Annotated in this window: 107 protein-coding genes (2 of these 107 running past the window's edge); 63 read left to right on the plus strand and 44 right to left on the minus strand. The window is 70.2% G+C overall.

Going from position 1 to position 112317, the window contains the following annotated elements; translation table 11 throughout:
• A protein-coding gene (locus L3Q65_RS01490) for a type VII secretion protein EccE (protein ID WP_237598631.1) crosses the window boundary here: on the minus strand, positions 1–947 show its 5' portion. Its footprint begins 136 nt before the window's first position; the window shows 947 of its 1083 coding nt (coding positions 1–947); its start codon is at positions 945–947; its stop codon lies beyond the left edge, outside the window.
• A 152-nt stretch (positions 948–1099) separates the two neighbouring features.
• Between L3Q65_RS01490 and eccB the strand changes: the two genes are divergently transcribed.
• Genes eccB through L3Q65_RS01510 form a run of 4 tightly spaced genes read left to right on the plus strand, consistent with a single transcriptional unit; the run spans position 1100 to position 4945 of the window.
• Positions 1100–2506: a type VII secretion protein EccB gene (gene eccB / locus L3Q65_RS01495; RefSeq protein WP_182896775.1), complete on the plus strand. Its 1407-nt coding sequence runs from the start codon at positions 1100–1102 to the stop codon at positions 2504–2506.
• A 38-nt stretch (positions 2507–2544) separates the two neighbouring features.
• A complete protein-coding gene (locus L3Q65_RS01500) occupies positions 2545–3216 on the plus strand; it encodes a response regulator transcription factor (protein ID WP_182896808.1) in 672 nt (223 codons plus the stop codon).
• Positions 3213–3866 (plus strand): response regulator transcription factor, encoded by a 654-nt coding sequence (locus L3Q65_RS01505; protein WP_009074915.1) that lies wholly within the window; start codon positions 3213–3215, stop codon positions 3864–3866. Before L3Q65_RS01500 ends, L3Q65_RS01505 begins: the two co-directional genes overlap by 4 nt.
• A gap of 41 nt (positions 3867–3907) precedes the next feature.
• Positions 3908–4945 carry a TIR domain-containing protein gene (locus L3Q65_RS01510; RefSeq protein WP_182896774.1) on the plus strand — a complete coding sequence of 346 codons (1038 nt, stop codon included), beginning with the start codon at positions 3908–3910 and terminating at the stop codon, positions 4943–4945.
• A 3-nt stretch (positions 4946–4948) separates the two neighbouring features.
• Here L3Q65_RS01510 and L3Q65_RS01515 read toward each other — a convergent pair whose 3' ends face one another.
• Complete coding sequence (locus tag L3Q65_RS01515) at positions 4949–5743, minus strand: carbon-nitrogen hydrolase family protein (protein ID WP_182896773.1); 795 nt, start codon at positions 5741–5743, stop codon at positions 4949–4951.
• A gap of 84 nt (positions 5744–5827) precedes the next feature.
• On the opposite strand from L3Q65_RS01515, the gene hisD reads away from it, so the two are divergent.
• Genes hisD through L3Q65_RS01535 form a run of 4 tightly spaced genes read left to right on the plus strand, consistent with a single transcriptional unit; the run spans position 5828 to position 9607 of the window.
• On the plus strand, positions 5828–7153 hold the full coding sequence (gene hisD, locus L3Q65_RS01520) for a histidinol dehydrogenase (protein ID WP_182896772.1): 1326 nt from the start codon (positions 5828–5830) through the stop codon (positions 7151–7153).
• On the plus strand, positions 7150–8259 hold the full coding sequence (locus tag L3Q65_RS01525) for a histidinol-phosphate transaminase (protein ID WP_182896771.1): 1110 nt from the start codon (positions 7150–7152) through the stop codon (positions 8257–8259). The genes hisD and L3Q65_RS01525 overlap by 4 nt, the downstream gene beginning before the upstream one ends.
• Entirely contained in the window at positions 8256–8855 is a 600-nt protein-coding gene (hisB, locus tag L3Q65_RS01530; RefSeq protein ID WP_037367102.1) for an imidazoleglycerol-phosphate dehydratase HisB, read from the plus strand. Before L3Q65_RS01525 ends, hisB begins: the two co-directional genes overlap by 4 nt.
• A gap of 11 nt (positions 8856–8866) precedes the next feature.
• On the plus strand, positions 8867–9607 hold the full coding sequence (locus L3Q65_RS01535) for a HEAT repeat domain-containing protein (RefSeq protein WP_182896770.1): 741 nt from the start codon (positions 8867–8869) through the stop codon (positions 9605–9607).
• Between the two features lies 1 nt (position 9608).
• On the opposite strand, the gene L3Q65_RS01540 is transcribed toward L3Q65_RS01535, so the two are convergent.
• Positions 9609–10346 carry an MBL fold metallo-hydrolase gene (locus tag L3Q65_RS01540; RefSeq protein ID WP_182896769.1) on the minus strand — a complete coding sequence of 246 codons (738 nt, stop codon included), beginning with the start codon at positions 10344–10346 and terminating at the stop codon, positions 9609–9611.
• 17 nt (positions 10347–10363) lie between these two features.
• Here L3Q65_RS01540 and L3Q65_RS01545 point away from each other — a divergent pair, with 17 nt between their 5' ends.
• Positions 10364–10522, plus strand: coding sequence for a hypothetical protein (locus tag L3Q65_RS01545; protein WP_162836028.1), 159 nt, complete (start codon positions 10364–10366; stop codon positions 10520–10522).
• Between the two features lie 295 nt (positions 10523–10817).
• Here L3Q65_RS01545 and L3Q65_RS01550 read toward each other — a convergent pair whose 3' ends face one another.
• Positions 10818–11462, minus strand: a complete 645-nt coding sequence (locus L3Q65_RS01550) for a GNAT family N-acetyltransferase (protein WP_182896768.1) — start codon at positions 11460–11462, stop codon at positions 10818–10820.
• A gap of 33 nt (positions 11463–11495) precedes the next feature.
• Positions 11496–13679 (minus strand): MMPL family transporter, encoded by a 2184-nt coding sequence (locus L3Q65_RS01555; RefSeq protein WP_182896767.1) that lies wholly within the window; start codon positions 13677–13679, stop codon positions 11496–11498.
• A 195-nt stretch (positions 13680–13874) separates the two neighbouring features.
• Here L3Q65_RS01555 and L3Q65_RS01560 point away from each other — a divergent pair, with 195 nt between their 5' ends.
• Complete coding sequence (locus L3Q65_RS01560; protein WP_182896766.1) at positions 13875–14453, plus strand: TetR/AcrR family transcriptional regulator; 579 nt, start codon at positions 13875–13877, stop codon at positions 14451–14453.
• Between the two features lie 64 nt (positions 14454–14517).
• Entirely contained in the window at positions 14518–15333 is an 816-nt protein-coding gene (locus tag L3Q65_RS01565) for a class I SAM-dependent methyltransferase (protein ID WP_237598632.1), read from the plus strand.
• Between the two features lie 84 nt (positions 15334–15417).
• Here L3Q65_RS01565 and L3Q65_RS01570 read toward each other — a convergent pair whose 3' ends face one another.
• The 3 genes from L3Q65_RS01570 to soxR are packed head-to-tail and all read right to left on the minus strand — an operon-like array spanning position 15418 to position 16722.
• Complete coding sequence (locus L3Q65_RS01570; RefSeq protein ID WP_182896764.1) at positions 15418–15636, minus strand: hypothetical protein; 219 nt, start codon at positions 15634–15636, stop codon at positions 15418–15420.
• Positions 15637–15671: 35 nt separating this feature from the next.
• A complete protein-coding gene (locus tag L3Q65_RS01575; RefSeq protein ID WP_182896763.1) occupies positions 15672–16214 on the minus strand; it encodes an RNA 2'-phosphotransferase in 543 nt (180 codons plus the stop codon).
• A gap of 46 nt (positions 16215–16260) precedes the next feature.
• Entirely contained in the window at positions 16261–16722 is a 462-nt protein-coding gene (soxR, locus tag L3Q65_RS01580; protein WP_037809633.1) for a redox-sensitive transcriptional activator SoxR, read from the minus strand.
• A gap of 54 nt (positions 16723–16776) precedes the next feature.
• Between soxR and L3Q65_RS01585 the strand changes: the two genes are divergently transcribed.
• Together L3Q65_RS01585 and L3Q65_RS01590 are read left to right on the plus strand one after the other, a co-directional pair.
• Positions 16777–17475 carry a thiamine pyrophosphate-dependent enzyme gene (locus L3Q65_RS01585; RefSeq protein WP_237598633.1) on the plus strand — a complete coding sequence of 233 codons (699 nt, stop codon included), beginning with the start codon at positions 16777–16779 and terminating at the stop codon, positions 17473–17475.
• Positions 17475–18365 carry a transketolase family protein gene (locus tag L3Q65_RS01590; RefSeq protein WP_237598634.1) on the plus strand — a complete coding sequence of 297 codons (891 nt, stop codon included), beginning with the start codon at positions 17475–17477 and terminating at the stop codon, positions 18363–18365. The genes L3Q65_RS01585 and L3Q65_RS01590 overlap by 1 nt, the downstream gene beginning before the upstream one ends.
• A gap of 33 nt (positions 18366–18398) precedes the next feature.
• Here the strand turns inward: L3Q65_RS01590 and L3Q65_RS01595 are convergent, their stop codons facing one another.
• Positions 18399–18584, minus strand: a complete 186-nt coding sequence (locus tag L3Q65_RS01595; protein ID WP_043828918.1) for a hypothetical protein — start codon at positions 18582–18584, stop codon at positions 18399–18401.
• A 130-nt stretch (positions 18585–18714) separates the two neighbouring features.
• On the opposite strand from L3Q65_RS01595, the gene hisH reads away from it, so the two are divergent.
• Positions 18715–19335, plus strand: coding sequence for an imidazole glycerol phosphate synthase subunit HisH (gene hisH, locus L3Q65_RS01600; RefSeq protein ID WP_182896807.1), 621 nt, complete (start codon positions 18715–18717; stop codon positions 19333–19335).
• 105 nt (positions 19336–19440) lie between these two features.
• Entirely contained in the window at positions 19441–20172 is a 732-nt protein-coding gene (gene priA / locus L3Q65_RS01605; protein ID WP_237598635.1) for a bifunctional 1-(5-phosphoribosyl)-5-((5-phosphoribosylamino)methylideneamino)imidazole-4-carboxamide isomerase/phosphoribosylanthranilate isomerase PriA, read from the plus strand.
• Between the two features lie 29 nt (positions 20173–20201).
• Here priA and L3Q65_RS01610 read toward each other — a convergent pair whose 3' ends face one another.
• Positions 20202–20519, minus strand: a complete 318-nt coding sequence (locus L3Q65_RS01610; protein ID WP_182896759.1) for a YdeI family protein — start codon at positions 20517–20519, stop codon at positions 20202–20204.
• Positions 20516–20941, minus strand: a complete 426-nt coding sequence (locus L3Q65_RS01615) for a VOC family protein (RefSeq protein WP_182896758.1) — start codon at positions 20939–20941, stop codon at positions 20516–20518. Before L3Q65_RS01615 ends, L3Q65_RS01610 begins: the two co-directional genes overlap by 4 nt.
• Before the next feature lie 88 nt (positions 20942–21029).
• Between L3Q65_RS01615 and L3Q65_RS01620 the strand changes: the two genes are divergently transcribed.
• Together L3Q65_RS01620 and L3Q65_RS01625 are read left to right on the plus strand one after the other, a co-directional pair.
• Positions 21030–21956, plus strand: a complete 927-nt coding sequence (locus tag L3Q65_RS01620) for a YafY family protein (protein ID WP_182896757.1) — start codon at positions 21030–21032, stop codon at positions 21954–21956.
• Between the two features lie 87 nt (positions 21957–22043).
• Positions 22044–22391: a DUF1330 domain-containing protein gene (locus tag L3Q65_RS01625; protein ID WP_182896756.1), complete on the plus strand. Its 348-nt coding sequence runs from the start codon at positions 22044–22046 to the stop codon at positions 22389–22391.
• 1 nt (position 22392) lies between these two features.
• Here the strand turns inward: L3Q65_RS01625 and L3Q65_RS01630 are convergent, their stop codons facing one another.
• The 4 genes from L3Q65_RS01630 to L3Q65_RS01645 are packed head-to-tail and all read right to left on the minus strand — an operon-like array spanning position 22393 to position 24727.
• Positions 22393–22776: a PPOX class F420-dependent oxidoreductase gene (locus L3Q65_RS01630; RefSeq protein WP_182896755.1), complete on the minus strand. Its 384-nt coding sequence runs from the start codon at positions 22774–22776 to the stop codon at positions 22393–22395.
• Between the two features lie 19 nt (positions 22777–22795).
• Positions 22796–23230 carry a hypothetical protein gene (locus L3Q65_RS01635; protein WP_237598636.1) on the minus strand — a complete coding sequence of 145 codons (435 nt, stop codon included), beginning with the start codon at positions 23228–23230 and terminating at the stop codon, positions 22796–22798.
• 16 nt (positions 23231–23246) lie between these two features.
• Entirely contained in the window at positions 23247–24215 is a 969-nt protein-coding gene (locus tag L3Q65_RS01640) for a hypothetical protein (RefSeq protein ID WP_237598637.1), read from the minus strand.
• A complete protein-coding gene (locus L3Q65_RS01645; protein ID WP_037809651.1) occupies positions 24212–24727 on the minus strand; it encodes a SigE family RNA polymerase sigma factor in 516 nt (171 codons plus the stop codon). The genes L3Q65_RS01640 and L3Q65_RS01645 overlap by 4 nt, the downstream gene beginning before the upstream one ends.
• A 97-nt stretch (positions 24728–24824) precedes the next feature.
• Between L3Q65_RS01645 and hisF the strand changes: the two genes are divergently transcribed.
• Genes hisF through L3Q65_RS01660 form a run of 3 tightly spaced genes read left to right on the plus strand, consistent with a single transcriptional unit; the run spans position 24825 to position 26313 of the window.
• Positions 24825–25598: an imidazole glycerol phosphate synthase subunit HisF gene (gene hisF / locus L3Q65_RS01650; RefSeq protein WP_182896752.1), complete on the plus strand. Its 774-nt coding sequence runs from the start codon at positions 24825–24827 to the stop codon at positions 25596–25598.
• Positions 25595–25951, plus strand: a complete 357-nt coding sequence (gene hisI / locus L3Q65_RS01655; protein WP_182896751.1) for a phosphoribosyl-AMP cyclohydrolase — start codon at positions 25595–25597, stop codon at positions 25949–25951. The genes hisF and hisI overlap by 4 nt, the downstream gene beginning before the upstream one ends.
• Complete coding sequence (locus L3Q65_RS01660; protein ID WP_182896750.1) at positions 25951–26313, plus strand: DUF1304 domain-containing protein; 363 nt, start codon at positions 25951–25953, stop codon at positions 26311–26313. Before hisI ends, L3Q65_RS01660 begins: the two co-directional genes overlap by 1 nt.
• Positions 26314–26525: 212 nt before the next feature.
• Here L3Q65_RS01660 and L3Q65_RS01665 read toward each other — a convergent pair whose 3' ends face one another.
• Positions 26526–27131, minus strand: a complete 606-nt coding sequence (locus L3Q65_RS01665) for a TetR/AcrR family transcriptional regulator (protein ID WP_182890884.1) — start codon at positions 27129–27131, stop codon at positions 26526–26528.
• Positions 27132–27227: 96 nt separating this feature from the next.
• Between L3Q65_RS01665 and L3Q65_RS01670 the strand changes: the two genes are divergently transcribed.
• The 7 genes from L3Q65_RS01670 (at position 27228) to L3Q65_RS01700 (ending at position 33642) form a co-directional block, all read left to right on the plus strand.
• Positions 27228–28790, plus strand: a complete 1563-nt coding sequence (locus L3Q65_RS01670; RefSeq protein ID WP_237598638.1) for an anthranilate synthase component I — start codon at positions 27228–27230, stop codon at positions 28788–28790.
• A gap of 148 nt (positions 28791–28938) precedes the next feature.
• A complete protein-coding gene (locus tag L3Q65_RS01675; RefSeq protein WP_237601024.1) occupies positions 28939–29409 on the plus strand; it encodes a Trp biosynthesis-associated membrane protein in 471 nt (156 codons plus the stop codon).
• 120 nt (positions 29410–29529) lie between these two features.
• A complete protein-coding gene (trpC, locus tag L3Q65_RS01680) occupies positions 29530–30339 on the plus strand; it encodes an indole-3-glycerol phosphate synthase TrpC (RefSeq protein WP_009074973.1) in 810 nt (269 codons plus the stop codon).
• Positions 30336–31553 carry a tryptophan synthase subunit beta gene (trpB, locus tag L3Q65_RS01685; RefSeq protein ID WP_370648166.1) on the plus strand — a complete coding sequence of 406 codons (1218 nt, stop codon included), beginning with the start codon at positions 30336–30338 and terminating at the stop codon, positions 31551–31553. The genes trpC and trpB overlap by 4 nt, the downstream gene beginning before the upstream one ends.
• A complete protein-coding gene (gene trpA / locus L3Q65_RS01690) occupies positions 31550–32341 on the plus strand; it encodes a tryptophan synthase subunit alpha (RefSeq protein WP_182890881.1) in 792 nt (263 codons plus the stop codon). The genes trpB and trpA overlap by 4 nt, the downstream gene beginning before the upstream one ends.
• 107 nt (positions 32342–32448) lie before the next feature.
• Positions 32449–32934: a Uma2 family endonuclease gene (locus L3Q65_RS01695; protein ID WP_237598639.1), complete on the plus strand. Its 486-nt coding sequence runs from the start codon at positions 32449–32451 to the stop codon at positions 32932–32934.
• A gap of 48 nt (positions 32935–32982) precedes the next feature.
• Complete coding sequence (locus tag L3Q65_RS01700) at positions 32983–33642, plus strand: peptidoglycan recognition family protein (protein ID WP_182890880.1); 660 nt, start codon at positions 32983–32985, stop codon at positions 33640–33642.
• 6 nt (positions 33643–33648) lie between these two features.
• On the opposite strand, the gene L3Q65_RS01705 is transcribed toward L3Q65_RS01700, so the two are convergent.
• A complete protein-coding gene (locus L3Q65_RS01705) occupies positions 33649–34956 on the minus strand; it encodes a glutamine synthetase family protein (RefSeq protein WP_237601025.1) in 1308 nt (435 codons plus the stop codon).
• Between the two features lie 171 nt (positions 34957–35127).
• Between L3Q65_RS01705 and L3Q65_RS01710 the strand changes: the two genes are divergently transcribed.
• The 4 genes from L3Q65_RS01710 to lgt all read left to right on the plus strand — a co-directional run bounded on the left by L3Q65_RS01710 (position 35128) and on the right by lgt (position 39948).
• Entirely contained in the window at positions 35128–36543 is a 1416-nt protein-coding gene (locus L3Q65_RS01710) for an APC family permease (protein ID WP_237598640.1), read from the plus strand.
• The gene (locus L3Q65_RS01715) at positions 36540–37676 is read left to right on the plus strand and encodes an amidohydrolase family protein (protein WP_182890878.1); all 1137 of its coding nucleotides are present in this window, start codon (positions 36540–36542) and stop codon (positions 37674–37676) included. Before L3Q65_RS01710 ends, L3Q65_RS01715 begins: the two co-directional genes overlap by 4 nt.
• Complete coding sequence (locus L3Q65_RS01720) at positions 37673–38863, plus strand: M20 family metallopeptidase (protein ID WP_237598641.1); 1191 nt, start codon at positions 37673–37675, stop codon at positions 38861–38863. The genes L3Q65_RS01715 and L3Q65_RS01720 overlap by 4 nt, the downstream gene beginning before the upstream one ends.
• A gap of 68 nt (positions 38864–38931) precedes the next feature.
• Complete coding sequence (lgt, locus tag L3Q65_RS01725; protein ID WP_182890876.1) at positions 38932–39948, plus strand: prolipoprotein diacylglyceryl transferase; 1017 nt, start codon at positions 38932–38934, stop codon at positions 39946–39948.
• Between the two features lie 147 nt (positions 39949–40095).
• Here lgt and L3Q65_RS01730 read toward each other — a convergent pair whose 3' ends face one another.
• From L3Q65_RS01730 to L3Q65_RS01740, 3 genes are read right to left on the minus strand one after another with little or no spacing between them, the layout of a single operon-like run.
• On the minus strand, positions 40096–40905 hold the full coding sequence (locus tag L3Q65_RS01730) for a hypothetical protein (RefSeq protein ID WP_182890875.1): 810 nt from the start codon (positions 40903–40905) through the stop codon (positions 40096–40098).
• 15 nt (positions 40906–40920) lie between these two features.
• Complete coding sequence (locus L3Q65_RS01735; protein WP_237598642.1) at positions 40921–42720, minus strand: hypothetical protein; 1800 nt, start codon at positions 42718–42720, stop codon at positions 40921–40923.
• A gap of 41 nt (positions 42721–42761) precedes the next feature.
• Positions 42762–43103, minus strand: coding sequence for a hypothetical protein (locus tag L3Q65_RS01740; RefSeq protein WP_037809678.1), 342 nt, complete (start codon positions 43101–43103; stop codon positions 42762–42764).
• Between the two features lie 397 nt (positions 43104–43500).
• On the opposite strand from L3Q65_RS01740, the gene gltB reads away from it, so the two are divergent.
• The 3 genes from gltB to L3Q65_RS01755 all read left to right on the plus strand — a co-directional run bounded on the left by gltB (position 43501) and on the right by L3Q65_RS01755 (position 49978).
• Complete coding sequence (gene gltB, locus L3Q65_RS01745; RefSeq protein WP_237598643.1) at positions 43501–48042, plus strand: glutamate synthase large subunit; 4542 nt, start codon at positions 43501–43503, stop codon at positions 48040–48042.
• On the plus strand, positions 48035–49543 hold the full coding sequence (locus L3Q65_RS01750) for a glutamate synthase subunit beta (RefSeq protein ID WP_237598644.1): 1509 nt from the start codon (positions 48035–48037) through the stop codon (positions 49541–49543). The genes gltB and L3Q65_RS01750 overlap by 8 nt, the downstream gene beginning before the upstream one ends.
• Positions 49544–49606: 63 nt before the next feature.
• Entirely contained in the window at positions 49607–49978 is a 372-nt protein-coding gene (locus tag L3Q65_RS01755) for a MerR family transcriptional regulator (protein ID WP_237598645.1), read from the plus strand.
• Here the strand turns inward: L3Q65_RS01755 and L3Q65_RS01760 are convergent.
• Positions 49975–50862 carry an NADP-dependent oxidoreductase gene (locus L3Q65_RS01760; protein WP_237598646.1) on the minus strand — a complete coding sequence of 296 codons (888 nt, stop codon included), beginning with the start codon at positions 50860–50862 and terminating at the stop codon, positions 49975–49977. The genes L3Q65_RS01755 and L3Q65_RS01760 overlap by 4 nt on opposite strands.
• 379 nt (positions 50863–51241) lie before the next feature.
• Here L3Q65_RS01760 and L3Q65_RS01765 point away from each other — a divergent pair, with 379 nt between their 5' ends.
• Both L3Q65_RS01765 and L3Q65_RS01770 read left to right on the plus strand, forming a co-directional pair.
• Positions 51242–54448 carry an ATP-binding protein gene (locus tag L3Q65_RS01765; protein ID WP_237598647.1) on the plus strand — a complete coding sequence of 1069 codons (3207 nt, stop codon included), beginning with the start codon at positions 51242–51244 and terminating at the stop codon, positions 54446–54448.
• 52 nt (positions 54449–54500) lie between these two features.
• On the plus strand, positions 54501–55892 hold the full coding sequence (locus L3Q65_RS01770) for a class II 3-deoxy-7-phosphoheptulonate synthase (protein ID WP_182890867.1): 1392 nt from the start codon (positions 54501–54503) through the stop codon (positions 55890–55892).
• Positions 55893–56208: 316 nt separating this feature from the next.
• On the opposite strand, the gene L3Q65_RS01775 is transcribed toward L3Q65_RS01770, so the two are convergent.
• From L3Q65_RS01775 to pknB, 5 genes are all read right to left on the minus strand, one after another.
• Complete coding sequence (locus L3Q65_RS01775) at positions 56209–57423, minus strand: wax ester/triacylglycerol synthase domain-containing protein (RefSeq protein ID WP_237601026.1); 1215 nt, start codon at positions 57421–57423, stop codon at positions 56209–56211.
• 183 nt (positions 57424–57606) lie between these two features.
• A complete protein-coding gene (locus L3Q65_RS01780) occupies positions 57607–58311 on the minus strand; it encodes a hypothetical protein (RefSeq protein WP_182890865.1) in 705 nt (234 codons plus the stop codon).
• A complete protein-coding gene (locus L3Q65_RS01785; protein ID WP_182890864.1) occupies positions 58311–59786 on the minus strand; it encodes a flotillin family protein in 1476 nt (491 codons plus the stop codon). Before L3Q65_RS01785 ends, L3Q65_RS01780 begins: the two co-directional genes overlap by 1 nt.
• 66 nt (positions 59787–59852) lie before the next feature.
• On the minus strand, positions 59853–60062 hold the full coding sequence (locus tag L3Q65_RS01790) for a hypothetical protein (RefSeq protein ID WP_237598648.1): 210 nt from the start codon (positions 60060–60062) through the stop codon (positions 59853–59855).
• Complete coding sequence (gene pknB, locus L3Q65_RS01795) at positions 60059–62080, minus strand: Stk1 family PASTA domain-containing Ser/Thr kinase (protein ID WP_237598649.1); 2022 nt, start codon at positions 62078–62080, stop codon at positions 60059–60061. Before pknB ends, L3Q65_RS01790 begins: the two co-directional genes overlap by 4 nt.
• Positions 62081–62172: 92 nt before the next feature.
• Between pknB and L3Q65_RS01800 the strand changes: the two genes are divergently transcribed.
• The 3 genes from L3Q65_RS01800 to L3Q65_RS01810 all read left to right on the plus strand — a co-directional run bounded on the left by L3Q65_RS01800 (position 62173) and on the right by L3Q65_RS01810 (position 65977).
• On the plus strand, positions 62173–62541 hold the full coding sequence (locus L3Q65_RS01800) for a helix-turn-helix domain-containing protein (RefSeq protein WP_182890862.1): 369 nt from the start codon (positions 62173–62175) through the stop codon (positions 62539–62541).
• 152 nt (positions 62542–62693) lie between these two features.
• Complete coding sequence (locus L3Q65_RS01805; protein ID WP_237598650.1) at positions 62694–64862, plus strand: hypothetical protein; 2169 nt, start codon at positions 62694–62696, stop codon at positions 64860–64862.
• A complete protein-coding gene (locus L3Q65_RS01810; RefSeq protein ID WP_237598651.1) occupies positions 64859–65977 on the plus strand; it encodes a S8 family serine peptidase in 1119 nt (372 codons plus the stop codon). Before L3Q65_RS01805 ends, L3Q65_RS01810 begins: the two co-directional genes overlap by 4 nt.
• On the opposite strand, the gene L3Q65_RS01815 is transcribed toward L3Q65_RS01810, so the two are convergent.
• Positions 65862–67106, minus strand: a complete 1245-nt coding sequence (locus L3Q65_RS01815; protein WP_237598652.1) for an MFS transporter — start codon at positions 67104–67106, stop codon at positions 65862–65864. The two genes, L3Q65_RS01810 and L3Q65_RS01815, sit on opposite strands and share 116 nt — an antisense overlap.
• A gap of 22 nt (positions 67107–67128) precedes the next feature.
• On the opposite strand from L3Q65_RS01815, the gene L3Q65_RS01820 reads away from it, so the two are divergent.
• Entirely contained in the window at positions 67129–67677 is a 549-nt protein-coding gene (locus L3Q65_RS01820; protein ID WP_182890858.1) for a CGNR zinc finger domain-containing protein, read from the plus strand.
• A 5-nt stretch (positions 67678–67682) separates the two neighbouring features.
• Positions 67683–68111, plus strand: a complete 429-nt coding sequence (locus tag L3Q65_RS01825) for a pyridoxamine 5'-phosphate oxidase family protein (RefSeq protein WP_182890857.1) — start codon at positions 67683–67685, stop codon at positions 68109–68111.
• Here L3Q65_RS01825 and L3Q65_RS01830 read toward each other — a convergent pair.
• From L3Q65_RS01830 to merB, 4 genes are all read right to left on the minus strand, one after another.
• Complete coding sequence (locus tag L3Q65_RS01830; RefSeq protein ID WP_237598653.1) at positions 68083–69009, minus strand: phytoene/squalene synthase family protein; 927 nt, start codon at positions 69007–69009, stop codon at positions 68083–68085. The two genes, L3Q65_RS01825 and L3Q65_RS01830, sit on opposite strands and share 29 nt — an antisense overlap.
• Positions 69006–70481 carry a phytoene desaturase family protein gene (gene crtI, locus L3Q65_RS01835; RefSeq protein ID WP_182890855.1) on the minus strand — a complete coding sequence of 492 codons (1476 nt, stop codon included), beginning with the start codon at positions 70479–70481 and terminating at the stop codon, positions 69006–69008. Before crtI ends, L3Q65_RS01830 begins: the two co-directional genes overlap by 4 nt.
• Positions 70481–71572 carry a polyprenyl synthetase family protein gene (locus L3Q65_RS01840; protein ID WP_182890854.1) on the minus strand — a complete coding sequence of 364 codons (1092 nt, stop codon included), beginning with the start codon at positions 71570–71572 and terminating at the stop codon, positions 70481–70483. Before L3Q65_RS01840 ends, crtI begins: the two co-directional genes overlap by 1 nt.
• Positions 71573–71643: 71 nt before the next feature.
• The gene (gene merB / locus L3Q65_RS01845; protein ID WP_237598654.1) at positions 71644–72288 is read right to left on the minus strand and encodes an organomercurial lyase; all 645 of its coding nucleotides are present in this window, start codon (positions 72286–72288) and stop codon (positions 71644–71646) included.
• A 104-nt stretch (positions 72289–72392) separates the two neighbouring features.
• Between merB and L3Q65_RS01850 the strand changes: the two genes are divergently transcribed.
• The 5 genes from L3Q65_RS01850 (at position 72393) to L3Q65_RS01870 (ending at position 77817) form a co-directional block, all read left to right on the plus strand.
• Positions 72393–73280, plus strand: a complete 888-nt coding sequence (locus L3Q65_RS01850; RefSeq protein ID WP_182890852.1) for a methylenetetrahydrofolate reductase — start codon at positions 72393–72395, stop codon at positions 73278–73280.
• 140 nt (positions 73281–73420) lie between these two features.
• Entirely contained in the window at positions 73421–75100 is a 1680-nt protein-coding gene (locus tag L3Q65_RS01855) for a DUF885 domain-containing protein (RefSeq protein WP_237598655.1), read from the plus strand.
• Between the two features lie 50 nt (positions 75101–75150).
• Positions 75151–75666: a GNAT family N-acetyltransferase gene (locus L3Q65_RS01860; protein WP_182890850.1), complete on the plus strand. Its 516-nt coding sequence runs from the start codon at positions 75151–75153 to the stop codon at positions 75664–75666.
• Between the two features lie 180 nt (positions 75667–75846).
• The gene (locus tag L3Q65_RS01865) at positions 75847–76743 is read left to right on the plus strand and encodes a DMT family transporter (protein WP_182890849.1); all 897 of its coding nucleotides are present in this window, start codon (positions 75847–75849) and stop codon (positions 76741–76743) included.
• Positions 76744–76818: 75 nt separating this feature from the next.
• Positions 76819–77817, plus strand: coding sequence for a DUF3558 family protein (locus tag L3Q65_RS01870; protein WP_182890848.1), 999 nt, complete (start codon positions 76819–76821; stop codon positions 77815–77817).
• Positions 77818–77915: 98 nt separating this feature from the next.
• Here the strand turns inward: L3Q65_RS01870 and L3Q65_RS01875 are convergent, their stop codons facing one another.
• A complete protein-coding gene (locus tag L3Q65_RS01875; protein ID WP_182890847.1) occupies positions 77916–78491 on the minus strand; it encodes a GNAT family N-acetyltransferase in 576 nt (191 codons plus the stop codon).
• The gene (locus tag L3Q65_RS01880; RefSeq protein WP_182890846.1) at positions 78488–79012 is read right to left on the minus strand and encodes a YbaK/EbsC family protein; all 525 of its coding nucleotides are present in this window, start codon (positions 79010–79012) and stop codon (positions 78488–78490) included. Before L3Q65_RS01880 ends, L3Q65_RS01875 begins: the two co-directional genes overlap by 4 nt.
• A gap of 550 nt (positions 79013–79562) precedes the next feature.
• Here L3Q65_RS01880 and L3Q65_RS01885 point away from each other — a divergent pair.
• The 4 genes from L3Q65_RS01885 (at position 79563) to L3Q65_RS01905 (ending at position 83977) form a co-directional block, all read left to right on the plus strand.
• Positions 79563–80270: an SAV_6107 family HEPN domain-containing protein gene (locus L3Q65_RS01885; protein WP_237598656.1), complete on the plus strand. Its 708-nt coding sequence runs from the start codon at positions 79563–79565 to the stop codon at positions 80268–80270.
• Positions 80260–81024 carry a maleylpyruvate isomerase N-terminal domain-containing protein gene (locus tag L3Q65_RS01890; protein WP_182890845.1) on the plus strand — a complete coding sequence of 255 codons (765 nt, stop codon included), beginning with the start codon at positions 80260–80262 and terminating at the stop codon, positions 81022–81024. Before L3Q65_RS01885 ends, L3Q65_RS01890 begins: the two co-directional genes overlap by 11 nt.
• A gap of 186 nt (positions 81025–81210) precedes the next feature.
• Positions 81211–81927: a VOC family protein gene (locus tag L3Q65_RS01895; protein WP_182890844.1), complete on the plus strand. Its 717-nt coding sequence runs from the start codon at positions 81211–81213 to the stop codon at positions 81925–81927.
• A gap of 1270 nt (positions 81928–83197) precedes the next feature.
• The gene (locus L3Q65_RS01905; RefSeq protein WP_237601027.1) at positions 83198–83977 is read left to right on the plus strand and encodes a GNAT family N-acetyltransferase; all 780 of its coding nucleotides are present in this window, start codon (positions 83198–83200) and stop codon (positions 83975–83977) included.
• On the opposite strand, the gene def is transcribed toward L3Q65_RS01905, so the two are convergent.
• From def to L3Q65_RS01920, 3 genes are all read right to left on the minus strand, one after another.
• Entirely contained in the window at positions 83910–84410 is a 501-nt protein-coding gene (gene def, locus L3Q65_RS01910; protein ID WP_037809726.1) for a peptide deformylase, read from the minus strand. The genes L3Q65_RS01905 and def overlap by 68 nt on opposite strands.
• A 158-nt stretch (positions 84411–84568) precedes the next feature.
• The gene (locus L3Q65_RS01915; RefSeq protein WP_370648167.1) at positions 84569–89230 is read right to left on the minus strand and encodes an ATP-dependent helicase; all 4662 of its coding nucleotides are present in this window, start codon (positions 89228–89230) and stop codon (positions 84569–84571) included.
• A 79-nt stretch (positions 89231–89309) separates the two neighbouring features.
• A complete protein-coding gene (locus L3Q65_RS01920) occupies positions 89310–90518 on the minus strand; it encodes a hypothetical protein (protein WP_182890841.1) in 1209 nt (402 codons plus the stop codon).
• A 141-nt stretch (positions 90519–90659) separates the two neighbouring features.
• On the opposite strand from L3Q65_RS01920, the gene L3Q65_RS01925 reads away from it, so the two are divergent.
• From L3Q65_RS01925 to L3Q65_RS01940, 4 genes are all read left to right on the plus strand, one after another.
• Positions 90660–92489, plus strand: a complete 1830-nt coding sequence (locus L3Q65_RS01925) for an Hsp70 family protein (RefSeq protein WP_182890840.1) — start codon at positions 90660–90662, stop codon at positions 92487–92489.
• A 34-nt stretch (positions 92490–92523) separates the two neighbouring features.
• Complete coding sequence (locus L3Q65_RS01930; protein ID WP_037713086.1) at positions 92524–92718, plus strand: DUF3046 domain-containing protein; 195 nt, start codon at positions 92524–92526, stop codon at positions 92716–92718.
• Between the two features lie 250 nt (positions 92719–92968).
• Positions 92969–94012: a recombinase RecA gene (recA, locus tag L3Q65_RS01935; protein ID WP_009075062.1), complete on the plus strand. Its 1044-nt coding sequence runs from the start codon at positions 92969–92971 to the stop codon at positions 94010–94012.
• A 437-nt stretch (positions 94013–94449) separates the two neighbouring features.
• Positions 94450–94968 (plus strand): regulatory protein RecX, encoded by a 519-nt coding sequence (locus L3Q65_RS01940; protein WP_182890928.1) that lies wholly within the window; start codon positions 94450–94452, stop codon positions 94966–94968.
• A 63-nt stretch (positions 94969–95031) separates the two neighbouring features.
• Here L3Q65_RS01940 and eda read toward each other — a convergent pair whose 3' ends face one another.
• Positions 95032–95655: a bifunctional 4-hydroxy-2-oxoglutarate aldolase/2-dehydro-3-deoxy-phosphogluconate aldolase gene (gene eda / locus L3Q65_RS01945; protein WP_237598657.1), complete on the minus strand. Its 624-nt coding sequence runs from the start codon at positions 95653–95655 to the stop codon at positions 95032–95034.
• Positions 95652–97592: a phosphogluconate dehydratase gene (gene edd / locus L3Q65_RS01950; protein ID WP_182890838.1), complete on the minus strand. Its 1941-nt coding sequence runs from the start codon at positions 97590–97592 to the stop codon at positions 95652–95654. The genes eda and edd overlap by 4 nt, the downstream gene beginning before the upstream one ends.
• A gap of 267 nt (positions 97593–97859) precedes the next feature.
• Here edd and L3Q65_RS01955 point away from each other — a divergent pair, with 267 nt between their 5' ends.
• From L3Q65_RS01955 to L3Q65_RS01980, 6 genes are all read left to right on the plus strand, one after another.
• Entirely contained in the window at positions 97860–98759 is a 900-nt protein-coding gene (locus L3Q65_RS01955; RefSeq protein ID WP_182890837.1) for a Scr1 family TA system antitoxin-like transcriptional regulator, read from the plus strand.
• A 287-nt stretch (positions 98760–99046) separates the two neighbouring features.
• On the plus strand, positions 99047–99334 hold the full coding sequence (locus L3Q65_RS01960) for a hypothetical protein (RefSeq protein ID WP_182890836.1): 288 nt from the start codon (positions 99047–99049) through the stop codon (positions 99332–99334).
• On the plus strand, positions 99331–100161 hold the full coding sequence (locus tag L3Q65_RS01965) for a hypothetical protein (RefSeq protein ID WP_182890835.1): 831 nt from the start codon (positions 99331–99333) through the stop codon (positions 100159–100161). The genes L3Q65_RS01960 and L3Q65_RS01965 overlap by 4 nt, the downstream gene beginning before the upstream one ends.
• Before the next feature lie 58 nt (positions 100162–100219).
• Entirely contained in the window at positions 100220–102136 is a 1917-nt protein-coding gene (locus L3Q65_RS01970) for a fumarate reductase/succinate dehydrogenase flavoprotein subunit (protein WP_237598658.1), read from the plus strand.
• Positions 102133–102885 (plus strand): succinate dehydrogenase/fumarate reductase iron-sulfur subunit, encoded by a 753-nt coding sequence (locus tag L3Q65_RS01975; protein WP_182890833.1) that lies wholly within the window; start codon positions 102133–102135, stop codon positions 102883–102885. Before L3Q65_RS01970 ends, L3Q65_RS01975 begins: the two co-directional genes overlap by 4 nt.
• Positions 102886–103636: 751 nt before the next feature.
• The gene (locus L3Q65_RS01980) at positions 103637–103978 is read left to right on the plus strand and encodes a VOC family protein (protein WP_237598659.1); all 342 of its coding nucleotides are present in this window, start codon (positions 103637–103639) and stop codon (positions 103976–103978) included.
• A gap of 67 nt (positions 103979–104045) precedes the next feature.
• Here L3Q65_RS01980 and L3Q65_RS01985 read toward each other — a convergent pair whose 3' ends face one another.
• From L3Q65_RS01985 to L3Q65_RS02000, 4 genes are all read right to left on the minus strand, one after another.
• Positions 104046–104939 (minus strand): amino acid ABC transporter permease, encoded by an 894-nt coding sequence (locus L3Q65_RS01985; protein WP_182890831.1) that lies wholly within the window; start codon positions 104937–104939, stop codon positions 104046–104048.
• Positions 104936–105583 carry an amino acid ABC transporter permease gene (locus L3Q65_RS01990; RefSeq protein ID WP_182890830.1) on the minus strand — a complete coding sequence of 216 codons (648 nt, stop codon included), beginning with the start codon at positions 105581–105583 and terminating at the stop codon, positions 104936–104938. Before L3Q65_RS01990 ends, L3Q65_RS01985 begins: the two co-directional genes overlap by 4 nt.
• 84 nt (positions 105584–105667) lie before the next feature.
• On the minus strand, positions 105668–106573 hold the full coding sequence (locus L3Q65_RS01995) for a glutamate ABC transporter substrate-binding protein (RefSeq protein ID WP_182890829.1): 906 nt from the start codon (positions 106571–106573) through the stop codon (positions 105668–105670).
• 129 nt (positions 106574–106702) lie between these two features.
• Positions 106703–107431: an amino acid ABC transporter ATP-binding protein gene (locus tag L3Q65_RS02000; RefSeq protein ID WP_182890927.1), complete on the minus strand. Its 729-nt coding sequence runs from the start codon at positions 107429–107431 to the stop codon at positions 106703–106705.
• A 280-nt stretch (positions 107432–107711) separates the two neighbouring features.
• Between L3Q65_RS02000 and L3Q65_RS02005 the strand changes: the two genes are divergently transcribed.
• Positions 107712–108380, plus strand: a complete 669-nt coding sequence (locus L3Q65_RS02005; protein WP_182890828.1) for a response regulator transcription factor — start codon at positions 107712–107714, stop codon at positions 108378–108380.
• A gap of 3 nt (positions 108381–108383) precedes the next feature.
• Positions 108384–109769: a HAMP domain-containing sensor histidine kinase gene (locus L3Q65_RS02010; RefSeq protein WP_237598660.1), complete on the plus strand. Its 1386-nt coding sequence runs from the start codon at positions 108384–108386 to the stop codon at positions 109767–109769.
• On the opposite strand, the gene L3Q65_RS02015 is transcribed toward L3Q65_RS02010, so the two are convergent.
• The gene (locus tag L3Q65_RS02015; RefSeq protein ID WP_182890826.1) at positions 109766–110683 is read right to left on the minus strand and encodes a TAXI family TRAP transporter solute-binding subunit; all 918 of its coding nucleotides are present in this window, start codon (positions 110681–110683) and stop codon (positions 109766–109768) included. The two genes, L3Q65_RS02010 and L3Q65_RS02015, sit on opposite strands and share 4 nt — an antisense overlap.
• A 19-nt stretch (positions 110684–110702) precedes the next feature.
• Positions 110703–111413 carry a heparin lyase I family protein gene (locus L3Q65_RS02020; protein WP_182890825.1) on the minus strand — a complete coding sequence of 237 codons (711 nt, stop codon included), beginning with the start codon at positions 111411–111413 and terminating at the stop codon, positions 110703–110705.
• Between the two features lie 245 nt (positions 111414–111658).
• On the opposite strand from L3Q65_RS02020, the gene miaB reads away from it, so the two are divergent.
• A protein-coding gene (gene miaB, locus L3Q65_RS02025; protein WP_182890824.1) for a tRNA (N6-isopentenyl adenosine(37)-C2)-methylthiotransferase MiaB crosses the window boundary here: on the plus strand, positions 111659–112317 show its 5' end (the start). Its footprint extends 823 nt past the window's final position; 659 of the gene's 1482 nt are visible here — the first part of the coding sequence; it begins with the start codon at positions 111659–111661; the stop codon falls past the right edge of the window.

A 112317-nucleotide genomic window follows, 5' to 3' on the forward strand; every position in this document is an offset into this window, starting at 1 on the left:
CGCCCACCCGGCGTCCGCCGCAAAGTCGCGGACGTCGCGGTGAACGCCGCTCCCGGCACCGCCACCGCCAACGTCCGGGCGAGGCCGCGCGAAGACCGCGGCGAGTAGCACGTCTGCGTGAGCCCGCCCCACTTCCACGCGCGCCAGAAATCCCCGTCGGCCTCCGGGTTTCCGGTCGAAACGCCCAGCGCCACCCGAAGCTCGTTGGTCAGCTCGCCTGCCTCCAGCACGGTCGACGGATAGCCCGCCTCCGCCAGCGCCACCATCAAGCTCAACGCCGCACTCGCCGTGCTCCGCAGCGCTCCCAGTTCGCCGCCGCCGCGGGCGAGGGCGGCGATGGGCGCGTCTTCCGGCCGGTAGCGCACCGCTAGCCAGCGCACCCGATACACCCGCGAATCCCTTGGCACCGCCCACGTCAGCAACTGCACGGCGGCCAGCGGGATGTCGGTGTTCTGGAAAGTGGTGCGGAGGATGGCCAGCAGTTCGTCGGCCGAAGGCTCCCCGGCGCCAGGTGTGAGACGGACGATCGCGCTCCAGTCGCCGTCGACCTCGGCGACGCCGAAGCGGTTGCCCGCGCGGTCGACGTGCTGCCGCACCTTCACCGGACCGGCGATACGCAGCAGCGCGTCCGGACTGTCGCGGCGGCTGTCGTGGCGACGCAGGCGATGCGCGAGCCACGTCCACGCCCAGCCGGCGAAATGCCGTCCGGAGACCCGCACCGACGTCGTCGCCACCAGCAGTCCGGCCAGCGCGGCGATGGTGATCCGCATCGGCTGGGCCAGGCCGTGCACGGTGAACGCGAGCAGCAGCGCCAGCGCGGCGATCTCCCATCCGGCAGCCTGCAACGGGCGGATCGGCAGCAGCCACGGCCACGGCGCGGCGCCTGAGATCCCGGGCGTCCCGGGAGCGCGGGCGTGAGCCGGGGCAGGCGGCGCGGACACGGACAACGCATTCCCCTCTTCCCCGGGCAGCGACCCGGCCCCGCGAACGCTAGCGTCCCCGCGCGGGCGCGTGGGCGTAAAAATTACCCTCGTGCGCCTCTCGGGAGCTGTCTAGCCTGCGCGAGAAGCGGATGTGATCTCCAGGGGGCCGGGACAGCGTGTGGACGCAGCGGGACCAGATCCAGGCGTACCAGTTCCTGCGCCGCCGTCTCGTGTCCGCGCTCGTCGCGGCGGACGCCAACCATCCGGTGTCGCCCAGCCGCCGTCTCGTGCTCGGCACGCTGCTCGGCGTCGGCGCGGCCCTGCTCGTGACCGCGGTGTTCGGGGTGATCGGCCTGGTCAGCCCGTCCGGCGGGAAGGACTGGCTGGCCGGCGGCAAGGTGATCGTCGAGGAGGACAGCGGGGCGCGCTTCGTGCTCGGCGCGGACGGCGCGGTGCACCCGGTGCTCAACTACGCTTCCGCGCGGCTGCTCGCGGGCGGCAACGGCCAGGAGACCGTCACGGTGCCCGCCGAGAAGCTCGGCACGGCCCCGCGCGGCACGCAGATCGGCATCGTCGGCGCGCCGGATTCCTTGCCCAGCACGCTGATCACCACCCCGTGGACCAGCTGCAGCCGCACCACCCAGGACGCGCCCGCGTCGGCGGAACCGCTCGTCGCCGTGCTGCTGGAACCGGCCGCGTCCGGGGTCGAGCTGCCGCGCGATTCGGGCGTGATCGTCCGCGTCCCGCAGGGCGGCCGGTTCCTGCTCGCGGGCGGCCACCGGTACCGGCTGAGCGACGAAGCCGCGGCGGCCCTGCAATTCGACAGCTACCCGACGATCACCGTGTCCGCGCGCTGGATCGACACCGTGCCCGCCGGCCGCGACCTCGGCGAGATCCCCGTCGACGGCGCGGGAAACCGCGGCCCGCGCGTCGGAACGCAGGAGACGCGCGTCGGCCAGGTGCTGTCGGTCGTCGACCCGATGGCCGGGCCCGCCAACGCCTCCACCTACTACCTCGTCCGCCCGGACGGTCTCGAACCCGTCGGCCAGACCGAGGCCGCGCTGCTCGTCACGACCCCGGCGAACGAACCGGCGTACTCGGGCCGTCCGGAACCGGCACGGGTGCGCGCCGCGGACGTCGCCTCGGTGAAGAAGGTGAGCGAACCCCGCTCCGGCGGCGCGGATCCGGCGGCGTACCCGGACCGGATCCCCGGGAAAGCGCCGATCACCGGCAGCGCGGTGACCCTGTGCGCGCAGAACGGCCGCGTGACGGTCTCGGCGGACCTGCCGGTCCCGCCCGGCGCCCGCGCGCTGCCGGTGCAGAGCCGGACCGACGCCCGGGTCGCCGACGTCGTCTACGTTCCGCCCTCGCGCGGCGCGGTCGCGACGGACCCCGGGTCCGGCACGATTTATCTCGTCACGGACACAGGACGAAAATATCCGGTGGCGAACGGGACGGCGCTCACGTCGCTGGGCTACGGTTCTGGGTCCGGGCATCCGGTCGCGGGCGGGCTTCTCGCGCTGATGCCGACCGGTCCCGCGCTCGATCCCGCCGTGGCCGGGCAGCCTGCGGGAACGGGGTGAGCGAGCCGGTGACCACGACAGCGCAGCGACCCAGCGACGTGCCGGACCGCCCCGACTCCCCGGCTCCCGGCGCCGTTCAGGTCGCCGTCATCGAAGACCATCCGCTGTACCGCCGCTCGGTGGAACGCGTCCTCATCGAGGCCCCGGACGTCGAACTGGGCGCGGTGGTCGATTCGGTCGCCCGCTTCCACGTCGCGCGCCAGCCCGCCGGAAGCGTCGTCCTGCTCGATCTCGGCCTGCCCGGCGTCGCCGGCGCGGCCGCCGTGCTGGAGGTCGCCGAACTGGGCCATCACGTGCTGGTCGTGTCCGCGCAAGCCGAACCGGAGACGGTGCTCGCCGCGATCGCCGCCGGGGCAAAGGGATTCCTGTCGAAGGACGTCGACGTCGACGAACTGCTGATCGCCATCCGCGCGGTCGCGGGCGGCGGCGCGTACGTGTCGGCCGTGGTCGCCGGAATGATCATCAAGGACAACACCGACCGCCCGGTCACGCGGCCGGAAATGGAGCTGTCGCCGCGCGAAGTGCAGGTGCTGCGGCTGGTCGCGGCGGGGGAACGGGACGTCGACATCGCGCGGATCCTCGGCATCGGCGTGCGCACCGTGCGCGGCTACCTCGACCGGATCCGCGACAAGACCGGCGAACGGCGGCGCCCCGGCCTCGTGAAGGAAGCGATCCGCCGCGGCCTGGTGGGGAAGGAAACAGTGACGTGAAAGCCGACGAGGGGCGGCGCCGGAGCGGACCCATCCAGGTCGGGGTGATCGAAGACCACCCGCTGTACCGGGACGCGGTCGCGCGCGTGCTGAACGAGGCCCCGGACATCGAACTGGGCGCGGTAGCCGACTCCGTGGCGCGGTTCGCGGTGCAGGACCAGCCGAAGGGCAGCGTGGTCGTGCTCGACCTGAAACTGCGCGGCGTCCAGGACGCGGCCGCGGTCCTCGAGGTGGGGCAGATGGGGCACAAGGTGCTCGTGGTGTCCGCGCACGCGGAACAGCCCGAGGTCCTCGGCGCGATGCAAGCCGGGGCGAAGGGATTCCTGTCGAAGGACGTCGACGGGGACGAACTGCTGCGCGCGATCCGCACGATCGCGGAGGACAACGCGTACGTCTCGCCGACCCTGGCCGGGATGATCATCCAGGACAGCGACGAACGGCACGCGGGACCGAAGATCGTGCTGTCGGAGCGGGAGAAACAGGTCCTGCGCCTGGTGGCGGCGGGGGAGCGGGACGTCGACGTCGCGGAGATCCTGGACATCAGCGTCCGGACGGTGCGGTCTTACCTGGACCGGATCCGGGACAAGACGGGGGAGCGCCGGAGGGCGGGGTTCGTGCGGGTGGCGATCCGGGAAGGGCTGCTGCGCTGACCGCGAGAGAGCCGGCCCGGGCCTACGACTACGACGTCGCGGTGTCGTTCGCCGGAGAAGACCGCGAGTTCGTCGAGGCTGTCGTCCGCGAGGTGAACGCCGCCGGGTACAAGGTGTTCTACGACCAGGACGAGCAGGTTTCGCTCTGGGGCGAAGACCTGACCGAGTACCTGCCGAAGATTTACGAAGAACGCGCACGGTACGCCGTGATGTTCGTTTCCCGGCATTACGCGGCCAAACCGTGGACGAGGTTCGAGCGGCGAAGCGTGTTGTTGCGGGCGATCAATCAGCCGGAACCGTATTTGCTTCCGGTGCGTTTGGACGCGACCCAGCTCGACGGCGTCCGGGACAGCATCAGTTACCTGGACGGGAACATCGTCGGGGCGAGCGGCATCGCGGGCGCCATCTGCGAGAAACTGGGCAGCGCCGCCGCGGTGGGCGGAGGCGGGTTCAACGGGTACGTTCCGCGCAACGAGCACGAAGCCACGGTGCTGATCGGCGAACGTCCCGCGGGCTGGGAGTATCTGCTCTTTTCTTACGAGCTGGTGCGCGGGGTCGAGCGGTTGCACGACGCCTATCTCGATCATCGCATGGGCTTTTCCCATCCGGCCGAGTACGTGCCGGTCGACCAGGTTCTGCCGATCATCAAACGAGAACTCGCGACAGTTTTGAGTGTGATCAGGAACTTCGGCGCGGTGCTTTCCGGCGACGCGCAAACGGCCGCGTTCGGGGCGGTCGGCGAAGCCGGGGACGTCCCGCGCATAATCCACGTGGCGAGCCGCTACGTCGCCGTCTACGAATCATTCCTGGAATGGTCCTACCGGCTCCGCGGCTACGCGACACCGTCGGACGAGGTGCACGAAGTCTTCGCAGCTCTCGCCCGATACGCGGATCTGCCTGTGGAACGGCTGAGGTCGTTCGTGTACGAGTTCCGCGAGCGCGCGGACCCCCTGCACGCGCGACTGCTCAGCGGCGAGAACGTCACGGTCCAGATGACCCTTCCGCTGGAAATCGCTCCCGAAGCGTCGGCCCAGTTCGACCAGGCACTCGACGACTTCCAGCGTCACCTGCAGAGCTGACCCCTACAGCCGCCGGTTCGCCAACGCCCCGGTAGCCGTCCGGGCCTTCCCCGCGACCTCCGGGTCGACGTCCACCACCAGCATCTCCGCCCCGGCCCCGGCCTGCGCCTCCACGCGCCCGAACCCGTCCGCGACCAGCGAGTACCCGATCCCGGTCGGCGCCTTCGGATTGACCTCCGCCCCGGTCGCCGCAGGATCAGCCTGCCCGCAAGCCGCGACCCAGCAGCCCGAGTCCAGCGCCCGCGCCCGCACCAGCACTTCCCACTGCTCGCGTTTCCCGGCCCCCGCGCCCCACGACGCCGGAACCGCCACCACATCCGCCCCGTCGTCGGCCAGGCGCCGGAACAGTTCCGGGAACCGCAGGTCATAGCAGGTAGCGACCCCGAACACGGTCCCTTCCGCGGAGAACGTCACGACCTCCGAACCCGGCGCGACGGTGTCCGATTCGGCGAATCCGAACGCGTCGTACAGGTGGATCTTGTCGTAGCCGAGATGCTGTCCGAGTCCGGTGATCAGCAGCGTGTTCCGCACCCGCCCGTTGTCCGCCGGCGTGAACATCCCGGCGATCACCAGCACGTCGTGCTCAGCGGCGATCGACGCCACCGCCGACGCCCACGGGCCGTCCAGTTGCTGGGCGACGGGGGCGAGCGGGCGGCCGAAGCGGGCCATCGCCGCCTCCGGGAAGACCACCACGCGGGCTCCGGCGGCCGCCGCGGCCTCCACGCCGGAGCGAACCGTTTTCAGGTTTTCTTCCGGGTCGTCGCCCGAGTTGAGCTGGCACAACGCGATCCGGGGCACACGAGCCTCCCTGGTCCGGGGACAGCGGGTCGTCACCGAGTATCCCTGCCGGGAGCGCGCGGGCCACCTCGTACCCTGGTGTCCATGTTGAACCGCACCGACCTGCGCGGGCAGGTCCCCTCCGCTGCCGAGCTCCGTGCCGCGCTTCCGCGCGCCGAGTACGACGTGGACGCGGCGCTGCATCAGGTCCGGCCGGTGGTCGAGGCGGTCCGCGACCGCGGGGTCGAGGCGGTCCTCGAGTTCACCGAGCGGTTCGACAAGGTGCGCCCGGAGACGGTCCGGGTGCCCGCCGAGGAGCTCTCCAAGGCGCTGTCCGAGCTGGATCCGCAGGTCCGCGCGGCGCTGGAGGAGTCCATCAAGCGCGCCCGGAAGGTGCACGCGGACCAGCGTCGCCAGGACGTCACGACGCAGGTCGTCCCGGGCGGCACGGTCACCGAGCGCTGGGTGCCGGTCGACCGCGTCGGCCTGTACGCGCCGGGCGGGCTGGCGGTGTACCCGTCGACCGTGGTGATGAACGTCGTCCCGGCGCAGCTGGCCGGCGTGCGTTCGCTGGTCGTGTGCTCGCCGCCGCAGGCCGCGTTCGGCGGGCGGCCGCACCCGACGATCCTGGCCGCGGCCGCGCTGCTCGGCGTGGACGAGGTCTGGGCGGTCGGCGGCGCGCAGGCGGTCGCGCTGGTCGCCTACGGCGGCGTCGACACCGACGGCGCCGAACTGGCCCCGGTGGACATCGTCACCGGCCCCGGCAACATCTTCCTCACCGCGGCCAAACGCCTGGTCCGCGGCGTGATCGGGATCGACTCCGAGGCCGGTCCGACCGAGATCGCGATTCTCGCCGACGAGACGGCCGACCCGGCGCACGTCGCCGCCGACCTGATCAGCCAGGCCGAGCACGACCCGCTGGCCGCGAGCGTCCTGGTGACCACCTCCGAGGAACTGGCCGACGCCGTCGAGGCCGAGCTGGCCGGCCGCGTCGCCGCGACGAAGCACTCCGAGCGGGTCGGCCAGGCGCTGGGCGGCAAGCAGTCCGGCGTCATCCTGGTGTCCACTGTGGACGACGGACTGCGCGTCGTGGACGCGTATGCCGCCGAGCACCTGGAAATCCAGACCGCGAACGCCCGCGAGGTGGCCGCGCGGGTGCGCAACGCCGGAGCGGTCTTCGTCGGCGCGTACGCCCCGGTTTCGCTGGGCGACTACTGCGCGGGCTCCAACCACGTGCTGCCCACCGGCGGGTTCGCCCGGCACTCCTCGGGCCTGTCGGTGCAGAGCTTCCTGAAGGGGATCCACGTCGTGGACTACTCCGAGGACGCCCTGCGCGAGATCGCCCCCCGCGTCGTCGCGCTCGCGGACGCCGAAGACCTGCCCGCGCACGGCGAAGCCGTCACCGCACGTTTCGAAGGAGACGGCCGATGAACGAAGCCACCCCCGGCGGCGAGGTCACCCTCGCCGACCTCCCGCTGCGCGAGGACCTGCGGGGCCGCACCCCGTACGGCGCGCCGCAGCTGGAGGTCCCGATCCGGCTCAACACCAACGAAAACCCGTACCCGCCGCCGCCCGAGCTGGTCGACGACGTCGCCGAGGCCGTGCGTGCCGAAGCCGCGTCGCTGCACCGGTACCCGGACCGCGACGCGGTGGCGCTGCGCACCGATCTGGCGGACTACCTCACCGTGTCCACGCGGGTCGTGCTGTCCGAGGCGAACGTGTGGGCGGCGAACGGGTCGAACGAGATCCTGCAGCAGATCCTCCAGGCGTTCGGCGGTCCCGGCCGCACCGCGCTGGGCTTCGAGCCGTCGTACTCGATGCACCCGATCATCGCGACCGGCACGCGTACCGACTGGCTGCCGGTGCCGCGCCGCGCGGACTTCTCGCTCGACACCGCGCGGGCGGCCGAGGCGGTCGCCGAGCGGAAGCCGGACATCGTGTTCGTGACCAGCCCGAACAACCCGACCGGCGGGTCGATCCCGCTGGACCAGTTGCGCGGCGTGCTCGACGCGGCGCCGGGGATCGTCGTGGTGGACGAGGCGTACGCGGAGTTTTCGTCGCAGGCCAGCGCGATCGAGCTGATCGCGGAGTACCCGGCGAAGCTGATCGTGTCGCGCACGATGAGCAAGGCGTTCGCCTTCGCGGGCGGGCGGCTGGGCTACCTCGCCGCCGCGCCCGCCATCGTGGACGCCCTGCAGCTCGTCCGCTTGCCGTACCACCTTTCCAAGGTCACCCAGGCGGCCGCCCGCGCCGCCCTCCGGCACGCCGACGCCACCCTCGCGTCGGTGCACCGGCTCTCCGCCGAACGCGACCGCGTCGTGGAAGCCTTGCTGGGCCTGGGATTCACCCCGGTGCCGAGCGATGCCAACTTCGTCCTCTTCGGACAGTTCAGCGACGCGCCGGCCAGCTGGCAGTCCTATTTGGACCACGGCGTGCTGATCCGGGACGTGGGCATCGAAGGCCACCTGCGGGTGACCGTCGGCACCCCGGAGGAGAACGACGCCTTCCTCGAGGCGAGTAAGGAAATCAAGCGATGAGCCGCGTCGGCAAGGTGGAGCGCACCACCAAGGAATCGTCCATCCTGGTCCAGCTGGACCTCGACGGGACCGGGCAGGTGGAGATCGCCACCGGAGTGCCGTTCTACGACCACATGCTGACGGCGTTCGGCGTGCACGGCTCGCTGGACCTGAAGGTCGAAGCGACCGGCGACGTCCACATCGACGCGCACCACACCGTCGAGGACACCGCGATCGTGCTCGGCCAGGCGTTGCGCCAGGCCCTCGGCGACAAGAGCGGCATCCGGCGTTTCGGCGACGCGTGGATCCCGATGGACGAAACCCTCGCGCACGCCGCGATCGACGTCTCGGGCCGCCCGTACTGCGTGCACGTGGGCGAACCGGAGCAGTTCAACACGTTCACCATCGGCAACAACTACCCGTTCGTCCTGACCCGGCACGTCTTCGACTCGCTGGCGTTCCACGCGCAGATCGCCCTGCACGTCCGCGTCATCCACGGCCGCGACCCGCACCACATCGCGGAGGCGGAGTACAAGGCCGTGGCGAGGGCGTTGCGGGCGGCTACGGAGCCGGATCCGCGGGCAGGCGGGATTCCGTCCACGAAGGGCGTGCTTTAACGGCTATGGACGTGCGCGGTTCTCTGAAAGAAGTACTGCGCTCTTCCGATGAGCAGGCCGCGGCACTGGCGACGGAGCTTGTCCGAGCGGACGGACCGGGAGTCGACGACGCGATCCTCGCGGTGGCGACCTGCGGGACCCGGTCTGGCGCGGTGATGACACTGGCGATCCGGATCCTCGTGGAGCGCGATCGCGATCGTGATCCGGAACCGCTGCTCGCCCTCGTCCCGGACGGGCAGGTCAGAGCCGCGGACCGCCGGCCGTCCTGGCCGGTCAAAGCTCCGATCGTCACCCGGTACCGATTCGGTTTCGGCCGGCTCCGGCAGCTCGACCCAGTCGGCCAGTACGAAAGGGTTCTCGACTGCTATCCCACTGTGGTGCGGATGGACGCGGCCGTCGGGCTGGGGGATTCCGGGGAAAGCAGCGCTCTTGATCCCTTGGCGAAGGCGTTGAAGGACCGCTTTGCCGCAGTGCGCACGCTCGGTGTGCACGCGGTCCGCAGGCTTGGCAACGCGGGATTGCGCGAAGCGGCGCGGGAACACCCCGTCCGGGATCTGCTGATCGATCTCCTCCAGGACACCCTCCGGGAGACGCGGATCGCCGCGGCGCGAGCGCTCGGTTCGCTGGGGGAGCTGGCGGTTCTGGAGGAGCACCGTCCGAAGTCGTCTCGGGATCAGCGTGAATGGGCGCGGATCATGCAGGGCGAGATTCCGCCGCTGAAGCGAACCTGGCCCGGGGACCGCACGATCTGATTCACACGCGGAACACCGTGCGCGGCGCGGCATACGCCACCGGCCCGGGAAAGTGTTCGGCGGCAAGGCGAACCGCGTCGCGCGGGGTGACCGTGTGACCGAGATGCGTGAGCACCAGCCGCGCGGCTCCAGCGGCCGCGCGGCCCGCTTCCGCTGGAGTCAGGTGTTCTGCGGACGGCTCGATGCTGTCCGCCTCGCACAGGAACAGATCCGTCCCCTTCGCCAGCGTCGAGAGCGCCGAGCACGGTCCGGTATCCCCGGAGTACGCGAAAGTCCGCTCCCCGTCGGTGATCCGCACCCCGAACGCCGGAAAGCCGTGCGACACGGCCACCGTCTCCAGCCGCAGCCCGCCGACGCGGGTCCGGTGTCCGTCGTGCAGTTCCCGGACGGCGAACGCCTCCTCGATCGGCGCGCGCCCGGTGTTGCTCAGGAACGCGGAGATCCGCGCCGCTGTCCCGGGCGGGCCGTAGAGCGGGATCGGCCGCCGCGGAGTGAGGTCCGCGAACAACAGCGCGTACACCGCCGGCAACAGATCCGCGACATGGTCCGCGTGCAGATGCGAGATCCAGATCGCGTCCAGCTCCGCCGGCGAGACGTGTTCCTGGAGGGCGGCGAGGGTGCCGGGTCCGGCGTCGAGCCAGATCGCGGTGTCCTCGTGGCGCACCAGGTACCCGGAGCAGGGAGCGTCCGGGCGCGGGTACGGCGTCGCGCTGCCCAGTACCGTCACGGTGAAAGCCATGTGGCACGCTAACCCCTGTGAGCAAAGAGCTGATCGCGGTCCTGCTGCTGGCCCTCGGCGGCTTCCTGGCCGGCGGGGTCTACTCGCTGTGGAAGACCGCGAAGTTCTTCGCCGTGGTGCTGGGCATCGCGGCGGTGCTGGCGATCGGCGGGGCCATCGCCTGGCTGGTCAGCTGACCACTGCTCCGGCATCCTTCGTCAGGATGAATGCCCGCTGGCGCGCGCTTTCCCGCGGCCTGGCGGGGGCCTGAATTGCTCCTGACGGATGCCTCCCCACGATTGACGCGGCCTTCCCGCCGCGTGTCGCCCGCAGCCAGCGCGAGCCCCTTCCCGCAGCGAGCACGTGACTGACTCGCGGCGACCCGGGTAGTGCTGACGCTCCCGCTGCGCGCCTTCCCGCGCGGACGTCCTCGCAACTAACGCGTGCCTCCCGGCAACGAACCACCCCCAACCCTTGCCGCACGGCCCGCGCCTACGCCGCCAACGGCTGATAAATGCACTCAGCCAACGTCGCGTGCTTCTTCCACCCCAACGTCTCGTACAGCGCCCGCCCGGCATCGGTCGCCCCGAGGACCCCGAGCACGGCGCCGTCGGCAACCGCGCGGTCGGCGAGCGAGCGCATCACGAAGCCGCCCAACCCGCGGCGCCGGTGGGCTTCCTCGGTCACCACCCGGTCCACGATCACCGCGTCGCCGACCGCCGCCATCTGGCCCTTCGCCGCCTGCTCGCCCGCGCCGTCCAGCACCCGGAGGAACGTGACGGCACCGCTGATTTCCACGCTCACCGTGTAGCCCTCCGGCGCGACCGGGTCCGTGGCCAGCAGATCCGTCGCCATCAGGTGCCCGGTGTGCTCCCAGGCGACTACCCAGCCGCCGGGGATCCATGGCTCGACGGTCTCCGGCTCGGCAGGCGTCTTCAGCCACGTCCGAGGTTCGCTGACCGCGCCGGCAGCGGCGCGGACCAGCGATTCCTCAGCCTCCGGCAGGACATGCCTGCCCACTTCCGCGGGGTTGTCCGGCACCTCGACGAAAAGCCCCCATGGCTTCTCGACCGGCGCGGGCGTCTGCCGCGACAACGCCCATCCCGCGACCCAAGTTCGTACCGTGTCTTCGATCATGAAATGAAGGGTACGAACCACCACCGACAAAAATCAGACTCGAGTCAGTTCGCGTTCGTCGTCGCCGGGCGCGCCGAGTTCCCGGACCAGGCCTTCGCCCTCGACGTCCACGTTCGGCAGGATCCGGTCGAGCCACTTCGGCAGCCACCAGGCGCCGCGGCCGAGCAGGGACATCACCGCGGGCACGATGGTCATCCGGATGACGAATGCGTCCACCAGCACGCCGAAGGCCAGCGCGAAGCCGATCGACTGGATCAGCGTCGATTCGGCCAGGACGAACCCGGCGAACACCGAGATCATGATCAGCGCGGCCGCCACGACGACGCGCGCGCCGTGCCGGAATCCGGTCACCATCGCTTCCTGCGGTTCGGCTCCGTGCACGTGTTCCTCGCGCATCCGGGTCACCAGGAACACCTGGTAGTCCATCGCGAGCCCGAACAGGACGCCGATCAGCAGGATCGGCAGCATGCTCATGATCGGGCCGGTCGAGGCGACGCCGAGCAGGTCGGTGAGCCAGCCCCACTGGAACACCGCGACCACCGCGCCGAACGTCGCGACCACCGAGCCGAGGAACCCGAGCGTCGCCTTCAGCGGCACCACGACCGACCGGAACACCAGCATCAGCAACAGGAACGCCAGCCCGACGATCAGCGCGAGGTAGGGCAGCATCGCGTCGGACAGCTTCTGCGACACGTCGATGTTGGCCGCGGTCTGGCCGGTCACCGCCAGGCTGCCGCCGGTGCTTTCGGCCAGCGGACCGGATTGTGCGCGGATCGCCGACACGAGGTCCTCGGTCTGCGTGCTGCTCGGCCCGCTCTTCGGGATCACCGTGAGCACCGCGGTGTCCCCGGCCGGGTTGACCTTCGGCGGCGTCACCGCGGCGACGTCCGGCAGCTTGCCGATGTCCGCGGCGGCCTGCTTCAGCGCGGCCGGGTTGTGGTTCGGGCCGGTGTCGACGACGACCAGCAGCGGTCCGTTCGCGCCCTCGCCGAAGCCCTTGCTGACCAGGTCGTACGCCTTGCGCTGCGTGGTGTCCGGCGCGGCGGTGCTGTCGTTGGGCAGGCCGAGTTGCATGCTCAGCGCGGGAATCGCGACTACGGCCAGTCCGACGAGGGCGGTCAGCAGGACCGGAACCCGGTGCCGCGCAACGAAACGCGCCCAGCGTTCGCCGTGCGTCGGTCCTTCGCCGCGGCGGCGCACCCGGATCTTGTTGTTGCCGACCCGGGCGCCGGCGAAGCCGAGCACGGCGGGCAGCAGCGTCAACGCGATCAGCACGGCGATCACGACGGTCGCCGCGGCGGCGATGCCCATCTGGCCGAGGAACGGAATCCCGACCACGGTCAGCCCGGCGAGCGCGATGATCACGGTGAGCCCGGCGAACACCACCGCGGAGCCAGCGGTGCCGACCGCCCGGCCTGCGGCTTCTTCGGGTTCGCGGCCCTCGGCCAGTTCGTGCCGGTACCGGGAGACGATGAAGAGCGCGTAGTCGATGCCGACCGCGAGCCCGATCATCAACGCCAGCACCGGGGTGTTGGAGTTCAGCTCCAGCGAACCGGACGCCAGCATGATGCCCGCCATCCCGACGCCGACCCCGATCAGCGCGGTGAGCAACGGAATCCCGGCGGCCAGCAGCGAGCCGAAGGTGATGATCAAGACGACCGCCGCGACCGCGACGCCGAGTCCTTCGGTGGCCCCGGTCGCCGGAATCCCCTGCACCGCGTCGCCGCCGTACTCGACCTGATATCCCGATTGCTTCGCGTGATCGCCGGTGGCCAGCAGCGCCTGCCGGTCGCTGTCGGACAGTTCGAAGCCCTTGACCTGGTAGCTCACCTGCGCGAGCGCGACCCGGCCGTCGGGGGAGACCGACTTCGCCTGGAACGGGTCGACCACCGCGGCCACCTTGGGCGCGGACTTCAGCTTGCCCACCACGGACTCGACGGCCGCCTGGCCCGCCGGGTCGGTGACCTTGTGCCCGTCCGGCGCGGCGATCGCCACGCGCGCGGTGCCGCCGCCCGCCGCGGCCTGCGGGAAGTGCTCGGCCAGCCGGTCGATCGCCTGCTGGGATTCGGTGCCGGGGATGGTCACCGAATCGGACAGCTTGCCCGACAGCGTGAGCGCGCCCGCGCCCACCGCCGCGAGGACAAGCGCCCAGACCGCCGCCACGAGGGCCCGGCGGCGGAACGACAGCCTGCCGAGCCGATACAGGAAGGGTGCCACGAGTCGTCTCCGTTTCGCGCCCGAAGCGGGCTCTCCGCACTGGGAATCGCCCTTTCGAAGCTAGCCGTTCGGCAAGGGACTGCCAAGCCGATCGGCTAGGATGTGACTAGCCGCACGGCAAGTTTCGGCCTAGTCGCTCGGCAAGTACCATGATGTGCTGCGGAGCAGCGCACTCCGCTCGATGAGGAGGGCGCGATGACGACCGTCGAACCGGTCGCGGACACCCGGACCAGGCTGCTCGCCACTGCGCTGCGGCTGTTCTCGGAGCACGGCGTCGAGGGCACGTCGCTGCAGATGATCGCCGACGAGCTGGGCGTCACCAAGGCCGCGGTGTACTACCACTTCAAGACGAAGTCGGAGATCACCGAGGCGGTCGCGGAACCGGGAATCCGGGAACTGGACGAACTGGTCGTCGAGGCGGCGAAGCACCGCCGCCACGGTGCGCGCGTGGACCATCTGCTGGACGGTTTCGTCGATCTCGTGGTGCGGCACCGGGTGCTGGTCGCGCTGTTCTCCAGCGATCCGGGCATCGACGCGGCGCTCGCGAAATCGAAGCACGGCGTCGAAGGGTTCAAACAGGCGCTGATCTCGATCGTGGCCGGCGGGCCGGAGCTGGACGTGACCGCTCGCGTGACGGCGATCGTGGCGTTCACCGGCATCGCGATGGCGGGCGGGGCGCCCGATCTGGCCGAGGTGGACGACGAAACGCTGCGCCAGGAGCTGATCGGAGTGGGCAGGCGGCTGCTGGGCAGGCCGCGCCGCCGGGTCTGCTGAACTCGCGTCTCAACTACTGAGAGTCCTGTTGCAGTATTTGGGACAGGACTCTTAACCTCGAAGCATGTCTTCGGATAGCGCTTACGGGCAGGGGCACGCGGAAAGCGTTGTACGGTCTCAAGTTTGGCGTACCGTCGACAATTCGGCGGCTTATCTCGCGCCGGAGCTGCTTCCCGGGCGCAGCGTGCTGGACGTCGGCTGCGGGCCCGGGACGATCACGGTCGACCTCGCCCGCCGGGTGGCTCCGGGCGAGGTCGTCGGCATCGACGTGTCGGAAGCCGTATTGGAACAAGCGCGGGCGCACGCGCGGAGCGAAGGCGTGTCCAACGTCCGGTTCGAGCGCGCCGACATCACAGCGGCCCCAGCGATCGGCCAGTTCGACGTCGTGCACGCGCACCAGGTGCTGCTGCACCTGACCGAGCCGGTGGAAGCGCTGCGGCACATGCTGGCCCTGGCCAAATCCGGGGGTGTGGTCGCCGCCCGCGACACTGACTACGCCGCGGCGTTCTGGTGGCCCGCGGACTCGCGGCTGGACCGCTGGCTGGAGGTGTACCGCGCGGTCGCGCACGGCAACGGCGCCGAGCCGGACGCGGGACGGCGGTTGCTGGCCTGGGCGCACGCCGCGGGCGCTCGCGACGTCACGCCGAGCGCCTCGATCTGGTGTCATTCCACCCCTGAGGAACGCGCGTGGTGGGGCGGCATGTGGGCGGAACGGATCCTGGATTCCAAGATCGCCGAGCAGGCCGTGGCGGGCGGACACGCGTCCGCCGAAGACCTCCGCGAGATCTCCGCCGCGTGGCGTGCGTGGGCGGCCGACCCGGACGGCTGGTTCTCGATCCCGCACGGGGAAATCCTGTGCCGCGTAGCCGAAACCGGCTGAAGCGCGGCTCCCGTAAAGGTGCGTGCGGGCCATCCCGCGGGAATCAGATTCGGTCAGGGTTCCCCTCGCGGACCTTCGCAACGCCTACGGCAGCCGAGAGTCTTTCAGCGCTTCGGCCGCGTGCAGTTCCTCGGCGGTGAGCTGGTCCGCGGAAACCCGGACGACGGAGCGGAAACGGCGGCACACCGGGCATCGCTGCAGCCGGCGGTCGCCGAGCCGGATCGCCTTGAACGACACCAAGGGCAGCCAGATCGTGGAGAAATAGTGGCCTTCGCCGCACTGGACGATCGTGTAGTCAGCCATGGCCGCCTCCTTCGGAGCGACGGACTCAGTATGCGCTACCCGGCCAGAAACTCCGCGGGAACCGCCGAAGTCAGCCACACCCCGTTGTCGCTCACCTGAAACACGTGGCCGCGCGCGGCCATTTCCCCGGCCGCGACCGTCAGCACCACCGGTTTCCCGTGCCGCGATCCGACCTTCCACGCCGTTTCGCGGGTCGCCGACAAATGCACCGCGTGCCGCTTCATCGGGCGCAATCCCTCCGCCCAGATCGACGGCAGGAACCGTGTCGCCGTCCCGTGGAAGAGGATTTCCGGCGGCACCGCGTCCGACAGTTCCAGATCCACGCGGACGCTGTGCCCCTGGCTGGCGCGGATCAACGTCCTCGTCTCGTCGAAGGCGAACCGCTGTTTGGCGCAGTTCGCGACGACCTCGTCCAGTTCCGCGCGGCTCACCGGGAACCGGTTCCGGGCCAGCGCGGCGAGCAGTTCGTCGACGGAGACCCAGCCGCCGGGGGAGAGCGTGAGGCCGATCCCGCCGGGGTCGTGGCGCAGGTGCCGGGACAGCCGTTTGGATACTCGGGTTCGATATTTCTCGTTCATTTCTGCCCGCAGTAACCCACACCGAAGCCCTGCCGCGCAACGGAATTCAGATGCCGCCCTCCAGGACGGGACGGAGCTTGCTGGCCCCGGGCCCGAAGCGGGAGAGCTCGTCGTCCGCGTTGTACAGGCCGCAACTGCGCAGCGACAGGCATCCGCAGCCGACGCATCCGGTCAGCCGGTCCCGCAGCCGCTGCAGCGCGTCGATCCGGGCGTCGAGTTCGGTCTGCCATTCGCGCGACAGCCGGGCCCAGTCCGCCTTCGTCGGCGCGTGGTCGGCGGGGAGCGTCTCCAGCGCCGCGCTGATGTCCTCCAGCGACAGCCCGACCCGTTGCGCGGCGCGGATGAACGCGATCCGCCGCAGCACCGAACGCGCGTAGCGGCGCTGGTTGCCCGCCGAGCGCTCGGAAGTGATCAGGCCGCGCTCCTCGTAGAACCGCAGCGCCGTGTGCGGGACTCCGCTGCGTTCCGCGACCTGCCCGATGCTCAGCTTGTCCGCCAACCTCGTCATAAGTCCAGGTTAGCGCTTGACCTTCAGTTTGGTCGAGGTTGCATGGTCGCAACCATGACCACGACGACCTCCGAGCCGGGCTACGCGGACCTGCCCCGGCTGATCTCGCTGATGACCGGCGACGACAAACACCACGCGGCCGCGGAGTCCACAGTGGACGTCCTGTGGGTGCTGTTCGACCGGGTCCTGGACCTGGGCCCGGACACCGCCCGCAACCCCGGGCGCGATCGGTTCCTGCTGTCCAAGGGGCACGGGCCGATGGCGTACTACGCGGTGCTCGTCGCGAAAGGCTGGCTGGACGAGGACGAACTCGCCGGCTGGAGTTCGGCGCGGTCGCGGCTCGGCCACCATCCGGACCGCCTCCGCGCACCCGGCGTCGAAATCTCCAGCGGCTCGCTCGGGCACGGCCTGCCGATCGCCGTCGGCACCGCCCTCGGCCTGCGCGCCCGCCGGTTCCGCCCGCGGATCGTCACGCTGGTCGGCGACGCCGAACTCGACGAGGGCTCCAACCACGAGGCGATCGCCGTCGCCGCTCGCCTCGGGCTCGACAAGCTGACCGCGGTGGTCGTGGACAACCAGTCCTCGACGCACGGCTGGCCGGGCGGCATCGCGCGCCGCTTCGAAACCGAGGGCTGGGCCGTGCGCACGGTTTCCGGCCGCGACCACGAAGCGCTGTACGACGCGTTCACCACCCCTCATCCCGGACGGCCGCTCGCGGTCGTCGCCGTCGTGGAACCGAAAGGCGCGCACTGATGCCGAACATGCGGGACACCTTCCTGGCCACCGCCGAGGAAATCGTCAACACCGACCAGGACGTGGCGATCGTCCTCGCCGACATCTCCGCCGCGGCGCTCGCCGAGGCCGCGCGACGGCATCCGGACCGGGTGATCAACGTCGGGATCCGCGAGCAACTGCTCGTGAGCACCGGCGCCGGCCTCGCGCTCGCCGGGCTGCGGCCGATCGTGCACACCTTCAACGCGTTCCTCGTGGAGCGCGCGTTCGAACAGATCAAATTGGACCTCAGCCACCAGGAACTCGGCGCGGTGCTGGTGTCGTACGGCGCTTCCTACGACATGCCGATGGAAGGCCGGACGCATCAGGCTCCCGGCGACGTCGCGCTGATCGATTCCCTGCCCGGCTGGTACGTGCACGTGCCCGGCCATCCCGAGGAGGCGCGGCGGCTGCTGCTCGATTCGGTGCCCGGGGACAGCCGGACGTACCTGCGGCTGTCCGCGCAGGAGAATTCCGAGCCGCACCTGGGCGTCGGGCTCCAGACGATCCGGCAGGGCACGCGCGGCGTGGTGATCGCGGTCGGGCCGATGCTGGACCGGGTGCTGGAGGCGGCCGAGGGCATGGACGTGACGGTGCTCTACACCTCGACGGTGCGTCCGTTCGACGCCGAGGGACTGCGTGCCGCGGTGACCGGCGTGGCCGACGTCGCACTGGTGGAGCCGTATCTCAAGGGAACTTCCGCGCATTGCGTCGCCGACGCGCTCGCGGACCGGCCGCACCGGCTGCTGAACCTGGGCACCCGCCGGGACACCGAGGTGCGGATCTACGGCACGCTCGCCGACCACGATCTCGTGCACGGGCTCGACGCGGGTTCGATCGCGTTGTCCCTCAAGGAATTCTTCACGAGATAAGGAGGGATTTCGGCAGCGGGCAACCGCCCGGGGTCACCAGCCGCTGTCGGCGCGCCGCACGGGATTCGCCGTGCGCGCGGTCGACCGGCGCGCGAGATCGATCTCCGCGCGGGTCTTCTGCAGCGGGATGGTCAGCTCCCTGAACTGCGGAAACGGCACGCTGTCGATGTCTTCCCGCCACGCTTGGAACATCCGGCAGAGCAGATCGGACTCGGACATTTCGTCCTCTTTCCGGGTCCGGGGGCGCCGGCCGCGCCCGCACATAGCCGAATGGGTACCCGTTCGGGGCGAGAACGAAACGGGCTCGGAACGAAATTGTCCGGGAGGCTAGGCTCGGGGTGTGTCTCGTGTGGTGATCCTCGATTACGGCTCCGGAAACCTCCGCTCCGCCGAACGCGCCGTCGAGCGCGCGGGCGCCGAGGTGGAGGTCACCGCCGACCCGCAGGCCGCGCTCGAAGCCGACGGCCTCGTGGTGCCCGGCGTCGGCGCGTTCTCGGCGTGCATGAGCGGGCTGCTGGGCGTGCACGGGCACCGGATCATCGGCAAACGGCTGGCGGGCGGACGCCCGGTGCTGGGCATCTGCGTCGGCATGCAGATCCTGTTCTCGCGCGGCGTCGAGCACGGCGAGGAGACCGAAGGCACCGGCGAATGGCCGGGCACGGTCGAGCGCCTGCACGCCGACGTGCTCCCGCACATGGGCTGGAACACCGTCCGCGCCCCCGCCGATTCGCAGCTGTTCGCCGGGATCGACCCGGACGAACGGTTCTATTTCGTGCACTCGTACGCGGCGCGGAAGTGGGAACTGGAGTCCGGCCTCGCCAACATGCAGCCCAAGGTGACCTGGGCGAACCACGGCGAGGACTTCGTGGCGGCAGTGGAGAACGGGCCGCTGTGGGCGACCCAGTTCCACCCGGAGAAGTCCGGCGACGCGGGGGCGCAGCTGCTGCGCAACTGGCTGGGCACGCTCTGAGCAACCCTCGTGAGTGCTGGCGCCGGTGAGAACCGGCGCCAGCACTCACGAGGCCCCAAGCATCCCCCGGAAGGTGCGTCCGGTCCCGCCGCTTAGGCTGTGCGCGTGACTTTCACGCTCCTTCCCGCAGTTGATGTTGCCGACGGCCAGGCGGTCCGACTCGTCCAGGGCGAGGCGGGCACCGAGACCTCCTACGGCAGTCCGCTCGAGGCGGCGCTGCAGTGGCAGCGCGACGGCGCCGAGTGGATCCATCTCGTGGACCTCGACGCGGCGTTCGGCAAGGGCAGCAACCGCGAACTGCTCGCCGACGTCGTCAAGCGGCTCGACGTGCAGGTGGAGCTGTCCGGCGGCATCCGCGACGACGCGTCGCTCGGGGCGGCGCTCGCCACCGGGGCCCGCCGGGTCAACCTCGGCACCGCGGCGCTCGAGGACCCGGACTGGACGGCGAAGGTCGTCTCCGAATACGGCGACCGGGTCGCGATCGGGCTCGACGTGCGGATCACCGAGGCCGGGCACCGGCTGTCCGCGCGCGGCTGGACCTCCGACGGCGGCGACCTGTGGGAGGTCCTGGAGCGGCTCGACCGCGACGGGGCCAGCCGGTACGTCGTCACCGACGTGAGCAAGGACGGCACCCTGCGCGGCCCGAACCTCGAACTGCTGCGCGAGGTCACCGCCCGCACCGACGCGCCGGTGATCGCTTCCGGCGGAGTGTCCAGTGTGGACGATCTGCGTGCGCTCGCCGGGCTGGCGTCGGACGGCGTCGAAGGCTCGATCGTCGGGAAGGCGCTGTACGCGGGCGCCTTCACCCTGCCGGAGGCCCTCGCCGCCGTTCGCTGACCGTCGGAATCGGTGCCAGGAAACGGAAATCACGCGGCCCGGTCGAGCGCGAGCTGCCCGGCCGGCCGCATCCGGCCTTCCTTCCGGAGCAGCTCGGCCCGGGCGAGATTTCGCGGCGACCACGGGCTTTTCGGCCGTCGCGGCGTGTACCGCTGGGTGTAGGCCGAGTCGTCGCGGCGGCGGGTCAGGCCGTCGATCCAGCCGTAGCAGAGCGCTTCTTGCAGCGCCTGCTCATAGGTGAGGCCGGGCGCGCCCTTCTTCGCCAGCACCAACCAGACCTCGGTGGCGGAATCGTGGTGCTCGGCCAGCCAGTCCCGCCACGACGCGGCGTCGGTGAAGACCATCATGCCTGCACCATCGTTTCGCGGACCGAGACGTAGTGCGGGTTGTACATCAGCCCGAGGACGTTGCCCCACGGGTCGATCACCGACGCGGTGATGAACCCGGTGCCGCGGTCGCGCGGGGCGTCGTGGACCTTCGCGCCCATCGCGACGACGCGCTCCAGCGTCGCGGGGACGTCCTCGACGTGCCAGAACACGACCGCGCCCGCGGGCTGTCCGACGGTGGCGAGATCGGCGGTCCGGGACAGTTCGCTGGTTGCGTACGAGCTGTGCACGATGCCGAATTCGTGCTGGTAGTCGCCGATGCGCCACTCCAGGTACGCCGGGGTGTCCAGGTACGGCGCGACGCCGAGAAGGTCGGTGTACCAGCGCTTCGCCGCGTCGAAGTCGGGGGAGTAGAAGGTGACGGTGCTGAGTCCTCGAAGCATCTCTGAGTCCTTGTCTGCTCGGTTGTGGGACTAGCTTGTCCTTCAAAGTGCTCATCTTCTGAGCACTTTTGGAGAGAGAATCGAAAACATGCGAGCTGACCGTCTTGTCGCTGCCGTCCTGCTGCTTCAGGCCCGCGGCCGGGTGACCGCTGCCGAACTGGCCGAGGACCTGGAGATCTCCGTGGCCACCGCCCGCCGCGACCTGGAGGCGTTGTCGGCGGCCGGGATCCCGGTCTACCCGCAGCCCGGACGCGGAGGCGGATGGTCGCTCGTCGGCGGGGCCCGCACCGACCTCAGCGGGCTGACCGCGGCCGAGTCGCAGGCGTTGTTCCTGATGCTGGGACCGGCGGCGTCCGGCGGTCCGGAACTGTCGTCCGCGCTGCGCAAGCTCGTCCGCGCGCTGCCCGCTACGTTCCGGGCCGACGCCGAAGCCGCCGCGCGAGCTGTCGTGTCCGATCCGGCCGGGTGGGGCGAGCAGGACCGCGAACCGCCCGCCCCCGTCCAGTCTCTCCAGCAGGCGGTCGTGCGGCGGCGCAAGGTGCGGTTCGACTACAGCGGCAAAAGCCGGTTAGCCGATCCGTACGGCCTCGCCGACAAGGACGGCGTCTGGTACCTCATCGCTGGAACCCCTGCGGGACAACGGACTTTCCGCGTCGACCGGATCTCGGCGGCGGAAACCACGGACTTGCCCTCGCAACTGCCGGAAGACTTCGATCTCCGGGAACAGTGGGCGCGGGTCGTGGAGGAGATGGAGCAGCGGCGTTCGCTCGTGTCCGCGACGGTGCTGATCGACGCGCGGTATCTGTCCGTGCTGCGGTCGCGTTTCGGGCGGCATTGCGAAGTGGCCGGGGAGCGGGACGGCCGGGTCGAGGTGAAGGTGGCGGCGCACTGGGCGCGTTCTGTCGCGGAGCAGCTGGCGGGGTGGGGCGACCTGGTCGAGGTGACGGAACCGGAGCCGGTCCGCGCCGAACTCGCCCGTATCGGACGGGAGCTGACGGCTCGCTACGGGAGCTGAACGGTTACCCGCGAGGTAATCGACTCCATGCGCGGGAGCGGACAGGATTGGTTGGCAGGCAACGAAATCGACCCCGAGGAGCCGGACGTGACCGCTTACGCCATCGCCCACCTGCGCCAGCCCGGAGCCGTGGACGCCGAGGTCTGCGAGTACCTGGAGCTGATCCAGGCGACGCTCGACCCGTTCGAGGGCCGGTTCCTGGTCCACGGAGGACAGACGCGCGTGCTGGAAGGCGCCTGGCCGGGGGCGACCGTCGTGCTCGAATTCCCGGACTTGGCCGCGGCCGAGGAGTGGTACGCGTCGGCGGAGTACCGCAAGATCCTGCACCTGCGCACCGACCACCTGGTGGGCGACGTGATCCTCGTCGAGGGCTGCGGCCCGGACCACGATTCGGCCGCGATGGGCGCGCGGCTCCGCGCGGAGGCGGCTCGGTGACTTACTCGGCGAGCTTGACCGCGATCCCGATCGTCCGCTCCGGTCCGCCGCGGAGCCGGCTGAAGAACATCGTCACGCGTCCGATGATGCCGTAGTCCCGTGCGATCACCCCGCGGACGCGCTCGGTGTCGGCGGCGTCGAGCAGCCGGGCGGTCCCGCTCACCTCGGCGCCGTGCACCCGTCGGCCGCGGACGTCGCACGCCTGCAGCCGAACCTCGCCGTTGTTGCGGATTCGCTTGACCTTGCCCGCGTTGCATTCCGAAAACAGCACCAGTTCGCCGCCGTCGCGGGAGGCCCACACCGGGGTCGGGACCGCGCGGCCGTCGCGGCGGAAAGTGGTCAGCACGACGTACTTCTCGGCGCCGAGACGCTCCAGTTCGGACATAGCCCTACGGTAGACGGCGTCACAGCCCTTGGCAGCGGTCGGCGGGCCGCGGCGAGCCGGGCGTCGTCGGCATGGCGACCGATGTGCCGTGATCGGCCACCTTCTGCATCGCCACGTGAGTCGCCGCGACGTAGCCCCAGGTGAACAGGACGACCAGGGCCGCGCACACGCCGAGCGTCGCCTTTCGCAGCCCGATTCGCCCCAGCAGCGCGGAAATCCCGGCTCCGGCGAGGAGGAACAGCACGAGCGAACTGATCTGCCACAGCGTCACGCCGAGACCCGACCACGGCACGAGTTCGCTCGACCGGCAGGTCAGCTGCTCGCCCGCGGTGAGCTGGGCGAGGTAGTTGGCGCCGACGCACCAGGCCACCAGTACGGCGATGATCGCGGCGCCGATCCCGAAGGCGTACGCCACTCGCGAAAGCCTGCTCCGAGACTCCCCCAGTTCGGACATGGCTGCACGGTAGCGGTCAGCGGGTCCCCAGCCAGGCGTATTCCGGCGCCGAATCGAGCACGATCCCGTTCGCCACCGCGACCAGCTGCTCGCGCGGCAACCGGCCGGAGACGCTCAGCCAGCGCCCGTCCGACAATCGCACGGCGACCTGTGCGTCGGCCGGTCCGGAGGCGGGCACGTAGGCACCGGGGAGACCGCGCACCTGCACCGGCCCGGAACCGCCGAGGGCCGGGGAACCGCCGCTGATCGTCGCGCGCACCTTGCCGTTGGGGCCGCTGGCGTCGAGCACCGTCGTCGCGTTGCCGGAACTGCTGCCGCGCACCGTCGTGGCCTCTTCGCGCAGACCGGCGGGCAGCGGGCCGAACCGTGCCTCGCCGCGAATCCGGACTGGTTCGACGGTCACGGAATCGGCTACTTGCTCGGCCACCGAGCGTGCGTCCGGGACGCCTTCGACCTTGGCAGTCAGCACGTAGCGGTTGTCCGGCATCCAGGTCAGCGTGGCGATCGTGTCGTTCGGGCCGGTCACCATGCCGATCCGGCCGTGCACCACGACCTGGTCCCGCACCGCCGAGATGCGCAGTGCGGTCTGCGCCCATTCCGGATCGGCCGTGGAGTGCGCCGCGAGTTCCACCCGGCTCGCGCCGGACTGCCATTGCCGCACCTGCGCGGTGGTCCCGGGCCCGCCGGAGCGGTACTGCTCGGTGAAGCCGTCCGGCAGCCAATCCGGCGTGTACGCGAGCACCGGCCGTCCGGCGGCGGGTGTGAGCTGCGCGGGCGCTTCGGCGACCGTGTCGACCACCAGCGGCACCCCGGCGGCGACGGCGATCACCGCGGCGGCCGCGGCGGCGAGCGCGAGGCGAGGACGGCGTCGGCGTTGCCGGGCCCGTGCGAGCGCGTTGAGCACTTCATTGCCGTCCGGCGCCCGCTCGGCGAGCCGTTCGAGGCTGTCGCGCACCAGCGTCTCGGTCTCGTTCGAGGGGGTCATTCTCCTGCTCCGGTGGTGAGGGCGGCCGGCAACGAGGGCATTCCGGCGCGCAGGGTCGCCAGCGCGCGCGAGATCTGGCTGCGCACGGTCGAGACGCCGCAGCGGAGGAAATCGGCGATTTCGGCGTCGGTGTAGTTCTCGTAGTAGCGCAGGACGACCGCGGCGCGCTGTTTCCGCGGCAGCGTGGCCAGCAGGGCGAGCATTTCGTCGCGTTCGTCGTAGGCGGTGCTGGGATCGGCGGTCGGCGGTCCGAGCGCGTCGAGCACCGTATGGTTCGACGGCACCACGCGGCGGGCGGCGCGGCGGCGCCACGACAGGTACTCGTTGGTGATCATCCGGCGGACGTAGGTGGGCGGCGATTCGATCTTCGACCAGCGTTGCTGCGCGCGCAGGAGCACGTCCTGCACGATGTCCTGCGCCAGATGCGGGTCGTCGGCGAGGACGGTCGCGTAGCGCAGCAGCCCGTCGAGGCGTTCCGCCACGAAATCGTCGAAACCGGTCGTCACGATCATCAGACGCGCGAGGGGCGGGTTTTGATGCTTCGGATCCGAAAATTGTCGGCGAAGCCGTCGCGGCGGGCTTGACAGAGCGGCCGACTAGGCTGGGGGCATGGCTGTGGCGGTTCGGGTGATTCCCTGTCTCGACGTCGACGCGGGCCGGGTCGTGAAGGGCGTCAACTTCGCCGACCTGCGCGACGCGGGCGACCCGGTGGAGCTGGCGCGCCGGTACGACGCCGAGGGCGCCGACGAGCTGACCTTCCTCGACGTCACCGCGTCCTCAGGCGACCGCGAAACCACCTTCGACGTGGTCCGCCGCACCGCCGAGCAGGTCTTCATCCCGCTGACCGTCGGCGGCGGCGTGCGCTCCACCGACGACGTCAACCGGCTGCTGCGCACCGGCGCGGACAAAGTGAGCATCAACACGGCCGCGATCGCCCGCCCGGAGCTGCTGCGCGAGGCGTCGCGCCGGTTCGGGGCGCAGTGCGTCGTGCTGTCCGTCGACGCGCGGCGAGTGCCCGAAGGCAGCGAACCGACGGCGTCCGGCTTCGAGGTCACCACGCACGGCGGCCGCCGCGGCACCGGCATCGACGCGGTGGAGTGGGCCGCGCGCGGCGAGGAACTCGGGGTGGGCGAGATCCTGCTCAACTCGATGGACGCGGACGGCACCAAAACCGGCTTCGACCTCGAACTGATCGACCTGGTCCGCAAGGCGGTGCGGGTCCCGGTGATCGCCAGCGGCGGCGCGGGCGCGACCGAGCACTTCCTGCCCGCTGTGCGAGCGGGCGCGGACGCGGTGCTCGCGGCGAGCGTATTCCACTTCGGACAGTTGACGATCGGCGACGTGAAGGGCGCGCTGCGCACCGGCGGGGTGGTCGTGCGATGAGCCTCTCGCCGGAACTGTCCGCCCGGGTGAAATGGAACGCCGACGGGCTGATCGCCGCGGTCGTGGTGGACCACGCGACGTCCGACGTGCTGATGATGGCCTGGATGAACGACGACGCGCTGGAATCCACGCTCACCACCCGCCGCGGGACCTATTGGTCGCGCAGCAGGCAGGAACTGTGGGTGAAGGGCGAGACCTCGGGCCACGTCCAGCACGTCCGCGAAGTCCGCATCGACTGCGACGGCGACACGGTGCTGCTGCGAGTGGACCAGACCGGCCCGGCTTGCCACACCGGGACGCACACCTGCTTCGACACCGACGAACGGCTCCTGCTCGCCGACGAGAGCGCGTGATGACCGTCGTCGCGAACGTGCTGATCGGGCTCGTCGCCCTGATCCACCTGTACATCGTGGTGCTGGAGATGGCCCTGTGGACCACGCCGCGGGCGCGGGCGGCGTTCGGCACCACCGAGGAATTCGCCCGCGAGAGCAAGACGCTCGCGGCGAACCAGGGGCTGTACAACGGATTTCTCGCCGCGGCGCTGATCTGGGGGCTTATCGCGGCCGATCCGGCGGGTTTCCAGCTGAAGCTGTACGGGCTGGCGTGCGTGATCGTGGCCGGGCTGTACGGCGCCGCGACGTCGTCGAAGCGGATTTTGCTGGTGCAGGTGCTGCCGGGCGGGCTCGCGCTGGTCTTTCTGCTGCTGTCGCGCTGAGGAGGTCGTGAGTGGCGATCGCGGTTCTAACCGGGATGAGCACGCACGAGCCTGCTTGAGCCGATGCCTTCAGGTGACGCGTCGCGCTGCGAGGTCGGCGTGCCCGCCTCGCCTGGGGCTGTGGGCTGAAACCGGCGTCGCAAGCTGGGCGGTGCGGGCTCGTGAGTGGCAATGCCGGTTCTGACCGGGATAAACACTCACGAGCCCCCGCCTCAGTCGATGTCCCCGGTGAGATAGCGCTGCAACGTCGGCGCCACCGCCGCGACCAGCGTGTCCACCTCCGCCGACGCCATCGGCGGGAACCGTGCCACGTACCGGATCAGCCCCATCCCCACCACCTGCGAAGCGCACAGCGCGACCCGCAGCTCCAGCCGGTCGCTGCCGAGGTCGCTGAGCAACCCGGTGAAAAACTGCGAGAAGAAGTCGCGCAGCACGTTGCTGGCCGCCTCGTGTCCGGCGATGCTGCGGATCAGCGCCTGGAACGTGTCGCCGCCGACGCCGTCCCAGCGGGTCAGGAAGGTGTGCGCGATGCGAGCGCCCAGTTCGTCGTCCGGGCCGTCGCGCAGGATCGGGACCAGTTCGTCCGGTTCGAACGGCAGTTTCAGCACCGCTTGCGCGAACAGGCCTTCCTTGCCGCCGAACCAGTGGTTGACCATGGCGGCGTCGACGCCGGCGCGGGCGGCGATCGAGCGGACCGTCGCGCGTTCGTAGCCGTTCTCGGCGAACACCGCGCGGGCCGCTTCGAGCAGCACCGCCCGGGTGTCCTGACCAGCGGGGCGGCGGCCGCGGCGGCGCGCGGTAGTGTCTTCCGTGCTCACCGGACCATCTTGACCGGTCGCCGCCTCGAATTCAACACACATTGAATTGAGAGCCCGCTGACCGGCTGACGCGGCCGTAGCGGCACAATGAGGCGCATGGTCAGCTCAGCAGCCACGTCCACGGCCGGGCCCGGCCCGGTCAGCCCTTCCCGCGCCGAGTTCCGCGCGCTGGCCGAGAGCCGCCGCGTGATCCCCGTGGTGCGCCGGGTGCTCGCCGACGGCGAGACCCCGCTGGGGATTTACCGGAAGCTCGCCGCCGACCGGCCCGGCACGTTCCTCTTCGAATCGGCCGAGAACGGGAAATCGTGGTCGCGCTGGTCGTTCGTCGGCGTGCGCAGCCCGGCCGCGCTGACCGTGCGCGACGGCAAAGCGGTCTGGACCGGCACCCCGCCGGACAACCTGCCCACCGAGGGCGACCCGCTGCAGGTGCTGCGCGCGACCGTCGAGGCGCTGCACACCGAACCGCTGCCCGGCCTGCCCCCGCTGACCGGCGGGATGGTCGGCTACCTCGGCTACGATTCGGTGCGCTGGCTGGAAAAGCTGCCCGAGCTGGCCGAACGGGATCTCGACATCCCCGAGCTGACCATGCTGCTCGCCACCGATCTCGCCGCCTTCGACCACCACGAGGGCACCGTCACGCTGATCGCCAACGCGGTCAACTGGGACGATTCGGCCGAACGCGTGGACGCCGCGTACGACGACGCGCTGGCCCGGCTGTCGGCGATGACCGAGCAGCTGCGGGTGCCCGCGCCGCCGACGGTCGCGACGTTCGACCGGCCGGTGCCGGAATTTCGCCGCCACCGCAGCAAGGAAGACTTCCACGCGGCCGTCGACAAGGCGGTCGAGGCGATCAAGGCGGGCGAAGCGTTCCAGGTCGTGCCGTCGCAACGGTTCGAGATCGAGACCGGGGCCGACGCGCTCGACGTGTACCGCGTGCTCCGCACCTCCAACCCGAGCCCGTACATGTACCTGCTGCGGCTGGAGGGCTTCGACATCGTCGGCTCCAGCCCGGAATCGCTGGTGACCGTCCGCGACGGCCGCGCCACCACGCATCCCATCGCGGGCACCCGCTGGCGAGGCGCGGATCCGGAGGAGGACGCGCAGCTGGCCAAGGATTTGCTCGCGGACGAGAAGGAACGCGCCGAGCACCTGATGCTCGTCGACCTCGGCCGCAACGACCTCGGCAAGGTCTGCAAGCCGGGCACCGTGCACGTGGTCGACTTCTTCCAGATCGAGCGCTACAGCCACGTCATGCACATCGTGTCCACGGTGACCGGCGAGCTGAAGGACGACGCCACGGCCTTCGACGCGGTCACGGCCTGCTTCCCGGCGGGCACCCTTTCCGGCGCGCCCAAGGTCCGGGCGATGCAGCTGATCGAGGAACTGGAGCCGGTGCGCCGCGCGCTGTACGGCGGCGTGGTCGGCTACCTGGACTTCGCGGGCGACGCGGACACGGCGATCGCCATCCGCACCGCGCTGATGCGCGACGGCACCGCGTATGTGCAGGCGGGCGGCGGCGTGGTCGCGGACTCGGTCCCGGACTACGAGGACACCGAATCGCTCAACAAGGCCCGCACCGTGCTGTCCGCGATCGCCGCGGCGGGCACGATGATCCCGGCGGGGGAGCTGGACCCGGCAGAGGACGCGGCCGGTGTCTGAGCGGTCCGGCGAGGCGGAACCACGGCGCGGCGGGGCCGAGGCGGAAACGGAAGCTCCGTCCGCGGGCGGCGGGAAGGCAAAGCGTCCACTGTGGACGATCATTCTCGCCCTCCTGCTCGGCGCGCTGGCGCTGTGGGGCGCGTCCCGGATGGTGTGGTTCGCCGAATTCCGCGACGAGGGCGTGCGCGGCACCGTCCTGTACACCGAACCCGGCGAACAGCGCGCCACCGCGCTCGTGCCGCTCGCGATCCTCGCGCTCGCGGGCGTCGCCGGAGCGGTCGCGACCGGCGGCTGGCTGCGCCGCGCGCTCGGGATCGTGCTGGTGCTCGCCGGCGCGGCGGGCGTCTGGAACGGCGTGGCCGGGATCAAGTTCGGCGGCTTCGCACCCGGGCTGCCGGGCACGGAAATCGTGCTCGGCCACCTGATCGCGGTGCTCGGCGGAATTCTTGTCGCGCTCGGCGGGTTGGCAGCGATCAAGTGGGCGGGAGCCGCGCGGAAGCTCGGGGCCCGTTACGCCGCACCGGGAGCCAAGGCGGCGCGGAAGGATCCGGACACCGAGCTGTGGGAGGCGTTGTCGGAGGGGGACGACCCGACCGATCCGCCGGATCCGCGGCGCTGAGCAACCCGGAACCGGCCGGTCATCGAGCGGGGGTTAGCATCGTTTCGGCGGGAAGGGGAAGGTTTTTGTGAGCGAGCTTGCGAGTGGACCCAGGAGTGCGGCAGCGGGTAGGGGCGTCCGATGAGCGTGCTCGAAGACATCGTCGCCGGCGTGCGCGAGGATCTCGCGCAGCGGGAATCCGCGCTGCCGTTCGACGAACTGAAGGCCAGGGCGGCCAAGGCCGTTCCGCCGCGTGACGTCATGGCCGCGCTGCGCGAATCCGGCATCGGCGTCATCGCCGAGGTGAAGCGGCGCAGCCCGTCGAAGGGCGAGCTGGCCACGATTCCCGACCCGGCCGCGCTGGCGCGGGACTACGAGGACGCCGGCGCGCGCGTGATCAGCGTGCTCACCGAGCAGCGCCGCTTCGGCGGTTCGCTCGCCGACCTCGACGCGGTGCGCGCCGCGGTCGACATTCCCGTGCTGCGCAAGGACTTCATCGTCAGCCCGTACCAGGTGCACGAGGCCCGGCTGCACGGCGCGGACATGGTCCTGCTGATCGTCGCCGCGCTGGAGCAGAACGCGCTCGCCGCGCTGCTCGACCGGGTCGAATCGCTCGGCATGACCGCGCTCGTGGAGATCCACAACGCCGAAGAAGCCGACCGCGCGCTCGAAGCGGGCGCGAAGGTCATCGGCGTCAACGCGCGCAACCTGCACACCCTCGAAGTGGACCGCGACGTGTTCTCCCGCCTCGCGCCCGGCCTGCCGATGGACGTGTTCAAGGTCGCCGAGTCCGGCGTCCGCGGCCCTGGCGACCTGATGTCGTACGCGGGCCACGGAGCGGACGCGGTGCTCGTCGGCGAGGGCCTGGTGGCGTCGGGCGACCCGAAGGGCGCGGTCGTCAAGCTCGTCACCGCCGGTTCGCACCCCGCCTGCCCGAGGCCCTCGCGGTGACCGAACGCGGCAAGCACGACCCGGACGAACGCGGCTACTACGGCCCGTACGGCGGCCGGTTCATGCCGGAAGCGCTGATCGGCGTGGTCGACGAGGTCGCGGCGGAGTACGAGAAGGCCCGCCACGACCCCGCGTTCACCGGCGAGCTGAACCGGCTGCTCACCGAGTACGCGGGCCGTCCGTCGCTGCTCACCGAGGCCAAGCGGTTCGGCGAGCAGGCCGGCGGTGCGCGGGTGTTCCTCAAGCGCGAGGACCTCAACCACACCGGTTCGCACAAGATCAACAACGTGCTGGGCCAGGCGCTGCTCACCGTGCGGATGGGCAAGAAGCGCGTCATCGCGGAGACCGGAGCGGGCCAGCACGGCGTCGCCACGGCCACCGCGTGCGCGCTGCTCGGCCTCGACTGCGTCGTGTACATGGGCGAGGTCGACACCGAGCGGCAGTCGCTGAACGTCGCGCGGATGAAGCTGCTCGGCGCCGAGGTCGTGCCGGTGAAAACCGGGTCGCGCACGCTCAAGGACGCGATCAACGAGGCGCTGCGCGACTGGGTCACCAACGCCGACACCACGCACTACCTCTTCGGCACCGCCGCCGGCCCGTCGCCGTTCCCGATGATGGTGCGCAACTTCCACCACGTCATCGGCGAGGAGGCGCGGGCGCAGATCCTGGAGAAGGCGGGCAGGCTGCCGGACGTCGTCGCGGCGTGCGTCGGCGGCGGGTCCAACGCCATCGGCATCTTCTCCGGCTTCTACGACGACCCGTCGGTGCGGCTGGTCGGCCTGGAGCCGGGCGGCGAGGGCATCGAGGGCACCCGGCACGGCGCGACGCTCACCAAGGGCAGCCCGGGCAACCTGCACGGCGCGATGTCGTACCTGCTGCAGGACGAGGACGGCCAGACGGTCGAATCGCATTCGATCTCCGCCGGGCTCGACTACCCGGGCGTCGGCCCGGAACACGCGTGGCTCAAGGACTCCGGCCGCGCCGAGTACCGCCCGGTCACCGACGCGGCCGCGATGGACGCCTTCCGGCTGCTGTCGCGCACCGAGGGCATCATCCCGGCGATCGAGTCGGCGCACGCGCTCGCCGGTGCCCTGGAACTGGGCCGCGAGCTGGGTCCGGACGGGCTGATCGTGGTCAACCTGTCGGGCCGGGGCGACAAGGACATGGACACCGCGGCCCAGTGGTTCGGGCTCGTGGACGGGGAGGGCAAGTGAGCGGGCTCGACGAGCTGTTCGCGGCGACGCGGGCGGAACACCGGGCCGCGCTGGTCGGCTACCTGCCCGCCGGATTCCCCTCCGTGGACGGCTCGAAAGACCTGCTGGCCGCGACGATCGACGGCGGAGCGGACCTGGTCGAGGTCGGCGTCCCGTACTCCGACCCGGTGATGGACGGCCCCACCATCCAGGCGGCCGCCGAGGCGGCGCTGGCCAGCGGATTCCGGCTCAAGCAGCTGTTCGAGGTCGTGGAATCGGTCTCCGCGCGCGGCGGTCGCGCGGTCGTGATGACGTACTGGAACCCGGTGCACCGCTACGGGGTCGACGCGTTCGCGCGCGACCTGGCGTCCGCCGGTGGCCTTGGCTTGATCACGCCGGACTTGATCCCGGACGAGGCCGACGAGTGGATGGCCGCGTCCGCCGAGCACGGTTTGGACCGGATCTTCCTGGTCGCGCCGTCGTCGTCGGAGGAGCGCCTGGCGAAGACCACGGCGGCCTCGTCGGGCTTCGTGTACGCGACCGCGGTGATGGGCGTGACCGGCGCCCGCGACGCGGTGGGTGTGCACGCGGAGGACCTGGTGCGGCGGACTCGCGAGCACACGGAGCTGCCGATCGGCGTGGGCCTCGGCGTCCGGTCGCGGGAGCAGGCCGCGCAGGTGGCCGGGTTCGCGGACGCGGTGATCGTCGGATCCGCGCTGGTCACCGCCGCGGCGGACGGTCCGGATGGCGTGCGGAAGCTGGCTTCGGAGCTGGCGCAGGGCGTGCGCGAGGCGGTCGCTCCGGCCTGACCTCGGGTCGAGGGGCCGGAAACTGTCGGTGGTCGTTCGTACTCTCTCGGTATGCCGACGACGACAGCAATCTGGGCGAAGCTCCCGGATTGGCAGAAGTACTCGCCTTGCCTAACGAACAGCTCCTCGGCAATCGGATCGAGGGAGTCGACGGAACCCTGGTGATGGGTCCGGCTCCGACTGCGCTCCACCAGCAGTGGCTGCAGCGATTGCAGCTCGCAGCGGTGCCAGCCTTGCCGAAGGGCACTGAGCTGCTCCCTGGCGTCGCTGTCCGCTGCGGCGAAAACCGGCTGCTGATCCCGGGCTTCGTGATCGTCACCTGCCCGGATGTGGCGACGACCTGGTACCCAGCGTCCGAGGTTCTGCTGGCCGCGGAGATCGAATCCCCGTCCGCCCGAGTGCAGGACCGGATTCTCAAGAAGGCCCGCTACGCCGAAGCCCTCATCCCGTACTACCTGCTCGTCGACCCGGAGCAGGAAGCCGCCACCGTGTACGCGCTTTCCGACGGCGACTACCTCCCGCACGCGAAGAGCGAAGGCGGCCTGCTCACCCTGGCCGAACCGTTCCCCGCGGAGCTGGATCTGCGCGCTTGAGCGGCCAGTTGTATGCATCGTGTACGCCGTCCGCGCACAGTGCGGCGCATGGCTTTCGACATCGGACAAGTTCCCCGGAGGACGTTCCTGCGCGGGGCGGCCGGCGTGAGCGCTGCCGCGGCGGCGGGGCTCCTGCTGCCCGGTCTCGCGGACGCCGCTGACGCGCCGCGCATCTACAGCTGTGCCGAGTGGGGTGCGCGCCCGCCTGCGGATCCGCTCACCACGCTCGACCATCCCGCCAATCGCGTGCTCATCCACCACATCGACTGTCCCAACAGCACCGACTACTCGCTCGAGCACGCGTTCCAGGTCGCGCGCAACGATCAGGCTGACCACATCGACAACAACGGCTGGTCCGACACCGGCCAGCATTTCACGGTCTCTCGCGGCGGCTATCGCCTCGAAGGCCGCCACGGCAGCCTGGACGCGTTGCGCAGCGGCAAGAAGATCGTCCGCGCGGCGCATTGCCCCGGCCAGAACGACAACGCGATCGGCATCGAGAACGAGGGCACCTACATGCAGGTCGCCCCGCCGAAGGCGCAGTTCGATTCGCTGGTGGTGTTCGTGGCGTACGTGTGCCGCCAGTACGGCATCCCGGTGAAGGAAATCAAGGGACACCGCGACTTCTACAACACGGACTGCCCGGGCGACAAGCTGTACGCGATGCTGCCCGAGTTGCAGTCCCGGGTGGCGGCCTTGCTTCGTTGAGCGGGTTCAGTGCAGGAAACGCATTGCCTGGCACAACTCCGCGGGCTTCAGCGATCCCAGCTCGGCCACCTCGGCGCGGCGCACGTCCGTCAACGTGGTGGCCAGCTGAGGCCCGAACGCCGTCCGCAGCACCTCGTCGGCCTCGAACGCGTCGACCGCGTCCGACAACGACTCCGGCAACCTGGCGACGCCAGCGGCTGCGGCGTCTGCGGGGGAGAGCGAGCCAGGATCCACGCTGACCGGCTCCGGCAGGCGCGCCTCGGCGGTCAAGCCTGCCAGTCCGGCGAAAAGCAGGCCGGCCACTACCAGATACGGGTTCGCGGTGAGGTCGAAGCACTTCACTTCCAGATTCGCCGCGGTGTCGCGCTGTCCGGCCGCACCGCGGATCAGGCGCAGCGGTGCTTCGCGGTTTTCCAGGCCCCACGCGGTAAACACGCCTGCCCAATGGTGCGGTTCCAGCCGCAGATAGCTGACCACCGACGGCGCGCCCACCGCCAGCAACGCGGGCAACCGGCGGAAAATCCCCGCACCGAAGGATTCCGCGGTCGAGGTCAGCCCCAAAGCTCCGGTCCCGCCCGCGCACAGATTCCGCTCGCCGTCCCAGAGGCTCAAGTGCACGTGCCCGCCGTTGCCGACGCCGCCGGGTTCGAACTTCGGCGTGAACGACGCGCGCAACCCGTGCGCAGCGGTCACCGTTCGCACCGTTTCCCTTGTCAGCACGGCTAAATCGGCTGCCCGCAAGGGGTCCGCCGCGGCGATCGACAGCTCGAACTGGCCCGCCGCGTACTCCGGGTGGATCTGCTCCACCTCTACCCCAGAACGTTCCAAAGTGGACACGAGAGCGCGCAGGTACTCGTGGTTCGCGCTCAACCGGGAGTATCCGTAGGCCGGGCCGGGCAGCGGGACTCCGTCCGCGTCGGTCGCGATCCACTCCAGTTCGAACGCCGTCCGCGCGGTCAGGCCGCGGTCGGCGAGCTGGTCCACGGCGGTCGCCGCGAGCGCGCGCGTGTCTTGCGGGTGCGGCTGTCCGTCCTGGTCGTAGCGCCACGCCGGGGCCCACGCCCAGCCGGGTTGTGCGGCGAGGACGGTGAGCGCGTCGAGGTCGGGGTGCAGTCGCAGGTCGCCGACTGGGCCGAGGGAATGCTCGCCGTTCGCGATGCTGTCGGTGCCGAGGAAGAAGTCGAACGAGTTGGACGCGCCGACGCCCCACGCCGCGACCGTCGCCAGCCTCGCCACCGGCACCGCTTTGACGCGCGAAATCCCGGAGTTGTCCACGAAACTCAGCGCGACGAGTTCGACGCCCGCCTGCTCCATCCGGCCCGCGGCGGCAGCGCCGAGTTCCGCGAGCCGGTCGCGGTCGAGTTTCGAGGGGGTGGACGACAAGGCGCGCTCCTTCGATGCCGGACGAGGTTCAGCCAGTCGGCGCTGGTTGTCCGCGCCGCCTCGGATGTTCACTGTGTACTCCGCGGGGAAAGGAGCGCATCCGTGTCCGGAGACCGTCCCGAATTGCGGCGCACCTTGTCAGTCTGGCAGGCCGTCGGGCTGTCCGTCGCGCTCATGGCACCCAGCATGGCCGCGAACATCAATCCACAGCAAACAGCCGCGGCCGCCGGACGCGCGGTGCCGCTGGCGTTCCTCCTTTCGGCGGCCGGAGTGCTGCTGGTCGCATACGGCTTCGTTCAGCTCTGCCGCCACTACCAGCACGCCGGCTCGGTCTACGCGTTCGTCGGCGCCACGCTCGGCCCGCGCGCGGGCGTGGTGTCCGGGATCGGCCTTCTCGGCACGTACACCTTCTACGCCGTGGTCACCAGTTCCGCCGCGGGCGTGCTCGGCACCGCGTTCCTCACACAGGTCGGGATCTGGCCGCATCCGCCGTCGTGGGGGCCGTTCGTGCTGACCGCGGTCGCGCTGATCGGCAGCTGGCTGCTCGCAGCCGCCCCGGCCCGCCGTGGCACCAGCACACTGCTCGCCGTCGAGGGCGCGACCATCGCGCTCATTCTGCTGGTCACCGTGGTCATCCTGGTCCGGCTGATCGCAGGCGACGCCCCGAGCGGCCGGTTCACGCTGCGGGTTTTCGTGCCGGACACCGGAATCTCCGGCATTTTCCTCGGCGCAGTGTTCGGTTTCCTATCGTTCGCCGGTTTCGAAGCCGCCGCGACGCTCGGCGAGGAAACCCGCGACCCGCGCCGCAACATCCCGCGCGCGATCCTCGGCACGGCCATCTTCGGCGGCGCCTACTTCGTCCTCGTGACCGCCGTCGAGATGATGGCCTTCGGCGGCGACGCCACCGCGTTCCACGATTCCCCCTCGCTGCTGGGCGACCTGGGCAGCCGCTTCGTCGGCCCGTGGGTCGGCGACGTCATCAGCGCGGGTGCCGCGATCAGCGCGTTCGGCTGCTGCCTGGCCTGCGTGGTCGGCGGCTCGCGCCTGCTGTTCGCCCTCGGCCGCGACGCCTTCGACGGCCGCGGCATCGGCCGGATCTCCGCCAAGGGCATCCCCGCCGTCGCGGTGACCGTGGTCGCACTCGCGGCGGCGCTGATCATCTTGGTGTGCGCGGTGTTCTTCGGCGCGACCGCGGACGACACCTTCTCTTGGGCCGGATCCATCGGAACCTTGCTCCTGCTGGTGATCTACCTGCTCACCACCGTCGGCGCGATCCTGTTGCTGTTCGTGCGGCGGCGGATGCGCGTGCCGTGGTGGCATTTGGTCTTCCCGATCGGCGCGCTGGTGCTGCTCGGCTACACCGTGTATGTCAACGTCGTGCCGTACCCGGCCGAGGGCCCGCCGCGATGGTTCCCGGTGGTGGCTGGCGGGGTGCTGGTGCTGGCTGTCGTCGTGGTGGCCTCGGCGCCCGGATTCGCCCGTAGGGTGGGGGAGAGGCTCGCTGAAGGAGACGCATGACCGATCTGCTGGATTTCGTCGCGGACCTGCCGTTGGTCGACCATCACTGCCACGGCGTGCGTACCGGCGGCGTCGACCGCGACGGGTTCGAGCGGATGCTTACCGAGGCGGACACCGTGTCGCCGCTGGGGACGTCGTTGTTCGATTCGCTCATCGGCCTCGCCGTGCGCGAACGCTGTGCGCCGATCCTCGATCTGCCGAAGCACGCCCCGGCCGACGACTATCTCGCTCGCCGCGCTGAGCTGGGGTCGAGAGAGGTCAACCGGCGGTTCCTGCGCGGCACCGGCAGCACGGATTACTTGCTGGACGGCGGTTTCCTCCCCGAATCCCTCACCGCCACGACGGACTTCGCCGAACTGGCCGACGCCCGCGCGCACGACATCGTCCGGCTGGAACAGGTCGCCGAGGACGTCATCCGCGGCACCAGCGCCGCCGGTTTCGCCGAGGACTTCGCTGCCGAACTCGACCGGCGCACCGGGAACGCGGTGGGCGTCAAGTCGATCGCGGCGTACCGGGTCGGGCTGGAGTTGTCCGGGGAACGTCCGGTTCCCGGCGAGGTCGAAGCCGCCGCTGGACGCTGGCTCGCCGGGATCGAAGCGGGCGAACCGGTCCGGCTGGCCGACGAGGTGCTGCACCGCCACCTGGTCTGGGCGGGCATCGACCGGCGGCTGCCCGTGCAGTTCCACGTCGGCTACGGAGACTCCGACGTCGACCTCCACCGCTGCGATCCCTTGCGGCTCACCGGTTTGCTGCGCGCGACCCGCGACGCGGGCGTCCCGATCCTGCTGCTGCACAACTATCCGTTCCACCGCAACGCCGCCTACCTCGCGCAGGTCTTCGAGCACGTCTTCGTCGACGTAGGCCTCGCAACGCACAATGCGGGCTTCCGCGCCCCCGCGATCCTGGCCGAGACGCTGGAACTGGCGCCGTTCGGGAAACTGCTGTTCTCCACGGACGCGTTCGGCCTGGCCGAGCTCTATCACCTGGGCACCGCGCTGTTCCGGCAAGGACTGTCCGACTTCCTGCGCACCGCTCTCGCCGCCGACGCACTGTCCGAAGCGGACGCGCTCCGGCTGGCCCGGCTGGCCGGACACGAGAACGCCGCACGGATTTATCGGCTGGAGCGGAAATGAACGACCTGGTCGAGGCATGGCGGGCCGCGCTGGCCGAGGAACTGCCCGCCGCGGTAGAACTCCGGCACCGGATCCACGCCGACCCGCGTGCGTCCGGCGACGAGGACGACACCGCCCGGATCGTGGCCGCCGCGCTCGGCGAGGGCGAGCGGGTCGCGAAGACCGGGCGGCTGATCGAGATCGCCGCGCCGCACCCGGGGCCGGCCGTAGCCCTGCGCGCCGAACTGGACGCGCTCCCGGTCATAGAGCGCACCGGCGTCGAATGGGCCGCGAAGACCGGTCTGATGCACGCCTGCGGCCACGACGTCCACCTCGCCGCGCTGACCGCGGTCTGCCGGGCGGCGCGGCGGGTCGAACTCCCGCGCCCGTTGTACGCGATCTTGCAGCCGCGCGAGGAAACGTCGCCGTCCGGGGCGCTGGATCTGGTTGAATCGGGCATTCTGGAAGAGCGCGGCATCGACACGGTGATCGGCGCGCACGTCCAGCCGCGGCTGCCCTACGGCGTCGTTTCGGCCGCTCCTGGGCCGGTGAACGCGTCGACTGACGAGTTCGAGGTCGTATTGCACGGCCAGGGCGGGCACGCGGGGTATCCGCATCTCCTGCGCGACCCGGTGCTGGCGCTCAGCCAGCTAGTGGTGAGCCTGCAGCAGATCGCGAGCCGCCGGATCGACCCGATGCACGGCGCGGTCTGCACGGTCGGCCGGTTGAACGCGGGCACGGCGGCGAACGTCGTGCCGAACACGGCGTCCGCGTTCGGTTCGCTGCGGCTGATGCGGGCGAGCGACCGCGACCGCGCGTTGGAGGCTCTCGACGACGTCGTGCACGCCACCGCCCGTGCCTACGGCTGCACGGCCGACCTCCGGATCAGCCCGTGCGAGCCCGTCCTGGTCAACGACCCGGCGCTGGCGGCTGCCGCGAGAACGTGGCTCGAACGCGGCGGCGCGGACGTCGACGTCGATTTCCGGTCTTTCGGCGCGGACGATTTCGCGCATTACTGCGGCGACGGCGTCCGCGGATTGATGCTTTTCGTCGGATTGGGCGAGACCGCGGGCTCGCCCAGCCTGCACGGCGAAACCTTCCTGCCCGAGGACGCCGCGGTCGGCCAGGTCGCGGACGCGCTGCTGGCCGGATACCTGGCCGCGGCCTCGGACCAGGAGTATCCGGAGACGGCCGTGACCGGGCTGTGACCGGGTCTTGACTAAGGGTTCCGCGGCACCGGGACCACGACCGGGGTCCGACGCGCTACGGTGGCCGCGTGTACTCCGCAGCATTCCTGGCCACGATCCCGAGCCCCGACCAAGGCGTCTGGCACCTGGGCCCGATCCCGATCCGGGCGTACGCGCTCTGCATCATCGCCGGCATCATCGTCGCGATCTGGTGGGGCGAGCGGCGCTGGGAGGCGCGGGGCGGCACCAAAGGCACAGTGCTCGACATCGCGGTGTTCGCGGTGCCGTTCGGCCTGGTCGGCGGCAGGCTCTACCACGTCGTCACCGACCCGGAGCTGTACTTCACCGAGGGCAAGAACCCCTGGAACGCCTTCGCCATCTGGGACGGCGGCCTCGGCATCTGGGGCGCGGTCGCGCTCGGCGCGGTCGGCGCGCTGATCGCCTGCCGCCGCCGGGGCATCCCGCTGCCCGCGATGGCCGACGCGATCGCGCCCGGCATCATCGTCGCGCAGGCGATCGGGCGGCTCGGCAACTACTTCAACCAGGAGCTGTACGGCGCGCACACCGACCTGCCCTGGGGCCTGGAGATCTACCAGCGCTTCAACCCGGAGACCGGGGCCCCGGACGCCCTCGGCGGCGTCGCGACCGGGCACATCCCGCTGCCGGAAAGCCCGGTGCACCCGACGTTCCTGTACGAGCTGATCTGGAACCTGCTCATCGCGCTGCTCGTGGTGTGGGCGGACCGCAAGTTCAAGCTCGGCCACGGCCGCGCGTTCGCGCTGTACGTCGCGGGCTACACCGTCGGGCGCTGCTGGATCGAGCTGATGCGCACCGACACCGCCAACCACATCCTCGGCCTGCGGGTCAACGTGTGGACCTCGATCCTGCTGTTCATCGGCGCGATGGCGTACTTCGTCGCCGCGGCCAAGCGCGGTCCGCGCGAGGCCCCGGAGACGTTGCGCAGCAAGGGAGACGAGCGGAACGCCGCCGTCGAGTCCACTTCGGACGATGCGGGGGAGAAGCCGGAACCGGACGAGAAGGCACCGGAGGACACTGTGGACGCGGGCTCCTCTCCGGGGGAGAACGGCAAGCCCGAGAAGTCCTGAGCACCGCAACGGAAACGAGGCCCTCGCCCGGATTGGGCGGGGGCCTCGTTTCGCGCGCGGGCCGGCTGAGGTCCGTGCGGGGAACCCTGAGGGGATCAGATTCCCGGAGGGTTCCCCGCACGGACTTCCGCGGGAGCGGAGCGGGGGTCAGCTGAGGAACGAGCCGCCGAAGTAGTCGTCGTCATCGCCGGAGTCCTGGCGCCGGGCACGGCGGCCCGGCGACGGCGGCGGCTGCGGCGCGGACCGCTTCGGCCGGTCGCCTCGGTCCGCGAGGGGATTGGCGAAATCGTCCTCCGGCGGCGGTTCCGGCGCGCGGTGCCGCGGCGGAGCGGGAGGAGCGGGCGGTTCCTCCTTGGGCGGCTCCGGAGCGGGAGCCGGGGGCGGCGGCGTCCGGTCGGCGAGCGGATTGTCGTTCGAGTACTCGGGCGGCTCCGGCGCGGGCGGGGCCGGGGGCTGCGGACGGCCGCTGCTCGCCAGCGGGTCCGCGGCGGAGAACCCGGCGGGCTTGTCCGGCGTGTCCGGATAGGTCGAACGTCCGGTGCCGGACAACGGGTTCCCGGCGCCGCCGGTGCGCGCCTCGAGGATTTCCTCGGGGCTCTGGCCCTCCTGCAGTTCCTCGAGGATGTCTTTGGCCTCGCTGAGCTTCTCGTCGGCGAGCGCGCGGACCTCGGGGTCGGCGAACGCCCGGCCGGCGGCGACGTCCTCCCAGGAGAATTCGCCCGCTTCGACCTTCCGCTTGACCAGCCGCAGCTGAGCGGGCGCGTCCGGACGCGAGGCGGCGCGCTTGATCGCCTCGATCCGTTCCGGGGTGTCGGTTTTGGGCAGCGGACGGAGCTTGATCTTCTCCAGGTCCTTCAGCAGCTGCTGGGACTTGCGGACCGTCCGGTCGAGCGCGGCCTCGGCCTCCCGCAGCTCGGGCGTCTTCCACGAATCGTCCGCGGTGACGGGCTGGGACATCTCGGCAGTTCCTCCTTAGTCGATGCGGCCGTGGATCCGGCCGCTCGCCGAGCGCCGGGGCGGATGGGACGGCGGGTGGTTCGCGGGCGGGTGGTTCGGCTGGGACGGCGGGTGGTTCGGTTGCTGCGGCGGCTGGTGGTTCTGCTGGTTCTGCGGGGGCTGGTGCTGCGGACCGTCCGGTTGGGACCGCTGGTTCTGCCCCCGCTCGCCGTCACCTTGCGAACGGTCGCCTTCGTCGCCGGAGCGGCGGTTGCCGTTCTCGCCGGAATTACTGTCGCCGGACGTGCGGTCGCCCTCGTCGTCCCCGCCTTCGCGCGAGCGCCGGTTTTCCGCGTGCGCCTCGCGCGACTCGTGGACGCCGTCCTTGCCCGCCTGCACGGCGTCCTTGGCGTCCTGGCCGATGCCCTTGGCGTTGTCCTTGATGTCGCCGACGTCGCCGCCGATGTTCTTCGCGATGTCGACGAGATCGCCGATGCTGCCGACGTCCTTGATCTTCTGCAGCTGCGACCCGATGTCCTTGATCGAGTTCCAGATGTCCTGGACCTTCGTGATGATGTCCTGGATCATCTCGATGATCGAGATCAGGGCGTTGATCAGCGGCAGCAGTTCGCTGAACGCGGTGATCGCGTCGGCGATCCAGCCCGCGATCGGGACGCACGCCTCCGCGGCCATCACCAGCAGCCGGTCGATCAGGCTCTTCAGCAGGTCGAGCGCCTTGGCCGCGAGCTTCTTCGACGTGTCCGACAGGAGGTCGAAGCCCTTGGCGATCAGCGACGCGATCCCGGCCTCGGCCGCGAGCCCGGCCCGCCATCCGGCCTGCACGTAGGCCTTGTGCTCCAAGGAAGCCATGCCGTGCCAGGAATCGCTGACGGTCTTCTCGTTGGCGACCATCACCTCGGAGAATGCCTTCATCGCCTCGGAGATGTTGCGCCATGCCTCGGCGTCGGCCGACATCTTCGAGAAATCGCCGGTGAGCGGTTCGATGAACTGCTGGGTGAGCGTGGTGCCGGTGAACTTCTGGTACACCCACTCGACGGCCATCACCTCGACGCCGGCGTCCTTCACCAGCGCCTGGACGTCCTCGCCGGAGGTGTCTTCCGGCGGCTGCAGCAATTCGACGATCGAATCGCCGCGGTCGAAGTCGCCGGTGCCGCCGGGGACTCCGCCGGGCTCGCCGCCCGAACCCCCGGTGCCGCCCTCGCCGCCGTTGCCGCCGCCTTCGCCGCCTTCGCTGCCGGAACCGCCCTCGTCGCCGCCGGTGCCGCCTTCGCCGCCCCCGTCGCCGCCTTCGCTGCCGGAGCCGCCTTCGTCGCCGCCCCGGCCGCCGCCTTCGTCGCCGCCCTCGTTGCCGCGGTCACGGCCCCGGCCGTCGCCGCCTTCTTCGCCGCCGTCACGGCCATCCCGGCCGTCGCCGCCGTCCTGACCGTCTCGGCCATCCCGGCCATCCCGGCCATCCCGGCCATCCCGGCCGTCGCGACCATCCCGGCCGTCTCGACCGTCTCGGCCATCCCGGCCGTTGCCGTTGTCGTCACCGGAGTTTCCGCCGGTGCCGCTCGGATGCGTCCGGTCGTCCCCGCCGGACGGACGGCGTCCGTCCGGGCCGGTGCCGGGGTGCTGATCGCCGCCCGGATGACGGGGCTGCTGGCCGCCCGGAGGCGGCTGGTTGCCGGGATGCGGCTGGTTGCCGGGATGCGGCTGATTCCCGGGGTGCGGCTGGTTGCCGCCGGAATGGGACGGCGGATGCGTCGTCCCCGTTCCCCCGGAGTGGTGGCCGCCGCCGTGGCTGCCGCCATGGCCTCCGCCGTGCCGTGCCATGTCTGTTCCCCCTCGTCAGAGCCGTGTGGTGCGGATGCGCATCAGGCCGCGCCGCGGCCGGAGTCGATGCCGTCGAACTGGTCGATGAACTGCTGGAGCAACTGCGCGGAATTGGCGTCGTGGTGCGCGTAGGCCTGCGCCGCCTGCTTGACCCCGTCCGAAAGCGAGGTCAGCCGCGAGTGGCCGAAGTCGAGCGTTCCGCCGTAGAGGTTCGCGACCAGCTGCACCACCGGCTGCAGCACCACGAACAGGCCGGTGAACCCGGACGTGTCGCACGCGGTGGAGCGCATGTAGTCGTTGATCTTGCTGATCTTCTCGTGGAGGCTGTCGAGCACCTCGGCGTACTGGTTCATCGTCTCGACGTCGACTTCTATGCCGGACATGAAAGAAACCGCCCTCCCCGTGAGCTGTTGGTTGCCGAACACTATGGCAACCGACGATCACCGAGTGTGGGCGGTTCCCAGAAATTTGTGCGATTACCTGGGAGGATCGGGCGAAGGGGACGAAGCGGGCGCATCGACTTCGTCACGTGCCGGGTGCGCGCGGCGGCTCCGGGGCTTATGCTTCGCAGACCGAAGCATCTCAGAACCCATCCGGAACTATGTCGTTCCGCGCTGCCGGATCGTTACCGTTCTTCCCCGTTCGGGGAGCTCCGAGGCGCTGCTGGGGTGTTTCCCAGGTGTTAAAGTCGCGCTAACAAGCGGGCCATCGTCGTCCCGTGCGCTCCCCGCGGCCGGTTCGCCGGCCACCGCACGAAACGACGAAGGAGGTCCCTTTTCCATGATCTTCTCCGCCATCCCCGGCAAGCAGGGTCTGTACGACCCGGACACCGAGCAGGATTCCTGCGGCGTCGCCATGGTCGCCGACGTCCAGGGCCGCCGCACGCACGGCATCGTCACCGACGGTCTCGCCGCGCTCACGAATCTCGACCACCGCGGAGCCGCGGGAGCCGAGCCGACGAGCGGCGACGGCGCCGGGATCCTGCTTCAGCTGCCCGACGAGCTGCTGCGCGCCGAGGCGGGTTTCCCGTTGCCCGCGGGCGGCTCGTATGCCGCCGGGATCGCGTTCCTGCCCGCCGACGACGAGCAGCGCCGCAAGGCGATCGGGCTCACCGAGCGGATCGCGGCCGAAGAAGGGCTCGCCGTCCTTGGCTGGCGCGAGGTTCCGGTGGACACCGACGGCGCGGACATCGGCCCCACCGCGCGTTCGGTGATGCCGCATTTCGCGATGCTGTTCGTGTCGTCCCCGCACGGCGAAACCGGCCTCGAACTGGACCGGCTGGCTTTCTGCCTGCGCAAGCGCGTCGAGCACGAGAGCCTCGCGTCCGGCTGCGGCACGTACTTCCCGTCGCTGTCCGCGCGCACGATCGTCTACAAAGGCATGCTCACGCCCGAGCAGCTGCCCCGGTTCTTCCCCGATCTCCGCGATTCCCGGCTCACCAGCGCGATCGCGCTCGTGCACTCCCGGTTCTCCACCAACACTTTCCCGTCGTGGCCGCTCGCGCACCCGTTCCGGTTCGTGGCGCACAACGGCGAGATCAACACGATCCGCGGCAACCGCAACCGCATGCGCGCCCGCGAGGCGCTGCTCGAATCCGATCTGCTCCCCGGCGATCTTTCGCGGCTGTACCCGATCTGCTCGGCCGACGCGTCGGACTCGGCGTCCTTCGACGAGGTGCTGGAGCTGCTCCACCTCGCGGGCCGCTCGCTGCCGCACGCGGTGCTGATGATGATCCCGGAGGCGTGGGAGAACCACGCTTCGATGGATCCGGAACGGCGCGCTTTCTACCAGTTCCACGCCAGCCTGATGGAGCCGTGGGACGGTCCGGCGTGCGTCACCTTCACCGACGGCACGCTCGTCGGCGCGGTGCTCGACCGCAACGGACTGCGCCCGGCGCGCTGGTGGCGCACCGCCGACGACCGCGTCGTGCTGGCCAGCGAGGCCGGAGTCCTTGACGTGGCACCGGAAAACGTCGTCGCGAAGGGACGGCTGCAGCCCGGCCGGATGTTCCTCGTGGACACCGCCGCGGGCCGGATCGTGGACGACGAAGAGGTCAAGTCCGCGCTGGCGCGCAAGCAGCAGTACAGCGACTGGCTGCACGCCGGCCTGCTGAAGATCGCCGAGCTGCCCGACCGCGACCACGTGGTGCAGAGCCACGATTCGGTGCTGCGCCGCCAGCTCGCTTTCGGTTACACCGAAGAAGAACTGAAGATCCTGCTCGCGCCGATGGCCGCCAACGGGGCCGAGCCGATCGGATCGATGGGATCGGACACCCCGGTCGCGGTGCTCTCCAAGCGGTCCCGGCTGCTCTACGACTATTTCAAGCAGAACTTCGCGCAGGTGACCAACCCGCCGCTGGACGCGATCCGCGAAGAGCTGGTCACGTCGATGAGCCGGATCATGGGGCCGGAGCGCAATCTGCTCGCGCCCGGGCCCGCCTCCTGCCGGCACCTGAACCTGCCGTACCCGGTGATCGACAACGACGAGCTGGCCAAGCTCATCCACATCAACGACGACGGCGACCTGCCCGGTTTCGCCTGCAGCGTCCTTTCCGGACTGTACGAAGCGGACGGCGGCGCGGACGCGCTCGCGGCGGCGATCGAGCGGGTGCGGCGCGACGCGTCCGAGGCGATCGCGGCGGGTGCGCGCACACTCGTGCTGTCCGACCGCGATTCCGACCACCGGATGGCGCCGATCCCGTCGCTGCTGCTGGTTTCCGCGGTGCACCACCATCTCGTGCGCACCAAGGAACGGCTGCGCGTCGCGCTTGTCGTGGAGACCGGCGACGCCCGCGAGGTGCACCACATCGCGCTGCTGCTGGGCTACGGCGCGGCGGCGGTGAACCCGTACCTCGCCTTCGAAACCATCGAAGACATGATCAGCCAGGGCGCGATCACCGGCATCGAGCCGGCGAAGGCGGTCCGCAGCTACGTGCAGGCGCTCGTCAAGGGCGTCCTGAAGATCATGTCCAAAATGGGCATTTCGACGGTCGGCGCGTACACCGCGGCGCAGGTGTTCGAATCCCTTGGCCTGAGCCAGGAACTGCTCGACGAGTACTTCACCGGAACGTCGTCGAAGCTCGGCGGCGTCGGGCTGGACGTGCTCGCCGAAGAGGTCGCGGTGCGGCACCGCCGGGCGTACCCGGACAACCCGACCGACCGGGTCCACCGCGGACTCGAGACCGGCGGCGAGTACGCGTACCGCCGCGAGGGCGAACTGCACCTGTTCACGCCGGAGACGGTGTTCCTGCTGCAGCACGCGTCGAAGACCGGGCGCGACGAGGTGTACCGCAAGTACACCGAAGAGGTGCACCGGCTCTACCGCGAGGGCGGCACGCTGCGCGGGCTGTTCAAGTTCCGCGACGGCGCGCGCGAGCCGATCCCGCTGGACGAGGTCGAGCCCGCGTCGGCGATCCTGCGCCGGTTCAACACCGGGGCGATGTCGTACGGCTCGATTTCGGCCGAGGCACACGAAACCCTCGCCATCGCGATGAACCGCATCGGCGGCCGGTCGAACACCGGCGAGGGCGGCGAGGACCCGGAGCGGCTGTACGACCCGCAGCGGCGCAGTGCGATCAAGCAGGTCGCGTCAGGCCGGTTCGGCGTCACGAGCGAGTACCTCGTCAACGCCGACGACATCCAGATCAAGATGGCGCAGGGCGCGAAGCCGGGCGAAGGCGGGCAGCTGCCGCCGAACAAGGTGTACCCGTGGATCGCCCGCACGCGGCATTCGACGCCGGGCGTCGGGCTGATTTCCCCGCCGCCGCACCACGACATTTACTCCATTGAGGACCTGGCGCAGCTGATCCACGACCTCAAGAACGCCAACGAGCAGGCCCGCATCCACGTGAAGCTGGTGTCCTCGCTGGGGGTCGGCACGGTCGCGGCGGGCGTGTCGAAGGCGCACGCGGACGTCGTGCTGATCTCCGGGCACGACGGCGGAACCGGCGCGTCGCCGATGAACTCGCTCAAGCACGCGGGCACGCCGTGGGAGATCGGGCTCGCCGAAACGCAGCAGACGTTGCTGCTCAACGGTTTGCGCGACCGGATCACGGTGCAGGTGGACGGTGCGATGAAGACCGGCCGCGACGTCGTGATCGCCGCGCTGCTCGGCGCCGAGGAGTACGGCTTCGCGACCGCGCCGCTCGTCGTGGCGGGCTGCATCATGATGCGCGTGTGTCACCTCGACACGTGTCCGGTCGGCGTCGCCACGCAGAGCCCGGAGCTGCGCAAGCGCTACACCGGGCAGGCCGACCACGTGGTGCGGTACTTCGAGTTCGTCGCCGAGGAAGTGCGGGAAACCCTGGCACAGCTGGGATTCCGGACTCTCGACGAGGCGATCGGGCACGCCGAGATGCTCGACACCGACGAGGCCGTGCAGCACTGGAAGGCCTCCGGGCTCGACCTCGGCCCGGTCTTCGAGATGCCCGCGGAGACGCCGTACGGCGGCGCGAAGCGGCGCGTGCGCGAGCAGGACCACGGCCTGGCGCACGCTCTGGACCGCACGCTCATCCAGCTCGCCGAGGCGGCGCTGGAGGACGCGCATCCGGTGCGCCTGGAACTGCCGGTGCGCAACGTGAACCGCACTGTCGGCACGCTGCTGGGCTCGGAGATCACCCGCCGCTACGGCGGCGAGGGCCTGCCGGACGGCACGATCCACGTGCTGCTCACCGGTTCGGCCGGGCAGTCGCTCGGCGCGTTCCTGCCGCGCGGCATCACGCTGGAAATGGTCGGCGACGCGAACGACTACGTCGGCAAGGGCCTGTCCGGCGGCCGGATCGTGGTCCGCCCGCATCCGGACGCGAGCTTCGCCGCGGAACAGCAGACGATCGCGGGCAACACGCTGGCCTACGGCGCGACTTCCGGCGAGCTGTTCCTGCGCGGCCAGGTCGGCGAGCGGTTCTGCGTCCGCAACTCCGGCGCGACGGTCGTGGCCGAGGGCGTGGGCGACCACGCGTTCGAGTACATGACCGGCGGCCGCGCGGTGGTGCTCGGCCCGACCGGGCGGAACCTGGCGGCCGGGATGTCCGGCGGCAGCGCGTACGTGCTCGACCTCGACCGCGCGAAGGTCAACCAGGACATGGTGGACCTGCTTCCGCCGGACCCGGAGGACCTGGCCTGGCTCAAGCAGATCGTGCAGCAGCACCACGACCTCACCCGCTCGGCCGTGGCCGCGTCGCTCCTGGGCGACTGGACCCGGCGCTCGGCGGCGTTCACCAAGGTGATGCCGCGCGACTACCAGCGGGTCCTCGATGCGGCGAAGGCGGCGCGTGCAGCCGGCCGAGACGTCGACGAAGCGATCATGGAGGCGGCTCGTGGCTGACCCCACCGGTTTTCTCAAGCACGAACGGCAAGAACCGAAGAAGAAGTCCTACGAGGAACGGCTTTCCTCGTGGGGCGAGGTCTACGCCGACGTTCCGGCGGACGAGCGCAACGAGCAGGTGCGCACGCAGGCGTCGCGGTGCATGGACTGCGGCATCCCGTTCTGCCACTCCGGCGGTTCCGGCTGTCCGCTGGGCAATCTGATCCCGGAATGGAACGACCTCGTCCGCCGCGGCGACTGGGCGGCGGCCAGCGATCGCTTGCACGCCACCAACAATTTCCCGGAATTCACCGGGAAGCTGTGCCCCGCGCCGTGCGAGGCGGGCTGCGTGCTGTCGATCTCGCCGCTGTCCGGCGGGCCGGTGGCGATCAAGCGCGTCGAGGAGACGATCGCGGCGCAGTCGTGGGAAGCCGGATACGTGCAGCCGCAGCCTGCCGAGGTGTCCTCGGGCCGCAAGGTGGCCGTCGTCGGCTCCGGTCCGGCCGGGCTCGCCGCGGCGCAGCAGCTGACCCGCGCGGGCCACGAGGTCACCGTCTTCGAACGGGACGACCGGCTCGGCGGCCTGCTGCGGTACGGCATTCCCGAGTTCAAGATGGAGAAGAAGGTCCTCGACCGGCGGCTCGCGCAACTGCGCAAGGAGGGCACGAAGTTCGTCACCGGCTGCGAGGTCGGCGTCGACCTGTCGGTGGAAGACCTGCGCGCGCAGTACGACGCGGTCGTGCTCGCCGTGGGCGCGCTGCGCGGCCGGGACGACCGCACCACGCCGGGCCGATCGCTGCAGGGCATCCACCTGGCGATGGAACACCTGGTGCCCGCCAACAAGTTCGTGGAGGGCGACGGCCCGTCCCCGGTCGACGCGAACGGCAAGCACGTCGTGATCATCGGCGGCGGCGACACCGGCGCGGACTCCTACGGCACCGCGACTCGCCAAGGCGCGCTGTCGGTCACCCAGCTCGACCAGTACCCCACGCCGCCGGAAGTCCGCGACGACGAGCGCTCGCCGTGGCCGACCTGGCCGTACATCCTGCGCACCTACCCGGCGCACGAGGAGGCGGGCGAGCGGAAGTTCGCGGTGGCGGTCAAGCGGTTCGTCGACGACGGCGACGGGCACGTCAAGGCCGTGGAACTGCAGGAAGTCCGCGTGCAGAAGGACCCGGAAACCGGCCGCCGCGAGGTCATCCCGGTCAACGAGAAGGTCGAAACGCTGCCCGCGGACCTGGTCCTGCTGGCGATCGGCTTCGAAGGCGTCGAGGAAATGCCGCTGCTGGAAGGCCTCGACCTGACCCTGACCCGCCGCGGCACCCTGTCGTGCGGTGCGGACTGGCAGACGGAAACCCCCGGGGTCTTCGTCTGCGGCGACGCCCACCGCGGCGCGTCGCTGGTCGTGTGGGCCATCGCGGAGGGCCGCTCGGTGGCGGCCGCGGTGGACACGTTCCTGACCGGTGCCTCGGACCTTCCGGCTCCCGTGCACCCGACCGCGTTGCCGCTCGCGGTGGTGTGATTCCCCCTGGCTCGGGCCCCGGCGCAACGGCGCGCCGGGGCCCGTTTCTTTAAGCTGGGTTCTGTGCGGATCGGCGAATTAGCCCGGAAGACCGGGGTCAGCGCCCGCTCGCTGCGGTACTACGAACAGCAGGGCCTGGTGCGCAGCACGCGGTCCGCGGGCGGGCAGCGGCAGTACCTGGCGACCGAGGTCGAGCGGGTCGAACTCGTCCGCCGGTTGTTCGGCGCGGGCTTGCCCAGCAAGGTGATCGCCCGGCTGCTGCCCTGTGTGCACAGCGACGACGCGGCCGTCATCGAAGACGCTTTCACCACCATGGTGGGGGAGCGGGACCGGCTGACCGCCGACATCGCCCGGCTCGCCGATGCCCGCGACGCACTGGACGTGCTGATCGAGGCGAACACCCGATACCGGCAGGGCGAAGACGTCTCGTGCTAGATGCTGATGACTAGCTTGCCCGACGCGTGCCGGGACTCGACGAGCGCCAACGCTTCCTGCGCCCGCGCGAGCGGATAAGTCCCGGTGATGTGCGGATCGAGCCGCCCCTGGGCCATCAACTCGGCGACCCGCTCCAAGCTCGTCCGGTCGAGGCGACGACGGACGAACTCGCCGCCGAGTTCGGTCACCGACGGATCCCCGGCGGCGACAAGCTTCTTCCCCAACGACGCGACGTCGCGCAAAGACTGACCGCCGACGGTGTCGACCACGGCGTCGAAACTGCCCACGACGCTGCCTGCCGTGTAGTCGACGAACGCCGCGCCGTACTTCGTCGCGAGTTCCCGCTTGGCCGCGCTGCCCGTACCGGTCACGACGAGCCCCCGGTCCCGCGCGAGCTGGGCCACCGCGATGCCGACCCCGCCGCCGATTCCGTTCACCAGCAGCGACGCGCCCTTCGGCAGGTCGAGCTGGTCGAGCACGTCCAGCGCCGTGGTGCCCGCGACGGGGATGGTCGCCGCCCAGGTCCACGGCAGGGAATCCGGAATGCGCGCGGTGGATTCGCCGAGCAGCAGGGTCGTTTCCGCGTACGTGCCCGCCCCGGTCAACGCGAACCCGGTGACCCGGTCGCCGACTTCCAGCCCGGTCGCGTCCTCGCCCACGGCGAGCACCGTCCCCGCCGCCTCCATCCCGATGACCTGGGGAAACGGCAGATGCCCGTTCAAATCGGGGACATGGCCGGACCGCAGCAGATGATCGAGCGGATTCACCCCCGCGGCCGCGACCCGGACCAGAACCTCAGCGGGACCGGGTGCCGGGTCCGGCCGGTCGTAGTACTCCTGGACGTCGGCCGCGCCGAACGCCCGGTATCCCAAGACAGTGCTCATTCGCTTGTCCCTCCTTCACCGTCCAGCGCCGGCGGCCGGCTCGAGGACAGTTCGACGCTATTCGCTGACATTGATGTCAAGTTCCAGTTGTTGTGACCCGGTCAACTCGGTCCACCGAGGCCAGTTCATTTGGGTGAGTGGCCGTTTCCACCCTGGGCACTGAGGTCCCGGCATTTCACGCCGGCCGACGAATCCAGTGTGGGAACGGCTCATTCATCGGGCACGTCTTGATCTCCAGGCGCGCCTGCCCCGGTGCCCCTAAGCACGCTGCCGCCCGCGGTGCGGTGGTCGCTCGCTTCTGGCCCGGCACGCCGGTGCACGGTTTTCGTTCTCTCGATCCAGGACGCATGAGAAGCTGAATCGTCGGAGGGGGCTCCAGGTGGACGATGACGTGCAGATCACGAACCAGGTCCTGGGCTCGGTCACGGGCAACGTCGTGCAGGTAGGCCACGCCGATTCAGTCAGCTATGCCGGGACCCCGCCCGCCCGTTCCCGGTACCTGGAATGGGTGCGGCAGATCGCGCCGATGAACCTCATCGGCCGGGAGCCGGAACTGGCTGAGCTGGCACGATTCTGCACCGTTCCCGAGGGGCCGGACTATGTGTGGTTTCGGGCCGAACCCTGGACCGGGAAATCGGCGCTGATGTCGACTTTCGTGCTGAACCCGCCTGCCGGGGTGCGAATCGTCTCGTTCTTTGTCACCGCTCGCTCGGTCGGAGACGACACGGCGGACGCGTTCCTCGACGTCGTACAGGAGCAACTAGCGGAAATCCTGGGCGTGGCAAAAGACCCGGCGGTACGGAACCTGCCGGCCGTATTCAAAGACGCGGCCGCGCACTGCCGAACCCGCGACGAGCGGCTCGTGGTGGTGGTCGACGGGTTGGATGAAGATCGCAGCGCGGCCGGGCGCAGCATCGCTGCGCTGCTCCCGGTGCCGTGCCACGGCCTGCGGGTCATCGTTGCGAGCCGATTGAACCCGGATGTCCCGAGCGATGTCGGGGCGGACCACCCGCTGCGCGACCCGGGGATCGGGCGGCTCCTCGCCCCGTCGGCAGCTGCCCGCGCAGCTCGCGCGGACATGGAGCGCGAACTGGACGATTTGCTCGCCGGGGAAGCCGTATTGCTGGGCCTGTTGGTGGCGGCGCGCGGCGGTCTTTCCTGCCGGGACTTGGCGGAGCTGACCGGACAACCTGTGAGAGCCGTCGGGAGGGCGCTCAACAGCGTGGCGAGCCGCTCGTTTTCTCGCCGCCCTGCGCAGTGGCGCTCAGCTGAAGCTCCTGACATCTATGTGCTGGGCCACGAGAACCTGCAGCGTGAAGCAGAAGAAGAGCTTGGGCAGGAGATGCTCGCGCGGCATCGATCAACCATAAATGCCTGGGCGCGTCGTTACCGCGACGCCGGCTGGCCGGCCGACACTCCGCAGTTCCTGCTGCGCGGTTATTTCCGGCTGGTGCAGGAATCCGGAGACTCTGCCGCGCTGGCGGACTTGGCCGCCGAACCCGGCAGGCACACGCGGCTGCTGGAAGTGTCAGGCAATGATCTGGCGGCGTTGGCGGAGCTGGACCAAGCCCGGGCGGGGCTTCTTGAAGGAGATGCCCCTGAGCTAGTCCGCCTGATCGCAATCGATTTCCACCGAGAGGACCTGCACGACCGGAACCTCCGGACGCCGAGTTGGCTGCCAGCTGTGTGGGCCGAGAGCGGTCGGCCTGAGCCTGCCGTCGCACTGGTCAAAGCGATGACTGATCCTGTGCTGCGCGATGGCGCGCTGATCGAGCTGACCGGAGCGCTCGCCCGCACCGGCCAGGTGGGACTGGCCCAGCAATTGGCGAACGACGGTTTGTCGTCGAGCCAGCTCGACAAGGACGAACTTCAGGTAGCGATCCCGATCGCACTCGCGCGGGCGCGACAGCCTGCGGCGGCGTCCGCAGCGGTGGCACAAATGGCCGGGCTTAGTCCCGACCTGCGCAGCCAAGCGGAGGCTTACCTGGCACTGGCTGGCTCTGAACCGGATCACGACCGCGCGGGGCGTCTCGCCCTGTCGATCGCGGACGACGCTCTTCGCAACCGGACGTTGTCTGGGCTGGGCCGGATGGTTGTCGCGACAGATCCGGAGGCAGCCGAGCGCTTCCACGCCGCGATCGACTCGGCACGGCAGTCGTCGGAGCCCCTGCTCGGAGACCTGATTGAGACCTACTACTGGTGCGGCCGTTCCATCCGGGCCCGTGAGCTGGCGGAGAGATTTGGTCTAGGCGTGCTCATCGAGAGCTTGGAGCAAGCATCTTGGCTGCGCGCGTCCGACGACCCGCTCGAGGAAGTCGCGGATGTGGCCGAAGCCGGCGGCTCGAGAGAACAGAACGAGCGGCTGCTGGAGGTGGTCGACGCATTGATCGCCACCAGCCGGTTGTCCGGGATCCCGGCCGTGCTCGGAGCGATGTCCTCTGCCTGGAAGCTGGAAGCCACTATGCGCTACGTCAGGGCGCTGGCGGAGCAAGGCGACGCGGCTAACGCATTCGCGTGGGCGACCCGGCCTGGGCCGGAGTCGGAGGCGGGAAGCTATCAAGCGGTCTTGCACAATCTCGGCGGACTGGCCCGCGGTGCGTTGCGTGCGGGCGATCTGCCCAGCGCTCGGCTGGCCGCGGCCCAGGCCGAGGAACTGGCCCGGCGGCCTGTGCCTGGGAAACGTCTGCTGAACGGGATCAAAGCTCTGATCGGCGCGGTCGTGGCTACGCGAGACATCCGCAGGGCGGAGGTGCTCGCGCCGCTGGTGCAGCTGGCGAGATTCGACGGCCCGGAGCTGGCCGCTTTCCTGGACTTCGTGGCGGCCGAGTGTGACTGCACGGTCGCGAGGAAACTGATCGTCGGGCTGGGGAGAGCGGACAAAGCGCGGACTCCGTTGCTGGTGCTCGCCAGGCGCCTCCGCAGAGCGGGCGACACCGACGCGCTCGCCGGACTCGCTGCGGATGTCCGTGCCTGGATCGATTCGTTCCGGAAGCGGGCGGAGCAAGATCCGAGCGCGTGCGTGGCGATGATGTGTGCGGTGGGGCAGCCCCAGGAGATCTCCGAAACGTTTGTCTGGTGCAGACAGGAGAAGGAGTTCGAACCCACCGGGATGCTCGACGGTGTGGCTGAGCTTGCTATGCGCGGCGAAGACAATCTTGCCCTTCAGCTCTGCGAGTTGGTGCCCCAGGACCAGCGTGAGGACGTGCTCGCCAGGGCCGTCGAAGAACTGGCCGCGGGAGAGTGGGTGGACCTGGCCGAGAGCATCGCCGATCGGCCGGACCGGTACAGCCGGCACGACTCAAGGAGTCCTTTTCAAGCGTTTCTGCGGGGCGTCGCCACCCATGACCTCCCGCGGGCCCTGGCGAAAGCGGAATTGCTTCGCAGGCCAGCAGATCGGGCCGCCGTCCTCGTCGAGCTGGCGCGCCACGCCAATCCTGCTGAACGACGGCGTATCCTCGCCAAGGCGGTCAGCCTCGACCACTGGTCGGTCGTCGTGCCCGCACTCGACGCGGACGATCTTGCCGGTGTAGTGGCGATGGCCGACCGATTCGGCGCTCTCTACCGGGAAGACGCCCCGGACGCGTGACCCTCGCCGCCCACCGGCCCGGTCACAGCGGGCAGACCCTATCCTGAGACGCGTGAACTGGACAGTCGACGTTCCCGTAGACACTCTTCCCGAGCTGCCGCCGTTGCCTCCTGAGCTGCGGGACCGCCTCGACACCGCCTTGTCGCTGCCCGCCGCGCAGCAGCCGGAGTGGCCGGACGCCGCGCTCGCCAAGCGGGTGCGGGGCGTGCTGGAGAGCGTGCCGCCGATCACCGTGCCCGCCGAGATCGACCGGTTGAAGAGCCGGCTCGCCATGGTGGCCCGCGGAGAAGCCTTCCTGCTGCAGGGCGGCGACTGCGCGGAGACGTTCGAGTCCAACACCGAACCGCACATCCGGGCGAATCTGCGCACGCTGCTGCAGATGGCCGTCGTGCTCACCTACGGGGCCAGCCTGCCGGTGGTGAAGGTCGGCCGGATCGCGGGCCAGTACGCGAAACCGCGCTCGTCCGGCACCGACGCGCTCGGGCTGCCGGTCTACCGCGGCGACATCATCAACTCGCTCGTCGCCAAGCCGGAGCTGCGGGTGCCGGACCCGGGCCGGATGATCCGCGCCTACGCGAACGCGGGCGCGGCGATGAACCTGGTCCGCGCGCTCACCGGGGCCGGCATGGCCGACCTGCACCAGGTGCACGACTGGAACAAGGACTTCGTGTCCTCGTCGCCCGCGGGGGAGCGGTACGAGGCGCTCGCCGCCGAGATCGACCGCGGCCTGCGGTTCATGAACGCCTGCGGCGTCACCGACACCTCCCTGCAGTACACCGAGATCTTCGCCAGCCACGAGGCGCTGCTGCTCGACTACGAGCGGGCGATGCTGCGGCTGGACCAGGCCGACGCGGCGAACCCGAAGCTGTACAACCTGTCCTCGCACTTCCTGTGGATCGGCGAGCGCACCCGGCAGCTCGACGGCGCGCACATCGCGTTCGCCGAACTGCTGTCGAACCCGATCGGGCTCAAGATCGGCCCGACGACCACGCCCGAGCAGGCACTGGAGTACGTCGAGCGGCTCGACCCGCGCAACGAACCGGGCAGGCTCACGCTGATCTCCCGGATGGGCAACGGCAAGGTCCGCGAGGTGCTGCCCGCGATCGTGGAGAAGGTCGAATCGTCCGGGCACAAGGTCATCTGGCAGTGCGACCCGATGCACGGCAACACGCACGAATCGTCCACCGGCTACAAGACCCGGCACTTCGACCGCATCGTCGACGAGGTCCAGGGCTTCTTCGAGGTGCACCGCAAGCTCGGCACCTATCCCGGCGGCATCCACGTCGAGCTGACCGGCGAGGACGTCACCGAATGCCTCGGCGGGGCACAGGAAATCTCCGACGTCGACCTCTCCGGCCGCTACGAGACCGCCTGCGACCCCCGGCTCAACACCCAGCAGTCGCTGGAGCTGGCCTTCCTGGTCGCGGAGATGCTGCGCGGCTGACCTTCCGACCGAGAGTGCTGATCCCGGTTGGAGCGGACACCGGGCTGGTTTCCCAGTAGCGGGTGGGGGGCTCTCGCCCCCCCCGGTCGCAGGGACCGGCACGCGATGCCTTCGCGGGGACGGCGCCGCGCGGCCCATCGGCCCAGCCGGTGCTCCACATCCTCTGGCCAGCACCGCCGCACCCGGCACTGCTGAGAAACCCCAATGTGGCATTGGGTGCGTCAGATGCACCCAATGTGGCGTTCGGTGCGTTGAGCGCACCCAATGCCGCATTGGGGCGCTAGACCGCGCACAACCCGAAGCCGCGGCGTACCGCTCACGAGGCGTCGAGCAGTTCCGCCGCCGATTTGGCCACCGCGTCGCGCAGGGAGCCAAGATCCGCCACCGCGTCCGCGTTCGCCTGCAGTCCGATGTGGACACTGTCGCGATAGGGCGCCACCGCGATGCCCACCGCCTGATGCGGAGCCAGCGGCACGAACGGATAGACCTCCGTCAGGGGCGCACCGTCGAGCGCGTGCCGGGCGGGCGGCACCGGCACGGTCGTCACCACCAGATCGAACAGCAGCGGCGCGGCCAGCCCCGCGGTTCGCGTCCCGAGCCGGTGCAGTGCCGCGGGCATCCGGTCGGCCAGCAGCGGAAACGCCCCGGCTCCGCGTGAAGGGCCGGCGGCTTTGTTGCGCGTCATCGCGGCGCGCACCTCGGTCAGCCGCCGCACCGGATCGTCCATTCCGATCGGCAGATCGCACAAATAGCCGGAAAGCTTGTTCCCGCCCCATTGCCCGGCCGCTCTCCCGCGCACACTCACGGGAATCAGCGCGCGCAGCGACCGTCCCGTCGCGCGAATGCCGCGGTTGATAAGCCATTCGCGCAAGGCGCCGGAAAGCACCGCGAGCACCACGTCGTTCGTGGTCCCGCCGTGCGTTCGCCGGATCCGGCGAAGATCGGCCGACGCCAGCCGGGCGAAACCGAGGCGCCGTTCGGCGGTGGCGGGTGCGGCCAGCGGCAGGCACGGCGGACGCGCCGCCCGGACCACAGACGACGCGATTCCCGCTGTCTCCAACGTATCCCGCACCGCGCTCATCGGCGAACGCGGCTGTGGAATCGCCGGCGCGGGCTCGGGGATCGGCAATCCGTCTAGGAGTCCTACCGTCACGGCGTACGCGCCCGCTCCGTCGGTCAGCGCGTGGTGGAGTTTGAGCAGCACCGCGAAGCTTCCGTCCGGAAAACCTGTCACCACAGTGAGTTCCCACAACGGACGGTGCGGGTCAAGAGGTTCGGCGATCCACCTCGCCGCGAACTCCGGCAGCGGGTCCGGGTCGTACAGCGCGGTCAGCCGGTGGTGGCGAATGTGTTTCACTGCCCGGAAATCCGGGTCGTCCACCCAGGTCGCGGACCCGGGCGGGAACAGTCCCGCGCGGATTTTCCGGCGCAGCGGCGGAATATTCGCCGCCCGGCGCGCGAGCAGCGCGGTCAGCCGGTCCGGATCCACCGGTCCGTCCGGCGCGAAAACCAGGGCCGCGCCCATCTGCATCGGCGCGGTTTCCCTGGAGAGGCAAAGAAAAGCGACATCGAGCGAGCTGAGCGGGGCAGGTGCCATGGTCCACCTTCCAACGTCCGGCGTCGGGTGCGAATGTCGAGGGCGAATGTCACGACACTACTCGGGTATGACCGGCGGACGGCCGTTATGTTTCCAGGACGCTAATTCCCCGGGATTTCACTCGCCCGTGGCGCGCCGAGGCTGCCGCTGCGGCAGTCCTGGTCCGGCGGCCGGACCCGGACCGGCGGCGGCGTCGTTCACCTCGGCGGCGATCTGGCGCATCGCGACGCCGTTGCCCGGCCGCTTCGGCAGCCCCGGCCACAGCTCGCCGGCTTCAAGCGCGGCAGCGCGCAGCCGGCCGCCGTCGAGTTTGGTGTGCGTTTCGGCGATCTCGCGGTCGAGCCACTGCACGATCACCTTCAGCGGACCGGCGCTGGGCAGCGGCCACACGAACACCGGATGCTCGTAGCGGAACTCCGAGCCGCTGCCTTCCTCGACGCGCAGCACCGGCTCGTGCGGTTCGCCCGCGCTCGGCACCGAAACGGTTTCGGAACTGGCCCGGCCGCCGTCCGGGAACAGCACGCCGACCAGCAGCGAGTTGTAGTCCGGGATGCGCCGGTGGCCGATCAGCGGCGCGCCGTCCATGCGGTCGCGCGAATACACCGCGATCCGCAGCGTCATCGCCTCCGGCCACACCTCGACCGCGCGCAGCGCCACGATGGTGCGCTCGGACCGGCCCAGCGGCGTCGCCCACGGCACCAGCGCGGGCACGATGTGGTCGGCGGGCGGGCCGGTCCACGGACGGCCCTCGTAGCCGAACAGCTCCCGTTCCCGGACCGGGAACAGGGGTCGCTCGCGAGGACCGTCCGTGAAGAAGCTCATCAGTCCTCGCGAGGGGCGAGGCCGCCGTCGGAACCGGACTGCTTGGGGCCCATGGCGTCCATCAGCTGGCGGGCGAGGCCGAGGCCCGTGCCGCCGAGGGAGAGCGCCTTGGTGAACATGTCCGACATCCCGTCCGCGCCGTTCAGGACCACCATGTGGTCGACATTGCCGAAGGCCTGTGCGCCGGCTTCGACGATTTCCGGCCAGCGCTCGGCCAGCTGTTGTGCTACCACAGCCTCCTGGTTCTCCGCCAGTGCGGCCGCGCGCGCCTTGATCGACTCGGCCTCGGCGAGTCCCTTCGCTTTCGCCGCCTCGGCTTCGGCCAGACCTTTGGCTTTCGCCGCTTCGGCGTCCGCGAGCCCCTTCGCCTTGGCCGCCGCCGCTTCGGCCTCGCCAGTGGCTTTCGTCGCACTCGCGCTGGCTTCCGCGCGTGCCTTCGTGGCCTGCGCTTCGGCGTCCGCCGCGGTCTTGACCCGGGTCGCGTCCGCGCCCGCCCGCAGTTCGGTTTCCTTCGCCTGTGCCTGCGCGCGGGCGATTTGCGCGTCGCGTTCCGCGTCGGCGGTGGTGCGCGTTTCGTACGCCTTCGCGTCGGCCGGTTTGCGGACCTGCGACTGCAGCCGCTGCTCGGACAGTGCCGCCTCGAGTTCGGCGGCCCTGGTCTCCTGGACCACGACCTCCTGGCGCGCGGTCGCCTCGGCCAGCGGACCGGACTGGCTCGCCTTCGCCTTGGCCTGGTCCACCTCGGCCTGGTACCCGGCCTGCTGGATCTGGCTTTCCCGGATCGCGCCCGCCTTGCGCGCGGCGGCGACCTGCTCGGCCTCGGTGGCCTCCTGGTCGCGCTGGGCCTCGGCGATCCGCGCGGCGGCGGCGATCGCGGCCGCGTGCGGTTTGCCGAGGTTGACGATGTAGCCGGACTCGTCGTCGATCTCCTGGATCTGCAGCGAGTCCACGATCAGCCCGAGCTTGATCATCTCGGTGGCCGACGACTGGCGGACCTCGCCGGTCAGCGCGTCGCGGTTGTGGATCATCTCCTCGATGGTCAGCCCGCCCACGATCGACCGCAGGTGGCCGGAGAACAGCTCGTGGATGGTGTCGTTCATGCCCTTCTGCTGGTCGAGGAACCGGCGGGCGGCGTTCGCGATCGAGGCGAAATCGTCGCCGACCTTGTAGATCACGACCGCGCGCACGGTGACCGGCAGACCCTGTTTCGTCACGCACGAGACCTGCAGGTTCACCCCTCGGGTGTCCAGCGACAGCCTGCGCGCGGTCTGGAAGCCCGGCAGCACGTTCACGCCGCGGCCGGTGACGATCTTGAACCCGAGGCTGTCGGCGGTCTCGGTGCGCTCGACCCGGACGCCCCAGCCGGAGATGATGAGCGCCTCGTTCGGCTCCGCGACCTTGTACAGGATCCGCAGGAGCCCGAACAGCAGGATCACGGCCACGACCGCGATCACCACGATGACCCAGATTTCCATAGCCCTCGCCGCACTTTCCGTATTCAGCTGGCACGGCGCTGAGGCGCCGTCAGCACTGCGACGCGGTCAAGCGCGCAACGGTTGCCACCTTTCCACGTAGACCGTGCGCGGAGGCTCGAAATCGACCACCAGAACGGGTGTACCGACGGGGAAACTGGTGTCCGGGTCGGCGGGATAGGCGTAGAAGGCCTCGGTGCCGCCGCGGACGCTGAGCAGCACCTCGCCGATCAGCCCCGGCCCGACGGTGCCGGTCACCCGGCCGCGGCTGCCGATCATCCGCCGAACCCCCGGATCTTGACCTTGGTGCCCTTGGGCACGAACGAGCCGGGGGCCGGGTCCTGCTCCAGCACGAAGCTGAAGCCGCCGCCGTGCCCGTGGCCGTTGCCGTCGCCGCCCTTGCGGTCGACGTCGAGCCCGGCTTGTTTGAGCAGGTCCGCGGCCTGGTCGAACGGGCGGTACCGGACGTCCGGGACCTGCACCGCGTTCGAGACGTAGACCTTGACCTTCTTGGTCCCCGGCGAACCCGCGCCCGGGTCGGTGCGGGTGACCGCCCCCGCGGGCACGGTCTGCGAGAACTCCTCGCCGCCGTCCTGCGGCTGGAATCCGGCCTGCTTGAGGATCTGGAACGCCTCGTCCTTCGACCGCCCGGTGACGTCCGGGACCGGCGGAAGCGGTTCCGGCCCCTTGGACAGCACCAGCGTGACCTGGCCGCCGACGTCCACCGGCGTGCCCGCCGCCGGGCTCACGCTCACGACGGTGCCTTGCGGCGCGGTGTCGCTGTATTCCGGCGTGCCCTGGACGACCGTGAGCTTCTGCTCCTGGATCGCCTTCGCCGCCGTGTCGAGCGCGGTGCCGACCTGGATGTTCGGCACCTTCGGCTTGCCCTTCGACACCACGACGGACACGGTGGCGTCCTGGTCGAGCGTGGTGCCAGGGGCCGGATCCACCTTGATGACCTTGTTGGCCTCGACCGTGTTGTCGAACTCCTGGCTGTAGCGCGGGTTCAGCTTCGCCGCGCGCAACTGGTCGCCCGCTTCGGCCTGGGTCAGCCCGGCGAGCTTCGGCACCGTCGTGGTCGTGACCTTGGAATCGCTGAGGATGAACGCGAACGCGCCGATCAGCCCGCCGAGGACCAGGACCCCGGCGACCGCGAGCGCGATCAGTTTGCGCTTGTCCCGCGGCTTTCGCGGCTCGTCCGGCGCGGCGGCGGGCGCGGCGCGCGGCGGTGCCGGAGGGGGCGGCGACGCGGGCACGGCGCGGGTCATGGCGCGCGTGCCGCGAGGTCCGGAGACCGGCATGGTCTGCTGGCCCAGCGGGACGTTCTGCTGGACGGCCGGGATGTTCGGGAGGGTGCGTTCGACGTCCGACACCCGGTCGCCGTCGGGCGGCGGAGGCACCGGCACCGCGACCGGCTGCAGCCCCAGTTCGGCGCGCGCGGCCTGCAGCTGGGCCAGGAACTCGCCTCCGTCGGCCGGGCGCTGCTCCGGATCGCGGCGGGTGGCGCGCAGGATCAGGTCGTCGAGCACCGGCGGCAGGTCCGGCCGCAGCTCGCTCGGCCGGGGGACGTCGTCGTTCACGTGCCGGTAGGCGACCGAGATCGCGGTGTCGCCGGTGTAGGGCAGCCGGCCGGTGAGCATCTCGTACAGCAGGATGCCCGCCGAATAGACGTCGCTGCGGGCCGTGGTGTCGCCGGTGGCGACCTGTTCGGGGGCCAGGTAGCCGACGGTGCCGAGAATGACGCTGGAGCTGGTGGTGCCCGCGCTGGCCACCGCGCGGACCAGGCCGAAGTCGCCGACCTTGACCACGCCGCCCGCCAGCTGCCCGCTGCGGCCGATCAGCACGTTCTCGGGCTTGACGTCGCGGTGCACCAGCCCGGCGGCGTGCGCGGCGGCCAGCGCGGCCAGCACCGGCTCCGCGACGCTCAGCGCGAGCGAGACGTCCAGCTGGCCCTGTTCGTCCAGCAGATCGCGCAGCGTGCCGCCGTTGACCAGCTCCATCACCAGGAAGGCGAGGCCGGAGTCCTGGCCCGCCGGGGTGTCGAAGCCCTGGTCGTGCACGGCTACCACGTTCGGGTGGTGCAACTGGGCGGCCGAACGCGCTTCGCGCACGAACCGGTCGACGAACGACCGGTCGTCGGCGAACCGGGGATCCATGATCTTGATCGCCACCGCCCGGTCGAGACGGGTGTCGAGGCCCCGGTAGACGGCCGACATCCCGCCCCTGGCCAGCAGCTGGTCAACGCGGTACCGGCGTTCGAGCAGGGTGCCGACGAGGCTGGGCTGGGTGCGCGTCACGGTGGGCAATCGTACGGAAGGCCGCGCGTGCCGGGGCGGGTCACCCGTGCGTAGCAGTGGTCCGGACGGGGGAATGTGGCACAGTGTCACGTGTGAGTGGGATTCCTGTCGCCGACGACATCCTCGACGCCGCGGTCGCGGTCAAGCCGTTGCCGGAGGTGGCGGCCGCATTGGGCGTGTCGGCCAACAAGGTGCGCCAGATGCTGCGGGACGGCGAATTGATCGCTGTCCGGCGCAAGGGCGAACTCTGCGTGCCCGGCGATTTCTTCGTGAAGGACGGCGTCGTCAAGGGACTGGGCGGCACCATCACCGTGCTCGCCGACTCCGGGTTCAGCCGCACCGAGATGCTGCGCTGGCTCTTCACCGCCGACGACACGCTGCCGGGCAGCACGCCGATCAACGCGCTGCGCACCAGCCACGGCACCGAGGTGAAGCGGCGCGCGCAGGCGATGGCGTTCTAGCTCCTTCCCGCATTGCTCGCCGGCGGGCTGACAACAATTGCCCGTCCGGACAGAAACCGCGTTTTCCGTTGACGCGGTCAATTCGCTCGGTCCATCGTCGTGAACCGTCCTGAAAATCCTGCTCGGCCGCATGCTGGAGAGGAGCATCGGGCATGGGAGGACGGGTTTCCGGAAGACGCCGCGCGCTCGTGTCGGCCGTCCTGGTGCTGGGCGGTTCCGCTTTGCTGCCACCGCCTGCGGTCGCCGAGACCGTGCCCTTCGCAGCGGCGCCGCGAGCGCGGGAAGTGACGCTGGTGACGGGGGACCGGGTCACGGTTTTCCCGGGACCGAATGGCGCTACGAATTACGCCCTTTCGTCGCCGCCGCGCACCGCTTTTCAGTCGTATCAAGCCGACGGCGGCGACCGTTACGTCATTCCGAGCGACGCCGTTCCGTTTCTCGGAAAGCTGGACAAAGCACTGTTCGACGTCACCGCGCTGGCGCGGACGCAGCCCGGGAACACGCCGCTGGAGGTCACCTTCCCGGCCGGCGCGGCCCCGGCGGCGCTGCCCGGCATCACGCTCACCTCGTCCGCTGGGAACACCGCGACCGGGTACCTCGCTTCCGCCGCCGAATTCACCGCTGACCTGCACCGACGCCTCGCGGACGACGCGTCCGCCGGACGTCCGGCCGGCAGCAGCGCGCTGCCCGCGACGATCCGGCTGGCCGGTGCGCCCCGCGAACAGCAGCCGCGCTACCCGATGAAGATCCTCGAACTCCGCCTCGCCGATCTGCGGGGCCGCTCGGTCAACGGCATCGTCTCGCTGATCAACACCGATTCCTCGGCCAAGCTGCTGCGGCACGTCGACGTCGACGGCGTCACCCGGATCGCGGTTCCCGAGGGGCGCTACGCCGCGTCCGCGACCTTCTCCGACTTCGACAGCACGGGAAGCGTGGTCGCCACGCGGACGTCGTGGCTCGAGGGCTTCGTCGTCGGCGATTCGCCGGACGTGCAGACCCTGACCGTCGAGGAGAAGTACGCGACCGCCGAGGTCAAGGTGGCCGCGCCGAAGTCGACGACGCAGGACTTGCTCACCGCCAATTTCTTCCGCGAGGACTCCACCGGCCGCGGATTCGCCATCGGCATCGCGGGCAGCAGGACCAAACAGTACGTGCGGCCGGTGGCGAAGCCGGATCAGGGCCTGTTGCACTACGTCGTGCAATGGGGCGGCAAAGCGCCCAAGCCCGAAGACCGGTACCGCGTCGATCTTTCCTTCGCCACCGAAGGCATCTCCGAGAATCAGTCGTTTTCCACTGAGGACAGCGAACTCGCGACGGTCCGCGACCGGATGTACGCCGATCCCGCGGACAAGATGCCGGTCGCGATCGACAGCGGCCCGGTCGACCCGGTGATCCAGCGGCACGGCCTCGGCGCGAGCGGCTTCTTCGTCCCCGCTCCCGGGGTGCTGACCGACTACCTCGGCACCTCGCACACCAAGGAATGGGTGCAGTACGAACAAAAAGGCTCTTCGTATCAGCTGATGACCGCCGATCCGCACCCTTATCGGCCGGGCAGCACCACGACCGTCGACTGGTCCCGCGGCCCGCTGTCCGCCGGTCTCGGCCAGTGGCGGCGGGACCGGCAGTGCGAGGCCTGCTACTCCGGCGGCACCGTTTCGGTCGCCATCCCGGAATTGCGGGACAGCGTGCCGGACCACACCGCGATCCCGTTGTTCTACGCCCCGCGGCTGCATTTTACCTTGTACCGCGACGAGCAGCAGGTCTTCGATCAGGCCGGTGCCTACGGCGCGTCGGTCGAGGTGCCGAAGACGCGCGCGACCTTCCGCGGCGTACTGGACGTCGACCGGACCGCTGTCCCCGGCGTCAGCCAAGCCGGAAAGCTGCGCACCGAACTGACCCTGCAGTACGACCCGGCCGCGGGTGCCGCGTTGCCGAACCCGCATCGCTGCCGGGCCAGCGATCCGGCGCAGCCGTGCCGGATCCTCGGTGCGCTGACCGTCGACTACCGGCTGGCTTCCGATCTCTCCACGACGTCGTCCTCACCGGTACAGGTGCTCGAACTGCACGTCGGCCACGCGTCCTACAGCGGTGCCGGTTCGCATTCGCCGATCACCTCGGCGACGGTTTCGGTGTCCGTCGACAACGGGGCCACCTGGCAGCCCGCGCAGGTCTTCGGTCTCTTCGGCGAATACGCAGCGGTCTGGCGGAATCCGCCGGCCGGTACTTCGCCCTCGCTGAAGGTAACCGCGCGGGATCTCGCGGGCAACGCGATCACTCAAACGATCAGCAACGCCTACACCGTAGGGAAGGCCGAGCGATGAAACGCGTCCTGGCTGTGCTGGTTCTCCTCGGTGCGCTCGTCCCGTCCGTCGCGTCCGCCGCCCCACGGGACGTCTGCGGTCCCGCTGCTCCGGGGTTCGCCCGCTGCTATGCCAAAGTGGACAGTCGGTCTGCCTTGCGCGCCACCGGCTACAGCCCCGCTGACCTGCGTTCCGCCTACCGCCTTCCGGACACCGGCGGCGCTGCCGAAACGATCGCCATCGTCGACGCTGGCGACGCCCCGACCGCCGAAGCGGATCTGGCGGTATATCGACAAACCTACGGCCTCCCGCCCTGCACCACGGCGAATGGCTGCTTCCGCAAAGTCAACCAGAACGGGGATGCGACGCCACTCCCGCCGCGGCAAGGCGACTGGCCGGTGGAGACCGCGCTGGATCTCGACATGGCCTCCGCCGCCTGCTCCCAGTGCAAGATCCTGCTGGTAGAAGGCGATGACGCGTCGTTCGAAGCACTCGGCGCCTCCGTGGACACCGCCGTGAAACTCGGCGCGACGATCGTGTCGAACAGCTACGGCGCTCCGGAAAGCCACTGGTCGGCCGAGTTCGCCGCGCACTATCAGCACCCCGGCGTCGCAATCGTCGCGTCGAGCGGCGACGGCGGATTCGACGCACCCAGCGCGCCCGCGGTGTACGCGAGCGTCATCGCGGTCGGCGGCACGTCGCTGTCCAAAGCGGACAACGAACGCGGCTGGACCGAATCGGTGTGGACCGGCGCGTCGAGCGGATGTTCGGCCTGGGTGGCGAAACCGTCGTGGCAGAAGGATCCGAACTGTCCCGGCCGGACCGTCGCCGACGTCGCCGCGGTAGCCGATCCCGCCACTGGGCCCGCCGTTTACGAGACCACAGTCCTGTCCGGCTGGCGAGTAGTCGGCGGGACCAGCGCGTCGGCGCCGCTCATCGCGGGAGTCATCGCGCTGGCCGGACACCACGACCGGTATCCGGACGCTTCGCGGTTGTACTCGGGGCAGCTCAACGACGTCGTCAGCGGAAACAACGTCGGCTTCGAAGACTGCGGCGGCGACTACCTGTGCACTGGTGTGCCGGGCTACGACGGCCCGACCGGGAACGGAACTCCGGACGGACTGGCTGCTTTCTGACCGTCCACAACGGATGCGCGACCGCCGCGACCACCTGCGTCCCCGCCGCCGCGGCCAATCCGGCGGCGGGGGAGCAGGCGGCCAACGGCCCGGCCACCGCGTTCCCCAGCGCTATCCCGGCGATCTTGATGCTTGCCGCGGTGGTGAACACCTGCGCCCGCATTTCCGGCGGTGCCTCCCGATGCCGAACCGCGAACAACGACGCCAGTTGCGGTCCTTCGCCGACCCCCGTGAGCGCAACCGCCGCTACCAGCAGCGCTGCATTCGGTGCCACCGCCGCCCCGGCAAGCCCAATACCGATCGCGATGGTGCTCAACCGCACCGCGCGGTCCGGCGAATACGACCGTCGCGAAAGGACTGCGTTCGCCAGCAACGACGCGACTGACAACCCGACGAGCAACAACGTCCCGTACCCCGCGCTGCCCAGCCGCTGCGCGCCGACCAGCGGATAGCAGACGAACGCCATCCCGATCCCGACGCACGACAACGTCGAGGTCGCGGTGGACTGCCGCAGCGCGGGATTGCGCACGAGAACGGTCGCTGCTTCACGGAATCGCGGCCGCTGTTTTTCGGCACTCCGGGGAAGCCGCCATGCGAACGGCACCGCAACCAGCACGAACACGCCCGCGAGAACCACTGCTGCCGGAGCCCCCGCTGTCGTGGCGAGCACTCCCGCAAGTCCCGGTCCGACCAGAGCTGCCGCGGTGAACGTCATCGCGTCAAGCGTGCTCGCCTTGCCGAGCTTCGCTGCCGGTACGAGCGCGGGCACCTGCGCCGTCCACCCGCCGCCGATCGCTGGCGCCAGCAGCCCCGTCACCACCGCAATCGCTACTACCAGCGCAAACGGCACCGCCCCGAAAAGCACTGTGATGGCTGTCAGCCCCACTGCATACCCGACCAGCCCGACCGCGAGGATCCGGCCAGGCATGCGTGACCGGTCGAGCACCGCGCCCAGCAACGGCCCGCCCATCGCCGCCGCGACCGTGAGCCCGGCCAGCAACGCCGACCCCGCGACGGCCCCCGAAGCACCCACGCCCAGCAGCAGCACCGCCGGACCGGACAACTCGTCCCCAGTGCGCGCGGCAGTGGCCCCGGTGAGATACGCCGCGAACCTGTAACGGCTTGACATAGACAAGATGTTACAGTGGTGTATGCCTGGAACGCAGCCGGATTCCGCGGGCCGCTCCGCCCGGGACGCTGTTCGCCGTGCCGTAGCGCTGCTCGACGTGCTGTTGACGGCGGACCCTTCGCCGGATTCGGTAGCCGCAGTACTGGTCGCGCACGGAGAACCACAACCCCAGCTCTCCGCGCGCGAGGTAGCCGAGCTGCGCGCCGCTGCGCTGGAGCTAAGAGAGGTCTTCGCCGCGCCAGACGCCGCGTCGGCCGCCGAGGTGCTGAACGCGCTGTTCACCGCCTACGCGGGACCTCCGCGCCTGACCGCACACGACGACACCTTCGGCTGGCACCTCCACGTCGACGCATCCGACGACGGCCCATGGGGCGCCTGGCTGATCACGTCCTCCGCGCTGGCGTTGGCCACCCTGCTCGCCGACCGCCAAAGCGTCCCCGGCGGTCTGTGCGCGTCGCCGTCGTGCGGGAAACCCTTCGCCCACCTAGGCGGCGGCAGCCCACGCCGGTACTGCTCTTCCCGTTGCGCCACAAGGGAACGAGTCGCCGCCCACCGGGCCCGGCTAACCTGACCGGCATGGAGATTCTTTCCCTGGCGGACTTCACGAGCTTCGTCCGAGCCAACCCGCTAGGCGTCGTCGCCACCACTGCTTCGAACGGCCACCCCGAAGCTGCCCTGGTCAGCTTCGCCATCGCCCCAGACGGATCGCTGCTGTTCAACGCTCACCGCACCGCTCGAAAGGTGGCCAACCTCCGAGCACATCCGCGCGCCGCTGCGGTAATCGGCTGCACCGGCACGGTTTCGCTCCAGGTCGAAGGCGAAGCAGCCATCGAATCCGGCACTGCCCGCCGCGATGCAGGCCAGGTGTACCTGGAGCAGTTCCCGGGCTCCCGAGCCCTCGACGAGGACTTCGCGCTCATTCGCCTGACCCCGGATTGGCTGCGCTCCTACGACGCCAGCGTCGAACCGGCCCGAGTCAGCGAGGGCGTCCCGGTCTGGCACTGAGCCCACGCTGCGCCAGCGCGGACACCGCGACCGCGACCCGTCGCCCCTTGCCCACTGCCGCGCGGCGGTTGAGCACGGCGTAGTCCATCGCTTCGATCTCGTCCAAAATGCCTTCGTACAACGTGATCGCCGTCCGCACGCACGGCCGGGATTCCGGCCGCAGCAACGAAATCCCCTCCTCAGCCCGCCGATACACCGCACGCGTCCGCGAAACCGCCACCGCCAGCGCCGCCCGCACCCGAGGATCCGAACGGTCCTGCCGACGCGCGTCGAGCAACCTCTCGCGGTCCACTCCGAACGCCGCCAGCTCCTCGGCAGGCAGATACAACCGCCCGCGGTCGAGATCCTCGCCGACATCCCGCAGGAAATTGGTCAGCTGAAACGCTTCCCCCAACGCCGCCGCACTCGGCGCAGCTTCCTCCAGCGGCCCGACGGTCCCGAACACCGGCAGCATCTGCAGCCCGATCACGCAGGCCGAACCGTAGATGTACTCACCGAGGTCGGCGTAAGTCGCGTACTCCGCGACCGTCAGGTCCATCCGCATGGAATGCAGGAACGCGTCGACGAGATCGCGGCGGATGTCATAGCGGCGCACCGTATCCGCAAGGGCGGCCAGCACCGGATCGACCGGTGCCCGCCCGTCGTAAACCTCGTCGACCAGCCCGGCGACCTTGTCCAGCGCGACCGCCGGATCGGTGCCGGGCTCGGGGTTGTCGACCAGTTCGTCGGCCATCCGCGCGAAGCCGTACAACGCGTGCGCGGCCGGCCGCGCACGCGCCGGAAGCAGCCGCGTGGCAAGGAAAAACGTGCGGCCGTGGTGCGCGTTGATGCGCCGGCACTCCGTGTAGGCGGCACGCAGCGCGGGCTCGGCGATGCCGGCCGCGTCGAGCTCGCTCACCGGCCGGTGATCCGTTCCGCGGCGAGCCGTCCGGAGATCAGCACCGGCGGGATGCCGACACCCGGCGTCGTCCCGCATCCGGCGAGCACCACGTTTTCCGCCGCCCGCACCAGGTTCGCCGGTCGGAACGGACCAGTTTGCGGGAAGGTGTGCGCGAGCGAGAACGGGGTCCCGGCGGCCAACCCGCGCGCGGCCCAGTCGGCCGGAGTCAGCTGTTCGTCCACAATGTACTCGTCACGGAACCCGGTGAGCCCGCGCGATTCGAGCGTCCGCAACAGTTCTTCGCGATAAGCCGGGCCGACGCGCGCCCAGTCGATCGGGCCGGTGTTCAGGTTCGGGGCCGGAGCGAGCACGGAAATGATCTCGCCGCCGTCGCCCGCGAGTGTCGGCTCGGTCGCGGTCGGGCGCGTGACCAGCAGCGACGGATCACTCATCAGCTTGCCCTCGCGGACGATCTCGGCGAAGGTGCGCTCCCACGCCTGGCCGAAGAAAATCGTGTGGTGGTCCAGTTCCGGCCATGAACGGTCCGCGTGCCCGTGCAGCACGAACGCCGATGGCGAGTACTTCAACGGCAGCACACGCCGCGGACGCGCGCCGATCAGCCGGTACGCCGCTGAAAGTTCTGTCGCGAGCACCACGGCGTCACACTCAATACGCTCGCCCGAGCGCGTGCGTACAGCGCGTACGCGGGACGACACTCGCTCAAGCCACGCGGCTTCCGTGCCGAACCGCAGTTCGGCACCAGCGCGTGTCGCAGCGTCGGACATCGCGCGGGCGATCGCGCCCATGCCGCCGCGCGGGTAGTAGACGCCGCCGACAGTGTCCATGTACGCGATGACGCCGTACGCGCCGAGCGCGCGCGTCGGATCGAGACCCGCGTACAGCGCTTGGAAGGAGAAGAGCCGCCGTACGCGCTCGTCGCGCAAGAAGCTGGAGACGCGCGGCCCCAGCCGACCGAAGCCGCCCAGCGCCGCGAGCTTCCCGAGTTCCGGCCGGACAAGATCCAGGGGCGAATCGAAGTTCGCCCCGATGAAGTGGTCCTTCTGTGCCGCGTACAGGTCGGTGAGCCACCGTCGCAGCCGCCGGTAGCCGTCCGCCTCGGCCGGACCGGCGAACGACCGGATCTCGGCTTCCATCGCCTCGCCGTCGGTGTGCACGGCGAGCGTGCTGCCATCGGCGAAACGAGCCCGGTACGCCGGATCGAGCCTGGTCAGCGGCACTGTGTCGGCCAGCGACTCGCCGACCGCGTGCAGTGCTTCGTCCACCAGTTCCGGCATGGTGAGCACGCTGGCCCCGGTGTCGACCGCGTTCGCGCCGAAGTCCTGCTGGCCGGCTCGTCCGCCGGGCATCTTCTGCTGCTCCAGCAGCGTCACCCGCCGTCCCGCGCCGAGCAGGTGCAGCGTCGCCGAGAGCCCGGCCAGCCCGGCGCCGACGACCACGACGTGGTCGGCGGGCCCGTTCACCGTCCGCATCAGAACTTCCGCTGGGTAGCCAGACGGATCAGCTCGGCGAGCGCGGACGGAGCGGGCTCGGCGAGGTGCGCGCGGTCGAGCGCGGCGTTCGCGGAGGCGGTCAGCTCGTCGATCCGGCGCTCCACCGCGGCGACCGCGCCGACCGAGGTCAGCGCCTCGCGCACCTGGTCCACGGTGCCGTTGGTCAGGTCGGCGGCCCCGATCGCGTCGGCGATCGCCTTGGCCGCGGTGTGGTCGCCCTTCTCCGCGGCGAGCTGCAGGCCGAGCGCCACGAGCAGGGTGCGTTTGCCCTCGCGCAGGTCGTCCCCGGCGGGCTTGCCGGTCACCGACGGGTCGCCGAACACGCCGAGCAGGTCGTCGCGCAGCTGGAACGCCACGCCGACGTCGCCGCCGAACTCCAGCAGGGTGGCGATCAGCCGGTCGTCCGCCCCGGCGAGCGAGGCGCCGAGGTGCAGCGGCCGCTGGACGGTGTACGCGGCGGTCTTGAGCCGGTCGATCCGCAGCGCGGCCTCGGGCGAAGCGTCGCCGACGGCCTGCGTGCGGACGTCGAGGTACTGCCCGGCGAGCACCTCGGTGCGCATCGCGCGCCAGGCGGGCCGAGCCGCCGCGATCGTCTCCGCGGGCAGCGGGGCGTCGGCGAACATGTCGTCGGCCCAGGCCAGCGCCAGATCGCCCACCAGCACCGCGCTGGCCAGCCCGAACACCGACGGCGAACCGAGCCAGCCCCGGTCGGCGTGCAGTTTCTCGGCGGCCACGTGCACGGTCGGCCTGCCGCGGCGCGAGTCCGAGGAGTCGATGAGGTCGTCGTGGATCAGCGCGCACGCCTGGATCAGCTCCAGGCTCGCCACCGCCTGCAGCGCGCCCTCGGCGAGCGGACCGGACGCCGCGCCGCCCGCGCCGCGCCAGCCCCACCAGGCGAAGGTCGGCCGGATCCGCTTGCCGCCGCCCAGCACGAAACCGGACAGCGCCTCGATCCCGGCCGCGACGCTCGGCTCGGTGCGCAGGATCTCGCTCCCCGCCCGGCCGAGGAAATCGGCCAGCGCACGCTCCACGTGCGCGGGGAGGTCGGCGTCGAATCCGGGCGCGTCCATGCCCTCATCCTCCGGGACGAGGGCGGCCGGGGTCACGCCGGGCGCCCCCGGATGTGGCGCACCAGACGCGCTCAGCCGCTCCGGAACGCGTCAGGACGCCCGCTCGCCGCGAAGTACTCCGCTGCCTCGGCCGGTCCGCGCGGCCGGTAGCCGGGTTCGAGACAGCCTTCGTACCAGTCCTTCGCGAGGTGCCACAGCGCGTCGAGCCCGAGCAGCTCGCCCGGACTGTCCACACAGGACTCGGCACAGTACAGCCGCTGCTTGCCCCGGTCGCCCGCGAGCTGCTCGGGCGAGGCCGGGAAGTAGGCGACCTGCGTGCCGCTCGGCGGCCGGTCCCGCCGCACGACCAGCGCGGACGGCTCCCCGCAGCCGGGACAGCGCGTCGCCACCAGCACCTCGGGCTCGCCCGAGACGAGGTGCGGGATCGCGAACGAATCCCAAGCGCAGCCGCCCCACCACATGGTGTGCTCGCCCATCACCGCGAACCCGAGCGGGACCGCCGCGAACGGCGCGGCCAGCGCCACGTGCTCGCATTCGTCCAGCCACAGCCATCTCGGGTCGGCCATCCGGTGCAACGCCTGTTTCGCCACCGCGAGCGACCCGTGCGCGGCGTCCGCCAGCTCGGGCGCGGTGGGCGGGCGGCCGCGGGAGGAGAACGCGCGGTAGACGGCCACGCGCACGTCTTCGTCCCAGGCCAGATCGTCTTCACTGCTCATGGGCTCGCCTCCCCGGGAGGGTTCGCCCACTGACGGTACGCGCGTGGCCAAGCCCACCCGTCAGCTCTGCCGCGCGTCGCGGCGAGCCACTACCATTTCACTCCATGACGTCGGTGATCGAAAGGCTGCGGGGGGACGGGCCCGCGTTCTCCGTCGAGTTCTTCCCGCCCCGCGACGAGGCCGACGAGGCCGTCCTGTGGAAGGCCATCCGCGAGCTGGAACCGCTGGACCCGGCGTACATGTCGATCACCTACGGCGCGGGCGGTTCGAGCCGCGACGGCACCATCCGCAGCATCGCCCGCGTCGCCACCGAAACCACGCTCTGCCCGATGGCCCACCTGACGGCGGTCGACCATTCGGTGGCCGAACTGCGGAACGTGATCGGCTGGTACGCGGCGGTCGGCGTGCGCAACATCCTCGCGCTGCGCGGCGACCCGCCCGGCGACGTCTACGGCGACTGGGTTCCGCATCCCGAGGGCCTCACCTACGCCGAGGAACTGGTCGGACTGGTCCGCTCGCTCGGCGACTTCTGCGTCGGCGTCTCGGCCTTCCCGTACGGCCACCCGCGTTCGGCGGACCTGGAATCGGACACGAAGCACCTGGTCCGCAAATTCCGCGCGGGAGCCGATTTCGCGATCGCGCAGCTGTTTTTCGAGGCGGAGGACTTCCTGCGGCTGCGCGACCGGGTCGCCGCCGCGGGCTGCGACGCGCTCGTGCTGCCCGGCATCATGCCGCTGACCACTCTGCGCACGCTGCACACCACGATCAAGCTCTCCGGCGCTCCCGCGTCGCAGCGGCTGCTGGACCGGCTCGAACCGTTCTCCGACGACCCCAAGGCGTTCCGCGCGGCGGGGATCGACTGGGTCACCGAACTGTGCGAGAAACTGATCGCCGAAGGCGTGCCCGACCTGCACTTCTACACCTTCAACCGGTCCAAGGCGACGCGCGAGGTGGTCACCCGGCTCGGGCTGGTGCCCGCCCGCACTTACTAATCCGACCAAAAGCAGGCCGACCCCCACCCCGCACGTAACCGTTGCTGCGAAGCCATTAGGCCGTGGCTGTGGTCGGATTAGCAACGATCGGCACAGTACTCTGTGGGCCGCGGCCAGGTCCGGCCGGTAGCGTGCCGGACATGGCTTCCACCGAACAGAGCGTTCCGGAGATCTGCGACCGGTACGTCGACGATTACGTGGCCGTGGACCCGGTCGCGGCCACCATGCTCGGCGTCGCGGGCTACGACGACCAGCTGACCGACTATTCGCCCACGGGCCACGACGCCCGCGCGGACCTGGCGCGGCGCGCGCTGGCCGCGGTGACCGCCGCGGAACCGGCGGACGCGGGGGAGCGGGTCGCGAAGGCCGTGTTCACCGAGCGGATCGGTCTCGAGCTGGAGATCCACGACGCGGGTCTCGACGCGGCCTCGCTCAACGTGATCGAGAGCCCGGTGCAGGGCCTGCGGATGGTCTTCGACCTCATGCCGACCGACACCCCGGACGACTGGGCGAACGTCGCGGCCCGGCTGCCGAAGGTGCCCGAGGCGCTGGCCGGGGTCCGCGCGTCGCTGCTGGCCTCGGCCGACAAGGGGCGGGTTTCCGCCCTGCGGCAGGTCTCGAAGGTCGCCGAGCAGTGCGAAACGTGGGCCGGACTCAAGGACGGACCGGGCTTCTTCGCCGGCATGGTCGCCGACGCGGGCGTGGACTCCCTGAAGTCCGACCTGGCCTCGGGCGCGCGAGCCGCGGACGAGGCGTTCGCGGAATTCGCCGGATTCCTGCGCGCCGAACTGGCCCCGAAGGCCCCGGTGAAGGACGCCGTCGGCGAGGACACCTACCGGCTGTGGTCGCGCTACTTCATCGGCGCGGAGCTGGACCTGCGCGAGGCGTACGAGTGGGGCTGGCACGAATTCTCCCGCCTCGAAACGGAAATGCGCGCGGTCGCGAACCGCATCAAGCCCGGTTCGACGCCGGCGGAAGCCGCGGCGGTGCTCGACGCCGACCCGCGCTACCGCATCCAGGGCCGCCCGCAGTTCGAGGCGTGGATGCAGCAGCTGTCCGACGACGCGCTGAAGTCGTTGCGCGGCAAGCACTTCGACATCCCGGACCGGCTGATGGCGCTGGAGTGCAAGATCGCCCCGCCCGGCGGCGGCGTCGGCGCGTACTACACCGGGCCGAGCGAGGACTTCAGCCGTCCCGGCCGGATGTGGTGGTCGCTTCCCGCGGACCGCAACGATTTCACGACCTGGCGCGAGGTTTCGACGGTCTACCACGAGGGCGTCCCGGGCCACCACTTGCAGATCGCGACCGCGGTCAACCAGGCCGAGACCCTCACGAAGTACCAGCGGCTGATGACGTTCATCTCGGCGCACGGCGAAGGCTGGGCGCTGTACGCGGAACGCCTCATGGAGGAGCTGGGCTACCTGTCGGACGACGGCAACCTGCTCGGCATGCTGTCCGAGCAGCTCTTCCGCGCCGCCCGCGTCGTGGTCGACCTCGGCATGCACCTGGAACTGGAAATCCCGGCGGGCACCGGATTCCACGAGGGCGAGCGCTGGACGCCGGATCTGGGCCTGGAGTTCATGCTGACCCGCACGATCACCGACCACGCCCACATCCACGACGAGATCGACCGCTACCTCGGCTGGCCGGGCCAGGCCCCCGCGTACAAGCTGGGCGAACGCCTCTGGCTGGCCGCGCGCGACGAGGCCCGTGCGCGGCAGGGGTCGGCGTTCGACATCAAGCAGTTCCACACGAAGGCCCTGCAGATGGGCGGCATGGGGCTGGACACCCTGCGCGAGCAGCTGGCGCAACTGGACTGAGACTGCTTTCCCGGGCCGGTGTTCCGCACCGGCCCGGGGGTCTTCCGCGCATGTTTACCGCTCAGCTCATCGAAACCACCCGGTTGGACCTGCTGCCGCTGTCCGTCTCGCACGCCGAGGAGATGGCGTCGGTGCTGTCGGATCCGGCCCTGCACACGTACATCGGCGGTGCTCCCGACTCGGCGGCGGCTCTCCGCGCGCGTTATCAGCGGATGACCGCGGGCTCGCCCGATCCGGCGGTGTCCTGGCTGAACTGGGTGATCCGGCTGCGCGATTCCGGCCTTGTGGGCACTGTTCAGGCGACGGTCAGCCGCGCTGTCGCCGAAATCGCCTGGGTGGTGGGAACTCCGTGGCAGGGCCGGGGCATCGCCACCGAAGCCGCGCGCGGACTTGTCGCGTGGCTCGACCAGCGACCGGTGGACGAGATCATCGCCCACATCCACCCGGAAAACCGGGCCTCCGCCGCCGTCGCCGCCGCGATCGGGCTCTCCGCTACCGGCGAATGGCAGGACGGCGAGATCCGCTGGGCCGCAAACCCGTTGATCGTCTCCCCGGCCTCTGGTTAAGCTCCCGCCCGTGCAGTGGCTTCTCGTCGTCATCCCACCACCAGCCTCCTGAGCGGGGCAGTTTTCGCCGCGTGCGCCCGAACCGGGCCCGCGGCCACCGGATGACGTCCTGAACCGGCCGGCACACGCTGTCCCGCGTCGTCGATTTCCGATTCCTTCGACGCAGGAGCCCACTTCCGAATGTCTGTTGCCGTACCTTCGCGCGCCCGCTCGTCGGCCGCCCTAGTCCTCGCCGGCGTGCTCTGGGGAACCGGCGGCCTGTCCGGCTCGCTTCTCGCCCAGCAAGCCGGCCTGCACCCGCTCGCCGTCGCCACCTACCGCCTGCTGATCGGCGGCGCCGCGAGCGCGGCGTACGTCGCTCTCACCGGCGGACTTCGCCTTCCCGCCAAGGAAACCTGGCGCCGTCTCCTTCTCGTCGGCGCCCTCTTCGCGCTTTTCCAAGCCAGCTACTTCGCTGCCGTCGCGCTCAGTTCGGTCAGCGTCGCGACCATGACCACGATCGGCGCCGCACCCGTTGTGCTCACGATGGTCTCCGCGGTGCAGCGCCGCCGCGCGCCCCAGCTGTGGACGCTGGTGTCCGTCGGCGGCTCCGTCGCGGGGCTCGTGCTGTTGCGCTGGTCGCCGGAGACCGCGACGTCACCCGCTCGGCTTGTCGGCGGCCTAGGCTTCGCGCTGCTCGCGGCGACCGGTTTCGCCGTGCTCACGCTCGTCACAGCGGAGCCCGTCAATGGCCTAGAACCGTTGGCTACCACCGCATTCGGCTGCCTGACCGGCGGTTTGCTGCTGACACCCGCCGCACTCTGGCTCGGCATGAGCCTGCCCGCCAACGCCGACGTACTGCTGTTGGCGGTGTACTTCGGCGTTGTCCCGACAGCCGTCGCGTACGCCGCGTACTTCCGCGGTCTCGGCGGTGCCCACCCGGTGCTGGGCGCACTGTCCGCGCTGCTGGAACCGCTTACCGGGACGGTGCTTTCGGTAGTTTTCCTGCACGAGCGCCTGAGCACGTTCGCGTGGGGCGGCGCGGTGCTGCTCGTCGCGGCACTCGCGGTCGGCTACTGGCGACCTGAGCCCCGGTGAGCATCATTCACGGACTGTCCGCATTCTTGGAGATTTCGCCACGAACGGGTGGCAGATTCCGCTACGGTGCCGCGCATGATCACCGAAAACCGAATATTCCGGGCAGCGGCGCTGGCAGCGGGGGCGACTCTGCTCGCCGCCCTCGCGGGCTGTGGCGGCTCGACCGCGGGTACCGCCGCCGCGGGTTCTCCCGCCTCCGAAGCGAAACCCCCGATCACCGACCCCGCCGTCCAGGCGGCGGCCCTGCGAACAGTGGATCCGTGCGCGCTGCTGGACGCCAAGACTCTCGGCGCCCTCGGCACTCCGGACCAGTCGAGCCTTTCGTCCTCCGAATGGGGCGAGTGCAGCGTCAACGTCAAGGACTCCGGCGGCAAGACCGTCGAACTGGTGCTGCGCGTCGGCGACCAGCTGATCATGTCGAAGGACCCGGCCGAGAAGCTCGAAGGCCTTCCGCTGGTCGTCGACAACGACAAGCCAGGGTCGTGCTGGGTCTCTGTCGTGACGTCGTTCGAGCAGTCTCTGGGGATCACCTTCCAGGCCAAGGCTCCGGGCGGCGACGCGTGCGCGCTCGGCCGCGCGGCGCTGGCCAAGGTCGTGCAGGCCCTGCACAGCACTCCGCCGCAGTACCAGCAGATGCCCGGTTCCGTGCTGACGACCGACCCGTGTGCCGTCGCCGGCAAGCAGGCCGTGGAGACCGCGCTGGGGCAGAAGTCCTTTGTGGAGCCCAAGAGCCTGCACGAATGCGACTTCTGGTCCGGCGACGACACCCACTACCCGCAGGTTTCGGTGCACCTGTACCAAGGCCTGCCCGCCGACGCCGAAGACGGCCAGCCCGCCGACCTCGGCAGCGGCGTCACGGCCATCCAGAAGAAGGACGAAGACAGCAGCGTAGTCAGCTGCGACGCGACCTGGCGCAAGATCGAAACCCCGAAGGACGACGAGGCGCACGGGTACGGCGAGATCGTCTCCGTGCAGTTCAGCGGCGAGCCCGCCAGCGGACTCGACACCGGCACCGCCTGTACGAAGGCGGTCGCCGTGGCCAAGACAGTGGCGCCGTCGCTCGGCCGCGCCTGATCGCCCGCGATTTGCCGGTGCGCGGGCCTTCTGGGGGCCGTGTTATGCGGTAGGCGAGCGCGCCGCGCGCCCGGTCCGAAACCGGGCGCGCGGCGGTCCTACCGCGCTTCGAGCGGCAGCGCCCGCCCCAAAATCGCGAACGGCCGCGGATCGCCGGTGAACTGGTAGTCGCGCAGAACGTCGACGAACCCCATGCGCCGGTACAGCTTCCACGCCCGGCTGGTCCCCTCCGGAGTGGAGAGCAGCACGTTCGCGCTGGGCACGCCGTCGAGCAGCCTGCGCAGCAGGTCCTCGCCGATCTGCTTGCCCTGGTTCTCCGGGCGCACGTGGATCTCGGTGAGCTCGAAGTAGTCCGCCAGCCAGCGCTCGGCTTCCTCGGTCCCGGAACGGCGGGTCAGGCCGTGCCGGACCTGCTCGTGCCACCACTGCCCGGCGCGGCCCTTGTAGCCGTACGCGATGCCGAGCAGGACACCGTTGTCGTCGAGGGCGGCTATGCAGCGCCAACCCTCGCGCAGCGCGTGCGTGAGCCACATCGGCGCGCGCTGCTCGGCCGTGCCCTCGGGGTAGCGCATGGCGTTCACGTAGATCGCCAGCGCTTCCGGCAGCCGGGACCGGAACTCGTCGGCGGAGAGCTGCACGTACCGGGAGCACCCGGAGGAGGACATCGCGGTCACAGTCGACCATCCTCCCCTTCGCCCGCGAGATCGCCCGGGGTGCCCCCGGTGAGCGTGACGAGCGCGTCGAACGTCGTCGGGAAGACCGATTTCGGATGCCCCGCCGCGGCCCACACCTCGGCGTACCCGCGCAACGCCGTGTCCACGAGCGTCACGAGCCGCTCCGGATGCCCGATCGGCGCGACACCCCCGATCGGCTGCCCAGTGTGCTCCCGGACGAACGCCGCGTCCGCCTTGCCGACTTCCGCGACCCCGGCGAGTTCCGCCAGCCGGAACTCCTCGGCCCGATGCGCCCCCGAAGTAAGGGCGAGCAACGCGACCTCCGCCCCGTCATTCCTGCGGGCGCGGAAAACCAGACTGTTCGCGATAGCGCCGACCGGCACGCCGAGCGCCTCCGCGGCCTGCGCGGCGGTGCGCGCTTCAGCGGGCAGCACCCGCACTCCGTCAGCGGCGGCGTGCAGCCCGGCCTCGCCCAGCGCGGCGGTGACCTTGGCGACAGCGGGATGGTCGTGGGTGCTCACTCCGTTATGAGACCACGCCGGTGCAGCCGTGTCCCGCACCACGTGCCCGGATTCCACCAGCGGGGTTGAGCGGATTGCCCGGCGCGGCTACTCTGGAAACAGATCGAACAGACGTTCGATACCCGGTGGGAGCGCACCGGCCGGTCCCGGGGTGGGGGAAGCACCTCGGGCCCCCGGCCGGGCCCACCCGAGCAGGAGGAGGGTCGCCATGTCCGTCTCGGTCGTGTCCCCCGCGGACAGTGCCGCCGAGGCACCCCGACCTGGTGCGGTGGGCGAACAGCTGACGTTCGGCGCACCGGTGGAACGGCCGGGTGCTGCTGGTGCTTCTGCTGCTGGCGGCGCTGCTCAGGCGCCGGGTGCTGGTTCTGCCGCGTCGGTTCCGTCGCCTGCTTCGGCGGCTGGCTCCGCTCAGCCCGGGCTCGATCTTTGGCTCGCGTCGGAGAGCGGTTCTGCCGCCGGCTCCGCCCAGTCCGGTGCTGCGGAATCTGGCCCAAGCCTGTCGCCCGCGCCGGGAAGCGGCTCGGCGGCTGACTCTGCTCAGTCTCCTGCCGTGGAATCCGGCCTCGGTTCCTCGCCCGAGCCGGTGCCCTCCGCTTCGGCAGTCAACCCTGCCGCTCCGGCGACCAACCCCGCGCTGCCCTTCGCGTCGGAGAACACCCCGGCCGCGGCTCCCCAGCCCGAACGCGCCCCAACCCCCAAGCCAACCGTGCACCACGTCCCCGAAGCCCCCGTGCCCAGCGGTCCGCCCCCGAGGCAGGTCGTCCACCGCACCCGGGCAGCGGTCCGGCCCTCTGCCGAACCGTCCGCCCGCCGCTCCGGCGCCAAGGGCCAGCCGCAGCTTCCGCTGTCCCTGCGCCCGCCGGCCCCTCCCGAGGCAGTCGCCCTCCTCGCCCAGGCCAACCGCGGACTCGACCACGCGGAAAACGAACGCGACCCAGCCGAACGCTTCATCGGCGCCTACCTCGCCGCCCTGCGCGGCGCCGGTGCGGTGCTCGCCGTCCGGGGCCGTCCGCGCCGGGGCAGGGGCCGTCCGGCCAGCGGCTGGGTGCTGCTCGACGCCGTCGCCCCCGAACTGCGCGAGTGGTCGGCGTTCTTCGCCGACCACTCCGAAACCCGGGCCGCCGCCGAAGCGGGCATCAGCGGTCGCGTCACCGCCGAACTCGCCACGGGCCTGCTTGAGGCGACCGCCCAGTTCCTCGAACTCGTCCGCCGGGTCGTGCACGGCCTGCCGATGACCGGGGAAGCCCATGTCGCGTGAACTCGGCACGGTCGACCACGGCCGGCTGCTCGAGGCGTTCTCCGTGGAGGCGCACCTGCTGGGGGAGGTGGCGCACTCGGCGTCACCCGATTCGCCGGTGCCCACCGCCCCCGGCTGGACGTTGAACGAGCTGCTCAAACACGTCGGCTCCGTCTACTGGCAGGTACTCGGCTGGATCCGCGAAGGCCGCCGGCCAGAACCGTGGCGCGAGCCCCTGCCCGGCCAGCCAGTGGCGGACTTCTACTCCGCGGCCCGCACCGAACTCGAAGCCGCACTGGCCGACCACGACCCGGCCACCCGAGCCGCCACCTGGTGGTCCGCCGATCCGACCCACGGTTTCTGGCGTCGCCGCATGCTCCACGAAACCCTCGTGCACCGAGTGGACGCCGAAAACGCAGCCGGAACCGGCGACTCGACAGTGCCCGACGACCTGGCCGCCGACGGCGTCGACGAGGCCCTCACCCTCTACTTCGGACACAAACTCACCACCATGGGCGTCTCGGGAACCCGAAACGGCACAGTGGGTTTCCACACCGGCGGCCACAGCTGGATCGCGAGAGCAGGCCCCGGCGAGACAGAGGCCTGGCGCTGCTCTTCCCGAGAAGCCGACGCCGCGGACGCGATCGTCACCGGCTCGCCCGCGAACGTGTACCTCTGGCTCTGGGGAAGAGTCCCGGTGACCATGGTCCACACCGACGGAGACCACGAGCTGTCCGCCCAAGCCTGGGCCCTGCTGCGACTGGCGACCAGATAGCGTTCGAGAACCGAAAGCGGGGAAGCTTCCCGGTTCTGCGCTGTTTCCAGACCACCGTGGCGATCCGGCTGTGCCGGCAAGCGTGATACCCCCGCGCTTGCCGGCACAGTTCTTTCACCCGATCCCGCACCCGCTGCGCCGCCGCGACCCGCCGTTTTCGTCGGCCCTGCCCGCTACCGTGGCGACATGGCACCACGTCTGGCCAACCTGGTCATCGCCGCCGAACAGCCAGCACGCCTGGCCCGCTTCTGGTCCGGCCTCCTAGGCTGGCAGCTCACCACGGAATCCCCGGACGAGGCCACCGTCCAACCCGCACCCGACGACGGCTGCGATCTCACCCTGCTCTTCGCCGCGACCTCCCGCCCGAAGACCGCCAAAAACCGGCTCCACTTGGACCTCTCCAGCACCTCCGGCGAAAACCAGCGCGAAACGGTAGCCCGAGCGGTTTCCCTGGGCGCACGCCCCATCGACATCGGCCAGCACCACGTCCCGTGGATCGTTCTGGCCGACCCCGAAGACAACGAGTTCTGTGTGCTGGAACCCCGCGCGGAATACGCCAATTCCGGTGCCGTAGCGGCGATCGTCATCGACGCACAGGACCCCGCACGCCTAGCCCGCTTCTGGTCCCCGCTCACCGCATGGCCGATCACCGCCGAAGAACCCGCCATCACCACCCTGCGCAACCCCGCCGGCCGCGGCCCCACCCTCGAATTCCTGCGCGTGAACACCCCGAAACACGGCAAAAACCGCCTCTGCCTAGACCTGTCCGGCGACCACCCCGCCGAAGCCGCCCGCATCCAAGCCGCCGGTGCTCACCCAGTCGGTACCCATCAGCCCAACGCCTCTCAGGCCCACTTCACCGACCCTGAAGACAACGAATTCGGTCTCCTGCTCTCAAACTGACCCCACCGCTGTTTCCCGCAGATCACACATTTCCGACCACCCTCTGACACACCCGAAACACCACAGGACACCCCTGGTTACGTGCGTCGGCGACGGTACGTCCATGGACATGCCTTCGACACCCCGCAGCCTCCTCGCGAACGCCACCCCCGACGAACCGGCACACCTGCCTCGCCCCGAGCGAAACCCACGTCACTCCAACGAAAACCTCCCGCCGACCCAAGCCTGGCGGGTACGCGTCCGCTCCGACGACCACCCCGGCACGCTGGCCCGCTTCGCCATCCGACTGGCCGACCTCGAATGCAGCATCCTCGGCCTGACCAGATACCCAGCCCCAGGCGGCGTCCTGGACGAATTCGTACTGCGCCCAGCAGCAGGCTTGCCCCAGCACCTCCTGATAGACGCCCTCCGCGACGAAGGCGGCGACTGCCTGGGGATGACCGAAACCACCATCCCCGCCCCAGTTGCCACCACACTCGCCACCGAAGAATCGATCGCCGACGCCGCCCGAGAACTGCTCACCCCCATCCCGGAAACACCCGCCCCTGCCCGGTCGACGACCGCGGATATCCGAAAAATCCCCGACCCGGCGACACGCACCGAACCCACCTCGCCGCTCGACGCCCCAGCAGTTGCTGACGCGGAGACAACTTCTGGTGCCGATGCCGGACGACGCGACGCATCGGCGTCCCTCGCTGAGCCGTCTTCGGGGCCGCTCGACGTCCCAGCAACTGCTGGTCGGGAGGCAACCCCTGGAGCGAATCCCGGACGACGCAGTGCTCCAGCGCCCTTCACCGGCAAGGAGACGAGCGCCGAGGACACTTCGCGGCCGGTCGACTCTGCGGCAGTCGTTGATACCGGACCTCGCGAGTCTTCGCGGACCACTGCGTCCCTCACCAGCGGGGAGACGTCCGCCGAGGCTTCCGTGCACGAACTCCGTGCCCCTTCAGCAGCGACCGCCTCTGGCTGGGATGCCGCTTACGGACTCGATGCCGAGGCAGGCCGTGCTTCGGCGACTACTTCGCTTCCAGTCGCGGGCGAGTGGTGCATCGGGACTGACATTCGGGAATTGCCCACTCCGGCAACAACTTCCCGCACCGCCGAGGGCGAGACGGCCGCCGAACCTGACGGCGGGAAGGCGCAGGCAACAGCTGATGCCGTCATGCGAGAGGCAGTTGCCGAAACCACCGTTCGCGGACTTCGCGACTCAGCCGCCACAGCACTCGTCGCCGCGCGGCGGGCGATTGTTGATCCGGATTGCCGCGCTCCGATGTTGCGGGTGGTCCTGTCCGCGGATCTCGTGACGCTCGTCCCGGCAAGCGAGGCCAACCCGGGGCGTACCGAAGGCGGGCACCGGGCGGTTTTCCCCTTCGGAGACGGGCAGGCGTTCGTCGCTCGGCGGCGATGGGTGGCGTTCGCCGAACCCGAACTTGCCCAGGCCTCGGCCTTCCTGGAACTGCTGGCAGCGGCGGAGCAGAACTTGGCCGGTCCGGTCGTGCTCGACCGTCCAGACGGGGCGGCGGTCATTTTGCGGGTCGGTACCCCGCGGGACACGGACGCGATCGGCGCGGTGCATCTTCGCTGTTCGGCGAAGACGTTGTTCAACCGCTACCACACGGGGCTGCGCACGGTACCCCGGAAATGGCTGCACCGCTTGCTCATGCCGCCGCGCGGAACCAGCCTGCTCGCGGTGTGCGGCCGGGACGTGATCGGGTTCGGGCAGTTGATTTCCCAGCGAGACGGCACGGCCGAGGTATCGCTTCTCGTCGAGGATGCTTGGCAGCGCCAGGGAATCGGCACGGCGTTGCTCGCTCGGCTGGTCGCCCTCGCCGAGGCCGGCGGGACCACGGAATTGATTGCGGTCCGCCTTCCGGGCAACGACGCCATGGCCCGGACCGCTGTTCGCGCCGGGCTGCGGGTCGAAACCGGCTCGGACGACGGCACGGTGCTCCGGCTCGCCGCCGCCCGGACGCCGCGGGCGGTCAGCGGTTCCAGAACCAGTCTTTGCCCCGCGCCTCGCGCAGCGCCTGCTTCTTCCGGTCGGGAGTGAGCCGGTCGAGGTAGAGCTTGCCGTCGAGGTGGTCGGTTTCGTGCTGGAGGCACTGGGCCAGCACGTCGACGCCCTCGACCTCGATCGGCTCGTTGCGCAGGTCGACGCCGCGCACCACGGCGTGCTTCGCGCGGACCGTCGGGAACCACAGTTCCGGCACGGACAGGCAGCCTTCGCCGATTTCGTGCGTTTCCTCGGAAAGGTGGGCGATCTCCGGGTTGATGACGTACCCGGTCAGCCCGCCGACGTCGTAGCTGAACACCCGCAGCCCGACCCCGATCTGCGGCGCGGCGAGCCCCGCCCGGCCCTCCGGCTGCACGCTGTCGAGGAGGTCTTTCACCAGCGCCTCGATCTTGCTGTCGAACGTGGTCACCGGGTCGCACACGGACTTGAGCACCGGGTCACCGAAGTAGCGCAACTCGCGCATCGCCATGATCGAACGTCCTTTTGTCCACCGAGGGGCCACGAGAAGTCTAGTGACACCACCTGCTTCCCTTGCGCGGGTCCACCGAGCACCCCGCTTGGCCGCACGGCAGAGCCGACCGGACGCGCTCGCGTTCGCGGCTCGGCCGAGCCGCCGCCCCGGCAGTGTCAAGCTCTCAACCGGAGTCCCTTCGGAGTCGCGCGGAAGCCCGCTTCTTGCAGGATCTCGGCCAGTTCCGAGGTCAGCGCGTGTTCTCCGTCCGCGCGCTGAACGGCCAACTGGCCCAGCCAGCCTTCTCGGACCGCGGTCGACAACGCGGCCGCGGCGGCTTGCAGCGCACTGCGTTCCTCGGTGAAGCTCAGCAACGAGCGGCCGCCGCGTTCGACGTACAGGGCTGGGATTCCGTCGACCAGCACCGCCAGCGCTCCGGCTTTGCGCGCTGGGCGGTGTTTCGTGTCGCCTGTCGCGGCGGGCCAGGACAGCGCCGCTCCGTACGGCTGTGCTGGATCCGCGGCGGCGAGCACGACGGCACGCGCGTTGTCGTTTCGGGCCGTTGATGCAGGCGCGGTGCTGGAGAGGGCACGCAGCCGGTCGACCGCGCCCTTCGCAGCGAACTGTGCGGCACCGAGACCTTCGACGACATAGCCGCGGATGACCTGTCCAGTGTCTTCCATGCCGCGCAACACTTTGTAGATCCCGGAAAACCCGCCAGTGACCCGTTCGGTGTCGAGCGCTCCTCGGGTGAGGACCCCGTGCCGTTCCAGGAATGCCTCGGTGCGGGCATGTGCGCGGCGCGTCGGGTCGGCCTCGCGAGGCGGGGTCAGCGCCCAACGGCCGGCCGCGGTCGGCGGCCCGGTGCGCGACGGCATCGCCGGACGGCCGGCGCGCATGCGGGCGTATCGGCCGCGTGGCGCTTGCCGCCGCGGTTTGTGTGCGCCGTGTCCCGCGACCTGCGCGCGCAGCGGCGCGAGCGTGTCGCCGGTGACCAGTCCGGCCCACACCAGATCCCACAGCGCGGCCACCACGGCGCCGTCGTCCGGCGGTTGCTCCAGACCCGGCGTGACCCGGTCGACGAGCTGGCGGAAGAACAACGCTCCGCCTTCCAGCGCCGTCACGATCGCGTCGTGCAGCGGACTGGCCGGCGGATTCTCCTCGACCTCGGGCAGCAGCAGATCCGCGACGTCGGACGGAGCCAGCGCCAGCCAGCCGTCCCCGCCGGAGAGCGAACCGCAGCCTGCCCAGGTGACCTCGCCCGCGGTGGTGAGTTCGTCGAGCAGCGCGGGGGAGTAGCCCGGCAACCGGCTCGGCAGGATCAGCGACTCCACCGCACTCGCCGGCAACGGCGCACCGGCAAGCTGTTCGACCACCGACAGCACGTCGTCGGCCGTCGGCGCGGACCGCAGCCGTGCGCCGATTCCGTGCCACGAGGGCAAGAACCGGCCCAACGCCGCCGGTTCCACGGGCTCGACTTCTGCCCGCAGCCGAGCGAGCGACGCGCGCCGCAACCGCCGCAGTACGGCCGCGTCACAGTATTCGACGCCCACGCCATGGGTTTCCGGATGCCCGACCGGGCTCAGCTCGCCGCGGACCAGCCTGCCTTCACCGGTGAGCCGGTCGAGTACGCCGGTGACGACCGCTGAGCCCAGCCCGAACCGATCCGCCGCCGCTGTCGCGGAGAACGGACCGCGGGTGCGCGCGTAGCGGCCGAGCAGGTCGCCCAGCGGATCCGCGACCGGCTCGGTGAACGCCTCGGGCACGCCGACCGGAAGGGCGACGCCCAGCGCGTCCCGCACCCGCCCGGCGTCCTCGATGGCCAGATACCGCTCCTCGCCGCCGATCCGCACCTGGATCGCGCGCCGTGCCGAGGCGAGCTCTTCCAGCCATCCCTGCTGAATCCCGCGTTCCGCGGCTTCCGCGACGGACAGATCGCCGAGGAACCGCAGCAGGTCCGCCGCGTCTTCCGCGGACCGGGCGTGCCGATCCGGATCGAGCCGCTGCAACGACCGTTCGACCTCGGCCACGGCCTCGGGGTCGAGCAGCTCGCGGATCGCTTCCGTGCCCAGCAATTCGGCCAGCAGCGCGGAATCCAGTGCCAGCGCCGCCGCTCGTCGCTCGGCCAGCGGAGCGTCCGTCTCGTACAGGAACATCCCGACGTACCCGAACAACAGGCTCCGTGCGAACGGCGACGCGGCAGGCGTCTCCACCTCGACCAGCCGCACCTTGCGCGCCCGGACATCGGCCATCAGCTCCCGCAGGCCACCGACGTCGTAGACGTCCTGCAGAACCTCGCGCATGGCCTCCAGCACGACCGGGAACCGCTCGTACTTCGCCGCCACCGACAACAGTTGCGACGCCCGTTGCCGTTGCTGCCACAACGGCGTGCGCCGCCGCGGATCCCGGCGCGGCAGGAGCAGCGAGCGTGCCGCGCACTCCCGGAACCGCGCCGCGAAGACCGCCGAGCCGCCGACCTCCGCCACGATCAACTGCTCGACCTCCTCCGGATCCAGCAGGACGTCGTCGGCGGTGATGGCGACCTCGCCGCCGTCGGCATCGAGTGCGTCGGGCAGCCGCAGCACGATGCCGTCGTCGGAGTGCGCCACCTGGGCGTCGACGCCGCGGTTTTCCCGCAGCCGCGCGGCGATCGCGAGCGCCCACGGCGCGTTCACCTGCGCGCCGAACGGCGAGTGCAGCACGATCCGCCAGTCGCCCAGTTCGTCGCGGTAGCGTTCGAGCAGGATGACGCGGTCGTTGGGCACGTGCCGGGTCGCCGACTTCTGTTCTTCCAGATACGCCAGCAGGTTGTCGCAGGCGCGCTGGTCGAGCCCGGCCGCGGCGGCCCGTTCTCGCGCCGCTGCGGTGTCCGAAGTGGACAGTTCGCGGACGAAGGCGCCGAGCGCCCGGCCGAGTTCCAGCGGCCGTCCCGCGGCGTCGCCCTTCCAGAACGGCATCCGGGCGGGCTGGCCCGGAGCGGGCACGACGATCACCCGGTCATGGGTGATGTCGGTGATCCGCCACGACGAGGTGCCGAGCAGGATCGTGTCGCCGACCCGCGACTCGTACACCATCTCCTCGTCGAACTCGCCCACGCGCGAGCCGGGTTTGCCCTCGTCGCCCGGCGTCATCACGGTGAACAGCCCGCGGTCGGGGATCGTGCCGCCGGAGGTGACCGCCAGCCGCTGCGAACCCGGCCGTCCGCGGAGTTCGCCGCCGACCCGGTCCCACGTGATCCGTGCCCGCAGTTCGCCGAACTCCTCGCTCGGGTAGCGGCCGGCGAGCATGTCGAGCACCGCGTGCAGCGCGTCGTCCGGCAGCGAGCTGAACGGAGCCGCCCGCCGGACGAGCGCCGCCAGCTCCGGCACCGTCCACGGTTCGAGCGCCACCATCGCGACGACGTGCTGGGCCAGCACGTCGAGCGGGTTGCGCGGGTACCGCACCGCCTCGATCGCCCCGGTCGCCATCCGTTCCGCGACGACCGCGCACGACACCAGATCGCCGCGGAATTTCGGGAACATCACGCCGGAGGACACCGCGCCGACCTGGTGCCCGGCCCGGCCGACGCGCTGCAGCCCGGACGCCACCGTGGGCGGGGCCTCGATCTGCACGACCAGATCCACCGCGCCCATGTCGATGCCGAGTTCGAGCGACGACGTGGCCACCACGCACGGCAGCCGCCCGGACTTGAGCTCCTCTTCGACATGGGTGCGCTGCTCGCGGGACATCGACCCGTGGTGCGCCCGCGCGATGACCGGCTCCGCGCCCGTCGTGACGCCGGACTGCCCGACCGCCTCGGCCGGGAACGCGTCGCTCCGGGACAGACCGGTCTGCTCGGACGCGAGTTCGTTGAGCCGCGCGGTGAGCCGTTCGGTGAGCCGCCGCGAGTTGCCGAACACGATGGTGGAGCGGTGCGCGCGGATCAGCTCCAGCACCCGTTCCTCGACCGCGGGCCAGATCGACGGCCGCTGCACCGCCGCGCCTGCCACCTCTTCCTGGGTGCCGATCCCGCCTTCCGAGGGCAGCTGCGACAGCGACGTGAGGTCGTCGAGCCGCTCCATCGGCGAGGGCGCCGGGCCGTCGAGATTCGCCATGTCCTCGACGGGCACCTCGACCCGCACCTGGATCGTCTTCGCGAGCTTCGGCTGCACGACGGTGACCGGACGGCCGCCGGCGAGGAACGCGCTCACCTCGTCGATCGGGCGCACGGTGGCCGACAGCCCGATGCGCTGGGCCGGTTTGGGCAGCAGCGCGTCGAGCCGTTCCAGCGACAACGCCAGGTGCGCGCCGCGTTTGCCGCCCGCGACCGCGTGCACCTCGTCGACGATGACCGTCTCGACGCCCTTCAGCGATTCCCGCGCCGAGGACGTGAGGATGAGAAACAGCGACTCCGGCGTGGTGACCAGCACGTCCGGCGGGGTTTTCCCGAACGACCGGCGCTCCGCCGCCGTGGTGTCGCCGGTGCGCATGCCGACCTCGATCTCCGGGGCGGGCAGGCCCAGCCGGTGCGCGGCCTGGGAGATGCCCGCCAGCGGCGCGCGCAGGTTGCGCTGCACGTCGACCGCCAGCGCCTTCAGCGGCGAGACGTACAGGATCCGGCACCGCTCGCGCGGGTTCGCCGGCGGCGGTTCCGCCGCCAGCCGGTCCAGTGCCCACAGGAACGCGGACAGCGTCTTGCCGGACCCGGTGGGCGCCACGACCAGGGCGTGCTGCCCGGCGTGTGCGGCCCGCCAGGCCCCTTCCTGCGCGGCCGTCGGGGCGGCGAAGGCTCCGGCGAACCAGGTGCTGGTCGCCGGGGAGAAGAGGTCGAGGACGTCGTTTGCCACGGGATCCATCATGCGCGGCGCCCCCGACAATTTCCGGGGCCCCGGCAGCGGGCTCCGGTCCGGATCCCCTCGTGTGGGTGAGGCGATCGGCTCAGATCGCGTACTTCCACACGGTCAGCGAATAAGCCGAGTACCAGGCCCCGACCAGCACGAACACCGTCGCCGCGGCGATCATCGTGGACTTCTTGCGCCCGGCCAGCCCCATCGCGACGGGCAGCAGGAGCGCGAAGCCGGGGAGGACGAACCTCGACTTCAGGGCAGGCAGCCCGGCACTGCACAGGACCAGCACCAGGACGCCCGCCGCGTACGCGGCCAGCGGCCACGGCATCCGGCGTCCGGTGACGCAGACAACCGCGAGCGCGATCGCCGCGACCATCACCAGCACGACGAGCGTTTCCCACGCGTTGCCCGAGGTGAAAAGCGTCTGCGTGATCCACCGCCAGGCTTCGGCCCCGGCGTCGAAACGCGTGTTCCAGCCGCGAAGCTCCACGTCTTGCCAGCCGGTCACACTGCCGGTCTTCACCGCGACGAATGTCCAGTATCCGAGCAGGCCGAGCGGCGCGACGAAGACGCACACGAGCGCGTTCCACCGCTGTCTGTTCCGCCACACGTCGATGGCCGCGGCGATCACCACGACGGCGACCAGCACACACGCCGTGGACCGGGTGAGCCCGGCGAACAACGTCGCGGTCGCGGCGAGGTACCAGCGGCGTTCGAGCACGCCGACCAGCGCCCACGCGGCGAACGCGGTGAAGAGCGCCTCGGTCATCACCATGCTCTCGGCGATCGCCATCGGCGCGGCGCCCCACAACACCGCGAGCAGCAACCCCGCCCGCTGGCTGTGGACGAGCCGGCCGATCCGGTACATCGCCGTCGCCGCCGCGATCCCGGCGAGCGTCGACAGCAGGAGGCCCGCCCCGAAGTACGTCACCCCGGGCAGCTTCTCGAGCAGCCCGGTCAGCGCCGGATACAACGGGAAGTAGCCGTACGACGCGTCGGGATACGGCAGCCCGGCAGCGTCGAGCGGATTGCTCACGCCGGTGTAGCCGTGCTCCGCGATCTGCAGGTACCACCAGCCGTCCCAGGACTGCAGCCGGTCGCCGAGCGGCAGGTCCCGGGGCGCGGCCATGGCGGCGAGCGCGCCGAGGCCGACCACCCGCACGACGAGGTACAGCACTGCCGCGCGCACGTAGCCGGAGCGGCTCCATCTGCCCGCCGCGACCCGCAACGAGTGCGCCGGGCCGTCCGCCGCCGCCCGTTCGAACTGCTCCCGGCGGGTCTTGTCCGCTAGCTCTGTCATTGCCTCCCCGTCCTCGGAAGACGAGACGTTCCGTTTGTTCCCGGGGTTGCGCGCGCCGCGAGTTTCGCGGGTCCGCACGCACGGTGACCGGGCACGTGGCAGCATCTCCGCCAGCGCTGCTTGAGTCGAGGGGAAATTACTGTGCGGATCCTGTCGGTGGACCTCGGGACGTCCAACACCGTTGCCGTCCTTTCCGCGCACGGCAGGCCGCCACGCGTCGTCGAGGTCGACGGGTCGGCCAACATGCCCTCCGCGGTGTTCGCCGGGGAAGACGGCACGCTCATGGTCGGCCGGGACGCCGAACGTCGTGCGCGGCTCGACCCGACACGGTTCGAGCCCAACCCTAAACGGCGCATCGACGAGCAGACGCTGCTGCTCGGCACAGACGTCGTGCCGGTCAACGAAGCGCTCGCCGCGATCCTGCGCCGGGTGCTCGACGAGACCACGCGCCAGCTCGGCGGCGAGCAGCCCGACGAGGTGCGGCTCACCCACCCCGCGCAGTGGGGTCCGGTGCGCCGCAACGTGCTGCTGAGCGCGGCACGGCTCGCCGGCATTCGCGGAAACGTGGTCCTCGTGCCGGAGCCGGTCGCGGCTGCTGCGCACTTCGCGTCGTTCCCTGAGCGCGCCTTGGCTCCAGGGCAGGCTCTCGCGGTGTACGACCTCGGCGCGGGCACCTTCGACGTCGCAGTCGTCGGCGCGAACCAGAACGGCTACACAGTGCTCGCCGAGGACGGTCTGCCCGACCTCGGCGGCCTCGACGTCGACCAGGCGCTGATGGTCCACGTAGGACGTGAGGTGTCGCACTCGGACCCGCAGCGCTGGCAGCGGCTGCTTCGCCCCGAGTCCACTGCGGACCGGCGTACGCGACGCGCGCTGCAAGAAGACGTGAAGGCCGCGAAGGAGGCACTGTCTCGGCATCCGCAGACAGAGGTGCCGATGCCGGAGCCGTTCAAGGACGTGCTCGTCACGCGCGGAGAGCTCGAAGGCTTGGTGCGTCCGGCAATGCTGCGCAGCGTGGAGCTGCTCTCGCGGACCTTGCGTTCGGCCGGGCTGACTTCGGATCGTCTCGCCGGTATCTACCTCGTCGGCGGTTCGAGCCGGTTGCCGCTGGTCGGGTCGATGATCGCGGAGAAGCTCGGCGTCGTCCCCACGAGTCTCGACCAGCCTGAGACGGCTGTCGCGCTGGGTGCACAGCACGTCGCTAAAGACGGACTGTCGATGCGTACGCAGAACGTCGAGGGCCAAGTGGCGTCAGGTGCGCCGTACGCGCCGCCTGCTGCGCCGCAGGGCGGCTACCCGGCGTACTCGCCGACGCAGCCACAGCAGATGCCGCCGTTCCAACCTTCGCCGGCACCGTCCAACTTCCCGACGTACACGCCCGCGAAGCCGGAGAAGAAGAGCCGCACCAAGCTGTTGATCGGCATCGCGGCAGCTGTGGTGGTCGTGCTCGCCGCGGGATTGACTGTGTTCCTGACAACACAGGGTTCGTCGGTGAAGACGTATACCGCCGATGAGTGCCGTACGCCGGGCCAAGCCGACTCGTCCGGCCTGACCGGCTGCATGCGTCAGCTCGCCGGCAAGGTCGCTGACAACGGCGGCTGTGCTCCCGGCATGGGCAACGGCCCCGCCGCGCCGGCGAAGAGTCTCGGGACCGCGGCGACATGCGCCGCGCCGGGGCGCGCGGGCACTCAGGTGACGTACGTGCAGGGACAGTCGGCAGCGGAGCTGAAGCAGTACACCGACGGACTGCTCTCCTCCGCGGGCGGCGACCGCACCGAAGCGGACTGGAAGGGCAACGCGCTCGAAGGGCACTACGCGGCGGCGGCCGGGCAGTCGTCGGCGGTCCTCGTGTTCACCGTGAAGGACCGGCCTCTCGTCGGTTTCCTCTATCAGGTGAATTCCGGCGGGCAGGCGGCCACTCCGGGCGCGCTGGCCGACTACTTCGAACAGAGCGTCCAGCCGGGGGAGTGATCCCCGTTCGCGCGGGAAAGCTAGCATTCGCCCGATGCGTATCACGGTGTTCCGACGGCTGATGGCCGAGGAGTTCGGGTCCGGACGCGCCGAGATGCTCGCCAAGGACCACGTGTTCAGCGGGCTCGGCGGGCGCACGGTCGAAGAGGCGCTGAGCGCGGGAACGCCGGCCAAGGAGATCTGGCGAGCGGTCTGCGTCGAGTTCGAGGTGCCGCCGGAACGGCGCTGACCTGGGGTTTGCCGGTTCCGGTCGGCGCGAAGGGCGAAAACCGCGGCGCATGGGCGTGTCGCCGCGAGCCTCGAACATCTGTTCGTCTATGGTGTTGTGCACAACGGGGCCAGCGATCCACAGATCGGTCGCCGCGCCTGGAATTGTCGGTCCCTCCCCGTAGCGTCGGACCGGACAGAGCTTGGACCCCGGACAAGCTTGATCTGGACAACCGAACACACACAGGCCCCAACCAGCGAGGTGGACTTCCATGCCAGCAGCACCCGACAAGGACAAGGCGCTCGAGCTCGCCCTTGCGCAGATCGACAAGCAGTACGGCAAGGGCTCGGTGATGCGCCTCGGCGAGGAGTCCCGGCCGCCCATCGCCGTGATCCCCACCGGCGCGATCGCCCTCGACGTCGCCCTCGGCATCGGCGGCCTGCCGCGCGGCCGGGTCGTCGAGATCTACGGACCGGAATCCTCCGGTAAGACCACGGTCGCCCTGCACGCGGTGGCCAACGCCCAGCGCAACGGCGGCATCGCGGCGTTCATCGACGCGGAGCACGCGCTCGACCCGGAGTACGCGAAGCGGCTCGGCGTCGACACCGACGCGCTGCTCGTGTCCCAGCCGGACACCGGCGAGCAGGCGCTCGAGATCGCGGACATGCTGATCCGTTCCGGCGCGCTCGACATCCTGGTCATCGACTCCGTCGCGGCCCTCGTGCCGCGCGCGGAAATCGAGGGCGAGATGGGCGACTCGCACGTCGGTCTCCAGGCCCGCCTGATGAGCCAGGCGCTGCGGAAGATCACCGGTGCGTTGTCGAACTCCGGCACCACCGCGATCTTCATCAACCAGCTGCGCGAGAAGGTCGGCGTCATGTTCGGCTCGCCGGAGACCACCACCGGTGGTAAGGCGCTGAAGTTCTACGCGTCGGTCCGGCTCGACGTGCGCCGCATCGAGACGCTCAAGGACGGCGGCGAGCCGGTCGGCAACCGCACCCGCGTGAAGGTCGTCAAGAACAAGGTGGCCCCGCCCTTCAAGCAGGCCGAGTTCGACATCCTCTACGGCATGGGCGTCTCGCGCGAGGGCTCGCTCATCGACATGGGCGTCGACCAGGGCATCCTGCGCAAGTCGGGCGCCTGGTACACGTACGAGGGCGACCAGCTCGGCCAGGGCAAGGAGAACGCCCGCCGGTTCCTGCGCGACAACCCGGACATCGCCAACGAGATCGAGAAGCGCATCAAGGAAAAGCTCGGCATCGGCCCGCAGGTCGACGCCGAAGCCGAGGCAGTGCCCGCGCCGGTCGACTTCTGATCCGGGGAGGGGAGGGGATCGGCAGGTTCCCTCCCCGGTGCTCGGGCCGAACGCTGGGCCGCCGCTGAACCCGATGCGGTCTCTCGCGACAGCCTCGCCGGGGCGTGGCGGTGTTCCGGATACGGTGGAGCGTTGTTGTCCTGCGCGGAAGGTTTCCGCGGGACGGCGGGCGTGGTTCAGCGGCTCGCGGACGGGTCGGTCGGCGCGGTATGCCGGATCGGCCCGGGGCTGCGTGCGCAGGGCTGTCAGAGGTTGCCGGTGCTGGGCTTGCCGGTCCGAGCCTGTGCGAGTTCGGCGGCTATCGTCCGCCGGGATTCGCGCCGGTGTCGTGCTGTGGTGTCGGGCGGCGGAAACGGTAGAGGTGACGGTGTCGTCGTTCCAGCGGCGGCGCCGGGAAGAGGAGTGCGGTCGTGGCCAGGGCACCGAAGGTCGATCCGATGGAGTTGCCTCCGGAGGAGCGGGCCAAGAAGGCCAAGGAGATCTGCTTCGACCTCCTCGCCGCCCGGCCGCGGACAGCGGACGAACTGCGGCAGGCGTTGCAGCGCAAGGGGTTCGACAGCGAGACCGTCGAAACCCTGCTCGGCAAGCTCGACCGCGCCGGTCTCGTCAACGACGCCGAGTTCGCCGAAACCTGGGTCCGCAACCGGCACGCGAACCAGGGGCTGTCGCGCACGGCGCTGGTCGCGGAGTTGCGGCGCAAGGGCGTCGACGGGGAGATCGCGGCGCAAGCGGCGGAGGAAGTCGATCGGGACTCCGAGGAACAACGGGCTCGCGAACTCGTGCGGAAGCGCCTCGGGTCGCTCGGGAACGTCGACGAGCAGACCGCGATCCGCCGGCTGCTCGGGTTCCTCGCGCGAAAGGGCTATCCGCAGGGCATGGCGTACACGGTGATCCGCGACGAGCTTCGCGAATTCGGGGCGGAAGCCAGCATGCTGGACGACGTGACGGTCGACTGACCGCCCCGCGGCGCCAAGAAACCCGCCGCCTCCAGCGCGGAGACGACGGGTTTCCGGAACAGCTCAGCGCAGCGCGGCGGCCTCGGCGGCCAGCTTCTCGACGGCGGCGAAGTCCTTGGCCGCCAACAGCTTCGCGGGTGTCAGCCACGAGCCGCCGATGCAGCCGACGTTCGGCAGCGCCAGGTACGACGGGGCCGACGAAACCGTGATCCCGCCGGTCGGGCAGAACTGCAACTGCGGCAGCGGTCCGGCGATCGACTTCAGGAACGCCGCGCCCCCGCTGGCCTCCGCCGGGAAGAACTTGAGCGCGCTCAATCCGCGTTCGGCCAGCCGCATCGCTTCCGACACCGTGCTCGCACCGGGCAGGAACGGCAGCCCGGTGGCGAACGCGGCGTCCAGCACCGAGTCCGTGCAGCCTGGTGTCACCAGGAACTTCGCGCCCGCGTCGGCGGCCTGCTTCGCCTGCTCCGGCGACGTCACCGTGCCGGCGCCCACGACGATGTCCGGCACCTCCGCGGCCACCCGCTCGATCGCGGTCAGCGCGACCGGCGTGCGCAGCGTCAGCTCGATCACCCCGATCCCGCCGGCGTGCAGGGCGCGGGCCGTCGGCACCGCGTCGCCGACGTCGTCGATCACCACGACGGGCATCACGGGGGACAGGGCGAGCAGGTCCGTGCCGGTGGTCACTGACCGACCTCCTGGGTCTGGAGAGCGTACGAGGACTCGCCCATTGTCCCGCTTCCGAATGGCGGAACGCCCCGGGCGAGGTCCAGCTCCGGAGTGAGCGCGCCGAACACGCTCGCGCCCTGGTCAGCGGGCCCGACCGCGCGCCGCAACGCCCCGAACAGCTCCCGCCCGGTCCCGCTCCACGCGGCCTCCGACGGCGGGGCGTCCGTCAGGTCCCGGCGCGCCAGTTCGTCGTCCGCGATCAGCACGTCCAGCGATCCGGACCGCGCGTCGAACCGGACCACGTCGCCGTCGGCGATCCGGGCGATCGGCCCGCCCACCGCGGCCTCCGGCGTCACCTGAATCGCGGCAGGCACCTTGCCCGACGCACCCGACATCCGTCCGTCGGTGAGCAGCGCGACCCGGAATCCCCGGTCCATCAACACCCCCAACGCAGGCGTCAGACCGTGCAGCTCCGGCATTCCGTTCGCCTGCGGACCCTGCTGACGCAGCACCACGACCACGTCCCGGTCCAGCTCCCCGGCCTCGAACGCGACCCGGAACGCCTCCTGCGAAGTGAACACTCGCGCCGGTGCCTCCACGACGCGGTGTTCCGGGGCGACCGCCGACACCTTCGTAACCGCTCGACCCAAGTTGCCTTCCACCATCCGCAGCCCACCGTCCGGCGCGAACGGCCGCCACACCGGACGCAGCACCTCTTCGTCGAGGCTTCGCGTCGGCACGTCCCGCCACACCAGTTCGCCGTCCGACAAGATCGGCTCCTGCGTATACCGGCGCAGCCCGGGACCCGCGACAGTGAGCACGTCCTCGTGCAGCAGGCCCGCGTCGAGCAGCGTGCCGACGAGGAACTGGATGCCGCCCGCCGCGTGGAAGTGGTTGATGTCCGCGCTGCCGTTCGGATACACGCGCGCCAGCAGCGGAACGACCGCCGACAGATCCGAGAAATCGTCCCAGCTCAGCTGAATCCCAGCCGCCGCGGCGATCGCCACCAAGTGCATCGTGTGGTTCGTCGACCCGCCCGTGGCCAGCAGCGCCACGATGCCGTTCACGAACGCTTTTTCGTCCAGCACCTGCGAAATCGGCGTGTACGCCTCGCCCCGGGACAGTTCGACGACGCGTCGCCCAGCCTCTTCGGTGAGCGCCTTGCGCAACGGCGTATTAGGCGGCACGAAGCTCGCGCCCGGCAGGTGCAGGCCCATCACCTCGACGACCATCTGGTTCGAGTTGGCGGTGCCGTAGAACGTGCAGGTGCCGGCTGAGTGATACGACGCGGCTTCCGCGTCGAGCAGGTCTTCCCGCGTCGCGAGCCCCTCCGCGTACAGTTGCCGCACCCGGGCTTTTTCCTTGTTGGGCAAGCCCGAGTTCATCGGACCGGCAGGCACGAGCACCGCGGGCAGATGCCCGAACGACAGCGCGCCGATCAACAGCCCCGGGACGATCTTGTCGCACACGCCCAGCAGCAACGCCGCGTCGAACATGTCGTGGGACAACGCGATCGCCGTCGCCATCGCGATCACCTCACGGCTGAACAGCGACAACTCCATGCCCGGCCGTCCCTGCGTGATGCCGTCGCACATCGCGGGCACTCCACCCGCGAACTGTGCGACGCCGCCGACTTCGCGGACCGACTTCTTCAGCCACGCCGGGTATTCCTGCATCGGCTGGTGTGCGGAGAGCATGTCGTTGTAGGAGGAAACGATGGCCACGCCAGGTGCGCGCAGTTGGCGCAGCGCCTGCTTGTCGACGCCGTCCATGGCGGCGAATCCGTGTGCGAGGTTGCTGCAAGCGAGGCCGCGGCGGACCGGGCCCTCCTCGAAAGCGGCCGCGCTGCGGGCGAGGTACGCCGCCCGCGTGTCCGCACTGCGCTCGGCGATCCGGTCGGTGACGTCGGCAAGCACGCGGTGCACCGCGGCGGTCGGGTTCGGGCTGCTGCTCATCTCAAGCTCCCGGCTCGTGACGGGTTCGCGAGACGGCGGCGCTGGCGTCGCGGGAACGTGACGGTGCACACGGTAACCCGAAAACCCTCCGGAAACAAAATCGATTCAGAAACCCCTTGCGGGGTCGTCGGGCGGGTGCACCGCTGTCGGCGGACTGCCGGACGCTGCCGCTGAGCCGCGGTATGCGGCCGGTGTCTGCGGCTGCTGACGGTCGATGGGCGTCATCAATGTGAAACAGGCACTATCCGCGGCTGGAGGTGACGGTGGATGCGAGATTCGGAGATGCCCGACGAGCGTGAGCGTGCTTTGGGCATGGCGTTGCGGAATGCCCGGATCGAGGCGAGCCTCGGTTTGCGCGAACTGGGGCGGTGGGTCGGGGTCGACTCGGCGCAGCTGTCGAGCTGGGAACTGGGCGAGGAGGTTCCGACGCTGGAGGACGTGGCCGGGTTGCTGGGCGCGCTCGGAGTGGTCGGCGAGGAGAAGACGCGGATCATGGAACTGACACGTGAACTGGCCGGGTCGAGCTGGATCATGTACGGGTCGCAGGCGGACACGGCGCACTACACGATGGTGGCCGGCCACGAGCGGCACGCGGAGTCGATGACCGTGTGGGCTCCGCTGCAGATCCCGGAGCTGCTGCAAATCCCCGATTACGCGCGGCTGGTGTTCGGCCCGACCCTGTGGGACAACGAAATCCTGGAGCACGTCGTCGGGAATCGCTTGAGCCGCAACGAGGTTCTGTTCGGAGCGGACCCAGTCGAGGCGCGGATATTCGTCGGTACTGAGGCGCTGCGGCAGCACTTCGGTGATGCCGAGGTGATGCTGCGCCAGGTGCGGTACCTCATGGAGGTTGCGCAGACGGTGAAGATCCAGGTCGTCCCGAGCGAGGTCGTGACGGAGGGCGCGTTCAGCCGGTACCGACTGCGGGACGCGACCGACGTCGTGTACTGCCCGCACCAACGCGCGGGCGTTTTCCTGGCCGGCCGGGAAGCCGCCCCGTACGCGGACATCATCGAGCGGCTGGCCGAGTCCGCGCTGGCCTTCGAGGATTCACTGCACCATCTGTCGGCCGCAGCTGCCGGTTTCGCGGAGGAGGTGAAAGCCCAGCGGCTCGCGAACGAGACCGGACTGACGAAGCTCTTGACGGGCGAGGATCCAGCTGACTAGCGGCTGTTGCGTGGGGTGAGCTCCGGATAACTCTCTGTCTGTCGCGAGCGCGTCCCGCTCATCGGCGAACCGGCATCGGCGGCTCGATTTGCGCGTCAGACGTCCCGGCGTCGTCCCGGACCCCACTTTCGGCCCCTATCTGGCGAGAAATCCCCAGGTCAACAGGTACAACATGCCCCGCTCTGGTAAATGTGCTACTTGTCACAGTGCACCGCGCGAGGCAGAGTCGTACCTGGCGACGTTGATCGTCACCCGAACTGCCGGCCCCACCACCAGGGAGGCTTCCGATGTCCACCACAGAGATCGCCGAACTCCGGCGCACCATCGGCCAGTTGCGGCAGTGCGTGGGCGCATTGCGATCGCGCTACGGCGACGCGTCCGCGGTGCGCCGGCTGGCCAACGACGTCGAGCGGCTCGACATCGACAGCGCGGATCTGGACGGGCACCCGCCCGCTGTGCCCGCGCAGGCGAAACCCGTCGAACGCGTTCCTGTCCCCGATACTCCCTACGATCCGGCGCTGTGGAGCGGCGCCGACGACGAAGGTGTCGGTGGCTACAAGCGCGACCAGCGGTGAGCGCCCCCGCTGACAACGACGTCAGCCGCGCCCGCACCGGCGTTCGAGCGCCGGGGCGGGCGCTGCTCGCCGCCCGGACACTGCGCACCGACCGGTGGTGGCTGTCGCCCCTGCTCACTGTGCTGGGGCTGGCCACCTTCGTCGTTTACGCGACTGTCCGGGCATTCGTGCGCACTGCCTACTGGGTGCCCGAATACCATTATCTGACGCCGTTTTACTCCCCGTGTGTGTCCACCTCCTGCGTCCCGGGCTCAAGCCACTTCGGGCACTGGTTCGGCGAAATGCCGTCCTGGCTGCCGCTCGGCGTGCTCGTGCTGCCGTTCCTGCTCGGGTTCCGGTTGACCTGCTACTACTACCGCAAGGCCTACTACCGCTCAGTGTGGTTTTCCCCGCCGGCCTGCGCGGTCGCCGAACCGCACGCGCGCTACACCGGAGAGACGCGGCTGCCGCTGATCGTGCAGAACGTGCACCGGTACTTCTTCTACGTCGCGTGCGTCGTCTCGCTCGTCAACACCTACGACGCCGTCGTCGCCTTCCAGAGTCCCACCGGGTTCGGCTTCGGGCTCGGCAACGTGATTCTGGTGCTGAACGTCGTGCTGCTGTGGGCGTACACGCTCTCCTGCCACTCGTGCCGGCACGTCACCGGCGGGCGGCTCAAGCATTTCTCGAAACATCCCGTCCGGTACTGGATCTGGACGCAGGTCACGAAGCTCAACACCCGGCACATGACCCTCGCGTGGACGACGCTCGGCACGCTCGTGCTGACCGACTTCTACGTGATGCTCGTGTCCAGCGGCGCGATCTCGGACCTGCGATTCGTGGGCTGACCCCCGGAAATCCAGCAGCGCAAGGCAGTTCTCCCCAGCTCGTGAGGTGGCTTATTCCATGACCGAGGTCGAACGGCACAGCTACGACGTGGTGGTGATCGGTGCCGGCGGCGCCGGTCTGCGCGCGGTGATCGAAGCGCGCGAACGCGGTTTCAGCGTCGCGGTGGTGTGCAAATCCCTTTTCGGCAAAGCGCACACGGTGATGGCCGAGGGCGGCTGCGCGGCGTCGATGGGCAACGCCAACTCGAACGACAACTGGCAGGTGCACTTCCGCGACACCATGCGCGGCGGGAAATTCCTCAACAACTGGCGGATGGCCGAGCTGCACGCTCGGGAAGCGCCGGACCGCGTCTGGGAACTGGAGACGTACGGCGCGCTCTTCGACCGCACCGCGGACGGGCGGATCAGCCAGCGCAACTTCGGCGGGCACACGTATCCGCGGCTCGCGCACGTCGGCGACCGGACCGGGCTCGAGCTCATTCGCACTATGCAGCAGAAGATCGTTTCGCTGCAACAGGAAGACTTCAAGAAGTACGGCGACTACGAGGCGCGGATCAAGGTCTTCGCCGAGTGCACGGTCACCGAACTGCTGCTGGACAACGGCGCGATCGCCGGCGCGTTCGGCTACTGGCGCGAGAGCGGCCGGTTCGTGCTGTTCGAGGTGCCCGCGGTGGTGCTCGCGACGGGCGGCATCGGCAAATCGTTCAAGGTGACGTCGAATTCGTGGGAGTACACCGGCGACGGGCACGCGCTGGCCCTCCGTGCCGGCGCGAAGCTGATCAACATGGAGTTCGTGCAGTTCCACCCGACCGGGATGGTCTGGCCGCCGAGCGTCAAGGGCATCCTCGTCACCGAGGGCGTGCGCGGCGACGGCGGGGTGCTCAAGAACTCCGAGGACAAGCGATTCATGTTCGAGTACGTGCCCGAGGTGTTCAAGGGCCAGTACGCGGACAGCGAGAGCGAGGCCGACCGCTGGTACGCCGACCAGGAGAACAACCGCCGCACGCCGGACCTGCTGCCGCGCGACGAGGTGGCGCGGGCGATCAACTCCGAGGTCAAGGAGGGGCGCGGATCCCCGCACGGCGGCGTGTTCCTCGACATCGCGAGCCGGTTGCCCGCCGAGGAGATCCAGCGGCGGCTGCCGTCGATGTACCACCAGTTCAAGGAACTCGCCGACGTCGACATCACCAAGGAAGCCATGGAGGTCGGCCCCACCTGCCACTACGTGATGGGCGGCGTGGAGGTCGACCCGGACACCGGCGCGGCGAGCGTCCCCGGCCTGTTCGCCGCGGGCGAGTGCTCCGGCGGCATGCACGGCTCGAACCGGCTCGGCGGCAACTCGCTGTCCGACCTGCTCGTGTTCGGCAGGCGAGCCGGGTTGGGCGCGGCGTCCTATGTGGACGGCCTCAAGGACCGGCCCGCGGTTTCGCAGTCCGATGTGGACGCCGCGGCCGCGATGGCGCTCGAACCGTTCAACCCGCCCGCGGACGGCACGCCGGAGAATCCGTACACGCTGCACACCGAGCTGCAGCAGTCGATGAACGATCTTGTCGGCATCATCCGCAAGGCCGGGGAAATCCGCCAGGCGCTGGAAAAACTCGCGAACATCCGGCAGCGGGTCGGGCAGGTCACGGTGGAGGGCCACCGGCAGTTCAACCCCGGCTGGCACCTCGCGCTCGACCTGCGGAACATGCTGCTGGTGAGCGAATGCGTCGCCCGCGCGGCGCTGACCCGCACTGAAAGCCGCGGTGGCCACACCCGTGACGACTATCCGTCCATGGACGCGGAATGGCGGCACCGGCTGCTTGTCTGCGCCGCGCAGCCGGGCGACAACCCGCTCGTGCCGGACGTCGACGTGACCGTGAAGGAACAGGTGCCGATGCGGCCCGACCTGCTCGAACTGTTCGAACTCGACGAGCTGGGCAAGTACTTCACCGACGGCGAGCTGGAGACCCACCCCGGGAGGACCGCGTGAGCTACCAGGCGAAGTTCCGCGTGTGGCGAGGCGACGCGACCGGCGGCGACTTGCAGGACTTCACCGTGGAGGTGAACGAGGGCGAGGTCGTGCTCGACATCATCCACCGGCTGCAGGCCACCCAGGCCGCGGATCTCGCGGTGCGCTGGAACTGCAAAGCAGGCAAATGCGGCTCCTGCTCGGCGGAGATCAACGGCAAACCGCGGCTGTTGTGCATGACGCGCATGTCGACGTTCACCGAGGCCGAGGTCGTGACGGTCACGCCGATGCGCACCTTCCCGGTGATCCGCGACCTCGTCACCGACGTGTCGTTCAACTACACGAAGGCACGCGAGATCCCGTCCTTCACCCCGCCGGAGGGGCTGAAGCCCGGCGAGTACCGGATGCAGCAGGTGGACGTCGAGCGCTCGCAGGAATTCCGCAAGTGCATCGAGTGCTACCTGTGCCAGAACACCTGCCACGTCGTGCGCGACCACGAGGAGAACAAGGAGAGCTTCGCCGGACCTCGTTACCTCATGCGGATCGCCGAACTGGAGATGCATCCGCTGGACGTCGCCGACCGCCGCGACGCCGCACAGGACGAGCACGGGCTCGGATTCTGCAACATCACCAAATGCTGCACCGAGGTGTGCCCGGAAGGCATCCACATCACCGACAACGCGCTGATCCCGATGAAGGAACGCGTCGCCGACCGCAAGTACGACCCGATTGTCTGGCTGGGAGACAAGTTGTTCCGGCGCAATCGGTGACGTCCGCCGCCGAGGTGGCTGGGTTCGCCGGTGCGGGCCCGGTGGTGTGAGGCCGCGGGCGTGTCCCAATCGCGGGAGGCAGGCCTGTCTGGTTGCGGACGGCGGGCCTGCTTGTCCGCATGAGGCGGGTCGGTCGTCTGCGGGCAGCAGGTCTGCTTGTCCGTGGCACAGGCTTGCTCTTTCGCCGACGGCGGTCCCGTGCACTTGCTGACGGCGGGCTTGCTCGTTCGCGCGATGTGGGCCTGCGGTGTCGCCTACGGCGGGCTCGTTTGCTCGGAGACGGCGGCTCCGTGCTCTTGCCGACCGCGGGCCAGCTTACCCGCGGATTGCGGGGGCTGAGTTCTCGCGCGAGAGCCTCTGCGCGCGTGCGCTGCGGGCGTATTCAGTTGTGGTTGGGCAATAAGCGGTCCCTTCTTGGTTGATGAGCCTGGTCCTGACGGCAGGTCGATGCACCGATCCCGGCAGCTGTCGTCCGCGCGGACGCCGCGATTCCCTTATCCGGGCAGCGTGATCTCACCGCGCGCAGAGCGAGGCCGCACCGACCAGTGCGCTGGCCAACGCACTGGGAGAGAAAAGGGAATCGCGACGGCCGCAACGAGAACGCTCGCGGGCTCACATCACATGCGATGTACTTACTTCAACGAAATCAACGTTAGCAGGACCGGCTACCGGACGGCATCACTCGATCGGCTCGACCGCCGGAAGGTCGATTTCCGTTGCCCGCAAAGGACTTCTCGAGAGGACAGGAACGATGATCACCGGCGCGCACGTCATCCTCTACAGCAAAGACCCGGCAGCGGACCGAGAGTTCCTCAAGGGCCTGCTAGGCCACATCGACGCGGGCGAAGGCTGGCTCATCTTCCGTTTGCCCCCAGCGGAACTAGCCGTGCATCCGACAGAAGGAGCGCCGCAGCAAGAGCTCTACCTGATGTGCGACAACCTGGACGAAACAGTCCGGCAGCTGACCGAGAAGGGAGCCGAAGCGGACGGTGAGGCGACCACGGCGGCATGGGGCACACGTGTGTCGATCCGCCTCCCCAGCGGCAGCGTGCTGCCCCTGTACCAGCCGCGGCACCCGCCAGCACACGGCTAAAACAAGAAGCCCCTGGCGCTGCAAGGGAAGCAGCGCCAGGGGCTTCAGGCGAGAACGGAACGAACCGTCAGGCAGGTCCAGCGCCCCCGAGCACGTTGCTGCTCGCGGCAGCGGAGAGCCCCGCCTGCTCGATGCCGGCGTCCGTGTCGATGTGCTTCTTGCTGCGCCGGTTGCGTCGCTCCAGGTAAGTCGCGAGCGCGGTCAGCAGCAGGCACATCGCGATGTAGATCGCGGCCGCCACGAGGGTCGACGGGACGATCGGGCGGCCGAAGGCGCCCTGGCTGCCGATGTAGCGGGCGTAGTACAGCAGCTCCGGGTACGTCACGAGGAAGCCGAGCGCGGTGTCCTTGAGCAGCACGACCAGCTGGCTGATGATCGTCGGCAGCATCGCGCGCAGCGCCTGCGGCAGCAGGACCGTGAACATCACCTGGGTCTTGCGCATGCCGAGCGCGTACGCGGCTTCGCTCTGGCCCTTCGGCAGGGACTGGATACCCGCGCGGAACACCTCCGCCAGCACCGAGCCGTTGTACAGCGTCAGGCCGAGCACCACCGCGAACAGCGGCGACGTGTCGATGCCGAGGGTCGGGAGGCCGTAGTAGAACAGGAACATCAGGATCAGCAGCGGGATCGCGCGGAAGAATTCCACGACGAACGTGCAGATCCCGCGCACCCACGCGTGGTCGGACAGCCGTCCGGCGGCGAACACCGCGCCGAACACGATGGCCAGCACCGCGCCCAGCGCGAAGGCCTTCACGGTCGCCAGGACGGCGTTCGCGAGGTCGCTCTGCACCTGGGAGTACTGCAGCCACTCCCATTTGCGCCCGGCGAACTGGCCGCTGTCGACGAAGCGGTAGACGATGAACGCGATCAGCGCTGCCACCACGAGGATGCCCAGCACCGCGTAGATCCGGTGCCGCGCCCGCGCTTTCGGGCCCGGGGTGTCGAACAGAACCGTGCTCATCGGGCCACGCTCCAGCGCTTCTCCAGGCTGCGCTGCACCAGCGACAGCACCGCTACGAGGATGATGAAGCCGAGTGCCACCCACAGCAGCGCGATCATCTGGTTGTCGCCGCGTTCGGACACGTACTGCCGGATCGCGCCGGCCTCGGCGACCGAGAACCCGCTGGCGATCGTCGTGTTCTTCAGCAGCGCGATGAGCATGCTGACGAGCGGCGGGACGACCGACCGCAGCGCCTGCGGGAGGACGATGCCGCCGAGGATCTGCCCGGACGACAGGCCCAGCGCGCGGCCCGCCTCGGCCTGGCCGAGCGGCACCGTGTTGATGCCCGAGCGCACGACCTCGCAGATGAACGCGGACGTGTAGATCGTCAGCGCCACCGCGGCGGTCGGGAAGTAGTCGATCTTGACGATGTCGAGCAGCGGGTAGGCGAACACGAGGAACGCGAACACCAGCGTCAGCGGCGTGTTGCGCAGGACGGTCACGTACGTCGTGCCGATCGCGCGCAGCACCGGGACCGGGCTCACCCGCAGCATCGCGAGGATCGTGCCCAGCACCAGGCTGCACGCCCCCGCGATCAGGAACAGTTCGATCGTGGTGAGAAAGAACGGACCGAAGAGGTCCAGATTGTCGAGCAGGACGTCCATGGAGCCTTCCCCGCGTCCGTGTGCCGATAGTGGGTGTGCGGCGGCCGGTGGGCGAAAGCTTCGCCCACCGGCCGCCGGATCAGGTCAGTACCGCTCGATGGCCGGCGGCGTCGCGGGCGCGCCGGACTTGCCGAGGGTGGCGTCGTAGATCTTCTTCCAGGTGCCGTTGGTCTCGGCGGCCTGCAGCAGGTCGTCGATCTTGTCGCGCAGCACCTTGTCGTCCTTGTTCAGGCCGATGCCGTAGGGCTCCTTCGAGAACGGCTTGCCGACGACCTTGAAGCTGTCCGGGTCCTGCGCCGCGTAGCCCTTGAGGATCGCGTCGTCGGTGGTGACCGCGTCGACGTCCTTCGTGGTCAGCTTCTCCACGCACTGCGAGTACTTCTGGAACTCGACGATCTGGTCGGTCAGCTTCTGCTCGCGCACGCGCTGGATCGGGGTCGACCCGGTGACCGAGCAGACCTTCTTGCCCTTCAGCGTCTCCGGGCCGGTGATCGAGGTGTCGTCCTTGCGGACCAGCAGGTCCTGCCCGGCCTGGAAGTACGGGCCGGCGAACGACACGAGCTTCTTGCGCTTGTCGTTGATGGTGTAGGTGCCGACGTAGAGGTCGACCTGGCCGTTGGAGATGGCCTGCTCGCGGGCACCCGAGTCGACCGTCGTGTACTTGATCTTGTCCTCGCTGATGCCGAGGCCCGCCGCGACCATCCGGGCGATCTCGATGTCGAAGCCCTGGAACTTGCCGGTCTTCGGGTCCTTCTGGCCCAGCTCGGGCTGGTCGTCCTTGACGCCGATGGTGATCGAGCCCGCGGACTGGATCTTCTTGAAGATCGGCGAGCCGTCGAGCTTGACGTCCTTCGCCACTTCGTAGGTCGGCAGCGCCGCGGCGTTGCTGTTGGCGTCCCCGCCGGAACCGGCCGGGGTGCCTTCCTTGCCGCAGGCGGTGAGCAGCAGCCCGCCGGCGAGCAGAGCGGCCGCGAGGGTGCGGATCCTCATGTCAGTCTCTCCAATATCTGTCCGGGAAAATCTGTCCGGGAACGTCGGTACCGGTCGGGGTAGCGCCGGTGGACACGGCCGATTACAGCCACCTCGGCCGCGGGGCGCCGGGGGATTCCCCCGAACGGGTCAGTGGGTCAGGATCTTGCCGAGGAAGTCCTTCGCGCGGTCGGACTTCGGCTTGGTGAAGAACTCCTCCGGCGTCGTGTCCTCGACGATCTCGCCGTCGGCCATGAAGATGACGCGGTCGGCGGCGCGGCGGGCGAAGCCCATCTCGTGCGTGACCACGAGCATGGTCATGCCGTCCTTCGCCAGCCCGGTCATCACGTCCAGCACCTCCTGGACCATTTCCGGGTCCAGCGCCGAGGTCGGCTCGTCGAACAGCATCACCTTGGGCTTCATCGCGAGCGCGCGGGCGATCGCGACGCGCTGCTGCTGGCCGCCGGACAGCTGGGCCGGGTACTTGTCGGCCTGGTTCGCGATGCCGACGCGCTCGAGCAGTTCCATCGCGGTCTTGCGAGCCTCGGCCTGCGCGGTCTTGCGCACCTTCACCGGCGCGAGCATGACGTTCTCGAGGATCGTCTTGTGCGCGAACAGGTTGAACTGCTGGAAGACCATCCCGACGTCGGCGCGCAGCGCGGCGAGCGCCTTGCCCTCGGCGGGCAGCGGCACGCCGTCGACGGCGATCTCGCCGGAGTTGATCGGCTCGAGCCGGTTGATCGCGCGGCACAGCGTCGACTTGCCCGACCCGGACGGCCCGAGCACGACGACGACCTGGCCGCGCGGCACCTCGAGCGTGATCTCGCGCAGCACGTGCAGCTCGCCGAAGTACTTGTTCACGGCGGCCGCCTTGATCATCGGCGTCGCCACCTCGGTGGTCATCGTGGCCTCCAGAGCTCCGTTGGTCAGCGGCGTCCGCGGAACCGGGGTTCCGCAACGCTTGCGGAAACCTACTACCGGGACATCTCTTGTAAAGACGGCTTGAGCAATACTTAGGGTTTCAACTACGTATCGGATGCGGCCGTCGTGGCGGCGTTCAGCCTAGTCGGGACTGTGGCGGCCGCCACGCACCGTGTCCGCGTGCCGCGGTGCCCTAGAGTCCGGCTACCGTGGTCTGGATCACCGGGGAGGAGCAAGCGTGCGCGTGCTGCTGGTGGAAGACGACGACCGGGTCGCCGGGGCGCTCGTGCCCGCGCTGGTCCGCCGCGGGCTCACCATGCAGCGGCTGCCGTCCGGGGCAGGTGTGCTCGACCGGGTCCACGACGTCGACGTGATCCTCCTCGACCTGGGGCTTCCCGACGTCGACGGCGTGGTGCTGTGCCGCCAGATCCGCGCGGTCAGCGACGTGGCGGTGATCGTCGTGTCCGCGCGCGGCGAGGTGAACGACCGGGTGCACGGGCTGCGCGCCGGCGCCGACGACTACCTGGTCAAGCCGTACGACGTGGAGGAACTGCTCGCGCGTGTCGAAGCGGTGCGGCGGCGGCGCGTCGAACGGCCCGCGCCGTCCGTGCCGGTGGTGGAGGTCGGCGACGTCCGGATCGACCTCGCCCGGTACGAGGTGCTGGTCGCGGGCGAGCCGATCGCGTTGTCCCGCAAGGAGTTCCAGGTGCTCGCGCTGGTCGCGGCGGCGGGCGGCGCGGTGTGCTCGCGCGAACAGGTGCTGAACGAGGTGTGGGGGCACCGCGGCGCGGCGGAGAGCCGTTCGCTGGACGTACACGTCGCCACCCTGCGCACGAAGCTCGGCCGTCCGGCGCTGATCGAGACAGTGCGCGGCGTCGGCTACCGGCTGGGCAGCCGGCGGGACTGACCGATGCGCGTCCGGCTGCAGGGCATCGTCGTCACGCTCGTCGCGCTGCTCGTGTTCGGGCTCGGCATCCCGCTCGCGCTCAGCATCGCGAGCAGCCTCCAGCAGAAGCTCTTCCTCGACCGGCTCACCGACACCTCGCGGTTCGCCTCGCTCGCCCAGCGGCCGCTGCTCGACAACCAGCTCGGGCTGCTGGAACCGAAGCTGCGCCGGTACACCGAGGTGTACGGCGTGAAAGTGGTCGTGGTGAACCAGGACGGCGATCCGGTGCTGAGCTCGGTGGGCGGCGCCGTCGACCGGACCGCGATCCGGGTGCCGGTGAACGAGGCGCTGGCCGCCCGTCCGCCCGAAGCCGGGCCTTTGCTGATGCCGTGGGCGAGCAAGCCGCTGGTGCTGGCCGAGCCGATCCTCATCGACGGCGAGGTGCGCGGCGCGGTGGTGACGGAGTCGGCGACCGATCACGTCCGCACCCAGCTGCTGTGGCAGTGGCTGCTGCTGGCCGCGTGCGCGCTGGTCGCGTTCGGGCTCGCGCTGCTCGTCGCGCTGCCGGTGGTGCGCTGGACGCTGCGCCCGGTCCGGCGGCTGGACGAGGCGACGGGCGCGCTGGTCGCGTCCGTGGTCAGCGGCCGCGAGGCGGAACCGGTGGGGGAGAGCGGCGGTCCGCCGGAGCTGCGGCAGCTGGGCCGGTCGTTCGACCGGATGGCGGCGAGTGTGTCGGAAGCGCTGGCCGCGCAGCGTGCGTTCGTCGCCGACGCTTCGCATCAGCTGCGCAATCCGTTGACGGCGTTGAAGATCCGGCTGGGCAATCTCGACGGCCAGGTCACCGACGAAGCCGCGGCGGCCGATCTCGAAGCCGCGCAGGTGGACGCCAAGCGGCTGAACCAGATCCTCGACGAGCTGCTGTCCATGGCCCGTGCGGAGTCCGCTGGCGGCGAGCTGGTTTCCGAAGACCTCGCCGAGGTGATCGCCGATCGCGTCGCCGACTGGTCGGTGGTCGGAGCGACTCGCGAGGTCTCATTGGAGAGCGCGGTGAACGTCAACGGCGCGCGCGTTCTCGTGCCGCCGCGCGGGCTGGAGGTCGTGCTCGACGCGTTGCTGGACAACGCGCTCAAGTTCAGCCCCTCCGGCACTTCGGTCGAGGTGGCCGCGAGCGTCGCCGGAGACCGCGTGACGGTTTCGGTCCGCGACCACGGGCCCGGGCTGCGAGAGGACGAACTGGAGCGGGCGGCCGACCGGTTCTGGCGGAGCACGGCACACCAGAACGTGCCCGGATCGGGGCTGGGGCTGGCGATCGTGACCGAGATCGTCCGGCATTCCGGCGGCGAGCTCCAGCTGTCCCTGCCCGACGGCGGCGGGCTGCGGATCGCGATGGACTTCCCGCTCGAGCGCTAGACCTTCTCCGCGCGGTAGTACGCCAGCGCGCCGGGATGCAACGGCAGCGGCCCGGTTTCGATGCCCGGGTGCACGTCGATCGACAACGCCGCCCGGTTGACCGCCGCGAGCTGCGGCCGGGCGTCGTACAGGCCCTTCGTGAGCGCTTCGGCGACGTCGGCGGACATCGAGGTGGGCACGACCAGGAAGTTCGGCACCACGAGCGTCGTGACCGGGCCGGGCTGGTCGTACGTGCTGCCCGGGATGGTCGCGGTGCCGTACACCGGGCTGAACCGCTGCATGCCCGGCATCAGATTGGACATGTCGAGCAGCCGCAGCCCGACCTTGCGGTTGTACTCGGTGATGAGCGGCGTCGGCAGCCCGCCGGACCAGAACATCGCGTCGACCTTGCGGTTCTCGAGCGCGGAGAGCGAATCCTCCAGGCTCAGCTGGTTGACCGTGACCGCGCCTTTCAGCCCGGCGACCTTCAGCACCCGGTCGGCGATGTACTCGACGCCCGACTCGGGAGAGCCGACCGCGATGTGGTGGCCGCGCAGCATGGACACCGCGGTGTAGGGCGAGTCCTTGCGGACGACGATGTGCAGGTAGTCGTCGTGGATGCGGGCCAGCGCGGCGAGCTTGCCGGGGTGCGCGGCCGCCGCGTCCGCGGCCAGGTCCGCGGCGACGAACGCGACGTCCGCGCCCCCGGAGAGCACTCGGTTGAGGTTGTCCCGCGACCCCTGGGTGGCGAGCACCTCGGGCGTCTCGATCCCGAGTTCGCCCGCCCACGCCGACGCCAGCGGCCCGGCCAGATCGTGGTAGACACCGCCCGCCGACCCGGCCGCGACGCGCAGGTGCAGGTTCGCGAAGCTCGGCCCGCACCCGCTCAGCAGCACCATGAGCACTGCCAGCGCCGCCGTCAGCCTCCATCGCATGCAGCGATGGTGCCAGAGGTCAGCCGGTGACGTCGGCCAGGCTGTCGCCCATGCGGATCTTGCTGAGCCACTGCGTCGCCGTCTCGTCGGCCTGGTGGTAGACGCCCCACTTCAGGTAGTTCCGGTCCCCGTCGATCGTGGTGCCGGTGTAGGTGGTCGATCCGTCGAAGAACGTCTGGCGCTTGCCGTCGAACCAGAACTGGATCGTGCCCTCGGTCCGGTCGGTGGAGATGCGGAACGCGATGTCGTGCCACTGGTCGTTCGAGACCGGCGCGTTCCAGAGCTTGACGCTGGTGTGGTCGGTCGTCCACTCCTCCAGCTGGAGCTGGCCGCCGGAGATCTTGAGGACGATCGGATGGTTCGCGGTGCCGGTGCTCGGGCTGCATTTCAGCTGGAACACGTACCGGCTGGTCGAGTCGGTGATGCGGTACTTCGACGACCAGCCGAGGTAGAAGGTCTTGCCCGCGGCGAGATCCGGGCCGACCGCCTCGCAGCGCTCCTCCTTGGCGAGCTGCTCGGCGACCCACACCTTGCCCTTCACGGAGTCGGCGGTCTTGAAGTGGCCGTCGGCGCACTGGATCGAGTTGAACGCGCCGACGCCGTCGGCGGGGTCGGCCGACCAGGTGACCGATTGCGGAACCGGTTCCGCGGCGACCGGGGCGGCCGCCAGCGCGGCGACGACGAGCGTGCTCGCGACAGCGGCCGCGGAGCAGGCGAAAACCTTGCGCACTTTTCCTCCATAGCGGCGGCGGTCCGATTCGGAACAATGGCGGTGATCTTATCTTCGGGCGGGCGCGGAAAACAATAGCGAAAATTGTTCGGCGACATCCGGTCCGGTGCATTTTCGTTCCCGGTCAACGGCACATTTCCCGATTAGCGGAATGCTCGGCGAGGCGCGTCGCGGATACCGCCGCATTGCGTCCGCCGGGCGGGTGCCGGGTCCGCCCTCGGCCGCGGGGTTTAGTCTGGACGGCGATGAACGCGAAAACGTACCAGATCCGCACGTTCGGCTGCCAGATGAACGTGCACGACTCCGAACGGCTCGCCGGGCAGCTCGAGGAAGCCGGCTACGTCCCCGCTCCCGGGCAGGCGAAGCCGGATCTGGTCGTGTTCAACACCTGCGCCGTGCGGGAGAACGCGGACAACAAGCTCTACGGCACCCTCGGGCACCTCCGCCCGGACAAGGTCGCCAATCCGGACATGCAGATCGCCGTCGGCGGGTGCCTCGCGCAGAAGGACCGCGGCGACATCGTCAAGCGCGCGCCGTGGGTCGACGTCGTCTTCGGGACGCACAACATCGGTTCGCTGCCGGCGCTGCTGGAGCGTGCGCGGCACAACGCCGAGGCCGAGGTCGAAATCCTCGAATCGCTCGAGACGTTCCCGTCCACGCTGCCCGCGCGCCGCGAATCGTCCTACGCGAGCTGGGTGTCGGTTTCGGTCGGCTGCAACAACACCTGCACGTTCTGCATCGTGCCGTCGCTGCGCGGCAAGGAGCGCGACCGCCGTCCCGGCGAGATCCTGGCCGAGGTCGAGGCGCTGGTCGCCGAGGGCGTGCTCGAGGTGACCCTGCTGGGCCAGAACGTGAACTCCTACGGCGTCGAATTCGGGGACCGGCTCGCGTTCGGCAAGCTGCT

The organism is Amycolatopsis sp. FU40, from assembly GCF_021903635.1.
Lineage (GTDB): Bacteria > Actinomycetota > Actinomycetes > Mycobacteriales > Pseudonocardiaceae > Amycolatopsis > Amycolatopsis dendrobii.

Excerpts from the sequence above, each read along its gene's own strand:
- L3Q65_RS01760 (WP_237598646.1), bottom strand. The coding sequence starts at position 50,862 with ATGAGCACTGTCTTGGGATACCGGGCGTTCGGCGCGGCCGACGTCCAG.
- L3Q65_RS01995 (WP_182890829.1), bottom strand. The coding sequence starts at position 106,573 with ATGAGGATCCGCACCCTCGCGGCCGCTCTGCTCGCCGGCGGGCTGCTG.
- L3Q65_RS02015 (WP_182890826.1), bottom strand. The coding sequence starts at position 110,683 with ATGCGATGGAGGCTGACGGCGGCGCTGGCAGTGCTCATGGTGCTGCTG.
- crtI (WP_182890855.1), bottom strand. The coding sequence starts at position 70,481 with ATGCGGACGGTGAACGGGCCCGCCGACCACGTCGTGGTCGTCGGCGCC.
- L3Q65_RS01525 (WP_182896771.1), top strand. The coding sequence starts at position 7,150 with ATGAACGAAGCCACCCCCGGCGGCGAGGTCACCCTCGCCGACCTCCCG.
- L3Q65_RS01980 (WP_237598659.1), top strand. The coding sequence starts at position 103,637 with ATGATCACCGGCGCGCACGTCATCCTCTACAGCAAAGACCCGGCAGCG.
- L3Q65_RS01860 (WP_182890850.1), top strand. The coding sequence starts at position 75,151 with ATGTTTACCGCTCAGCTCATCGAAACCACCCGGTTGGACCTGCTGCCG.
- L3Q65_RS01635 (WP_237598636.1), bottom strand. The coding sequence starts at position 23,230 with ATGTCCGAACTGGGGGAGTCTCGGAGCAGGCTTTCGCGAGTGGCGTAC.
- L3Q65_RS01575 (WP_182896763.1), bottom strand. The coding sequence starts at position 16,214 with ATGAACGAGAAATATCGAACCCGAGTATCCAAACGGCTGTCCCGGCAC.
- hisF (WP_182896752.1), top strand. The coding sequence starts at position 24,825 with ATGGCTGTGGCGGTTCGGGTGATTCCCTGTCTCGACGTCGACGCGGGC.
- L3Q65_RS01815 (WP_237598652.1), bottom strand. The coding sequence starts at position 67,106 with ATGTCAAGCCGTTACAGGTTCGCGGCGTATCTCACCGGGGCCACTGCC.
- L3Q65_RS01955 (WP_182890837.1), top strand. The coding sequence starts at position 97,860 with ATGCGAGATTCGGAGATGCCCGACGAGCGTGAGCGTGCTTTGGGCATG.
- L3Q65_RS01870 (WP_182890848.1), top strand. The coding sequence starts at position 76,819 with ATGATCACCGAAAACCGAATATTCCGGGCAGCGGCGCTGGCAGCGGGG.
- L3Q65_RS01640 (WP_237598637.1), bottom strand. The coding sequence starts at position 24,215 with ATGACCCCCTCGAACGAGACCGAGACGCTGGTGCGCGACAGCCTCGAA.
- L3Q65_RS01915 (WP_370648167.1), bottom strand. The coding sequence starts at position 89,230 with ATGATGGATCCCGTGGCAAACGACGTCCTCGACCTCTTCTCCCCGGCG.
- L3Q65_RS01735 (WP_237598642.1), bottom strand. The coding sequence starts at position 42,720 with ATGGCACGGCACGGCGGAGGCCATGGCGGCAGCCACGGCGGCGGCCAC.
- L3Q65_RS01850 (WP_182890852.1), top strand. The coding sequence starts at position 72,393 with ATGACGTCGGTGATCGAAAGGCTGCGGGGGGACGGGCCCGCGTTCTCC.
- L3Q65_RS01585 (WP_237598633.1), top strand. The coding sequence starts at position 16,777 with ATGACCACGACGACCTCCGAGCCGGGCTACGCGGACCTGCCCCGGCTG.
- L3Q65_RS01715 (WP_182890878.1), top strand. The coding sequence starts at position 36,540 with ATGACCGATCTGCTGGATTTCGTCGCGGACCTGCCGTTGGTCGACCAT.
- L3Q65_RS01550 (WP_182896768.1), bottom strand. The coding sequence starts at position 11,462 with ATGATCGAAGACACGGTACGAACTTGGGTCGCGGGATGGGCGTTGTCG.
- L3Q65_RS01785 (WP_182890864.1), bottom strand. The coding sequence starts at position 59,786 with ATGGAAATCTGGGTCATCGTGGTGATCGCGGTCGTGGCCGTGATCCTG.
- L3Q65_RS01780 (WP_182890865.1), bottom strand. The coding sequence starts at position 58,311 with ATGAGCTTCTTCACGGACGGTCCTCGCGAGCGACCCCTGTTCCCGGTC.
- L3Q65_RS01720 (WP_237598641.1), top strand. The coding sequence starts at position 37,673 with ATGAACGACCTGGTCGAGGCATGGCGGGCCGCGCTGGCCGAGGAACTG.
- L3Q65_RS01670 (WP_237598638.1), top strand. The coding sequence starts at position 27,228 with ATGGTCAGCTCAGCAGCCACGTCCACGGCCGGGCCCGGCCCGGTCAGC.
- L3Q65_RS01960 (WP_182890836.1), top strand. The coding sequence starts at position 99,047 with ATGTCCACCACAGAGATCGCCGAACTCCGGCGCACCATCGGCCAGTTG.
- L3Q65_RS01630 (WP_182896755.1), bottom strand. The coding sequence starts at position 22,776 with ATGTCCGAACTGGAGCGTCTCGGCGCCGAGAAGTACGTCGTGCTGACC.
- L3Q65_RS01775 (WP_237601026.1), bottom strand. The coding sequence starts at position 57,423 with ATGCAGATGGGCGCGGCCCTGGTTTTCGCGCCGGACGGACCGGTGGAT.
- L3Q65_RS01970 (WP_237598658.1), top strand. The coding sequence starts at position 100,220 with ATGACCGAGGTCGAACGGCACAGCTACGACGTGGTGGTGATCGGTGCC.
- L3Q65_RS01620 (WP_182896757.1), top strand. The coding sequence starts at position 21,030 with ATGCGAGCTGACCGTCTTGTCGCTGCCGTCCTGCTGCTTCAGGCCCGC.
- hisD (WP_182896772.1), top strand. The coding sequence starts at position 5,828 with ATGTTGAACCGCACCGACCTGCGCGGGCAGGTCCCCTCCGCTGCCGAG.
- recA (WP_009075062.1), top strand. The coding sequence starts at position 92,969 with ATGCCAGCAGCACCCGACAAGGACAAGGCGCTCGAGCTCGCCCTTGCG.
- L3Q65_RS01705 (WP_237601025.1), bottom strand. The coding sequence starts at position 34,956 with ATGGAGCAGGCGGGCGTCGAACTCGTCGCGCTGAGTTTCGTGGACAAC.
- L3Q65_RS01920 (WP_182890841.1), bottom strand. The coding sequence starts at position 90,518 with ATGACAGAGCTAGCGGACAAGACCCGCCGGGAGCAGTTCGAACGGGCG.
- L3Q65_RS01905 (WP_237601027.1), top strand. The coding sequence starts at position 83,198 with ATGTTGCGGGTGGTCCTGTCCGCGGATCTCGTGACGCTCGTCCCGGCA.
- soxR (WP_037809633.1), bottom strand. The coding sequence starts at position 16,722 with ATGACGAGGTTGGCGGACAAGCTGAGCATCGGGCAGGTCGCGGAACGC.
- L3Q65_RS01985 (WP_182890831.1), bottom strand. The coding sequence starts at position 104,939 with ATGAGCACGGTTCTGTTCGACACCCCGGGCCCGAAAGCGCGGGCGCGG.
- L3Q65_RS01840 (WP_182890854.1), bottom strand. The coding sequence starts at position 71,572 with ATGGACGCGCCCGGATTCGACGCCGACCTCCCCGCGCACGTGGAGCGT.
- hisB (WP_037367102.1), top strand. The coding sequence starts at position 8,256 with ATGAGCCGCGTCGGCAAGGTGGAGCGCACCACCAAGGAATCGTCCATC.
- L3Q65_RS01930 (WP_037713086.1), top strand. The coding sequence starts at position 92,524 with ATGCGTATCACGGTGTTCCGACGGCTGATGGCCGAGGAGTTCGGGTCC.
- trpC (WP_009074973.1), top strand. The coding sequence starts at position 29,530 with ATGAGCGTGCTCGAAGACATCGTCGCCGGCGTGCGCGAGGATCTCGCG.
- L3Q65_RS01790 (WP_237598648.1), bottom strand. The coding sequence starts at position 60,062 with ATGATCGGCAGCCGCGGCCGGGTGACCGGCACCGTCGGGCCGGGGCTG.
- L3Q65_RS01615 (WP_182896758.1), bottom strand. The coding sequence starts at position 20,941 with ATGCTTCGAGGACTCAGCACCGTCACCTTCTACTCCCCCGACTTCGAC.
- L3Q65_RS01990 (WP_182890830.1), bottom strand. The coding sequence starts at position 105,583 with ATGGACGTCCTGCTCGACAATCTGGACCTCTTCGGTCCGTTCTTTCTC.
- L3Q65_RS01810 (WP_237598651.1), top strand. The coding sequence starts at position 64,859 with ATGAAACGCGTCCTGGCTGTGCTGGTTCTCCTCGGTGCGCTCGTCCCG.
- edd (WP_182890838.1), bottom strand. The coding sequence starts at position 97,592 with ATGAGCAGCAGCCCGAACCCGACCGCCGCGGTGCACCGCGTGCTTGCC.
- L3Q65_RS01590 (WP_237598634.1), top strand. The coding sequence starts at position 17,475 with ATGCCGAACATGCGGGACACCTTCCTGGCCACCGCCGAGGAAATCGTC.
- def (WP_037809726.1), bottom strand. The coding sequence starts at position 84,410 with ATGGCGATGCGCGAGTTGCGCTACTTCGGTGACCCGGTGCTCAAGTCC.
- L3Q65_RS01825 (WP_182890857.1), top strand. The coding sequence starts at position 67,683 with ATGGAGATTCTTTCCCTGGCGGACTTCACGAGCTTCGTCCGAGCCAAC.
- L3Q65_RS01540 (WP_182896769.1), bottom strand. The coding sequence starts at position 10,346 with ATGGCTTTCACCGTGACGGTACTGGGCAGCGCGACGCCGTACCCGCGC.
- L3Q65_RS01660 (WP_182896750.1), top strand. The coding sequence starts at position 25,951 with ATGACCGTCGTCGCGAACGTGCTGATCGGGCTCGTCGCCCTGATCCAC.
- L3Q65_RS01700 (WP_182890880.1), top strand. The coding sequence starts at position 32,983 with ATGGCTTTCGACATCGGACAAGTTCCCCGGAGGACGTTCCTGCGCGGG.
- gltB (WP_237598643.1), top strand. The coding sequence starts at position 43,501 with ATGATCTTCTCCGCCATCCCCGGCAAGCAGGGTCTGTACGACCCGGAC.
- L3Q65_RS01855 (WP_237598655.1), top strand. The coding sequence starts at position 73,421 with ATGGCTTCCACCGAACAGAGCGTTCCGGAGATCTGCGACCGGTACGTC.
- merB (WP_237598654.1), bottom strand. The coding sequence starts at position 72,288 with ATGAGCAGTGAAGACGATCTGGCCTGGGACGAAGACGTGCGCGTGGCC.
- L3Q65_RS01865 (WP_182890849.1), top strand. The coding sequence starts at position 75,847 with ATGTCTGTTGCCGTACCTTCGCGCGCCCGCTCGTCGGCCGCCCTAGTC.
- L3Q65_RS02010 (WP_237598660.1), top strand. The coding sequence starts at position 108,384 with ATGCGCGTCCGGCTGCAGGGCATCGTCGTCACGCTCGTCGCGCTGCTC.
- L3Q65_RS01890 (WP_182890845.1), top strand. The coding sequence starts at position 80,260 with ATGTCGCGTGAACTCGGCACGGTCGACCACGGCCGGCTGCTCGAGGCG.
- L3Q65_RS01595 (WP_043828918.1), bottom strand. The coding sequence starts at position 18,584 with ATGTCCGAGTCCGATCTGCTCTGCCGGATGTTCCAAGCGTGGCGGGAA.
- L3Q65_RS01675 (WP_237601024.1), top strand. The coding sequence starts at position 28,939 with ATGGTGTGGTTCGCCGAATTCCGCGACGAGGGCGTGCGCGGCACCGTC.
- L3Q65_RS02000 (WP_182890927.1), bottom strand. The coding sequence starts at position 107,431 with ATGATCAAGGCGGCCGCCGTGAACAAGTACTTCGGCGAGCTGCACGTG.
- L3Q65_RS01645 (WP_037809651.1), bottom strand. The coding sequence starts at position 24,727 with ATGATCGTGACGACCGGTTTCGACGATTTCGTGGCGGAACGCCTCGAC.
- L3Q65_RS01730 (WP_182890875.1), bottom strand. The coding sequence starts at position 40,905 with ATGTCCCAGCCCGTCACCGCGGACGATTCGTGGAAGACGCCCGAGCTG.
- L3Q65_RS01805 (WP_237598650.1), top strand. The coding sequence starts at position 62,694 with ATGGGAGGACGGGTTTCCGGAAGACGCCGCGCGCTCGTGTCGGCCGTC.
- L3Q65_RS01610 (WP_182896759.1), bottom strand. The coding sequence starts at position 20,519 with ATGATGGTCTTCACCGACGCCGCGTCGTGGCGGGACTGGCTGGCCGAG.
- L3Q65_RS01740 (WP_037809678.1), bottom strand. The coding sequence starts at position 43,103 with ATGTCCGGCATAGAAGTCGACGTCGAGACGATGAACCAGTACGCCGAG.
- L3Q65_RS01820 (WP_182890858.1), top strand. The coding sequence starts at position 67,129 with ATGCCTGGAACGCAGCCGGATTCCGCGGGCCGCTCCGCCCGGGACGCT.
- L3Q65_RS01560 (WP_182896766.1), top strand. The coding sequence starts at position 13,875 with ATGACGACCGTCGAACCGGTCGCGGACACCCGGACCAGGCTGCTCGCC.
- L3Q65_RS01940 (WP_182890928.1), top strand. The coding sequence starts at position 94,450 with ATGGAGTTGCCTCCGGAGGAGCGGGCCAAGAAGGCCAAGGAGATCTGC.
- L3Q65_RS01565 (WP_237598632.1), top strand. The coding sequence starts at position 14,518 with ATGTCTTCGGATAGCGCTTACGGGCAGGGGCACGCGGAAAGCGTTGTA.
- L3Q65_RS01895 (WP_182890844.1), top strand. The coding sequence starts at position 81,211 with ATGGCACCACGTCTGGCCAACCTGGTCATCGCCGCCGAACAGCCAGCA.
- L3Q65_RS01570 (WP_182896764.1), bottom strand. The coding sequence starts at position 15,636 with ATGGCTGACTACACGATCGTCCAGTGCGGCGAAGGCCACTATTTCTCC.
- hisI (WP_182896751.1), top strand. The coding sequence starts at position 25,595 with ATGAGCCTCTCGCCGGAACTGTCCGCCCGGGTGAAATGGAACGCCGAC.